The sequence below is a fragment of the Leclercia sp. LSNIH8 genome (assembly GCF_002920195.1).
Lineage (GTDB): Bacteria > Pseudomonadota > Gammaproteobacteria > Enterobacterales > Enterobacteriaceae > Enterobacter.
This window is the reverse complement of sequence record NZ_PQJY01000004.1, coordinates 115,070-230,412: the sequence shown is the minus strand read 5'-3', so window position 1 is coordinate 230,412 and position 115,343 is coordinate 115,070. Positions and strand designations below refer to the sequence as shown.

Below are 115,343 nucleotides of genomic sequence, written 5' to 3'. Positions count from 1 at the left end.
ACCCACTCCTGCTGCTCTTGCTGCCAGCCGGCTTCATCCAGCAGGGTATCGAGACGGGAGATCGCGATTTTATTGACGATCTCTCCACGACGGACCAGCGTGATGCGGTCAAGCAGTTTATGGCAATGGGCGCAATGCGTCTGGCTGTGTTTAAAGTCTTTCAGGTAGCGGCTTAATGGCCGTCTTTTAGATTGCTGCACCGTCATGATAACTCCTGGTTGTCAATACGTTGTGCGGCACTTAACGGGTGACAAGGATCACCTATAACTTACCCAGCTTGGTACGTAAGCGTTTAATGGCCTGGCTGTGCAGCTGGCTAACCCGCGACTCCCCTACTTCCAGCACGGCGCCAATCTCCTTGAGATTGAGCTCTTCCTGGTAATAAAGGGTCAGCACCAGTTGTTCACGTTCCGGTAAAGCTTCAATAGCTTCCATTACGCGCTGGCGTACGTTGCCTTCCATTAACTGGTGCAACGGGTTTTCCTGCTGATGATCGTCCGTCACCAGTTCAATGCTATCGCCATGCTCTTCACGCCACTCATCATAAGAGAAGAGTTGGCTGTTGTTGGTATCGAGCAACATCTGACGGTAGTCGGCAGTAGTGATCCCGAGACGATCCGCAACTTCGGTTTCCGTCGCGTTACGTCCAAGCTCCTGTTCCAGCTGCCCCATCGCTTGCGCTACTTCGCGTGCATTGCGGCGGACGCTGCGCGGCACCCAATCCCGACTGCGCAGTTCATCCAGCATCGCACCACGAATACGCTGTACTGCGTAAGTCGTAAATGCCGTTCCTTGCAGAGCGTCGTATCGGTCAACTGCATTCAGTAACCCGATCCCGCCCGCTTGTAGCAGATCGTCCAGTTCCACACTCGCCGGCAGACGTACCTGAAGCCGCAATGCTTCATGACGCACCAGCGGAACATAACGCTGCCACAGCGAGTGTTTATCCATTACACCTTCAGCGGTATAGAGTGAATTCACGATAAACAGCCCTGCGTTAGTTGAGTTATCGGCATGATTATCCGATTCTGGAGGGGTTTTAATCGTGTGAAAAGGGGGAGAAATGGGGGGCTATTTGACTTTTGTTAGCTATCAATACCTTATCATGATGCTAATATTTTTTATTTTTACTTTATTATCAATTACTTAAATAAGTGACGGCAAAGTGTACTTTTTGCCGTCAGGAAGATTACGCCAGAAGATGAATCATGGAAACATCATCCCCTAACCTTACGCTCTCGATGTGGCGATAAAAGGCATCTGTCACCGCTTTATTATGCTGACTAAGAGAATGGAAACTGTAAACAATATTTGTAAGATCTTCGATGTCTGCATGCCCACGTTCCTTAACGCAAGCAGACATGAGCATCTTGATAAAATAGTATTCTGCCACAATCATATAGAGTGCGCGTAGTGGCGGCACTCCTGATTGATTAGGGAAATCATTTTGCCAGAACTTATAAAGAATAAAATTCTTAAGGGCAAAGTGACTTTCGCGCATACCTAGTATTACCTGTTCATTCCAGTAAGCCTCCAGGCCGCTAATCCTTCCTTCAATATTGATCTCTTCGCCAGAAACCAGATTACGTAGCAAACATTCAATATAGTGGTTAATAACACCGCTTCCACGTGAAACCGGGGCATTACGGAAAAAGTCCTGCATGAGCATAACCAGAGACGATTTCACCTTACTGTCGATAGATATTGACGCAAGTTCAGTTTTCATCTCGCCTGACTGCAATTGATCCGCCAGTAACGCATAAGCATTTTCGATTTCAGAAAGGTTACTTTTATTAATAGTGTCATATTTTTCAATGAAAATTAAAAATTTGATGGTCGCGTAGAGAGCCGTTTCCACATCGGAACTCACGTAATCTATCAAGCTCATACAAAAAAGGTTTAGTAATTTGCTTTGCGTGGTAAGTGAAGGGTGATTATTGAATTTTTCTTGCAATCTAAGATGCTCATTTAAACGCATGGCATCGGCATTATTAAAAATGAGAGAAGCAACTTCCGGGCAAGAAATGTTAAGCGAATTTTGCTCTTCAGCCTTGTAAAGGCGCTGCATGCGCGGAAATACCGTACAAGTGTGGCTCAGAGCCTGAGCGCCTAACTTTTTATGTACTAAGCAAAGGCGTGCTTCATCCAGGTAAGGGCAGTTTCCAGTCTGCTGAGAAAGTTTAATAACTCCCCAATCATGGACGCTGTTTTTTACCAGCTGAATATTCGCCTCAGCAATGGTCCTGATTTGAAAATCTTTGCTGGCAACATACTTTTTAACCGTATGCTTATCCAACGATATTTTCCAACCTTTACAGCAATGATCCCGGCAGGCCCCGCCAGTACACTTAAAATCTTTAACAAAGGCAGGTTCATTAATTCTTACTTCTCTCATGTATCCAGCTCCAGTCGAAAAAAAGGCAGCTTTCGCTGCCTTGATTATCGTTTACTCGCGTAGAGTCAATCGCTGGATTAACGCAGCAGAGACAGTACGTTCTGAGTCGTTTGGTTAGCCTGGGCCAGAACAGAAGTACCAGCCTGCTGCAGGATCTGCGCGCGGGACATGTTGGAAACTTCAGTTGCATAGTCAGCGTCTTCGATACGGCTACGTGCAGAAGACAGGTTGTTTACGGTGTTGCCCAGGTTAGTGATGGTAGAATCGAAACGGTTCTGAACCGCACCCAGGTCGGAACGCAGGGAGTCAACCTGTGCCAGCGCATCATCAATTGCACTCAGCGGATCAACCATAGCTTCTGTACCGACGGTAACTTTACCTGCGTTAGCTGATGAAGGATCCAAATCAGCAGTTGCATTATAGTAAGAAACTTTTCCATCAGTATTAGTATTCTTAACAAAATACTGAGTGGTGGTGTTACCAGAGCTATCTTTAACATCACGAGAAAGCAGTTCATTAGTACCTTTCAGGGTGCTATTAACGTCCGTCATGTTAACTGCGATTGCTGGTTGAGCCGCTGTAGTTTTACCAGGGATGTCCAGAACGTTGTTGGTGCTCGCTTTGGTATAGCCGGTGCTGTAATCAGTGGTACTCGCATCTTTCGCGCCTAAAGTTACGGCACCAGTAGCGAGGTCGATTGATGCAGCTGAATAGGTGTCAGAGCCAATTTTAACGGCATAAGCACCAGTGTCATCTTTACGATAAACTTCGAATGCCGGTGCTGGTGTAGCATTGCTATCTTTAAGAGTAGCTCCAGCCAAAGTAGCCTGGGATACGATATCGCCATTACCATCAACGAAGGAGTTTTGGTTACCTTCAGTTGGAGTAGCAATTGCGGTGCTACCAGAGTTGAAACTGATGGTGTTAGTTGATGAATCATACGTACCGGTATAATAATCGCTACCAACCTGAACAGCGAGTGAGCCGTCATCCAAGACTTTTGCTTGTGGTGCGGCAGCAGTATTAGGGAACTGAAGAGCCAGTTTAGTTGCTGGGACAGTCTGCGGCAGAACTGCATCTTTGATGTTCGAACCAACAGCGTTCAGATCTTTGCTGCTTACCTGGTTAGTCAGGTCCAGTTTATCCAGGCCCAGAGTTTTAGAGGTGATCTCTTTCAGGTTGATTTCGATGGTTTCACCGTCGTTCGCGCCAACCTGGATTTTCAGAGTCTGGTCAGAAGCCAGCACTTTCACGCCGTTGAATTGAGTCTGGCCGGAAACACGATCAATCTCGTCCAGGCGCTGACTGATTTCAGCCTGAATGGATTTCAGGTCGGAATCAGAGTTAGTACCGTTGGTTGCCTGTACGGACAGTTCACGCACACGCTGCAGGTTGTTGTTGATCTCAGACAGAGAACCTTCAGTGGTCTGCGCGATAGAGATGCCGTCGTTGGCGTTACGGGACGCCTGAGTCAGGCCCTTGATATTAGACGTGAAGCGGTTAGCAATCGCCTGGCCAGCAGCATCGTCTTTGGCGCTGTTGATACGCAGACCAGAGGACAGACGCTCGATAGCAGAGCCTAAAGCAGACTGAGATTTGTTCAGGTTGTTTTGGGTCAACAGCGACAGGCTGTTAGTATTGATGACTTGTGCCATGATCTTTTCCTTATCAATGTCTTTTGATGTTGATGGGCTGTGGCCCACGGTTTCTCACCGTTAACCATGTATCGGCACCTTAATTTCGAACTTTAGAATTTTTTAATCTTCGGCCCATATTTTTTTAGCCCCTGAATTACCCCCTTTATTAGGTACTATTCCGGTCATCATTTTTTCCATCTCATCATTAAACTTTATCTCTACATTGCCGATAACGTGGCTAACCACTGTTTGCAATTGAAGGGATTACGCATGGCATCTTTTACTTCATTGGGTGTAGGTTCCAACCTGCCTCTGGATACATTACTGGCGAATCTGACTACTGCTGAAAAGGGACGTCTGACTCCTATCACGCAACAGCAGAGTAGTTTCTCCGCCAGACTTACAGCATTTGGCACCTTAAAAAGTTCTCTGGAAAAATTCCAGACGGCTAACACCGCCCTGAATGATGCCACTCTGTTTAAAAGCACTACTGCGGTCAGTAATTCTACGGATCTTACGGTAAGCACAACGGCAGGCGCTGCTGCAGGCACCTATAAAGTAAATGTTACTCAGCTGGCGCAGGCTCAATCAATTCGTACCACCAGTACGGTGACCGACAGTAAAGCCGCACAGGGTAACGATAACGCAGAACGTACGCTGATTATCAAGCAGGACGGGAAAGATGAACCGGTCGAGATCAAGCTGACAAAAGAGCAAACATCTCTGGAAGGTATGCGGGATGCCATTAACAACGCCAACGGCGGTGTTTCTGCCAGCATAGTAAAGGTGAAAGACAATGATTATCAGCTGGTGCTGACCTCATCGGAAACCGGCCTGACAAACAAAATGAGCATCTCTGTTTCTGGCGATGAAACGCTCAATCAGTTTATTAGTTTTAATAACCCAGATGTGACGGGCAATAACGTTGAGCAGATCGTCGAAGCCAAGGATGCCGAACTGACGGTCAATGGCATCAATATTGTGCGCAGTAGCAATACCATCACCGATGCACCGCAGGGCGTTACCCTGAACCTGACAAAAAAAGTCAGTGATGTCACGGTAACGGTAAGCAAAAGTAACGATAAATCCACTGCCGCAATTAAAAGCTGGGTAGATGCCTATAACTCGTTAGTAGATACAATCGGCTCCCTGACTAAATACACCTCCGTCGATGCAGGTGCCGATGCACAAAGTACCAGTAACGGTGCCCTGCTTGGCGACAGTGCAGTAAGAATTATTCAGACGGGTATCCGTGCCCAATTCTCTGCGGGTGGCAATGACGGCAAGTTCCAGACCTTAAACCAGATGGGGATCACGCAGGACGGCACCACCGGCAAACTGAAAATCGATAATGACAAACTGAGCAAAGCATTAAGTGACAACTCGGTTGATGTTCAACAGCTGCTGGTAGGCGATGGTAAAGAAACCGGGATCACCACCAAAATTGCTTCTCAGGTGAAGGGTTTTCTGGCTGACGACGGTGTTATTGATAGTGCACAAGACAGCATTAACAACACACTGAAAAAATTGACTAAACAGTACCTTTCGGTAAGTGCCAGTATTGATGACACGATTGCGCGGTACCAGGCCCAGTTTACGCAGCTGGATACCATGATGAGCAAACTCAACAACACCAGTTCTTATTTGAGCAGCCAATTTGAAGCCATGAGCAGCTCTTCATAACACGAGGTAGACATGTACACCGCGAGCGGTACCAAAGCCTATGCGCAAATCGGTGTGGAGAGCGCTGTCATGAGCGCCGATCCGCACCAGTTAATTGAAATGTTATTTGATGGCGCGTATAGCGCCCTGGTCCGTGCTCGCCTGTTTATGCAGCAGGGTGAAATAGTCGCGAAAGGCGAGGCGCTTAGTAAGGCCATCAACATTATCGATAACGGGCTTAAAGCAGGGCTGGATCGAGACAACGGAGGAGATATTGCAGACAATCTCTCTTCCCTTTACGACTACATGATCCGTCGTCTGTTGCAGGCTAATTTACGCAATGACATTCAGGCCATCGAAGAAGTGGAAGGGTTACTAAGCAATATTGCCGATGCCTGGAAACAGATCTCACCGAAAGCAGCTTCCCAGGAGTCTCGTGCATGACCTCAGCCGTGGAGTTTCTCAACCGTTGGCAGCGCATCGCGTTGTTGAGCCATTCTCTGCTGGAGCTTGCGCAGCGAGGAGAATGGAACCTATTACTGGAACAGGAAGTTATCTATCTGCAAAGTATCGAAACGGTTGCAGAGGCGCAAACTCCACCGGGCCTGACACGAAATATTCAGGATATGGTTGCAGCTTATATCAAACAGACAATCGATAACGAGCAACAGCTGAAATTATTGTTAAAAAATCGACTGGATGAACTGAGTGGATTAATCGGCCAAACATCGCGCCAACAGTCGCTGAATCATGCTTACGGACGTCTGTCCGGTATGCTGCTAGTACCTAACTCGCCTGCCCCACCCCAATAATTTCCTAAAAATCGTCCATACTCCAGAAGTCAGCCGAAACGGCTTCTGGAGCACGGAAGATGAAAAACCCCACCCTTTTGCAGTTCTTCCATTGGTATTACCCTGAAGGCAGTCAGCTTTGGCCGGAAGTGGCCGAGCGCGCCGATGGCTTAAATGATATCGGTATTAACATGGTCTGGCTGCCCCCGGCGTATAAAGGCGCGACCGGCGGCTACTCTGTCGGCTATGACTGCTACGATCTCTTCGATCTCGGCGAGTTCGATCAAAAAGGATCTATTCCCACTAAATACGGTGACAAAACCCAGCTGCTTGCCGCTATCGACGCGCTGAAACGCAACAATATCGCGGTGCTGATGGACGTAGTCGTGAACCACAAGATGGGCGCCGATGAGAAAGAGGCCATCCGCGTTCAGCGGGTTAACGCCGACGATCGCAATCAGATCGATGACGAGATTATCGAGTGTGAAGCCTGGACCCGCTACACCTTCCCGGTTCGCGCCGGAAAGTATTCAAAATTCATCTGGGATTACAAATGCTTCAGCGGCATCGACCATATAGAAAACCCTGATGAAAATGGCATCTTCAAGATCGTCAATGATTACACAGGTGATGGCTGGAACGATCAGGTCGATAACGAGATGGGAAACTTTGACTACCTGATGGGCGAAAACATCGATTTTCGTAACCGTGCGGTAACCGAGGAGATCAAATACTGGGCGCGCTGGCTGATGGAGCAAACCCATTGCGACGGCTTCCGTCTGGACGCGGTAAAACATATTCCGGCCTGGTTCTATAAAGAGTGGATCGAACATGTCCAGGAGGTAGCACCGAAACCGCTGTTTATCGTGGCGGAATACTGGTCGCCAGATGTTGATAAACTGCGACAATATATCGATCAGGTGGAGGGGAAAACCATGCTGTTTGACGCCCCGCTGCACATGAAGTTTCACGAAGCCTCGCTGCAGGGACGTGATTACGACATGAGCCAGATCTTTACCGGCACCCTGGTGGAGGCCGCTCCGTTCCATGCGGTGACCCTGGTCGCTAACCATGACACCCAGCCGCTACAGGCGCTGGAGGCACCGGTTGAAGCCTGGTTTAAGCCGTTGGCCTATGCCCTGATTTTACTGCGCGAAAATGGCGTTCCCAGCGTCTTCTACCCCGACCTCTACGGCGCCAGCTATGACGATACCGGTGGTGACGGCGAGATGTACCACATCGATATGCCGGTGATTGAGCAGCTCGATCAACTGATCCTCGCCCGCCAGCGCTTTGCTCACGGTATTCAGACCCTGTGGTTCGATCACCCTAACTGCATCGCCTTCAGCCGCAGCGGCACGGACGATAATCCCGGCTGCGTGGTGGTGCTCTCTAACGGTGACGAAGGTGAAAAAACCATTACGCTTGGGGAAAACTACGGCCATAAAACCTGGAAAGATTTTCTCGGTAACCGGGAAGAGGTCGTCATCACCGACGAAACCGGTACCGGCGTCTTCACCTGCAACGGCGGTAGCGTCAGCGTGTGGGTTATAGAAGCGCAATAGTCGTGCGTTGATAGCCGGGCGGCGTTGCCCCTGCCCGGCCTGCAAATCCCTTAAGGCAGCTTGCTCTCAAGCGGATTTTTACTCAGGTAATTTGCACACTCGACGGTAGGTTTGTCGACGCGCTGCAGGATCATGCCATCGTACTCAATGGCGGAGCCTTCCCGCTCCAGCGGGTAGATATCCAGCTTGCGGGTGACGTTGTAATAATCGTCAGAACGCAGCATGATTTTCCCCGGCACGGCCACCACGCGCTGCCACTGCCGGCAATCGAGGGTATCCCCCTCTTGTGTCACGACCAGCGTCGCGATCGCTTCCGGGCTGACCATGCTGCTCTGCGGCCCTTTCGACTGCCAGTAACCCGCCAGTTCAGCCGGGACAGGATGTTTGATCACGTCCTGATATCTGTCGACCTGCACACAGCCGGTTAAGGCCAGCAGCCCCGCTATAATTGCTATTTTTTTCATCATGATTCCGTCTATGTCGAAAAAAATAGTGTGGCATTAAAGCCGTCGCGTCGCCAGCACCAGAAGGACTAAACCTGCATAGACATGACGTCCTGGTACGCCTGCATCAACTTATTACGCACCTGAATGCCCATCTGCATCGATACCGATGCTTTTTGCATATCGGCCATCACATCATTCAGACCAATGCCCGGTACGCCGAGGGTGAATTTTTCGCCCTGCACGCGCGCCGCAGTTTGCGTGTCGCTGATCCGGTCCAGCGCCGCATGCAGCTGGCCCGCGAAGCTGACCGTCGACTGCACATCAGCCACGTTCTGATTACGCGCAGACATCGCCGTTGCCTGCAGTTGGCTGATGACGCTTTCAATGCCCTGTATTGCCATGACTTTCCCCTGATGGTTTTCTACGCGCTCAAGAGTAGCAGTCTGTCAATGAGATAAAGGCGCTAAATAGCGTTAAAAAACCAGGTTATTTGACGCATAGAAATTCCCGTTTCAACAAATAATGGCACAGCCATGATTATGGAATTTTTTGTGTGTTTGCCGACCCGGGAGTCTGTTTTGTTTCTCCACACTAATAATGAAATCCACGATGAGTCGCGAGGTGCGCTATGAGTGCGTCAGCAACAACAAGCCCTCAAACTAAATCTCTCGAATGGATGAGCCGCTTGCGCGCGAACCCTAAAGTGCCGTTGATCGTGGCAGGCGCTGCCGCCATCGCGATTGTTGTCGCTATGGTCTTATGGGCCAAACAACCAGACTACCGCACGCTTTTCAGCAACCTTTCCGATCAGGATGGCGGCGCTATCGTCACCCAGCTCACCCAGATGAACGTCCCTTACCGCTTCGCGGATAACGGCGGCGCGCTGGAAGTCCCCGCCGATAAAGTTCATGAACTCCGCTTACGTCTTGCCCAGCAAGGTCTGCCGAAAGGCGGGGCAGTAGGCTTTGAACTGCTGGATCAGGAAAAATTTGGCATCAGCCAGTTCAGCGAGCAGGTGAACTATCAGCGCGCACTGGAAGGCGAACTGGCCCGTACCATCGAAACGCTGGGTCCGCTGAAAAGCGCCCGTGTTCACCTGGCCATGCCGAAACCGACCCTGTTTGTCCGGGAGCAAAAAGCCCCTTCGGCATCCGTCACCGTTAATCTGCAGCCTGGCCGCGCGCTGGACGAAGGGCAGATCAGCGCGGTGGTACATCTGGTCTCCAGCGCCGTGGCGGGTTTACCGCCGGGTAATGTGACCCTGGTGGACCAGACGGGTCGCCTGTTAACCAAATCCAATACCGGCGATCGCGACCTCAATGACGCGCAGCTGAAATATGCCACTGATGTGGAAAATCGCATTCAGAGCCGCATCGAAGCCATTCTCGGGCCGATTGTTGGGACAACCAACGTTCATGCCCAGGTTACCGCGCAGATCGATTTCTCCGATAAAGAGCAGACCGAGGAGCAGTATCGTCCGAACGGCGATGCCGCCCAGGCGGTGATGCGTTCGCGTCAGGTAAACGAAAACTTGCAGGTGGGCGGCCCCTTCCCGGGCGGCGTACCGGGTGCGCTCTCTAACCAACCTGCCCCGGCCAACACGGCGCCGATTAATGCGCCAGCGCAGAATCAGCAGAACGGTCAGCAGGCGAATCAGCAGCAAACGACGGCTGCGGCCAATTCCGGCCCGCGCACCAGCAGCCGCAACGAAACCACTAACTACGAAGTCGATCGCACTATTCGCCACACCAAAATGAACACCGGTGATGTGCAGCGCCTCTCCGTGGCGGTGGTCGTCAACTACAAAACCCTGCCGGACGGTAAGCCGCTGCCGCTGACCGCCGAGCAGATGAAACAGATCGAAAACCTGACCCGTGAAGCGATGGGTTACTCAGAGAAGCGTGGCGATACCCTCAACGTGGTGAACTCGCCGTTCAGCGCGGTTGACGATAACAGCGGTGAGCTGCCGTTCTGGAAAACTCAGTCCTTTATCGCGCAGATGATGGATGCCGGTCGCTGGCTGCTGGTGGTGATTGTCGCCTGGCTGCTGTGGCGTAAAGCGGTACGTCCGCAGCTGGTACGCCGCGCCGAAGAGGCGAAAGCGCTGAAGGAGCAGACCACGCTGCGTCAGGAAACAGAAGAAGCGGTGGAAGTCCGTCTCAGCAAAGATGAACAGCTGCAGCAGCGCCGTGCTAACCAGCGCATGGGCGCTGAAGTAATGAGCCAGCGTATTCGCGAAATGTCAGATAACGATCCGCGCGTCGTGGCGCTGGTCATTCGCCAGTGGATGAGTAACGAAAATGAGTAACCTTACCGGAAAGGATAAAAGCGTCATCCTGCTGATGACCATTGGCGAGGACCGGGCGGCAGAGGTGTTCAAACACCTCTCCCAGCGCGAAGTGCAGGTTCTCAGTGCGGCAATGGCCAACGTGCGTCAGATCTCCAACAAACAGCTGACCGACGTGCTTGCGGAGTTTGAGCAGGAAGCGGAACAGTTTGCGGCGCTCAACGTCAATGCCAACGAATACCTGCGCTCGGTGCTGGTCAAAGCCCTCGGCGAAGAGCGTGCCGCTAGCCTGCTGGAAGATATTCTCGAGACCCGCGATACCGCCAGCGGCATCGAAACGCTCAACTTTATGGAGCCGCAGACCGCAGCCGATCTTATTCGCGACGAGCATCCGCAGATCATCGCCACCATCCTGGTCCACCTCAAGCGTGGTCAGGCGGCGGATATTCTGGCGCTGTTCGACGAGCGCCTGCGTCACGATGTGATGCTGCGTATCGCCACCTTCGGCGGCGTCCAGCCGGCAGCACTGGCGGAACTGACCGAGGTGCTGAATGGCCTGCTCGACGGCCAGAACCTCAAGCGCAGCAAAATGGGCGGCGTGAGAACGGCGGCCGAAATTATCAACCTGATGAAAACGCAGCAGGAAGAGGCGGTTATTACCGCAGTGCGCGAATTCGACGGCGAGCTGGCGCAAAAAATTATCGACGAGATGTTCCTGTTCGAAAACCTGGTCGACGTGGACGACCGCAGTATCCAGCGCCTGCTGCAGGAAGTGGACTCCGAATCGCTGCTTATCGCCCTCAAAGGCGCCGAACAGCCGCTGCGCGAGAAGTTCCTGCGCAACATGTCCCAGCGTGCGGCGGATATCCTGCGCGACGACCTTGCCAACCGTGGTCCGGTGCGTCTGTCTCAGGTGGAAAACGAACAGAAAGCGATCCTGCTTATTGTGCGTCGTCTGGCAGAAACCGGCGAGATGGTCGTAGGCAGCGGCGAGGATACCTATGTCTGATGAACTGCCGTGGAAGGTCTGGACCCCGGACGACCTCTCCCCTCCCCGCGCGGAATTTGTCCCTGCGACCGTCGACCCTGCCGGGCTGGGTGAGGAGGAGGACGAGCCAGAGCTGAGCGAAGAGGAGCAGCGCGCGCAGCAGCTGGCACAGATCCAGATGCAGGCGCACGATCAAGGCTACGCGGCCGGTCTGAACGAAGGTCGGCAGAAGGGCCAGGAGCAGGGCTATCAGGAAGGTCTGGCTCAGGGGCTGGCCCAGGGTTTAGAGCAGGCGCGTGCCCAGCAGGCGCCGATCCATGCCCGGATGCAACAGCTGGTGAGCGAGTTCCAGAATACGCTGGACGCGCTGGACAGCGTTATCGCTTCGCGCCTGATGCAGATGGCGCTCGAGGCGGCACGCCAGGTCATCGGCCACACCCCGCCGGTGGATAATTCATCGCTGATCAAACAGATCCAGAGTCTGCTGCAGCAGGAGCCCTTGTTCAGCGGCAAACCGCAGCTGCGCGTTCACCCGGACGATCTGCAGCGCGTGGAAGAGATGCTCGGCGCGACCCTGAGCCTGCACGGCTGGCGTCTGCGCGGCGATCCGACCCTGCATCACGGCGGCTGCAAAGTCTCTGCCGATGAAGGGGATCTGGATGCCAGCGTGGCAACCCGCTGGCAGGAACTGTGCCGCCTGGCGGCACCGGGAGTCATCTGATGACCGCTCGCCTCACCCGCTGGCTCACCACCCTCGACAACTTTGAAGCGAAGATGGCGCAGCTGCCCCCCGTTCGTCGTTATGGCCGCTTAACCCGCGCCACCGGTCTGGTACTGGAGGCGACGGGTCTGCAACTGCCGCTGGGGGCCACCTGCATTATCGAACGGCAAGACGGCAACGAGATCCACGAAGTCGAGAGTGAAGTGGTCGGCTTTAACGGCCAGCGTCTGTTCTTAATGCCGCTGGAAGAGGTCGAAGGCGTGCTGCCCGGCGCGCGGGTCTATGCCAAAAATTTCTCCAGCGACGGACTGCACAGCGGCAAGCAACTGCCGCTCGGCCCGGCGCTGCTCGGACGGGTGCTGGACGGCGCCGGAAAGCCGCTGGATGGCCTGCCCGCCCCCGATACCACCGAAACCGGGGCGCTGGTCACGCCGCCTTTCAACCCCTTACAACGCACGCCGATCGAGCACGTGCTGGATACCGGCGTTCGCCCGATCAATGCCCTGCTGACCGTCGGTCGCGGCCAGCGTATGGGCCTCTTTGCTGGCTCCGGCGTGGGGAAATCGGTGCTGCTCGGCATGATGGCCCGCTACACCCAGGCCGACGTTATCGTGGTGGGGCTGATTGGCGAGCGTGGCCGTGAAGTTAAAGATTTTATCGAGAACATCCTCGGTGCGGAGGGGCGTGCCCGCTCGGTGGTGATTGCCGCCCCGGCAGACGTCTCTCCCCTGCTGCGTATGCAGGGGGCCGCCTATGCCACCCGTATCGCCGAAGATTTTCGCGACCGCGGTCAGCACGTGCTGCTGATCATGGATTCCCTGACCCGTTATGCGATGGCCCAGCGTGAGATCGCCCTGGCGATTGGCGAGCCACCGGCCACCAAAGGCTACCCGCCTTCGGTGTTTGCCAAACTCCCGGCGCTGGTTGAGCGCGCCGGGAACGGCATCAATGGCGGGGGCTCCATTACCGCTTTTTACACGGTGCTGACCGAAGGCGACGACCAGCAGGACCCGATTGCCGACTCGGCGCGTGCGATCCTCGACGGCCATATCGTCCTGTCGCGCCGTCTGGCTGAGGCGGGCCACTATCCGGCCATTGATATCGAAGCCTCCATCAGCCGTGCGATGACGGCACTGATTACCGAGAAGCATTACGCCCGGGTGCGTAACTTCAAACAGCTGCTCTCCAGCTTCCAGCGCAACCGCGATCTGGTCAGCGTGGGGGCGTATGCCAAAGGCAGCGATCCGATGCTCGACAAGGCGATCGCCCTGTGGCCGCATCTGGAGGCGTATCTGCAGCAGGGTATTTTTGAGAAGGCCGACTGGGAAAGCTCAATCCAGGCTCTGGAGATGATCTTCCCGCAGGTGTAACAGGGTAGAGGGCGAATGTCATGGCACAACACGGCGCATTAACCACGCTGAAAGATCTGGCCGAGAAAGACGTTGATAATGCCGCGCAGCACCTTGGGGTGATGCGTCGCGGACAACAACAGGCGGAAGAGCAGCTGAAGATGTTGATTGACTACCAGCATGAGTATCGCACCAACCTCAATACCGATATGACACAGGGCATCGGCAGCCAGCGCTGGATCAACTATCAACAGTTCATCCAGACCCTGGAGAAAGCGATCGAACAGCATCGCCAGCAGGTGGTTCAGTGGAGCAATAAAGTCGACCTTGCGCTGACAGCCTGGCGAGAGAAAAAACAGCGTTTACAGGCCTGGCAGACACTGCAGGATCGCCAGATTGCCGCCGCAACCCTGGCGGAAAGCCGTCTCGATCAGAAAAAAATGGATGAATTTGCCCAGCGGGCAACAATGAGGACCCAGGAATGATCACCCTTCAACAACTGCTTTCGAGCGACAGCGATCTTACGGCTGGCACGCGGGGCGGAAAAGCGGCCGACGGCGCGCAGGATTTTCTTGCCCTGCTGGCGGGCGCGTTAAGCGATGCCAAAGGTCAGGGCAAAGATGTCGGCCTGACGCTGAACGATCTCCAGACATCGGGCGGCAAGTTCGCCAAAGCGGCGCTGCAAACCGGCGCCGCTGATAGCGACGTTGACGCCGATGCCGGCAAGCTTGCCGAGCTGCTGGCGCGTCAGGATCTGACGCTATCCGATGAAGATGCCAGCCAGCCGGGGCTGGCGCACGGCCTGCTGCCGGTCGCCAAAAGCGAGGTGCTGAAATCGCTGACCCAGGCCGCTAAAGAGGCTGACAGCAAAACGGAGCTCAGCGAGGAAGAGCTGGCGGGATTAAGCGCCTTAATGGCGATGCTGCCCCACCAGCAGACCGCAACCGCGGCTACCCCTCAGTCAGTGAGCGCCGGGAGTCTGGATGTGAAGGCGACGCTGAACGGCGATCGTGGTCATCAGCCAGCGCTGGATACCGATGCGCTGCGCACCGCGAAAACCGTGGCTCAGGATAAAGGTGCGGCTTTAGCTTCTGACACCCAACTGACGCCAGCCGTCGCCGCGGCAACGACCAAACAGGGCGCAGAGAGCACGCCATCCCCGACCGGGCCAACCGCCACGATGGGGCCGATTGTCAGCAATCTTACCTCTGCTCAGCCGTCGATGGCCGCCGCACCGGTGGTCAGCGCCCAGTTGGGTAGCAATGAATGGCAGCAGACTATCAGCCAGCACATCACGCTGTTCACCCGTCAGGGTCAGCAGAGCGCCGAGCTGCGTCTGCACCCGGAAGATCTGGGCCAGGTGCAAATCACGCTTAAGCTGGATGATAACCAGGCGCAGCTGCAGATGGTGTCTGGCCATAGCCACGTTCGCGCGGCGCTGGAAGCGGCGCTGCCGGTGCTGCGTACTCAGCTGGCGGAAAACGGTATTCAGCTTACGCAAAGCAGCATCAGCAGTGAAAACTTTAACGGCCAACAGCAATCCTCTTCTCAGCATCAGCAGCAGGCATCCCGCGCCGGCAATGCTGGCGGATTTGATGAAGAGAGCGATGAGCTGCTGGCAGCACCGGCCTCCCTGCAGTCTGCAGCACGTGGAAACAGTGCCGTCGATATCTTCGCCTAAACCTAAACGCCAGAGGTAGCGTGATTATCCCCGTCTTTTCGACCCTTTGACGGCGACAGGACACGGGATAATCACTACATTAGCAGTCCCGAAACAGGAAGCACGCAACAGATGACTGACTCCGCCATCACCAAAAAAAGTAAGCGTTCCATCTGGATCCCGCTGTTGGTGTTAATTACGCTCGCCGCCTGCGCCACCGCAGGTTACAGCTACTGGCGTATGAATAAAGCCCCTTCAGCCGAAGCCAAAGTGGAGCCACCACCACCGGCGGCACCTGTCTTTTTCGCGCTGGATACCTTCACCGTTAACCTGGGCGACGCCGATCACGTCTTTTACGTGGGCATTACGCTGCGTCTGAAAGACGAAGCCACGCGCGCGCGTCTGAGTGAATACCTGCCGGAAGTACGCAGCCGTCTGCTGCTGCTGTTTTCTCGTCAGGATGCCACCCAGCTCTCTACCGATGAAGGTAAGCAGAAGCTGGTGGAAGCCATTAAGCAAACGCTGGCCGCACCTCTGATCAGCGGTCAACCTAAGCAGGAAGTCACCGACGTTCTGTATACAGCTTTCATTCTGCGGTAAAGACATGGGCGACAGTATTCTTTCTCAGGCGGAAATCGATGCGCTGCTCAACGGCGACAGCGATAAAGCCGACGAACCAAAAGCGGGCCTGGCGGGCGAAAGTGATATTCGCCCCTACGATCCCAATACCCAGCGTCGCGTGGTGCGCGAGCGTCTGCAGGCGCTGGAGATCATCAACGAACGTTTTGCCCGTCAGTTCCGTATGGGGCTCTTTAACCTGCTGCGCCGTAGCCCGGATATCACCGTCGGCGCGATCCGCATTCAGCCGTATCATGAGTTCGCCCGTAACCTGCCGGTGCCGACGAACCTCAACCTGATCCATCTGAAACCGCTGCGCGGCACGGGTCTGTTCGTCTTCTCGCCAAGCCTGGTGTTTATCGCCGTGGATAACCTCTTCGGCGGCGACGGACGGTTCCCGACGAAAGTGGAAGGCCGTGAGTTCACCCACACCGAACAGCGCGTCATCAACCGCATGCTGAAGCTGGCCCTTGAAGGCTATAGCGACGCATGGAAGGCGATCCACCCGCTGGACGTGGAGTATGTGCGTTCCGAGATGCAGGTGAAGTTCACCAACATCACCACTTCGCCAAACGACATTGTGGTTAACACCCCGTTCCACGTGGAGATCGGCAACCTGACCGGTGAATTCAACATCTGCCTGCCGTTCAGCATGATTGAGCCGCTGCGCGAAGTGCTGGTGAACCCGCCGCTGGAAAACTCCCGCCATGAAGATCAGAACTGGCGTGAGAACCTGGTGCGCCAGGTTCAGCACTCCCAGTTAGAACTGGTGGCTAATTTTGCCGATGTGCCGCTGCGTTTGTCGCAGATCTTAAAATTAAAACCCGGCGATGTTCTGCCGATAGAAAAACCCGACCGCATCATTGCGCATGTGGATGGCGTGCCCGTGCTGACCAGCCAGTATGGCACCGTGAATAATCAGTACGCGTTACGCGTTGAGCACCTGATCAACCCGATTTTGAATTCTCTGAATGAGGAACAGCCCAAATGAGTGATATGAACAATCCGTCCGATGACAACACCGGAGCACTGGACGATCTGTGGGCTGAGGCGTTAAACGAACAAAAAGCACCGGCCAGCAAAAGCGTTGCCGACTCGGTATTCCAGCAGCTGGGCGGCGGCGACGTCAGCGGTACGCTGCAGGATATCGATCTGATTATGGATATCCCGGTCAAGCTGACCGTGGAGCTGGGCCGTACCCGCATGACCATCAAAGAGCTGCTGCGCCTGACGCAAGGTTCCGTGGTGGCGCTGGATGGTCTGGCCGGTGAGCCGCTGGATATTCTGATCAACGGCTACCTGATCGCCCAGGGTGAAGTTGTGGTTGTCGCCGATAAGTACGGCGTGCGCATCACCGACATCATTACCCCGTCTGAACGTATGCGTCGTCTGAGCCGTTAAGCATGAAGACCCAGGCAGTCGTCTCTCAGCCCTCTGCGGTACCAGGTTCGCCGCTGCTTCAGGTCAGCGGCGCGCTGCTGGGTATTATTGCCTTTATTCTCGTTGCCGCCTGGCTGGCTAAACGCGTGGGACTGGCGGGCAAAACCGCCGGTGCCCGCGGGCTGAAGCTGGCTGCCAGCACCTCGCTGGGCCCGCGTGAGCGCGTGGTGATCGTAGAAGTGGAAGACGCCCGCCTGGTGCTGGGTGTGACCGCCTCGAATATTAATATTCTGCATAAATTGCCGCCTGCGCCGGTCTCTGAGGAGAGTCGCACAGAGGTTCCACAGGATTTTCAGTCCGTGATGAAGAGTTTGCTTAAGCGTTCCGGGAGATCGTGATGCGCCGTTTGTTATCCCTTACGCTTGCCGGTGTTGGCCTGTTCGCTCCCACCGTGTATGCCCAGCTGCCAGGCCTGATCTCCACGCCAATGGCCAATGGCGGTCAGAGCTGGTCTCTGCCGGTTCAGACGCTGGTGTTTATCACCTCGCTGACCTTTATCCCGGCGATTCTGCTGATGATGACCAGCTTCACCCGCATCATCATCGTCTTCGGTCTGCTGCGAAACGCCCTGGGTACCCCCTCCGCACCGCCTAACCAGGTGCTGCTCGGTCTCTCCCTGTTTTTGACCTTTTTCATTATGTCGCCGGTGATCGACAAGATTTATACCGACGCCTATCAGCCATTCAGCGAAGAGAAGATCTCCATGCAGGAGGCGCTGGAAAAAGGGGCGCAACCGCTGCGGGAATTTATGCTGCGTCAGACCCGCGAAGCCGACCTGGCGCTGTTTGCCCGTCTGGCGAACGCCGGGCCGATCCAGGGGCCGGAGGCGGTGCCGATGCGCATTCTGCTGCCCGCTTACGTTACCAGCGAGCTGAAAACCGCCTTCCAGATTGGTTTTACGATCTTCATTCCGTTTTTGATTATCGATCTGGTGATCGCCAGCGTCCTGATGGCGCTGGGGATGATGATGGTGCCGCCTGCAACCATCGCCCTGCCCTTCAAGCTGATGCTCTTTGTCCTGGTGGACGGCTGGCAGCTGCTGGTGGGGTCGCTGGCACAAAGTTTCTACAGTTAAGGAGCGCCCGGTGACGCCAGAATCGGTCATGATGATGGGCACGGAAGCGATGAAAGTCGCCATCTCCGTTGCCGCTCCCCTGCTGCTGGTGGCGCTGGTCACCGGTCTGATTATCAGTATCCTGCAGGCCGCCACGCAGATTAACGAGATGACGCTGTCGTTTATCCCGAAAATCATCGCCGTGTTTGTGGCGATCATTATCGCCGGGCCGTGGATGCTGAACCTGCTGCTGGATTACATGCGCAATCTGTTCACCAACCTGCCCTATATCATCGGCTAGACATGCTGCAAGTTACCAGCATCCAATGGCTTGAGTGGCTCGGCCTCTACTTCTGGCCGCTCCTGCGCATTCTGGCGCTGATCTCCACCGCGCCGATCCTGAGCGAGCGGGCGATCCCCAAGCGGGTCAAGATTGGCCTGGCTATTCTTATCACTATCATCGTGGCCCCGACGCTGCCGCCGGTAAATGTCCCGATTTTCTCCGCGCCAGCGCTGTGGGTCGCGCTCCAGCAGATCCTGATTGGCGTTGCCATTGGCTTTACGATGCAGTTTGCCTTTGCTGCCGTGCGTACCGCCGGGGAGCTGATTGGCCTGCAGATGGGTCTCTCCTTCGCCACCTTCTTTGACCCGGGCAGCCGGCTGAACATGCCGATCATCGCCCGAATCATCGACCTGCTGGCGATGCTGCTGTTTATGGCCTTTGACGGGCATCTGTGGCTGATTTCGATGCTGGTGGATACTTTCCACACCCTGCCGATTGGCGGTGAGCCGGTAAACAGCAACGCCTTTATGGCCCTGACCCGCGCGGCCGGGCTGATTTTCCTCAACGGGCTGATGCTGGCGCTGCCGCTGATTACCCTGCTCCTGATCGTTAACCTGGCGTTGGGTTTACTCAACCGTATGGCGCCGCAGTTGTCGGTGTTTGTCATTGGTTTCCCAATCACCCTTACCATTGGCCTTCTGCTTATCGGCCTCTTAATGCCGCTTATTGCGCCATTCTGCGAACATTTATTCAGTGAAATATTTAATCTGCTGGCCAATATTGTGCGCGAACTTTCTGTGAAGTAATAACCCCTGTTTTTTATATTGTCTTTCTGAGGATATTCCTAAAAAAGAAAACGAGAAACATCTGCCAGGATATATCTGGAGCGGGTTTAATGCTTTTATACTCCTCACATTATTCAACATTTACTTTACTTTAAGATGTTTCCTGGCAAATTATACGTAACTTTACGGGATAGTGAGTTTGCCTGAAAGTCCATGTAATGCTCACAGGTAATTTATTTTTCCATCCCGTTTGGCTGTTATAGAGCTCTCAGGCAGGTGGTTAATTATCGTTATGCATTGAGTGAGGGTATGCCATGTCAACGATCATTATGGATTTATGCAGTTACACCCGGCTAGGGTTAACCGGGTATCTGGCCAGCAGAGGAGTAAAGAAAAAAGAGATCAACGACGTACATACGGTAGACGAGCTTGCCGCCGCATGTGACACCTTTACGCCAGGTGTGGTGTTTATTAATGAGGACTGTTTCATTCACGATCCCGCCAACAGTCAGCAAATAAAGCAGATCATTAATCAGCATCCCGGCACCCTGTTTATTGTTTTTATGGCTATAGCCAATATCCATTTCGATGAATATTTGCGGGTGCGTCAGAATCTTCTGATTAGTTCGAAATCTATTAAACCGGAATCGCTGGATGAACTGATCGGGGATTATTTAAACAAAGAGATAAAGAGTGTAGCCGAGTTTAATTTTCCCACTTTATCATTAAGCCGAACTGAATCCAGCATGCTACGAATGTGGATGGCCGGACAAGGAACGATCCAGATTTCAGACCAGATGAATATCAAGGCGAAAACCGTATCGTCACATAAAGGAAATATTAAAAGGAAGATAAAAACGCATAATAAGCAAGTGATCTATCATGTCGTTCGTCTGACCGACAATGTGACCAACGGAATTTACGTTAATCTGCGTTAACCCCTTCCCTTTTTTGCTACGCAATCCGATCTCTGGCTATGCCAGAGATTTTTCATTTCGGCCGCGCCAGCTCACACCAGCCGACACGCATGTTACTCCACGCTCTCAACGAAAATGCCGTCAGGGTGGCCGTATTCATTAAAGAACCAGATCCCGAGCGGGTAGTCTTCCAGCGAGACCAGATACATCGTGCCTTCATTAAACTGCTCAACTGCCAGTACCACCCCCGGGCGACGCGGCCCGCCGTCGGTTTTGACTGTAACCCGATCGTTGACGTTCATAAAATCCTCCTCTGGTTTTGAGCCAGTGTAGAACAAAACGTGAAAACTGGCAGCGTGCTGCTGCGCGTTTGCCGCTTTTATCGGCGGTCTATACTTAAAGCTGTAAAGGGTAAACGAGGAGTACGCAATGAAGACCGAAAAAGAGTACAGCGAAACGGCTAAACGGGAAGTGAATGTTGATGTGGATGCCTTGCTCGCCGCGATCAATGAAATCAGCGAGAGCGAAGTACAGCGCATAGAGGATGACCCCACAAGGGTGAGAGTGAACGACCGGGATTACCACACCTGGCGCGAACTGGCGGAGGCCTTTGAGCTGGATATCCATGATTTCAGCGTCACAGAAGTGAATCGCTGAGGCGAAAAAAATCCCGGTCATGGGGTGACCGGGATGAAGCTTGCGTATGCAAGAAGCACTTGTAAATTCGTTACACCAGGAAATCTGATGTCGGGTAAACATTATCTGCAAATTTTTTGCAAGACAAGGAAATATTCTTCACATTTATAGTCGCCAGATGAAATTAAAATATTGGTTATGGTTCCCCAACTGGCGTGGGCCGCGGGGTACGCGGGATCGGTTCCATAAGAACATCGTTTTACAGGTCTGTCTTTTAAGAAAAATCCTATCATGGACCTTTATCTGTTACGGGAGATGCTATGCCTTCACTTGATGACCCGTTGCTCATCTACAGCGATCTGGACGGCACATTGCTGGACATTCACACCTATGACTGGCAGCCCGCACTTGGCTGGCTGGAGATCTTACAGGACCATCAGATCCCGGTGATTCTTTGCAGCAGCAAAACCGCGGCGGAGATGCTGGAGATCCAGAGCGATCTGGGGCTGGAGGGGCTGCCCTTTATTGCCGAAAACGGCGCGGTGATCCAGCTGGATGTTCGCTGGGATGACCATCCCAACGCCCCACGGTTAATTAATGGCGCTTCCCATGCTGATATCGTTAACATCCTCAATCAGCTCCGCACCCGGGAAGGTTATAAATTCACCACTTTTGATGACGTGGACGAGCGGGTCATTGGCGAATGGACCGGGCTTAATAATGCGCGCGCGGGGCTGGCGAAACTGCATGAAGCCTCGGTAACGCTCATCTGGCGCGACAGCGATGAGAGAATGGTCGCGTTTGAGGAGGCGCTGGCCGGGCTGGGGCTGAAATTTGTTCAGGGCGCGCGGTTCTGGCACGTCCTGGATGAGCGCGGCGGCAAAGATCAGGCGATTAACTGGCTCAACGAGCAGTACCTGGATCGCGAAGGCGCGCTTCCCACTACCCTCGGCCTGGGTGACGGGCCAAACGACGCTCCGCTGCTGGATAGCGTCGATTTTGCGGTGGTAGTTAAAGGCATTAATCGCCAGGGTATCACGCTCAAAAACGACGACCCGGCACGGGTCTACCATACTCACCAGCCTGGCCCTGCAGGCTGGCGTGAAGCGCTGGATCACTTCTTCTCATCCTGACCCACGACCTGATTGCGTCCTCGCTGCTTCGCCTGGTAAAGCCGGGCGTCGGCGATGGACTGCAGCTGTTCAAAATCGTAATGACCGTTTTCCTGCGCGCTGCTGACACCAATCGACACGCTGATCCGCGTCGTCTGGCTCTTTTTCACCAGGATCTCCCGGTGATTGATGCGCTCGCGGATCCGCTCGGCAATCGCCATCGCCTGCTCCGGCCCGGTGTCCGGTAGCACAACGCAGAACTCTTCTCCCCCGATCCGCCCGGCAACGTCTGACTCCCGTATCGTACGGGTGATCAATCCGGCCGTATGCGTCAGCACTTTATCCCCCGCCTGGTGACCAAATCTGTCGTTAATCCGTTTGAAATGGTCAAGGTCCATCTGCATTATCGAGTAAGGCTGCTTTTGCTGTTCACACCGCTTCGCCAGCGCTTTAGCCCGCTCAAAGAGCGCGCCACGGTTATTTATGCGGGTCAGCGGATCGTGCCAGGCCTGCCACTGCAGCGAGTGTTGCAGGCGGTACATATTGCTGACCATCCGGCGGATGACAAACCACGAGCCAACCAGCATGGCGGTGAAGAGCAGCCACAGCAGCGCCAGCGCGATAGTAATGCTGCCGAAATCGCCATTCGCCCCTTCTCTCAGGGTGTGGATGCGCAGCACAAGACCATTAAAATGATCCAGATGATGCCAGTTGACGTAGCGGCTCCCCAGACGGATATCCCCTTCGGTATCCTTTTCCAGAGCAGCGGCAATTTGCGCCCGCTCGCGCTCGTCGAAATGGTTCACGTTGTCAGCAACACTCTCCGACGTGGCAAGCAGGTTAAAGCCTTTATCATAGAGCTGGAACTCTCCTTCACCGTTGCCGTCTACCGCATCCTGCAGCAGTTTATTCAGCCCGGGGAGGGTAAAATCTAACGCCAGCGCGCCGTACCAGTAATGTTGATAATCGACCGGCACGCTGACGGTAACGGTGCGTTCGTCCGCATCATGGGTAAACCAGCGCACGCTGCGGGTCCGGTTCTCACGCTCCGATTGTCCAGTGTACCAGGGGCTGGTCACCAGCTGATAGTAGCGGGATACCACATCCGCGGCCCAGTCGGCGGGATCGGTCGAGACGTAAAACCCGGCGCGGGAGACATAGACCACGCGCTTCGCGTGTGCCGCTGGAGAATTAATACGCAGCAAATAGCCCATTTCAAAGGTGGCGCTCAACTCCTTTGCGAGCCGCTCCTCGTCGCGTCTCAGGCTGGTGGTTTGCTCCACAAAGGCATCAGACACGCCGTTTATGGGTAAGGTGCGCCGCGCGTCGAAGGTTAGCTGCCAGAACGTTTGTTCCTGCAGATCTTTAAAATGGGCGACGGAATTACGCAGCAGCGTCGAGGCGAGAGGGGCTTCCAGAGCATCGTCCATGCCGTTGCGAAAGAACAGCAGCTTTTCCACGCTGAACTCAAGCTGACGATCCAGTGAATTTGCCACCGTCTCCAGATGGTTTTTCTGGCTGGCGGCGTACGCATCCTCCAGCACCACGGCTTCACGCCAGGTCAACAGCGTGGAGAAGATGAGGACGACAATAAAGCAGATGTTAACAACCCGGCCCGGATGAAAGCGATGTTGTGCCGTAAAAGCCTCTTTTCCTGAAACGATGTCGTGCTTCACACACACTCCGCGAAAGCCACCTTTGCCATCCGTATGACGTCAAAGCCTGACTGATTTTGCTATGTTACTGCTGTTGGCGCGATTATAACCTACAAAAACGCCCGGCAGTGCCGGGCGTAGCGTGACTTAAGCCTTGTCCTGTCGCCGGGTGCCATCACCATGCTGAAGCTCATCTTCACGAAACGCTTCCTGCTTGATGCCGTAACCGTCGTACCAGCGACACTCTACCATTCCGCTTGCATAGCCGGTGACGACCATACTTGGACCGCCATTTTTAGGCTTAACTTCATCGCTGACCAGAAAGACCATAACCGCCTCCTTTATCAGTGTGAAACTGTATCAATTTAGACGAGGAATAGCAGTTACGCCTGGTATAGCTGCAATTTATTAATGCGAGCGACCTCGCATTTTTTCCACAACTTTTACCACTCCGACGACGATGAGGCCAATGATAAAGCCGAGAACCAGATTGAGTAACGTCGGCAAAATGGCTGCGATAACAGCCCCTTGCGCCTCAGCGAAGTGTTCAATGGCATGATGTAGCGGCGCAATACCGTGCACCACAATCCCGCCGCCGACCAGGAACATCGCTAGGGTGCCAATCACCGACAATGACTTCATCAGCCAGGGCGCTATCACCAGCAGCGCTTTGCCGGTCGTCTTCGCCAGCGCATTGCCCTTTTCGTTCAGCCAGTAGCCGATATCGTCCAGTTTGACGATAAGCCCTACCAGACCGTAAACCCCGATTGTCACCAGAACGGCGATCCCGGAGAGCACCAGCACCTGATTCAGCAGCGGCGCATCCGCCACGATACCCAGGGTGATGGCGACAATTTCCGCCGACAGAATAAAGTCAGTGCGAATAGCCCCCTTAACCTTATCGCGCTCAAACGCAACGGGATCCTTTGCAGCCAGCGCTTCCAGGCGTTGCTGCCGCGCGGCCGGGGACTCCTTCTCCTTATCTTTACGCGATTCGATAGAGTGAAGGATTTTCTCTGCCCCTTCAAAACAGAGAAACGCCCCGCCGATCATCAGCAGCGGCGTAATGGCCCACGGGATAAAGGCGCTGATCAGCAGCGCCAGCGGCACGAGGATCACTTTATTGAGTAACGATCCCTTCGCCACGGCCCAGACCACGGGCAGCTCCCGGTTGGCTCGCACGCCCGTCACCTGCTGGGCGTTTAGCGACAAATCGTCACCCAGCACGCCTGCGGTCTTTTTCGCCGCCAGTTTTCCCATCAGTGAAATATCGTCCAGCAGCGTGGCGATATCATCCAGCAGTGTTAATAAGCTACTTCCCGCCAAAATAAGGTTCCTTCTTTTTGTTAATTACCACAACAGTATGGAGTAAAACCGCCAACCTCGAAACCACCCCGTATATGTCAACAAATTCTTCACATCATCGACACAATTAAAGGACTCGCCAGCGTGATAGTTTTCACGTTAACTATATGCCACCTTTTTAATACGCCGTGAGGGAGTATGCGTTTCAGGCAAGTCTTACCATTAGCGGGCGCCCTGTTTGCGCTCTATATCATCTGGGGCTCCACCTATTTTGTCATCCGCATTGGGGTGGAAAGCTGGCCGCCCCTGTTGATGGCGGGGGTGCGTTTCCTCTCTGCGGGGGCGCTGCTGCTGGCGTTTCTTCTCCTGCGCGGCCATAAACTGCCGCCGCTGCGTCCGTTGTTCAATGCCGCCCTGATTGGCGTCCTGCTGCTGGCGGTGGGTAATGGCTTTGTCACCGTCGCCGAGCATCAGAATGTGCCGTCCGGTATCGCCGCGGTGGTGGTGGCCACCGTTCCGCTGTTCACCCTCTGCTTCAGCCGTCTTTTTGGCATCAAAACGCGCAAGCTGGAGTGGCTGGGGATCGCCATCGGGATGGCGGGCATTATTCTGCTCAACAGCGGTGGTAATCTCAGCGGCAATCCCTGGGGAGCGGTGTTGATCCTGATTGGCTCGATGAGCTGGGCGTTTGGTTCGGTCTACGGCTCGCGTATTGAACTGCCCTCCGGGATGATGGCCGGTGCCATTGAGATGGTTACCGCCGGGATCGTGCTGCTGGCGGCATCCCTGCTGTCGGGGGAGAAAATGACCGCCCTGCCCGACCTCTCAGGGTGGCTGGCGGTGGGCTATCTGGCGATTTTCGGCTCGGTGATCGCCATTAACGCCTATATGTTCCTGATCCGCAATGTCTCACCGGCGGTCGCCACCAGCTATGCCTATGTGAATCCGGTAGTAGCCGTCCTGTTGGGTACGGGTCTTGGCGGGGAATCGCTCTCGGCGATAGAGTGGCTGGCGCTGGGGATTATTATTATGGCGGTGGTGCTGGTGACGCTCGGCAAGTACCTGCTGCCAGCAAAACCGGTGGTTACCTCGTGTCAGGCGGAGAAACCGTAAGCGGGCGAATGCCCTGCGTGTCGATCTGCGCGGTGTTACCGCCGCTGCAGATCCACTCTTCCAGCCGCTCCGTGAGCGCCCTGTCATCGAGCTTCATTCTGCCGCGCAGCGCGCACTCCCACACCACCAGGACCCGCCAGCCCTGCTCCTGCAACAGGGTGATATCCCGCGCGTCGCGCACGACGTTTTTACCAATTTTGTCCAGCCAGAAATCGGTGCGGGTCGCCGGGACTTTAAACAGATAGCAGTCGTGACGATGCCAGAAACAGCCGTGGGTAAAGATCACACACGTATGGCTGTCGATGACAAAATCAGGCCGTCCGGCAAGGGCGGCATCCTGCACGCGAAACTCAAAACCGACCTCCGTAAGCAGGCCGGCCAGCCGTTTTTCGATAGCCGTATCCCGCGTGCCGATGGCGCGCATATTTTTACTGCGGGTGGCCTTATTGTGAACGTCCGCCATTCGCGGCCTCAGCCTTGCGTTTCTCAACTGCCTGCAAAATGCGCGGCTCCAGCAACCGGGCGACGGCTGCAAAAGCTGGCACGACCACCGAATTACCAAACTGGCGATAGGCCTGGGTATCCGATACCGGAATGCGGAAGCCGTAGCCCTGCGGGGTTTCAAATCCCATCAGTCGCGCGCACTCCCGCGGCGTCAAACGGCGCGGACGGTGGCGCTGGTTTTCAGCATCATCGAAATCGCGCTCGCCAAGGGCTTTATCCCAGCCACGGTCAATCAGGATCTCGGCGCCATCTTTGTAATAGCGTGCCGACAGCGTGCGGGCGACGCTGTGCGGGTTAGTGGGATCGACCATCCCAAAACCAAAACCGTTGCCCTTCGCCTGATGCTTTTTGGCATAACGATACAGGTACTTCCACAGCACCGGGGTGAGAATGAATTTGGCGTCCACCACGGGCTCAAGCAGATCGGCAATGGTCGGGCGGCGGGTCGGCCACAGCCCCGGGAGATCCCGCAGCGTAAAATTACCGCGCAGGTTGAGATCGCGACGAAAGCCCACCAGCACTATGCGCTCGCGGTGCTGCGGCAGAAAATGTTTACCGTCAACGATCTTAGGATCGTCCGGACCGCTGTCAGCGGCATCTGCCACGTCATACCCCAGCTCATCCAGGGTCTGCATGATGATGCGGAACGTTTTGCCCCCGTCGTGGCTCTTCAGGTTTTTGACATTTTCGAGGACGAAAATTGCCGGGCGCCGGGCATCGATAATGCGCGCCACATCGAAGAAGAGCGTTCCCTGGGTATCACAGGCAAAACCGTGTGCACGGCCCAGCGCGTTCTTTTTCGACACCCCCGCCAGAGAAAACGGCTGGCACGGGAAGCCCGCGAGCAGCACGTCATGGGCGGGAATGTTGTCACGAATGTGCTGCGCCGCCTCTTCGTCCGTCACACCGCTCTGGTTGCTAAGCGTCACTTCACGAATATCTTCGTTGAACTGATGCGTGTCAGGATCGCAATACCAGTTGGCTTTATAGGTACGCACCGCGTGTTTGTTCCATTCGCTGGTAAACACGCACTGACCGCCAATCGCCTCAAAGCCGTGGCGAATACCGCCGATACCGGCGAAGAGATCGACAAAGCGGAAAGCATAGTGAGGATGACAGGCTGGCGGACGAGGCAGCAGGTTTCGCAATACGCTATATTCGCCGTCGCTGAGACGCCGCCCTGCCCGCTCACTGGTCACCAGCCGTTTAATGATTGCCGGGCTCCAGTGACTCTCGCCCTGAGCATTCAGCAGATGTGCCAGCGTTCTGGCATCGTAAATTTCCAGCAGCTGGCACAATAACGCCTGAACTGACGCCGTTGATTTTTCTGCCAGCAAAAGCGCGGACTCCATCACTGATACATTTTCCTGCATACATTTAACCGGGCCAAAAGGGGTTAACAGAGAGTAACACAGAAAGACTTTACAGACTTTCCCGGAAACGCTGTAACACCGCACCGTCGGTGCCTTCGTAATCACCGCGTAGTTCGGCACTCAGCCGGGCCATAAACTGAATTAAAAAGTCAGCGCTCTGGCGCGCCAGCGCACGCCCGGCGGCGGTTTGCATCGTCTGCGGCAGGCGCAGCAATTTGGTCTGAAAATGGTCAAGCGCAAAGGCGCGGTCGTTCAGCTCGCGCTCATCGGCAAAGGGATCTTCCGGGTCGAAGAGAGGCACACCCAGCGCGCCAGAGACGGCAAACACACGTGCCAGGCCAATCGCACCCAGGGCTTCCAGCCTGTCAGCATCCTTCACGATTTTCGCTTCCAGCGTGTGCGGCGCAATGCCGGCACTGAAGCTGTGCGCTTCGATAGCATGGTGAACGGCGGCGTAATGCGCGGCAGGAAAATCGGCAAAGTCTTCACGCAGAATGGCGATCGTTTTGTCCGCTGCCAACTGCGACGAGCGGCCTCGCTGCGGATGATTTTTCGGCAGGCTGACAATATCGTGAAAATAACAGGCGGCCAGGATCGTCAGCGCATCGACCGGCTGGTCTGCCATGAGGCGTTTTGCGGTGTTCCAGACACGACGGAAATGGGAGATATCATGGGCAGTATCATCGCTGGCGTGATGCGCCGTCAGCCAGTTTTCAAAACGTTGCTGCCACTGCACGAGTTCCATAGCACTTTCCATAAAGTGAAAAGCTGTACAATAGCAATTCTTTACCGATCTGACATTTCACGCGGCCGGGTATACCAGGCAATGCTACCGAGGATCGCCCCCACAACACTCAGCACCAGAAAGCCGCACAGGCCTCCCAGCCACTTGCCGGCTGTTGAGCCGGGATCGCATTGAATCATCGAACCGGATACCGAACTGACTTTACTGACGACCCACACATAGCGCGCCATCGCCCAGAGGAAGTAGCCGCAAAAGGCATAAAAGACCCACAGGGCAAGTTTGCCTCCCAGGCTGCGAACGTTTTTCTTTGCCATGTTGTCCTCTCAGCGCAGCAAGACCACTACATTCACACCAATAATATAAAATGTGAAATAAATCACATTTTTCTATTTAATGCACTCTTCTGCACAGATTTTATGCTGTTAATTTGCGTTAAGTTGATCTTACGCAATTTTTAAGCGTGCCTGTTTATTGCGCTGCTTCGCTTATGCGCGAATGAGAGGAAGCAGGAAAGCAATTATATTGCGCTATTTTTTCACTCTCTTTATCCAGATAAACCTGTTTTCTCACGCTTATAATTGTGCAATGATAACGACGTTATGAGCTTTTTTGTCGTTTCATGATTAAACACCCTTAAATTACCCTTATCTTAGCCCGATAATATTATCGGGCTTTTTTTATTCCCTTCTCTCCTCCGCGCAAACATAAATCAACCCAATAAGTTTATACAACCAATAACTCACTGATATAAATATCAATAATCATCGCCTATATTTATTTAAAATTAATAAAATAAACATATAAAGACATTCATATTAATATTTTGAAATAATCTAAATAATTTAGTTACATTTATTTTTAAACAGCAAAAACCCGCCCTGAAATAGTATTACCTCTGTAACCCGGAGGGGATTACGTATATTCATGAAGAAAATACATACAAAGGAATATATAATGAAAAGAAAAGTTCTGGCAGTTCTTGTCCCTGTTTTATTATGCGCTGGCGCGGCTAATGCGGCAGAGATCTACAACAAGGACGGCAATAAATTCGACCTGTACGGAAAAATGGTCGGCGAGCGTATCTGGGACAAGACCGATGATAGCAACAGCGAGAATGCCGATACCTCCTATGCCCGTTTCGGTATCAAAGGCGAAACGCAGATTAGCAACCAGCTGACCGGTTACGGCCAGTTTGAATACAACCTGAACGCCAGCACCCCGGAAGGCGAGCAGGATGAGAGCACCCGTCTGGCGTTTGCTGGCCTGAAATTCGGTGACTATGGTTCGTTCGACTATGGCCGTAACTACGGCGTAGCGTACGATGCAGGTGCGTACACCGATATGCTGGTGGAATGGGGCGGTGACTCCTGGGTTCACACCGATAACTTTATGACTCAGCGTACCACCGGCGTGGCGACCTATCGCAACACTGACTTCTTCGGCGCCGTTGAGGGTCTGGATTTTGCCCTGCAGTACCAGGGTAAAAACAACGATCGTGATATGAAAAAATCCAACGGTGACGGCTACAGCACTTCGCTGGCCTACAACTTCGATGGCTTCGGCTTCGTAGGTGTATACGGTAAGTCTGACCGTACCAACAGGCAGACTGCTGACGGCTACGGCGATACCGCAGAAATCTGGTCACTGGCAGCGAAGTATGATGCCAACAACCTCTATGCTGCGGTGATGTACGGTGAAACCCGTAACATGACCTGGGCGGGAGATGCCGGTTTCGCTAACAAAACCCGCAACGTCGAAGCCGTGGTGCAGTACCAGTTCGATTTCGGCCTGCGTCCTTCTCTGGGCTACGTCTACTCCCAGGGCAAAGACCTGTATGCTCGTAACGGTCATGGCGGCGTAGATGCCGACCTGGTGAACTATGTTGAACTGGGTACCTGGTACTACTTCAACAAAAACATGAACGTTTATACTGCGTACAAATTCAACCTGCTGGATGAAGATGAAGCAGGCATTACTGGCGCACATGCTGACGACCAGTTCGCACTGGGTATCGTTTACCAGTTCTGATTGAGATCGCCAAACGCTCTTAAGCCCGCTGCAAAGCGGGCTTTTTGCTTTCTGTCGCCGCCAGATTTACATCGCTTTTACAAATCCCGCCCATCAGCGATAATGCCCCCCTTTCTCTCTTTGCCGGAGTTTCAATGCGCGATTTGCCGCCCCTTCCCCTCACGCACAAGCGCCCAATGAAACTGAACACGCTGGTCACGCTGATGGTGTACGGTGTAACGGGTGCAATATTACTGGTGATTTTTGTTCTCTATTTTGCACAAATCACCCGCGCCACCCGTGATGGCGTGCGGGATACCGCCCTCGCGGTCGCCAGAACCCTGGCCGACAGCCCGGAGGTGATCCGCGGCTTATCCCTCCCGCCGGAGAGCAACATTATTCAGCCTGTCGCCATGGCAGTGATGAAGCGTAATAATCTGTTGTTTGCCGTCGTCACCAATATGCAGGGGATCCGCTATTCTCATCCCAACAGTGCCCTGCTCGGTAAAGCCTTTATTGGGGCCGATCTGCGGCCTGCGCTGGAGGATAAAGAGAATGTCGCCATCAATCATGGCGTGCTCGACGAGGCGCTGCGCGTATTTACCCCGGTGTATAACGCACACCATCAGCAAATTGGTGTTGTTGCCGTGGGGATCTCACTGAATAAAGTGGAGCAGCAGATCGCCCGCAATCGCTGGGATGCCATCTGGCTGGTGCTGTTCAGCGCGCTGCTGGGGGCGCTCGGTGCCTGGGGGCTGGTGCGGATGCTTAAGCGCATTCTGTTTGGGCTGGAGCCTTATCAAATCTCAGCCCTGCTGGATCAACGTCAGGCGATGCTGCACTCCCTGCGTGAAGGGGTGATCGCCGTGGATCAGCAGGGGCGTGTAACGATGGTCAACCATGCCGCCCGGCAGATCCTGAATATCAGCGCCAGCAGCAAGGCTCTGCACGAGGAACCGCTGCTGGCAAACCTGCGCGAGGTGTTGCGTAGCGGCATGGCTCGCCAGGACCAGGAGCTCAACTGCCACGGCCGGTTATTGCTCTGCAATACCTTGCCCGTCAGGAGCGATAATCAGCTGATGGGCGCCATCACCACGTTTCGTGATAAGACGGAGATTAGCCAGCTCCTGCAACGGCTGGACGGTATGGTGAACTATCTGGATGCGCTGCACAGCCACTCCCATGAGTTTATGAACAAGCTGCATGTGATACTTGGTCTGCTGCATATGAAGCACTATGCCAGACTGGAAGAGTATGTCCTGTCGACCGCCAACGCCTGGCAGACCGATGTCGGCACGCTACAGCGCAACATCAAATCGCCGGTGGTGGCAGGATTTCTGCTGGGTAAAATCAATCGCGCCAGAGAGCTGGGGTTTCGCCTGACGCTCTCCGATGCCAGTCAGGTACCGGATAATCCCAATGCGCAGCAGGTCGCCGGGCTGATTACCGTGCTGGGTAATCTGATTGAAAATGCGCTTGATGCTATGACTGGCCAGCCCGAGGGCGAAATCGGTCTGCTGCTGCACTATCAGCAGGGCTGGCTTAGCGCCGAGGTGAGCGACGATGGTCCGGGTATCGCCCCGGAACATCTGCACGCCATTTTTAGCAAAGGGTTTTCTACTAAAGGGGAAAACCGAGGGGTGGGGTTATACCTGGCCCGTCAGCAGATCGAGAATCTGGGCGGAGAGATCGCCGTTGAATCGGAACCGGGCGTATTTACCCAGTTTTTTGTGCAACTCCCCTGGGAGAGTGAAAGGAATAGCGCGTGATACATGTTTTAATTGTCGATGACGATGCCATGGTGGCCGATCTTAACCGCCAGTACGTCAACCGGGTTGAGGGTTTTTGCTGCTGCGGCGTGGCCACTTCCCTGGCAGAAGCCGGGGCCATACTTCACTCCCCTGCCCGGCAGGTTGACCTGATCCTGCTGGATGTTTACATGCAGCACGACAATGGCCTGAGCCTGCTGCCGGTTATCCGGGCATCCGGGCGCAAAACAGACGTCATTATGATCACCTCGGCCTCTGATGGTGCCACCATTCAAATGGCTATGCACTATGGCGTGGTGGACTACCTGATCAAACCGTTTCAGTTCCCGCGTTTCGAAGAGGCACTAAAGGGCTGGCGTGAAAAAAAGCAGCTGATGGAAGCGCATCAGTATTATGACCAGGCTGATGTTGACCGGCTTCTGCGTGGCGGTGCACCGGCGCTGGCAGACAGCCGTCGCCTGCCGAAAGGGTTAACCCCGCAGACGCTGCGTACGCTGTGCCTCTGGATTGATGCGCATCCGGGAACGGAGTTCTCCACCGACGAACTGGCTGGCGCAGTTAATATCTCGCGAGTATCCTGCCGCAAATACCTGATTTGGCTGGCGCAGGTCAACATTTTGCACACCAGCATCCACTACGGGGCGACCGGTCGGCCGGTCTATCGCTATCGCTTGCGGCCCGAGCAGATTGCCCTGCTCAGACAGTATTGCCACCAGGAGTAATACATGCACTTCAACCTCTTCGGATAAACATCCTGATTTAGCTCACATATATTGTCTTGAGGCAGTAAAGGGCTATTACTCCACATAAGTGGAATGATAAGGTAGCCAGCGTAAAAGATCTCTGACGAGAAAACGTGCGGAAAATGTGACGGAAGAGGCTGCGTGGCGGAGAGAGGGGGATTTGAACCCCCGGTAGAGTTACCCCTACTCCGGTTTTCGAGACCGGTCCGTTCAGCCGCTCCGGCATCTCTCCGTTTTGATGTTGCCATCATGCCGGGTAATTTGGCATTTTAACAGACCATAACCGTTCAATTTTGTTCAAGTGACGAGTTTGCGAGCAAAGCGATGATTAAGTGGCCCTGGAAATCGAATGAATCCGCCCGAAGCGCGGCGCTGCCGTGGGAAGAGGCCCTGGCGATCCCCGTCCTGTCTACATTATCAGATGAGGATAAATCGCGTCTGGTACAGCTTGCCATACGGTTCTTACAGCAAAAACGCCTGGTTCCCTTGCAGGGTTTTGAGCTCGACGATCGCAAGAGCACCCGCATTGCCCTGCTCTTTTGCTTGCCGGTACTGCAGCTGGGTATCGAGTGGCTGGACGGTTTCCATGAAGTTCTGATCTATCCGGCACCGTTTGTGGTGGATGACGAATGGGAAGATGAGATCGGGCTGGTGCACAATCAGCGGATGGTGCAGTCCGGTCAAAGCTGGCAGCAAGGGCCGATTATCCTCAACTGGCTGGATATTCAGGACTCGTTCGATGCCTCCGGTTTCAACCTCATCATTCATGAAGTGGCCCACAAACTGGATACCCGTAACGGCGATCGCGCCAGCGGTGTCCCCTTCATTCCCCTGCGTGAAGTGGCAGGCTGGGAGCACGACCTGCACGCCGCCATGAACAATATTCAGGATGAGATCGATCTGGTGGGCGAAAGCGCGGCCAGTATCGACGCCTATGCTGCCACCGATCCCGCCGAGTGCTTTGCAGTATTGTCGGAATATTTCTTCAGCGCACCCGAACTTTTCGCTCCGCGCTTCCCGGCCCTGTGGCAGCGTTTTTGCCACTTTTACCAGCAGGACCCGCTACAGCGTTTACGTGAAAATGAAGGACCTGGCGAAGATTCCGCCGTGCAAGTGCACTAAAACAGCAGGCTGTGTCATAATTAATCAATTGAATCAGTGCGTTGAATTTAGTGTTGACACAAAATAGCGAGGCCATTAATATGCGCCTCGTTCACACGATTCCTCTGTAGTTCAGTCGGTAGAACGGCGGACTGTTAATCCGTATGTCACTGGTTCGAGTCCAGTCAGAGGAGCCAAATTAAAGAAGCCCGCTTAAGGAAACTTAAGCGGGCTTTTTGCTATTTCGCACCGTTAAAACCCCTCAACGCAGGGTTAATCTGGCTATATCTGGTAGTCAATCGCCACCTCTTCCGGCTCCATGACCTGACGTTTGATCTCCTCTACCGACAGCCCGGCGTTGCAAAGTTCGATAAAGCGCCAGACATAGTTGCGCTGTAACTGCCCTCGCTTAAGCCCGAGCCACACGGTGTTGGCATCGAAAAGATGACGGGTATCAAGACGCACCAGGCTCCCCTGCTCATGCTCGCCGCCGGACTGTTCCGCCACCAGCCCGATACCCAGCCCGAGCTCGACGTAGGTTTTAATCACGTCGGAGTCCTGGGCGCTGAGCACCACATCCGGCGTCAGCCCTTTGCGGTTGAAGGCCTCATCAATGCGTGACCGCCCGGTGATACCCTGGCGATAGGTGATTAAGGGCCATTTTGCGATAGCCTCGAGCGTCAACGGAGAGACCTGCGTCAGCGGATGGTCTGGCGGCAGCAGCAGGCTGTGATGCCAGCGAAACCACGGGAACGCCGCCAGCAGCGGATCGTTGCTTAAACGCTCGCTGGCGATGCCAATATCCGCCCCGCCGTTTTGCAACAGCATCTCTATCTCCTGGGGCGTACCCTGAATCAGCTCCAGGCGCACATCCGGGAACAGCTCCCGAAACGCCTTGATCACCGGGGGCAGGCTGTAGCGAGCCTGAGTGTGGGTGGTCGCGATAGTCAACACGCCGGTGGCGTCGTTGGTAAAGAGATCTGCCAGACGGCGCACGTTGCTGGCTTCATTGAGAATACGTTCGGCGATGGTCAACAGCGCTTTGCCGGGCTCGGTCATTCCCAGCAGACGTTTGCCGCGACGAATGAAGATCTCAATGCCCAGCTCCTCTTCCAGCTCGCGGATATGGCGACTGACGCCCGACTGAGAGGTATAGAGCATGTTGGCGACCTCGGTCAGGTTGTAATCCCGACGGGCCGCCTCACGGATAATTTTAAGCTGCTGGAAATTCACGGTTCACTCCGGCGAAACTGACATGACGCTATTGTTAAAGTGCGTCCGCCGTGTAAACAAATAATAAAAATCCGCAACTTATGCTTTTATGGAATATTAGCTGACCAGCTGCAGCTCGCGGTTCTCCAGCGACGGGCGGCTCACCAGCGACATCAGGATCTCTTTCACCGCCTGCGCCTGCGGTGACAGCGAGCCGCGGGCCGAGACGTTAAGCGATAACGGCAGGCTCATGGACGGCGAGCTGATTCTCGCCATCCAGCCGTTAGCGGCACTGGAGAGCGATCGTGCAGCCGATTCCGGCAGCACCGTCACCCCCATTCCGCTGGCAATGGCCGCGGTCAGGGTAGAGATGGAGTCGATCTCGCCAATGATTTTCGCCGTCAGACGGCGCAGCGAGAAGGCTTCATCGACGCGCAAACGCACGGCGCTATAATCACGCGGTAAGAACAGATTCATCTCGGCCACCGCCGTTAAATCGACGCTCTGACCCGGGCAATCCCGCGTCCCTACCAGATAGAGATCTTCTTTCAGCACCGGCTGGCTGGTGATCCCCGCCACAGGAGAACGATCGTAGAGCACCGCCATATCCAGCTGTCCGCTGAGTAATTTGTCGTTCAGCGCCGCGCCGCTGTTTTCATGCAGGTAGACCAGCACCTCCGGCAGCTCTGCGCGCACCGCCTGTAATAACGGCATGGTTACAGACGAGGCCGCCGTACCCGGTGCCAGGCCAATCGAAACCTGGCCGGTCAGCGTCTGCCCGACATTGCCCACCGCCAGCTGCGCCTGTTCACACTGGCGCAAAATAGTGCGAGCATGGGTATAAAGGATCTTGCCTGCTTCGGTAGGGGTCACGCCGCGTTTCGTGCGGATCAACAGTTGCTGATCGAGTTCACCTTCCAGAGTGGCCACCTGCTGGCTCAGTGCCGGCTGTGCGATGTGTAACACTTCAGCGGCCTGGGTCAGGCTGCCGATATCGACGATTTTTACGAAGTATTTCAGTCGTCTTAAGTTCATGTTGCCCCCTGTACGAAATGCGTTGCCGGTTCCGGCGCGAATGTACAGAGGGTTTTGCAAGATGCTTGCCAGTTTTGAAAAGAGGTCCGATATGTCCGCTAAGCGGCTGAAAATAAGGAAATCCAATTGCTGCCGTCGCTTTTTAAAGTGAAACAGCGGTTTATGATCTGCCCCATTCGGGGTATATCCGCACCAAAAACGTGCAATCCGCTGGGGAAAACATCACTTTGCTGATTTTGTCAGCAAACGAGTCAAAGAGAGAAGATCACCCTTTGACAACGGTGACCCACGTCGATAATATGCGCCCCGTTCACACGATTCCTCTGTAGTTCAGTCGGTAGAACGGCGGACTGTTAATCCGTATGTCACTGGTTCGAGTCCAGTCAGAGGAGCCAAATTTAAAAAGCCTGCTTTAAAAGCAGGCTTTTTGCTTTTCTGAGTCGTTACTGAGAAATAGTCACCAGCGGCGTGTGCACCGCTCCGCTTACGTTCACCGGCATCCCCGACCGACGCTCCAGCGCCCCGCTAACCTTCACGGCATCCACATCCGCACCGTTGAGCTCCGCGCGCAGTCCTGCCGTCATGGGCAGCGGGACTCTGTTGGTAGACTCAAATTCCGCGCGATTACGCGACAGCGGCTCATGCACTTCGACCCAACGACTGCCGTCCGGCTCGGTGGTGACTTTAACCGGCTGATCGATAAGCTGCACGCGCGTTCCGACCGGGACATTGTCGAACAAGTATTTGATATCGTCATTACGCAGACGAATGCAGCCCTGGCTCACGCGCAGCCCGATACCAAAGTTTGAATTGGTGCCATGAATTGCGTACAGCCTGCCGATATAGAGCGCATACAGCCCCATCGGGTTGTCCGGCCCCGCGGGCACAAACGCGGGCAGAGTCTTGCCCTCTTTGGCGTAGGCCCGACGGGTGTTTGGGGTTGGCGTCCAGGTAGGCCCGTCCTGCTTGCGCTCGACGGCGGTTACCCAGTTACGCGGCGTCTCGCGCCCGGCTTCGCCGATACCGATGGGGAAGATCTCAACGGTGCTGCCCCCTGGCGGGTAATAATAGAGGCGCATCTCCGCCACGTTAACCACAATCCCCTCACGCACGGTTGCGGGGAGGATGAGCTGTTGCGGCACTACCAGCTGTGTACCGGGTTGAGGCAAAAAAGGATCAACGCCCGGATTCGCCTCCAGCATATTACTGAGTCCCTGCCCGTACTGGGCCGCAAACGCCTCCAGCGGCAGTTTGTTGTCATGTGGAACGGTGATCACCTGCGAGGCCCCCACCAGACGACTCCCTTCAGGCGGCAACGGATAACTCACCGCCAGCGCACTCTGACTGACCAATAAAGCAGCAATAAAGCCCAACTTCATCATACGACGCATTATTCCCTTCCTCTGTCGCTCCGCGTATCTGACAAGCATAGCCTTGTTGCTGCGTTTATAGCCAGTTAACAAACCATCATTTCGATTAATATCACCCGTTTACCTCACGCGGGGATAAAATCGTTTTCACCCGTCCGCTGTCGCGGTAGTCTCATATCCGTCGCCGTTTTGAGGGCGACCGCAACGTGAGCGATATTCTTTCTAATACCTATAAAAAAATAACGTCAGACAGGATCACTATGGATACCACCCTCGCCTCCTCGTCCCCCGACGGGGCTATACCATCGCTGCATCGCGCGCGCCGCGCGGCCCTCGGCAGTTTTGCCGGTGCGGTAGTCGACTGGTACGATTTTTTGCTCTACGGCATTACCGCCGCGCTGGTTTTTAACCGTGAATTTTTCCCCCAGATTAGTCCGGCGATGGGCACGCTCGCCGCCTTTGCCACCTTTGGCGTCGGTTTTTTATTCCGTCCGTTGGGCGGGGTGATCTTCGGTCATTTCGGCGACAAGCTGGGCCGCAAGCGAATGCTGATGCTGACGGTGTGGATGATGGGCATCGCCACGGCGCTGATTGGTCTCCTCCCCTCTTTTGCCGTTATTGGCTGGTGGGCGCCGGTTCTGCTGGTGACCCTGCGCGCCGTGCAGGGCTTTGCCGTCGGCGGCGAATGGGGCGGCGCGGCGCTGCTGTCTGTTGAAAGTGCCCCGGCGCGGAAAAAAGCTTTCTATAGCAGCGGTGTACAGGTGGGTTATGGCGTAGGTCTGTTGCTCTCTACCGGGCTGGTATCGCTGATCAGCACGCTGACCACCGACGAACAGTTCCTGAGCTGGGGCTGGCGCATCCCGTTCCTGTTCAGCATTGTGCTGGTGCTGGGGGCACTGTGGGTGCGTAACAGGATGGATGAGTCTGCCGAGTTTGAGCTGCAGCGGCAACAACCTTCAGAGAAGCGTCGCCTGCCGGTGATGGACGCGCTGATCCGTCATCCGGGGGCGTTTTTGAAAATTATCGCCCTGCGCCTGTGCGAGCTGCTGACCATGTATATCGTCACAGCTTTTGCGCTCAGCTACTCCACCCAGAATCTCGGCCTGCCCCGGGAGCTGTTTTTAAATATCGGCCTGCTGGTGGGCGGCATCAGTTGTCTCACTATTCCCTGCTTCGCCTGGCTGGCGGACCGGTTTGGCCGCCGTCGGGTCTATATCACCGGGGCGTTAACGGGCGCATTGAGCACCTTCCCGTTCTTTATGGCCCTCGAAGCCCAGTCCGTTTTCTGGATTGTGGTGTTCGCCATTTTGCTGGCGAATATCGCCCATGACATGGTGGTATGTGTCCAGCAGCCGATGTTTACTGAGATGTTTGGCGCGAGTTACCGCTACAGTGGCGCTGGGGTTGGCTATCAGGTGGCGAGCGTGGTAGGGGGCGGTTTTACGCCGTTTATTGCCGCCGCGCTGGTGACTTTCTCCGGCGGTGATTGGCACAGCGTGGCCATCTACCTGCTGGCCGGGTGCCTGCTCTCCGCCGCCACCTGCCTGGTGATGAAACCGGCCGCTACCTGATCTCACTTTTGTTTCACATACAGGTGACATACTATCGGATAACGCCGTACACCTGTGGAACAAGGAGACAGAGATGAATAATAAGGACTCCAGCCTGACCCCGGCTCAGGCACTGGACATGCTGGATGCGCTGTACGACCAGGCGGTTAACGCCCTGCGCAGCGCCATCAGCGACTATATCAAAGACGGAACGCTCCCCGATGCAGAGGCCAGAATGAATGGCCTCTTTGTTTATCCGTCACTTTCCGTGACCTGGGATGGTAGCGCCACCAATACGCCGAAGACCCGCGCCTATGCGCGATTCACCCACGCTGGATGCTACTCCACCACCGTCACCCGTCCAGCGCTGTTCCGCCCTTACCTGGAGGAGCAGCTGACGCTGCTGTATCAGGATTACGGCGCCCACATCACCGTGGAGCCCTCGCGCCATGAGATCCCCTACCCGTACGTTATCGATGGCTCAGAGCTGACCCTGGACCGCTCCATGAGCGCGGGCTTAACGCGCCACTTCCCGACCACCGAGCTTTCGCAGATCGGCGATGAGACCGCCGACGGGATCTACCATCCAGCGGAGTTTTCCCCGCTGTCGCACTTTGATGCCCGCCGGGTCGATTTTTCGCTGGCGCGTCTGCGTCACTACACCGGTACCCCGGCAGAACATTTCCAGCCGTTTGTCCTGTTCACCAACTACACCCGCTACGTGGATGAGTTTGTCCGCTGGGGCTGCAGCCAGATCCTCGATCCCGACAGCCCGTACATTGCTCTCTCCTGCGCGGGCGGGATCTGGATCACCGCCGAAACCGAAGCCCCGGAGCAGGCCATTTCTGACCTGGCGTGGAAAAAACATCAGATGCCCGCCTGGCACCTGGTCACCGCCGAGGGTCAGGGCATCACCCTGATTAACATTGGCGTGGGCCCGTCGAACGCCAAAACCATCTGCGACCACCTCGCGGTGCTGCGCCCGGACGTCTGGCTGATGATTGGTCACTGCGGTGGACTGCGTGAAAGCCAGTTGATTGGTGATTACGTGCTCGCCCACGCCTACTTGCGTGACGACCATGTGCTGGATGCGGTATTGCCGCCGGATATTCCGATCCCAAGCATCGCCGAAGTGCAGCGGGCACTGTATGACGCCACCAAAGAGGTGAGCGGCATGCCGGGAGAAGAAGTTAAGCAGCGGTTGCGCACCGGCACGGTCGTTACTACCGACGACCGGAACTGGGAGCTGCGCTACTCGGCCTCGGCGCTGCGCTTTAACCTGAGCCGCGCGGTGGCGATTGATATGGAGAGCGCCACCATCGCCGCTCAGGGTTACCGCTTCCGCGTACCCTACGGCACCCTGCTCTGCGTTTCCGATAAGCCGCTGCATGGGGAAATTAAACTTCCTGGCCAGGCAAACCGTTTTTACGAGGGGGCTATCTCCGAGCATCTGCAGATTGGCATTCGCGCTATCGATCTGCTGCGCGCCGAAGGGGATAAATTGCACTCGCGTAAACTGCGTACCTTTAACGAGCCGCCGTTCCGCTGATCATAAAAAAGGAAAGTTATGCAAACCACCTCACCGCTATTCACCCTGCGCCAGTGGCTGGAAACCCAGGCGCTGGATGGCATTATCGTCCCCCGCGCCGATGCCTTTCAGAGCGAATATTGTCATCCTCATGACGATATTCTCGCCTGGCTGACCGGCTTTGACGGCTCAGCGGGGCACGCCCTGATCCTGCGCGATCGCGCCCTGCTGTTTGTCGATGGACGTTATCAGGTTCAGGCCCGTGAACAGGTTAATCTGGCCGAGATTGAGATCCTGCATCTGCACAACGATCCGCTGGCAGACTGGTTGCAGCAGAACATGAAACCCGGGGCGCGTATCGCCTTTGAAGCGATGCTGATGACCCAAACCCAGTATGAAGCACTCAATGCCAGTCACTGTGAGCTTGTCGCCCTGAATGCATCGCCGTTTGATACCCTCTGGCAGGATCGTCCGGCCCCGCCTGTCGGGGCCATCCGCGAAATGCCGGTGGAGATCAGCGGTGAAAGCAGTGCCGACAAGCGCCAGCGCGTGGCCGCCATTCTGGCAGGACAGCATGCCGATTATCTGGCCATCACCCAGCCGGATAACATCGCCTGGCTGTTGAACGTACGCGGCAGCGATATCCCGACGAGCCCGGTACCGAACTCGTTTGCCCTGCTGAGCCGCGACGGTGCGGTGACGTGGTTTGTCACGCCTGAAAAAACCCGCGCGCTTCCAGCCCTGCTACTGGAGAGCCTGACGCTGGCGCCTGAATCCGATTTTCTGTCGCAAAGCCAGCAGCTGTGCGCCGGTAAGCGTGTGATGGTGGATGCCGATTCCGCCCCTGTCGCCCTGCGCTTTGCCGTTGAGCCGCAGGGGGAGATCGTCTGGCACGCTGACCCGATCACCGCAATGAAAGCGCACAAAAACCCGATTGAGCTGGCGGGCTACCGCGACAGCCACCATCAGGACGGGGTGGCATGGGTCAACTTTCTTGCCTGGCTGGCGCACGAAGTGCCCCGTCGCGAAGCCTCTGGTCAACCCATTACCGAGCTGGAAGCCCAGGCGCAGCAGCTTCTCTTCCGTGAGCAGCGACCGGGCTTTATCGAGCAGAGTTTTGCCACTATCTCCGCCTCTGGTAGCAATGCGGCGATGTGCCATTACCACTCCAGCGAACAGACGAATGCGGCCATTACCCGCGACCACTTTTATCTGAACGATTCCGGCGGGCAGTATCACAACGGCACTACCGACGCCACGCGCACACTCGCTTTCGGCCCACTGAGCGCTCAGTGTCGTCTGCACTATACCGCTGTGCTGAAAGGCTTTTTATCGCTTATTTCCCTGCAATTCCCGTCCGGAACCTGCGGGCATCAGATCGATGCGTTCGCGCGGCGTGAGCTGTGGGAGCTGGGGCTCGATTTTGATCACGGCACCGGGCACGGCGTGGGCCATCAACTGCTGATCCATGAAAATCCGCAGCGTATTGCAAAGAAGGTTAACCCCTGGCCGCTGGTGGCGGGAAATATCATCACCATCGAGCCGGGCTACTATCTGGCGGATGCGTATGGTATTCGTATCGAAAACCAGGTGGAGGTGGTGGAGAGCGTACCGGGCTTCTGCCGCTTTGCGTCGCTGACGCTGGTCCCTATCGACCTGAGTCAGGTGGATCTGCATCTGCTGAGCGAAAAAGAGATTAAATGGCTAGATGAGTACCACCAGCAGGTGCGTGAGGCGCTCTCGCCGCACGTTAACAGTGAGGCGCGTCCATGGCTGATCTCGGCCACGGCGCCGGTGCGCGTACACCGCCAGGGGCTCATTAAGTAATGACGGCAGCCTTCGGGTTGCCATTTTTTGGACTGTCCCGGAAAAGCAAAAAGCCTGCTTTAAAAGCAGGCTTTTCAAATTTGGCTCCTCTGACTGGACTCGAACCAGTGACATACGGATTAACAGTCCGCCGTTCTACCGACTGAACTACAGAGGAATCGTGTGAACGGGGCGAATATTAGCGATGCCACCTGGCGTTGTCAAAGGCAGAATGCAGATTTTGCATCGTTTGCCGATTTATTCCCCACTTTGCGCATTCACTATCCGTTCTGCGGGGATCGCCGCCACATTTTCACGCACAGGCCGCGGATATTTCCACAGCCAGCGTCCGCTGACCATTCGCCAGTAGAACAGTGCGCCACGTACTGTCCAGTCGAGGAACATCCCCAGCCAGACACCTACCACACCCATTCCCAGCATAATCCCCAGGGTATAACCCGCTACCACGCGGCAGCCCCACATCCCGAGCATAGAAACCCACATGGCGAAGCGGGCATCCCGCGCCCCTTTCAGCCCGGCAGGCAGCACCCACGACGCCGCCCAGATCGGCATAAAGGCGGCGTTCAGCCAGATGAGGATCACCACCACATCTTTTACATCCTGTTCATGGGTATAGAACGACGCCATCAGGCTGGCGAACGGCGCCGTGCCCCAGGCAATGGCCGTGAGCCCGATTGTCGAGAGCCAGAAAACATGGCGCAGCTGGCGCTCCGCCTGACCTATCTGCCCCTTCCCGAGCCGTTTACCGGTGATAATGGTGGAGGCGGAACCCAGCGCGTTACCCGGCAGGTTGATCAGTGCCGCAATGGAAAAAGCGATAAAGTTACCGGCGATCACGTCGGTACCCATTCCGGCCACAAACATCTGGGTCAACAGCTTGCCGCCGTTGAACAACACCGATTCAATGCTGGCGGGTACGCCGATCCCCATCACTTCCCAGATAATGGCGAAGTTAAGCGGCTTGAAATAACTTTTGAGGCTGATGCGCAGCGACGGGTTAAAACCAACCGCCAGCACCACAATAATGGCGATGGCGCCAATGTAGCGGGAGATGGTCAGACCCAGACCGGCTCCGATAAAACCGAGCCCGTCCCAGGAAAAAAGCCCGTAAATCAGCACGCTGCTGATTAAAATGTTGAGAATGTTCATTCCGCCGTTTATCAGCAGCGGAATTTTGGTATTCCCTGCCCCACGCAGCGCCCCGCTACCAATCAGCGCAATCGCCGCGGCCGGGTAGCTGAGCACCGTCATTTCGAGATACGACAGCGCCAGGGCTTTCACCTCTCCGGTGGCATCGCCGGCCACCACATCGATAATCTCTTCGCCGAAATAGTGGATCACCGCTGCCAGCACAATGGAGAACAGGGTCATGATCACCAGCGACTGCCTGGCGGCAGCCCTGGCCCGGCGCGGATCGCGCTTACCCAGGCTAAAGGCCACCACCACCGTGGTACCCAGGTCTATCGCCGCGAAGAAAGAGATAATGACCATATTGAAGCTGTCGGCCAGCCCCACGCCCGCCATCGCCTCTTTACCGAGCCAGCTGACCAGGAAGGTGCTGAGCACGCCCATCAGCAGTACACAGGTGTTTTCCAGAAAGATAGGCACGGCAAGGGGGGTGATTTCGCGCCAGAAGAGAACTTTGTAGCTCTTACGTTTGCTATACCAGCGCGTGCGCATCACGGCCTGGCGTAAAGCGGAGGTGACGTTCAAAATGGACCTTAGAGAGAAAGTTGAAACTACATTTCAAATAATGAGGGAGAAAAGCAGATCCTGCAAAGTATTTCCCACAAAAATATGTAGGTAATTACGACAAACTGGTGACAGAATCGGCAGTTGATCGAATCGGACTAAGATCAGGTTTGACAAAAGTTTTTTCGCCGCTAAGATAACGCTCCACAACGATTCCTCTGTAGTTCAGTCGGTAGAACGGCGGACTGTTAATCCGTATGTCACTGGTTCGAGTCCAGTCAGAGGAGCCAAATTTAAAAAGCCTGCTTTCGAGCAGGCTTTTTGCTTTTCTGATGCCGGTAAAAAAACCGGAGCCAAAAAAAAGCCCCCCGACTGGTCGGAGGGCTTAGCTGTTAGGCGGTGATTACTCGCCTTTGGCTTCCGCGTGCTTCATCTCGCCCATCACTTTCAGTTTTTTGGAGATTTCGCGACGCTCTTTAGAGATCTCAGCGTTTTTGATGATGTAGTCGTCTACGCGGTCTTCGTAGTCGCTTTTCATGCTGGCAATGATGCCCTGGATAGCTTCAACGCTCATGCCTGGTTTGATGTAATCGCTCAGGTTGTCCAGCAGCAGAACGCGCTTCTGGTTGTCACGGATCTTCTTCTCAACGTCCTGGATTTCACGTTGCAGTTTGTTCTTACGGCGGAACAGGCGGACAAACTCCAGAACATCCTGGAACGAAGGCTTAGTTGTTTCCATTTTTACACCCCTGATAATGTGAGATTCGGATTCGTTTAAACAACCGCGATAGCATTAACCTTACTGACAGCGATTGCTGATGACAATAATTTTTCCTTTGTCCCTATCATAACCTCAATTTCTGCTGAATCGAAGCAGCAGACAACACAACCCTGCATAGCCGCTTTTTATTTGCGCAATGCCCGGCAGATAAGATGCGATAATAATTCCAGCTGGCGAGCAAGTTCCATGCTCAACCATACATAGCCGTGTATGGGCGTTTCCGCCACGTTTTCATTGTGATGATCGTTGATCAACTGACGCAGCTCGGCAACGATTTCGTTCAGCCGCTCGGTGTTCGCCAGGATGGGCTGCGGATTACCTTCATAAAGCGCATGGGCAATGGTGAGCAGCGTTTGCTGCGTCATCTGCTGCGTCTCTTTTAAGGTCCGGGCATTCAGCATCACAAAATGGCTGGCCCGGGAGGACCAGTGGGCGTTGATCTGTAGCTCGAGCATGCAGACCAGGTTGCGGCTCACGGTCTGGATCGCTTCAAAGATCGCTTTCTGAATATGGGTCTCTTTGCTGGCCGGAGTGATCAGACCGCGCATTTTTACCACGTCATTGAGGATGGTTTGCAGGTGTTTTTCCAGCCGTGGTCGTTCCACCAGGTTGGGGGAAAAGCCCGCCTGGTAGACCCGGTTAAAGGCGGTGACGTAGTTCGCCATCTGGATACGCCAGTGTAAAAAGGCGCGCTGCGGCCAGATACCGGTAAAGAGCATCGCCAGCAGCGATCCCAGAATTACATCACCGCTTCGCCACAGAGCAGTCTGCATGTCCCCGGTCGGCGCGCCAATCACCACCGCGAGGGTGATGCCGATCAGCAGCGCCTGATAGGGGCGTTTGCCCAGTGCCAGCCAGCCGCAGAGAAACATGGCCGCCGCGCACCACACCAGCATCAGCGGCAGAGAGATTAGCTCCAGCTTCAGGGCAATTAACCCCAACGCCGAACCCAGAATGGTGCCGCCAATGCGCTCGTACGCGCGCGGAACGACGTTCCCCCAGAAGGAGATCGGCCCCATGATGACCACCAGGGTGATCAGCGGCCATGTCCCTTCCGGCACCTCCAGCAGACGCACCAGTAAAAAAGTGAGGATAAACGCCAGCGCGATACGGCATCCATGTACGATGCGGTAATGACGATACAGTCGAATTTCAAAAGGCGTTAGAGATTTGTCGGGGCGCACACGCTCTCCAGCTTTACGGCAAACCCTGATTGTACTGCGTTTTCTGCCGGAGTAGTGCTCCCCGGCAGAAAAACCCTGTTAAAAGTGGGCATTAGTGGACCGTTACGCAATACGGCTCTGTACCGGAATAAACATCTCGATATCCCAGTAACCGTCGGCGTTACCGTCATTCAGATAACGTTCAAAGCAGGCTTTTGGCGCGATCTGGTAATCGACATCCTCAAGCAGGCTGTCGAAAAACAGGTTCCAGGGCGTGGCGAAATCATGGTTTTCTACGCGGGCCGTCGCCACCGCGTAGTCGCCTGCAGCCACTTCGGTGAGGATCACCCCTTCACTGTTGGGAGGAATAACAAAATCGTCCGGCACGGTGATGACCGTGTCGCAGCGTAATTTTTCGGCAGGCACTTCGTCAGGGTTATCATAATAGACCGCCACCCACTCCAGCGGCTGGATCTGACGCCCCTGCACCCACATCATCAGTTGTTCAAAACCCTGCTTAACGGTTTGCTCCCACGGGCCAACCATATGAAAACCGGCAATTTTGCGTTTGTTCTGGTGCGTGATGCTGTAGTCCATGCTGCCTCCGATTGTTCACTGTATATACATACACTGTAATGCAGAAAAAAGCGGTTTAACAATAATGACCTGTCTATTATGCGAGCAGGCTCGCACAGTCGCCAGCCTGCTCCTCCATGCGCTACGCCTTATGGTGCAGATAGTCGCTTAGCCGCGAGAACATCCCGCCTTTACCGACGCTCTCCAGCGTCACCAGCGGCCAATGAGCTACCACTCTATCGCGATCGTATAGCTCGATCTCCCCGACCCGCTGATGGGCGGCAATCGGTGCTTCGAGCTCTTTCTTATCCAGGACATACTTCGCCTTGATGTTGGGCAGCTCCGCCTTAGGCAGCGCCAGCCAGAAGTCCTGATCGGTGCCTAACGAAATACGCTCCTTATCACCGTACCAGATGCGCTCGTTGCCCACTTGCTTACCATTACGCAGGATCTGCACGGTATCGAAATTCTGTTGGCCCCACTGGAGTAGTTTGCGCGCCTGATCCTCGCGGCCTTTTGGACTTTCAGCTCCCATGACGACGGCAATCAGACGGCGCTCGCCGTCGACAGCAGAGGCGATCAGGTTAAAACCGGCGCCGGAGGTGTGTCCGGTTTTCAGACCATCCACATTGAGCGACTTGTCCCACAGCAGACCGTTACGGTTCTTTTGAGTGATACCGTTCCAGGTCAGGCTCTTTTCACTGTACATATGATAAAACGCCGGCTCACCGTGGATGATGGCGCGGGAGAGCACCGCCAGATCGTAAGCGGAGCTGTGCTGGCCCGGTGCATCGAGACCGTGTACCGTTTCAAAATGGGTGTCGCGCAAATTCAGCTTTTTGACGTAATTATTCATCATATTGACGAATTGCGGCTGCCCGCCCGCCACGTAATCAGCCAGCGCCACGCAGGCGTCGTTCCCGGAATCGACAATCAGGCCGCGGCTGAGGTCGCGCACGGAGACCCGTTCACCCGCTTTCAGGAACATCAGCGAGGAGCCGTCAAAAACCGGATTGCCCTTGGCCCAGGCATCCTGACCGACCGTGACCATATCGTCCGGGGTGATGCGATGGCTGTCGATCGCGCGATCGACCACATAGCCGGTCATCAGCTTGGTCAGGCTGGCCGGATTACGCTGCTGATGTTCGTTGCCCGCCGTTAAAATTTGCCCCGTCGTATAGTCCATCAGCACCCAGGAACCCGCCTGGATAGCTGGCGGCTGCGGCGCATAATTAATCGGATCGGCAGCCAGCGCGGATGAAATGCTCAAAGTGAGTAAAGAAACAGCAATAAACAGACGGCGTTTCAACGGTATATCCTCAGGTCATTTAAAATCGTTGCCCTTTTTACGGAAGTTTCCCGCTGGATACCTGGAATAATTGCAAAAAAATGTGACAGCACGCATGTTTTTCCCGGATGCCAGGTCGCAAATTTGCAGGCGGACAGCGCTTTTTCTTCGGCGTGCCTGGCCGGATGGTTTACCATAGCAGCGTCACTCATAAACAGGATGGTATTACTGGTGTCTGACTCCGCCGCGCGCCCTACATTTTTATTTCACGATTACGAAACCTTCGGCACCAGCCCGTCGCTGGATCGCCCCGCTCAGTTTGCTGCCATCCGCACCGATGCAGATTTCAACGTTATCGGCGAGCCGGAGGTGTTTTATTGCAAACCGGCCGATGATTATTTACCCCAGCCCGGCGCAGTGATGGTCACCGGCATCACCCCGCAGGAAGCCCGGGAGAAAGGGGTAAATGAGGCAGAGTTTGCCCGTCGCATTCATGACCTGTTCACCGTGCCCAACACCTGCGTGGTGGGCTACAACAACGTGCGCTTCGATGACGAAGTGACCCGCCATATTTTCTACCGTAACTTCTACGATCCTTACGCCTGGAGCTGGCAAAACCGTAATTCGCGCTGGGATCTGCTCGACGTGATGCGCGCCTGCTACGCCCTGCGTCCGGAGGGGATTAACTGGCCGGAAAACGACGACGGGCTGCCCAGCTTCCGCCTGGAACATCTGACCCGCGCGAACGGCATTGAACACAGTAACGCCCATGATGCCATGGCGGATGTGTACGCTACCATTGCGATGGCGAAGCTGGTTAAGACCCAACAGCCGAAGCTGTTTGAGTACCTGCTCAGCCATCGCAGCAAACAAAAATTAACCACTCTGATTGATGTGCCGCAGATGAAACCACTGATGCACATCTCCGGGATGTTTGGCGCCTGGCGAGGCAACACCAGCTGGGTCGCCCCGCTGGCCTGGCATCCGGAAAACCGCAACGCGGTGATTATGGTGGATCTGGCAGGCGATATTACCCCGCTGCTAACGCTCGATAGCGACCAGCTTCGCGAGCGGCTGTACACGCCGAAAGAGGCGCTGGGCGACGATGCCGCCGTACCGCTGAAGCTGGTGCATATCAATAAATGTCCGGTGCTGGCGCCTGCCAACACCCTGCGCCCAATCGATGCCGAGCGGCTGGGAATCGATCGTCAACGCTGCCTGGCTAACCTGAAGCTGCTGCGGGAAAACCCGCAGGTGCGGGAAAAAGCGGTGGCGATTTTCGCCGAAGCGGATCCGTTTATTCCTTCTGAGAACGTCGATGCCCAGCTCTATAACGGCTTTTTCAGCGATGCGGACCGCAATGCCATGAATATCGTTTTGCAGACCGATCCTCGTAACCTGCCTGCGCTGGATATTACCTTTGCGGATGAGCGCATCCGGAAGCTAATGTTTAACTATCGCGCGCGTAACTTCCCCGGCACGCTGGATGAGGCCGAGCAGGAGCGCTGGTTGCAGCATCGCCGCAACGTCTTTACGCCGGAATATTTACAGGCCTATGCCCAGGAGCTTGAGATGCTCTACGGTGAGTACGAAGGCAATGCGGAGAAGCAGGCACTGTTGAAAGCGCTGTACCAGTATGCGCAGGAGATTGTGTAAGTTCAGGGCATAAAAAAACCGGAGGCGATGTACTCCGGTTTTTTTGCTTTGCCCGGCGGCGTTACGCTTGCCGGGCCTGGAAAGTTGTTATGCGACGTCTTCGTACTGCGGTACCGGGTTGCGGAAGCTTTTGGTCACGCATGCCAGGTAAACCAGGCCGATACCACCCCAGATCAGACCCAGAATCATGGAGCTCTCTTCCAGGTTGATCCACAGCGCACCCACGGTCAGCGCGCCACATACCGGCAGCAGCAGGTAGTTGAAGTGGTCTTTCAGCGTTTTGTTGCGCTTCTCACGGATCCAGAACTGCGAGATCACGGAGAGGTTAACAAAGGTAAAGGCAACCAGCGCACCGAAGTTAATCAGGGCAGTCGCGGTAACCAGGTCAAAGTTAATCGCCAGCAGCGCAATCGCACCCACCAGCAGCACGTTCCATGCCGGGGTACGCCATTTCGGATGAACATAACCGAAGAAGCGCGTCGGGAATACGCCATCACGACCCATCACGTACATCAGACGGGAAACGCCTGCGTGCGCCGCCATACCGGATGCCAGTACGGTAACGCTGGAGAAGATCAGCACGCCCCACTGGAAGGTTTTACCCGCAACATACAGCATGATTTCTGGCTGTGACGCATCCGGATCTTTGAAGCGAGAGATATCCGGGAAGTAGAGCTGCAGGAAGTAAGACGCACCGATAAAGATGATGCCGCCCAGCAGCGCCGTCAGGAAGATAGCACGCGGGATGACACGCTCTGCGTCTTTTGTCTCTTCAGACAGAGAAGAGATACCGTCGAAGCCCAGGAACGAGAAGCAAAGGATCGTCGCACCGGTGATCATTGGCACAACGTGCGCGCCTTCAGACCAGAACGGACGTGAGCTTACCAGCGTACCCGCACCTTCACCGTGAGAAACACCGTAGATGATCAGACCGACGATTACCGCAACAATACCCATCTGCAGGATAACGATCAGGGTGTTGAAGTTAGCAACGGTCTTGATGCTGCGCAGGTTAGAGATGGTCATAAAGGCCACCAGCGCTACAACGAAGATCCACGACGGCACGGAAGGCACCAGCGCTTCGAAGTAAATTTTTGCCAGCAGAATGTTGATCATCGGCATGAACAGGTAGTCCAGCAGAGATGACCAGCCCACCATAAAGCCAACAGCCGGGCTAATGGATTTCTGAGCATAGGTGTACGCAGAGCCAGCAGACGGGAAGCGGCGAACCAGCTTACCGTAGCTCAGCGCGGTAAAGAGGATTGCGACCAGCGCAAAGGCATACGCCGTTGCAACGTGACCGTCAGTGAGGCCTGATACGATACCGAATGTATCAAACAGCGTCATCGGCTGCATATAGGCAAGGCCCATCATAACAACCGGAATCAACGTAAGCGTTTTACGTAATTCCACGCGAGAGGTTTTTGGAGTTGCATTATGCGACATAGTTATTCTCCTTTACGGTGAATACCGCCACGTAAGCGAATGATTGCCCCATTTCTTTCTTCCTCAGCGACAACAACTGTCGGATTTTAGTAAGTATCTATCCGGTACGAAGCCCGGCCTCTTGGATTTAAATGATTTTCTTACATGCAAAAAAAAATAACCGACGCCTTTTATATCGTCGATTATTTATATGTTTGCAGCGGCGCATTTTGCCCTGGTTTGGGACGAAAAGGCAAGAGTGCAAAGGCTATCTGACACAAAAAATTCACACTAATCGCTTGATTTCTCGGCTTCGCTTTGGGCGTAAACGGCAGCAATAGCACTATTTGCTAAAATTTCCTGGCGCCACCAGGCGCTGGCGAGGCCGGCAGTCTGTTCATTCCAGCCTATCCACACGGAATCATAACTGGATTGCGCCATCACCTGCTTCTCAACTAACGCCCCGCTTTCGATAAAACGCTGAGCTAAATAACGCGGAAGGTAACCGCAGCCTAAGCCGCTAATTTGCAGTTCCAGTTTGGTTTTAAAATCGAAAACGGTAATGGCTTCCTGATCGTCAAGCAGCTGCGATGACGCGGTGCAGCCAGGCAAAGCGCTGTCACCCACCACAATGGCACGGTAGCTTTTAATGACCCGACGGTTAATCGGCTCGGGCTCCTGGGCTAAAGGATGGTGCGGGGCAATGACGAAGACCTGTTCGAGCTGTCCCAGACAGGCAAAACCAAATTCGCTGAGCTGGGGCGGCTCGTGTAATGCGCCGACGACAATATCCGCCCGCCCCTGCACCAGCGCCTCCCATGAGCCCGCAAGGACGCCGTTGATAAACTTAAGCCGGGTGACGCTGTGTCGCTGATAGAAGGCTTCAATCAGCGGCGACAGCAGTGAAAAGGGAAACGTATCGTCTACGCTGATTATCAGCTCATTTTCCCAACCCTGATGCAGTTTGACGGCCTGCTTTTCCAGCTCGCGTACTGAATGCAGTACTTCCCGCCCCTTTTCCAGGAGCATTTTTCCGGTGCGGGTAAAGCGCGCCCGGTGGCCGGTACGGTCAAGGATTTGAATATTAAGGTCGCTTTCCAGCTTGTGAACGGTATAACTGAGGGCGGAGGGCGTTTTAAAGAGCTTCGCCGACGCCGCGGCAAAGCTCCCCTCTTTTTCCAGTGCATCAAGGATTATAAGGACATCCAGCAGCGGTTTCATGCTCACCCCCTTGTGGTGCGCTTACGCTCCGCCAGCGGCGTTACTCCATTGGCATAACCAGCGGATCGGGAAAGAGATACTCAAATCCCAGTTCATGACAGATGCGGTTCCCATCAATCAATTTGCCCTTCCCCTCTCCGGGGGCATCGTGAAAGTGCGGTGGCGCCAGGCCAAGCTGACGGGCCATCGCCGGATAGAATGTACTGCGTGTTGGATGAGAGGGCGCACATATATTATAGATGTGCCCGCCCTTCGGGGCCTGTAATAACAGGGTAATTGCGCCGATCACGTCTTCAAGATGCACCAGATTGACGCCATGTTGCCCGTCCGGCGCTGATTTACCGGCAAAAAAACGCCCGGGATGACGGCCAGGCCCGACTAACCCTGCAAGGCGTAATATATCCACCTGAGTGCCGGGTAAATTATGCAGCCAGTCCTCCAGCTCTTTTAAAACACGCCCGCTGGAGGTTACCGGCTGGCGCGGCATATTTTCTTTGACGGTGCCTTCGACATCGCCATATACCGAGGTTGAGCTGGTGAAAATAATGCGCGGAATATGGTGTGCCAGCGCGCTGTCGACAATTTCCTGCACCGCTTGCAGATAATAGGTTTCACCCGGACCGGTGCGACGTGCCGGCAGCGTTAATACCAGCGCATCCACATTCATCAGAGCGTCCAGGTCATCGGCGTCGCATACCAGTTCCGGCTCAAGGCGCAACTCAACGCTCTCAATACCGCACATCCGCGCCGCCTCGACGCCATCTGCGGTGGTTTTGCTGCCAGTGACGTGCCAGCCCCGCGCCTGTAACGACATAGCTAGCGGCATTCCAAGCCATCCCAGACCGACAATTGCGACCTTTTTCATGCGTTTTCTCCTGACTATTACGCCTCTGCTGTAAGGCTACGCCAGCCACGCTGAACTGACAATTGATAGCGCTAATATGAAATCATTTAATGATTAAAAAAAGCCCTTGCTTTATATAGCGCAAGTGGTTTAGGTTAAACGACATCACATGAATAAGCATTCATCGAGAATTTTATGACACGCGTTCAATTTAAACACCATCATCATCACCATCATCCTGACTAGTCTTTCAGGCGATGTGTGCTGGAAGACAGTTAGATCTTCCAGTGGTGCATGAACGCAAGAAAAAGCCCCCGGAAGATCATCTTCCGGGGGCTTTTTCTTGGACCGTATTCAGGCAAGTTACAACAGGATCATGAGGAACCGACAATGTTAGATAATTCACGTTTACGCATAGCTATGCAGAAATCAGGTCGTCTTAGCGACGATTCACGCGAACTGCTGGCGCGCTGCGGCATTAAAATTAACCTGCACACGCAGCGTTTGATTGCGCTGGCAGAGAATATGCCGATTGATATTCTGCGCGTGCGTGACGATGACATTCCGGGCCTGGTGATGGACGGCGTGGTAGATCTGGGCATCATTGGCGAAAACGTGCTGGAAGAAGAGCTGCTGACCCGCCGCGCCCAGGGTGAAGATCCGCGCTACTTCACGCTGCGCCGTCTGGATTTTGGCGGCTGCCGCCTGTCGCTGGCCACCGCGGCTGACGAACCGTGGGACGGCCCGGCTTCACTGAATGGCAAGCGAATTGCCACCTCCTACCCTCACCTGCTGAAGCGCTACCTCGATCAGAAGGGTGTGCAGTTTAAATCCTGTCTGCTGAACGGTTCTGTTGAAGTCGCGCCGCGTGCCGGTCTGGCTGATGCTATTTGCGATCTGGTTTCCACGGGCGCCACGCTTGAAGCGAACGGCCTGCGCGAAGTGGAAGTGATCTACCGCTCCAAAGCCTGTCTGATCCAGCGCGACGGCGAAATGCCTGAAGCCAAGCAGCAGCTGATTGACCGTCTGCTGACCCGTATTCAGGGGGTGATCCAGGCCCGAGAATCTAAGTACATCATGATGCATGCACCTACTGAACGCCTGGATGAAGTGATCGCCCTGCTGCCAGGCGCTGAACGTCCAACCATTCTGCCGCTGGCAGGGGATCAGCAGCGCGTTGCGATGCACATGGTCAGCAGCGAAACCCTGTTCTGGGAAACCATGGAAAAACTGAAAGCGCTGGGCGCCAGTTCAATCCTGGTGTTGCCGATTGAGAAGATGATGGAGTAACAACCATGAGCTTTAACACCGTGATCGACTGGAACACCTGTAGCGCGGAACAGCAGCGCGACCTGCTGATGCGCCCGGCTATCTCCGCGTCACAGAGCATTACCCGCACCGTGGCGGAGATTCTGGAAAATGTAAAAACCCGCGGCGACGAAGCCCTGCGGGAGTACAGCGCTAAGTTTGATAAAACCGAGGTCGGCGCGCTGAAGGTCAGCGAGCAGGAGATTACCGAGGCCGCAGCGCGCCTGAGCGATGAGTTAAAGCAGGCGATGGCTGTCGCAGTGCAGAATATTGATTCCTTCCACACGGCGCAAAAGCTGCAAACTGTCGATGTGGAAACCCTGCCCGGCGTGCGCTGCCAGCAGGTGACCCGTCCGGTCGACTCGGTGGGCTTGTATATTCCGGGTGGCTCCGCTCCGCTCTTCTCTACCGTGTTGATGCTGGCGACCCCTGCCCGTATCGCCGGTTGCCGTAAAGTGGTGCTCTGCTCTCCGCCACCGATTGCCGATGAAATTCTGTATGCCGCGCAGCTGTGCGGCGTGCAGGAGATTTTCAACGTCGGCGGGGCGCAGGCTATCGCGGCGCTGGCGCTGGGGACGGAGTCCATTCCGCGCGTGGATAAAATCTTCGGGCCGGGCAACGCCTTTGTCACCGAAGCCAAGCGTCAGGTCAGCCAGCGACTGGACGGTGCAGCCATCGACATGCCGGCCGGTCCGTCGGAGGTACTGGTGATTGCCGACAGCGGCGCGACCCCGGATTTTGTCGCTTCCGATCTGCTCTCCCAGGCCGAGCACGGCCCGGATTCGCAGGTTATCCTGCTGACACCGGATGCAGATATGGCAAAACGCGTGGGTGAAGCCGTTGAACGTCAGCTTGCGGATCTGCCCCGGGCAGAGACTGCCCGCCAGGCGCTCTCCGCCAGCCGCCTGATTGTCGCCCGGGATCTGGACCAGTGCATCGCCATTTCTAATCTCTATGGCCCGGAGCACCTGATCATTCAAACCCGCAACGCCCGTGAGCTGGTCGACAGCATCACCAGCGCCGGTTCGGTATTTCTTGGCGACTGGTCCCCGGAGTCCGCAGGGGATTACGCTTCCGGAACGAACCACGTGCTGCCGACCTACGGCTATACCTCCACCTGTTCCAGTCTGGGACTGGCGGATTTCCAGAAGCGCATGACTGTGCAGGAGCTTAGCCGCGAGGGCTTTGCCTCTCTTGCCGCGACGATTGAAACCCTGGCCGCCGCTGAACGCCTGACCGCCCACAAAAATGCCGTGACGCTGCGCGTTGCCGCCCTGAAGGAGCAAGCATGAGTATTGAAGAGTTAGCCCGCGACAACGTTCGCGCCCTGACCCCGTATCAGTCTGCCCGCCGCCTGGGGGGCAATGGCGATGTCTGGCTGAATGCCAATGAATTTCCGACGCCTGTCGCCTTTGAGCTGACCCAGCAGACGCTGAACCGCTACCCGGAGTGTCAGCCGAAAGCGGTGATTGAAAACTATGCGGCCTACGCTGGTGTAAAAACGGAGCAGGTGCTGGTGAGCCGCGGTGCGGATGAAGGCATCGAACTGCTGATCCGCGCCTTCTGCGAGCCGGGTAAAGACGCAGTGCTCTACTGCCCGCCGACCTACGGCATGTACAGCGTCAGCGCAGAAACCTTCAACGTTGAGCTGCGTAAAGTGCCAACGCTGGAAAATTGGCAGCTTGATTTACAGGGTATTGCCGATAATCTCGACGGCGTGAAGGTGGTCTTTGTCTGCAGCCCGAATAACCCCACCGGCCAGCTGATTAACCCGCAGGATATTCGCGCCCTGCTGGAGATGACCCGCGGCAAAGCCCTGGTGGTCGCCGATGAAGCCTATATCGAGTTTTGCCCCCAGGCGACGCTCGCCGGCTGGCTGGCAGAGTATCCGCACCTGGTGATCCTGCGAACCCTCTCAAAAGCGTTTGCCCTGGCCGGGTTGCGCTGTGGCTTTACGCTGGCGAATAAAGATGTAATCGATCTGCTGATGAAGGTGATTGCGCCTTATCCGCTCTCGACCCCGGTGGCCGATATCGCCGGCCAGGCGCTTACCCCTGAAGGTATTACCGCCATGCGCGGTCGCGTGGCGCAGATTATTGCCGAGCGCGACTATCTCGTCAGCGCCCTGAAAAAGATCCCCTGCGTTGAGCAGGTTTTCGATTCGGAAACCAACTATATTCTGGCGCGCTTCACCGCCTCAAGTGCAGTATTTAAATCTTTGTGGGATCAGGGCATTATCCTTAGAGACCAGAACAAACAACCCTCTTTGAGTGGCTGCTTACGTATCTCCGTAGGCACCCGGGAAGAGAGCCAGCGCGTTATCGACGCCCTGAATGCGGAGAAAGTATGAGCCAGAAGTACCTCTTTATCGATCGTGACGGCACCATTATTTCAGAACCACCCTCGGATTTTCAGGTCGATCGTTTCGACAAGCTGGCGTTTGAAGCCGATGTCATTCCGGTGCTGCTTAAGCTGCAAAAAGCCGGTTTTAAGCTGGTGATGATCACCAATCAGGACGGTCTGGGCACCGACAGCTTCCCGCAGGCCGATTTTGACGGCCCGCACGATCTGATGATGCAGATCCTGACCTCACAGGGCGTCGCCTTTGATGAAGTGCTGATTTGCCCGCACTTACCCGCTGATAACTGCGACTGCCGCAAGCCGAAAGTGAAGCTGGTCGAGCAGTATCTGGCCGAAGCGGCGCTGGATAAAGCCAACAGCTATGTGATTGGCGATCGCGCTACCGACATCGAACTGGCTGCTAACATGGGCATTACGGGCCTGCGCTATCACCGTGACACCCTGAACTGGGCAATGATTGGCGAACAGCTGACCAAACGCGACCGCTTCTCCCACGTTGAGCGCAATACCAAAGAGACGCAGATCGACGTGAAGGTCTGGCTGGATCGCGAAGGCGGAAGCAAGATCCATACCGGCGTGGGCTTTTTCGATCATATGCTGGATCAGATCGCTACTCACGGCGGATTCCGTATGGAGATCGGCGTAAAAGGCGATCTCTACATTGACGATCACCACACCGTGGAAGATACCGGCCTGGCGCTGGGCGAAGCGCTGAAGCTGGCGCTGGGTGACAAGCGCGGGATTAACCGTTTCGGCTTTGTGCTGCCGATGGATGAGTGCCTGGCGCGCTGCGCGCTGGATATCTCTGGCCGTCCGCACCTGGAATATAAAGCTGACTTTACCTACCAGCGCGTAGGCGACCTGAGCACCGAGATGGTTGAGCACTTCTTCCGCTCCCTCTCCTACGCCATGGGCCTGACACTGCATCTGAAAACCAAAGGTAAGAACGATCACCACCGCGTGGAGAGCCTCTTTAAGGCCTTTGGCCGCACCCTGCGCCAGGCCATTCGCGTGGAAGGCGATACCCTGCCGTCGTCGAAAGGAGTGCTGTAATGAATGTGGTGATCCTCGATACCGGTTGCGCCAACCTTAACTCCGTAAAATCAGCCATTGCCCGCCACGGCTACGAGCCGCTGGTCAGCCGCGATCCGGATGTGGTACTGCGCGCCAGCAAACTCTTTTTACCGGGCGTCGGTACGGCACAGGCGGCGATGGATCAGATCCACCAGCGTGAACTGGTTGAACTGATCAAAGCCTGTACCCAGCCGGTGCTGGGTATCTGTCTGGGCATGCAGCTGCTGGGCCGCCGCAGTGAAGAGTCCAATGGGGTGGACCTGCTGGGCATTATTGATGAAGACGTGCCGAAGATGACCGATCACGGTTTACCTCTGCCGCACATGGGCTGGAATCGCGTCTATCCGAAAGCGGGCGATCGCCTGTTCCGTGGTATCGAGGACGGAGCGTACTTCTATTTCGTGCACAGCTACGCAATGCCGGTGAACACCCACACTATCGCTCAGTGTCATTACGGTGAGCCCTTCACCGCCGCGGTGCAGAAAGATAATTTCTACGGCGTGCAGTTCCACCCGGAGCGTTCCGGTGCCGCAGGCGCGCAGTTGCTGAAAAACTTCCTGGAGATGTGATGATTATTCCTGCTTTAGATTTGATTGACGGCACGGTTGTCCGTCTGCACCAGGGCGATTACGGCCAGCAGCGCGACTACGGTAAAGATCCGCTGCCACGCCTTCAGGACTATGCCGCGCAGGGCGCTGAGGTGCTGCACCTGGTTGACCTGACCGGCGCGAAAGATCCGGCCAAACGCCAGATCCCGCTGCTGAAAAAACTGGTCGCGGGCGTTAATGTCCCGGTGCAGGTTGGCGGCGGTGTGCGTACAGAAGAGGACGTGGCGGCGCTGCTTGACGCGGGCGTGGCGCGCGTAGTGGTAGGCTCCACCGCGGTGAAAGATCCCGAGACGGTAAAAGGCTGGTTCAGACGCTTTGGCGCCGACGCGCTGGTGCTGGCGCTGGATGTGCGTATTGATGAACAAGGTCAGAAACAGGTTGCGGTCAGCGGCTGGCAGGAGAACTCTGGCGTGACGCTGGAGGCGCTGGTCGATCTCTATCTGCCGGTGGGCCTGAAGCATGTTCTTTGCACCGATATCTCCCGCGACGGCACCCTGGCGGGCTCTAACGTGTCGCTGTATGAAGAGGTCTGCGCCCGTTATCCGCAGGTGGCGTTCCAGTCTTCGGGCGGCATTGGTGATTTGAATGATATCGCGGCTCTGCGCGGTACGGGTGTTCGTGGGGTTATCGTTGGTCGCGCCCTGCTGGAAGAAAAATTTACGGTTAAGGAGGCGATTCAATGCTGGCAAAACGGATAATTCCTTGTCTCGACGTGCGGGATGGTCAGGTCGTGAAGGGCGTGCAGTTCCGCAACCACGAGATCATCGGTGATATCGTCCCCCTGGCAAAACGCTATGCGGAAGAAGGGGCTGACGAGCTGGTCTTTTACGATATCACCGCCTCCAGCGATGGCCGCGTGGTGGATAAAAGCTGGGTGGCGCGCGTGGCGGAAGTGATCGACATTCCTTTCTGCGTGGCGGGTGGGATTAAATCGGCGGACGATGCGGCCAAAATTCTCTCCTTTGGCGCCGATAAGATCTCCATTAACTCCCCTGCCCTGGCCGATCCCGAACTGATTACCCGTCTGGCGGATCGTTTTGGCGTGCAGTGCATCGTGATCGGCATCGACACCTGGTTTGATGAAGCCACCGGCAAATACCACGTTAACCAGTACACCGGTGATGAGAGCCGTACCCGCGTTACCCAGTGGGAGACTTTGGACTGGGTGCAGGAAGTGCAGAAGCGCGGCGCGGGGGAGATCGTACTGAACATGATGAACCAGGACGGCGTGCGCAACGGCTACGACCTCGCTCAGCTGAAAAAAGTACGCGAGGTATGCCATGTCCCGCTGATTGCCTCGGGTGGCGCAGGCACGATGGAGCACTTCCTGGAAGCCTTCCGCGATGCCGATGTTGACGGCGCGCTGGCGGCCTCGGTGTTCCACAAGCAGATTATCAATATTGGTGAGTTAAAAACGTTCCTGGCGAATCAGGGCGTGGAGATTAGGGTATGTTAACAGAGCAACAACGTGCGCAGCTGGACTGGGAAAAAACCGACGGTCTGATGCCGGTGGTGGTGCAGCACGCGGTGTCCGGTGAAGTACTGATGCTGGGCTATATGAATCAGGACGCCCTGGCGAAGACCCTCGACAGCGGCAAAGTGACTTTCTTCTCACGCACCAAACAGCGCCTGTGGACCAAAGGCGAAACGTCCGGTCATTTCCTGAATGTGGTCAGTATCACCCCTGACTGCGATAACGATACTCTGCTGGTGCTGGTTAATCCTATCGGGCCTACGTGCCACCTGGGCACCAGCAGCTGCTTTGGGGATGCCAGCCACCAGTGGCTCTTCCTCTATCAGCTGGAGCAGCTGCTGGCTGAACGCAAAACGGCCGACCCGCAAAGCTCCTATACCGCGAAGCTCTATGCCAGCGGCACCAAGCGTATCGCGCAGAAAGTGGGTGAAGAAGGCGTTGAGACAGCCCTGGCCGCCACCGTGAACGACCGGGCCGAGCTGACCAATGAAGCCTCTGACCTGATGTATCACCTGCTGGTGCTGCTCCAGGATCAGGATTTGGACTTAACGACAGTGATAGAAAATCTGCGCCAGCGACACAAATAAAAAAACCGGGGAAACCCGGTTTTTTTAGCAGTTGAATCTGTATCAGGCTCTGGCGTTATAGTTACGCAGCGCGTTGCGGCCTAAGACAACGCCGGAGCCAATAATCCCGCCAAGCAGCACCGCAAGAACCAGTACGATTGAACGTTTCGGGCTATCGCGATAAACAGGCAAGTCTGGCTTCATCACGTAGCGATAAGCATGGATAGACGTCGGATCGATTTTCAGCTTCTGAATATCCAGCAATTTTTGCTTGTTCTGGTAGTAGCTGTCGGATAGCGTAAGTGGACGCGAAGATTCATGCGCAATCATGGATTGTAGCGCTTCGGTACCTAGCAAGAACATGGTTTCCTGCGTGACATCCTGAGTCTGCTGAATTTTTGGGGTGGTAATGTTCGCAGCCTCGGCGTATTTCAGCGCTTCATTAATCTGTCGGATTCGCAGGTCTTTTTGCTCCTGAGCAATAGCTTGCTGGTTATTCAATACATCTTTTAAGGTCGCAACCTGCTGCTTAATGTTATCGTTGAGATCCACTTCAAGTTCTTTTTGAATTTGCTCATCAATTTGCTGAATATATTGCGCCACCTGCTTCTGTGCTGCCTCAGCCGAACCATTAACGTAACTGATACTCAAGGGTAAAGGCTGGCCTTTTACTACCGGTTCGATAGTCAGCTTCTCCGGTTCAGCTTTATTTTCCAGTGTCTGGGACAAGGCTGAGAATGAGGCGTTATAGCGATTAATTACGCTTTCCTGAATATCTGTTAATTTTGGTGCGTTTGTACCATACAGAATGTTCAGGGCGTTACTATAGCTACCGATTTGGGCTGCATCAGGCTCAGTGATGATTGCTGTAGACGTCCACTTCTCCTTAGCGAAGGCTAAATACACGCCAGCAAGAATTAATGCGATGACGACAAACGCAGCAATGACCCTTTTCCCGCGCCATAGTTGCATTAATAGATCAATCAAATCAATCTGCTCAGGGTCACTGCTTCGCGTGACCACGTTATTGTTGTTGTGAATCATATAGTCCTTAGAATGCAAATAAGCGCAAAGTATAAAGTCTGGGATATAGTTTATCGATTGTTTTCAGATTATCTATAGGAATCCGATGAGGCATATCGAAAATATGATGTTTGGTAACCCTGCGCATCGCGTTATCATACCTCAAATCCGGTACTTAACGCACCGGGCACGATAAGTAACAGATGAGGACAGTTATGAAATTTCTGGTCACTGGCGCAGCAGGCTTTATCGGCGCACATGTCAGCAAGCGGCTTCTGGATGCCGGGTATCAGGTTGTGGGTATCGACAACCTCAATGACTATTACGATGTGAACCTGAAGCAGGCGCGTCTTGATCTTCTCACGTCCGCGAACTTCACCTTCCATAAGCTCGATTTGGCTGACCGCGAAGGTATGGCTACCCTGTTCGCCGATGAAAAATTTGATCGAGTGATCCATCTGGCTGCCCAAGCGGGTGTTCGTTACTCCCTGGAGAACCCCCATGCTTATGCCGAAGCCAATCTGGTAGGCCACCTCAACGTGCTTGAAGGCTGCCGTCACAATAAAGTACAGCACTTACTTTACGCATCTTCCAGCTCCGTTTACGGACTGAATCGTAAGATGCCGTTCTCTACCGACGACTCCGTAGATCACCCGGTCTCGCTGTATGCCGCGACCAAAAAAGCCAACGAATTGATGTCGCACACCTACTCCCATCTTTACGGGCTGCCAACTACCGGTCTGCGCTTCTTCACCGTTTATGGGCCGTGGGGTCGTCCGGACATGGCGCTGTTTAAGTTCACCAAAGCCATGGTAGAAGGCAAGAGTATCGACGTATACAATTTCGGTAAGATGAAGCGTGACTTTACCTACATCGACGATATCGCCGAGGCGATTGTTCGCCTGCAGGATGTAATCCCGCAGGCAGACAGTGAATGGACGGTTGAGTCTGGCTCTCCGGCAACCAGTTCGGCGCCGTATCGCGTTTATAACATCGGTAACAGCTCGCCCGTTGAGCTGATGGATTACATTACGGCGCTGGAAGAGGCCTTAGGCATTGAAGCTGACAAAAACATGATGCCGATACAGCCGGGCGACGTGCTGGAAACCAGTGCGGATACCACCGCCCTGTACGAGGTGATCGGCTTCAAACCGCAAACCTCGGTGAAAGATGGCGTAAAAAACTTCGTTGACTGGTACCGCGAGTTTTACAAAGTGTAATAAAAAGCCCGGCGATAATGCCGGGCTTTTTATTTAACCGTAGTATCAGTCGCTACCAAACAGATCGCGGGTATAGACCTTATCCGCCACGTCAGAGAGCTCTTCCGCCATCCGGTTGGAGATGATCACATCCGCCTCTTTTTTGAAAGCATCCAGATCGCGAACCACACGTGAATGGAAGAATTCATCTTCTTTCATCACCGGTTCATAAATAATAACCTGTACGCCCTTAGCCTTAATACGCTTCATGATCCCCTGGATGGAGGAGGCACGGAAGTTATCCGAGCCGCTTTTCATGATCAGACGGTACACGCCCACCACTTTCGGGTGACGCGCCAGAATGGAGTCGGCGATAAAGTCTTTACGCGTCCGGTTGGCATCTACAATGGCAGAGATTAGATTGTTCGGTACGGATTGATAGTTAGCCAGCAGCTGCTTGGTATCTTTCGGCAGGCAATAGCCGCCATAACCAAAGGACGGGTTGTTATAATGGTTGCCGATACGCGGGTCGAGGCACACACCTTCGATGATCTGACGGGTGTTCAGCCCGAGGCTCTCTGCGTAGCTGTCCAGTTCATTAAAATAGGCAACACGCATTGCCAGATAGGTATTAGCAAAGAGTTTAATGGCTTCCGCTTCTGTCGCGTCCGTGAACAGAACATCAATGTTCTTTTTGATTGCGCCTTCCTGCAGCAGCGCAGCAAAACGTTCCGCACGCTCTGAGCGCTCACCAATGACGATACGGGACGGGTGCAGGTTATCGTACAATGCCCTGCCCTCACGCAGAAACTCTGGTGAGAAAATGACATTATCGATACCCAGCTCTTCTTTTATCGACTGAGTGAAACCAACAGGAATAGTCGATTTGATGATCATCACGGCATTCGGATTGATTGCTGTCACATCCTTAATCACCGCTTCGACGCTTGAAGTATTAAAGTAGTTCGTCTTCGGATCGTAGTCGGTTGGCGTGGCAATGATGACAAAATCGGCCCCGCTGTAGGCATCAACTTTGTCCGTGGTGGCCCGGAAGTTCAACGGCTTGTTGGTCAGGTACTCCTGGATCTCTTTGTCTACGATTGGGGAGATCTTCTGGTTCAGCATATCAACTTTGGCCTGCACGATATCCAGTGCGACCACTTCATGGTGTTGCGCGATCAGGATCCCGTTTGAGAGACCCACATAACCTGTTCCGGAGATTGTTATTTTCATCGAGTTAACTTCTTTAGATTAAGTGTCCGGGAGCGACTACCGCCCCACCGCAATAAGCAACTTTTGGGGTTTTTACCGCGTATGTCGAGTTGATGTCAAGGCGAATGGTTGGCTACAGAAAGGCATAAATACAGTGGTTTATGCTGCAGTCTGGCATGCCGGTTGAATCAGCCGAGGTAATGCAGGGTATTACGCATAAAAAAAGCCCGGTGATGTTCACCGGGCTTCGCTACATGACTGAGTTAAATCAGATTAATCCAGCCACTCGGTGTGGAATACACCTTCTTTATCAGTGCGTTTATAGGTGTGTGCACCAAAGTAGTCACGTTGCGCCTGAATCAGGTTGGCAGGCAGCACGGCGGCACGGTAGCTATCGTAATAAGCAACGGCTGCAGAGAAGGTTGGAACCGGAATACCGTTCTGTACCGCATAAGCGACGACATCACGCAGCGCCTGCTGGTAATCATCGGCGATCTGCTTGAAATATGGTGCCAACAGCAGGTTAGCGATGTTCGCGTTTTCAGCGTAAGCATCGGTAATTTTCTGCAGGAACTGAGCACGGATGATGCAACCGGCACGGAAGATCTTCGCGATTTCGCCGTAGTTCAGATCCCAGTTGTTCTCGTCAGACGCAGCGCGCAGCTGAGAGAAGCCCTGAGCGTAAGAGACGATTTTACCCAGGTACAGCGCACGGCGGACTTTTTCAATAAATTCCGCTTTATCACCAGCAAGTTTCGGCTGTGGACCGGTCAGCACTTTAGATGCTGCTACACGCTGCTCTTTCAGAGAAGAGATATAACGTGCGAAGACCGATTCAGTGATCAGGGACAGCGGCTCGCCCAGATCCAGGGAGCTCTGGCTGGTCCATTTACCGGTACCTTTGTTTGCCGCTTCATCAAGGATCACATCGACGAGGTATTTACCCTCTTCATCTTTCTTGGTGAAAATGTCTTTGGTGATGTCGATCAGGTAGCTGCTCAGTTCACCGTTGTTCCAGTCGGTGAAGGTTTGCGCCAGCTCGTCGTTAGTGAGATTCAGGCCGCCTTTCAGCAGAGAATAAGCTTCAGCAATCAGCTGCATATCGCCGTATTCGATACCATTGTGAACCATTTTTACGTAATGACCCGCGCCATCCGGACCGATGTAGGTCACACACGGCTCACCATCTTCGGCAACGGCAGCAATCTTAGTCAGGATTGGTGCAACCAGCTCGTAAGCATCTTTCTGGCCGCCAGGCATGATAGATGGGCCCTTCAACGCGCCCTCTTCACCGCCGGATACACCGGTACCGATGAAGTTGAAGCCTTCAGCAGAGAGCTCACGGTTACGACGAATAGTGTCGTGGAAGAAGGTGTTGCCGCCATCAATGATGATGTCGCCTTTTTCCAGATAAGGTTTCAGAGAGTCGATGGCAGCATCAGTGCCAGCGCCAGCTTTCACCATTAACAGGATACGACGAGGCGTTTCCAGGGATTCAACAAACTCCTGAACCGTATAGAACGGAACGAGTTTTTTGCCTGGGTTCTCGGCAATCACTTCTTCAGTTTTATCACGGGAGCGGTTGAAAACGGAGACGGTATAACCACGGCTTTCGATGTTCAGCGCCAGGTTGCGCCCCATCACTGCCATACCGACGACGCCGATCTGTTGTTTGGACATTACATACTCCTGTCAGGTGTGGTCACCACGCCGAGTGCGCGGCTTGAAATGTAGCTTAGATGTTAACCTAAGTGAGCATTATGTGTAATACATCGCACCTAATAAAGTGCTTCATAACTCTCAGCAATAGTCTTCCATGTATATCTGGAACAGGCAATTGCTTTCATAGATAACGCACAATTCTGCAACTGTTCGGACAGCATTTGTTCATTATTTAATATTTCGCTTAAATCAAGTTCATTGCGAAAATAGAGAGCAGTATTATCAGTAGTGTATCGATTAAAAGCACAATCAAATGCTAAGACTGGTTTAGCAAAGTGCATAATTTCTACAAGTGAAGGATTTGTGCCGCCAGCAGAGTGCCCATGGACGTAGGCTTTACATTTTGAACGAAGTTCAAATAGCTGATCGATGTTATAAATTGGCGCAATCATTTCAATGTTGGAGAATTCGCAATATTTTTTAATCATTTTTTTACCGAACTCACTACTCTTCCAGTTTCCAACAAATTTGAGTTTATTACCTGATTTTGAAAAGGTCTCAAGAATCAGTTCAACATTGTTTTCTGGTTCGATTCTACAAAGTGAAAGATAATAATCATCAGCACTTACATCAACAGTACCTTGTAAAACATGATCGCCGCCATAGGCAATCGTTACAGCCTCAATTCCATAGTTTTCTTTTACATATTTAGTTATTTCTTGGTTATCAGCAATAACCACATTTGAAAACTTAACAGCCAGCCACTCTGAAAATTTTAAAAACTTTTTAATAGCGTAATTCCATTTGTTTCGCTTCCATTCGAGCCCATCGATATTTGTAATTATTTTGGCATTTGATATGAGCCGAATCAATGGTAAAGCAATACATCCTGAAATGCCTAAAATCAATATAACATCAGATTTACGAGATTGAAGAAGAGAGAGAATATCATAAGGAATACTCTGAATACCATTAGCATTTAAGTCAATATATGTCAACTCCGCGCCATTGTATTCTCCTATTTTTTTTTCGTACGTTTTACCAGAGCAAAAGACGTTATATTTGATAGTCCCCGACGAATAAGCAGTCAAATTCTCTACAAGCGTTTCAAATCCGCCATAACAAGCTGGAATACCAGCAGTTCCAACAATAGATATTTTTTTCATTTTATGTTCATTAATTCAAAAGGAGCCATCGATAAAATCATTAATTTTATCTTGAAAAACTTTTAAAGAGAAAAAGTCACTTTTGGTTTTTGCATTTTTAGCATAGAATTCAAATGATTTAAAATCAGATAAAATAGATACTATTGCATCCCTAATGGATGAATGATCTTTATGATCAATATTGAATCCATAGTTTTTTTCGATTAACTCAACTGGAGCTCCCGCAACAGGGCCAATCGGTATACAGCCATTCGCCATACCTTCAACTAAGGTCAAGCCAAACGTTTCTAACCAAATATTTGGATGGGTTAGGTTTAATACGAAAGATGACTTCAGGTACAGCTTTCTCAAATCATCAGGTCTACATATTACTTGAATATTTTGGGGTAATACTTGTTCTGTTAAAAACTCTTCCAATTGCTTTTCAGTGCAGTTCAGAACCAGAGTGTAAATAATTTGATCTTCTGCCATTAAAGACAGCTTGGCAATATCAATTAAATCTGCTATCCCTTTATACGCCAATAAGGATGAAATGAAAATTACATTTCTGGCATTAAATTTCCCAATATAATTAATGTCTTTTGGTGCCGAAACCAAATTCGGACTTACAGGATTATAAATAATTTCTTGATTAGTAATTCTTTTGAATTTTTCTTTATCAAATAAAAATTTTGAGACAAAGATAACGTTACTGGCACATACTTCAATTACAGCTCTTAGAAATTTCTTCAGTAGAGCTGGCCTTACTGATGTCTCGTGAACGTATGAAGTAACGGGGGTATTGGTGAGTTTAGACGCCAGCAAGGCTCCAAATGGAAGCATAGTATTCACAATGACTATATTTTTGGTCTTTCTGTTGACTATGAGCAACCTTAACAAAATAAAGAAAATATTTATATTTGCAACTAAATAAAAGAAGAGCTTAAAAAAAAGGTTTCTTGCAGGAAAATATCTAAATTTGCTATATGTCACACCATTTATTCCAGATAAAATCCCATCGGTATTACTTGTTATAATGTGACGATTATCAGATATAGAATCAACCATCTCACGCAATACTCTAGGGCTTCCACTGTGATCATTGTAGAGATGAATAAAATAAAAATTTCTACTGCACGTCGCATCAACTTTGTTTGTCATATTTATCCAGATAAGGTTAATCTTAAATATCCGTTAATTACTATTTAACTAAATTGTGGCGAATCGAAGATACATGATAAATGCGATTTCAATTACTTGTTAGTTTAGAATTAAGAGTATAATTTAAAATTCTTTTATTTATGCCGAGAGCAATAATAGGTAGCATGATTGTAGGACTTACGTTTTGGTACATTGCTACGAATAACGATAATATAATAAATAAGAACGATAAATTATCGCTAAAGGATAATTTTTTAGAGTAAGCATATATAATATAGAGAGTAATGAATAAAGCAATGACACCAGCCATATAAATAAATGCAATAACATTTGAATCAGGCCAAATTGTCAAACCTACTCCAGCGTAACCGATACCATGACCCAATGGATTAGACATCAGTTCCTTTATGGCGTCATTCCATTGAACGACCCGACCTAAAGAGGACTCTTCAGAGCTGAATGTTAGTATAATAAATATTGTACTAAGGAATGCTGAGATCCAAGTGCCAAAATACAAATATGCTTTTAACTTCCTTGGGATATTAACTTTATAAATAAATATTAAAGCAAAATATAAAAACAAAGAAATAAATACAGTACGGGTACCTGAGAGGAGCATCGGTGCAATTGTAAGCGCTGCAAATATAAACCGTCCCAATCTAAGATATGTTAATATACCCAGCAGAGTAAAGAAGCAAAAAAAAGTTAGCGATAATGTATTACTAAAAAATCCAAAAACACGAACCGAGTCGCCACGGAAATAATCCCACTCATTCAATGCAAAACCTGAATGGATAAAAGCATCATAGAACCAAAAATTTTCCAGTCTTGTATAATATAAATATTGATAGATAGAATAGCAGACATTAGGAATAATAACCGCAATTATTACTACATGAAGATATTTAGTAATGTCAATTTCCCGTCTTAATACTCGCAATATAAAAAGCAACAAAAGCATTGGTATGTAAGAATTGAATCCAATTATAAAATCAGAAAAGCCTTGACTTGATATACCAATAACCGATGCAACTAATATTATCATTAAAGAAAGTGCCACCCTAAGAAAATTCTTTTTTATTTTTATTGATTTAATAAGCAGGGCAGAGATAAGTATATATATCGCAATTTCTTTAGTGTAACCCGAAAAGAACATTATCTCATAATGAGTAGCATCTTTTAACTGCAAATAAATCCAATCGTAATAACAATAAAGCAGTGTCATTAAAGATAAAAAATGGGTTACATTTTTCCTCATTCCTAATAATAATAATGAAGCCAGGAGACTAAAAAATACAATTAAATCTGTTAACTGGTATATTATCATATAACTGTTCTAATTTTTATGTTACTTAATTTTTAAATGTTCATATAATAAATAATAAACTTTTGCAAGCATACCACGAAAATATGATTGTTTCTTACATATATATATTGTAGCTTGTTTATTATTAATATACCTGAAATTGGTAGAAAGATCTTTTTTTCCTAATTTATACTCTTCACTGTGCATAGCCATCTCATGAGTCAACCTAACGTTCAATACGTGTAAAGGTATGTTATGCTGTGAGAGTCTCAGAAAAAATTCAGTATCAACGCCATAAAATGATAGATTCTCATCGAAAATAGGTGATATTATACTTTTTAATTTTGATGATATAACCATACCACTTGTAATAGCTATGAGATTTTTATGCGTGCCAGATTCGATATTATCAAGGTGTTTACCTACTATTAAACCCATTTTGGCTGGACTGCGCAATTTATCATTAACGTATATTTGCGGTACTGAAACTAAATTACCTGTTAATAGTGCGCTCTGTAATTTTTTGAAATATTCCTCACTATACTCAGAATCATCATCAGAGATAATTAGATAATCGAACTGATGCTCTTTAATTATTTTATTATAAACCCAACTTAATTTCGCATTCTCATTATTCGTCAAGTATGTCAATGGATACTCTTGGGCATAATATTCATTTGTAGAACGACATACTGAGTCTGTGCTGTTATCCCAAACTATAATTTCAAAATCAGAGAATATTTTTGCCGCGTTGGTTGCACTCGTTATAGTAATATTGTTTTCAATGTGTTTATTATAAATAACTACTAATAACCTAATCTTCATTTACGCTCTCTTTCTTAATTCCAAATATATGAACATAGATTAAATCAATCATATTGAAGAGCACATTTTTTTTATCGTTGTATTTTATATATGCTTTTATACTTTGAGTAAAAGAGTGTTTTCCTGCGCATTTATAAAAATTGATATTATAAATTTTGCCTATAAAAATCAAAAATGACTTTATTTCGTGATACTCTTTGCTATTACTGTAGCCAAGTAAAAACGTAGCCATGGACTCATTAGTTAAATAATTATTTCTATAGTGCGCAATTCGATATTTTATTTTCTCTGGTTCAAAAGGTGTGGCTATTTTTTTTATAAAATGACTTCTTTTAACACCAATTTGATTATTGGAATGCTGCCGATATTTAACTAGTTGATCATTACAGAAATCAATTGATCCCTCATATGTTGAACAGGTTGAGAGCCATAGATCGTGAGGCAGATTTTCTGGGAAAGGTATTAGCGACTGTAGAAAATCTCTTCTACACAGCATCGTAGCACCTGTGACAATGCTTTTTTTGAATAATCTTGGTAGGGTAAGTTCTTGTGTAGGATCGAATTTAATATTCTCCCACAGAAAACCAATATTCTGTAATTTATCATCAACCAGTCTAGCATCGCTAAATAATAAATTTACATTTGGTTTTTCTTCAGCTCTTTTTAAGAATGTCTCAGCCTTATTGTTTATCCAGACATCATCTTGATCACAGAAAAAAACAAATTCAGATCTTGCTGCTTTTGCTAAAGCTTCGAAATTCTTAATATAGCCGAGATTTTTTGTTGAATCTAAAATTTCAAAATTAACGTCTCCAGTATATTTTTTAATATAATCGTTAATGATTTTAACTGTATTATCCGTTGAGCAATCGTCCCTGATGATAACAGTATTGGGTTTTATTGTTTGATTTATAATACTATCAAGTTGCTCGACAACATATTTTTCACCATTGTATGTTGCCATTATTACATCGTACATATCTCACCTTATTTAAATGAGTGTGTTTTCAACGACAACACTATTAAAATTATGCAATCAATTATCATCCGAGCAGTCCAGGCAAACGCCGCACCAATAATTCCAAAGTGGTCGATCATAAAATAAAGCAGTAGAAGATATGGCACTATTTCAGCACAATGAAGCAAGGCCGTTGTTTTTGCTTTCCCTGCTGACTGAATCGATGCAAATGGAATCTGAGCAATACTATTAAAGAAAAAGCCAATTAATAATGTACGCAAAATAGGCACACAATTTTCAACGTACGCTTCACCCATCCAATAATATATTATTTGTGGTGATAAGATAATCCCTGCTACGACTATTGGTAGACAAGCAGCTGAAGCCAGTTTGTATGATAAGACAATTTGACCTTTAATATCGTTACGATCTTTTAAATTACTTAATTTAGGGAATATCGCCCGTGATAGCGCTGCGGGTAAAATGCCCAATCTTGATACTGCTTCTGAAGGAATAGTATAAAATGCAACCGATGCTGCACCCATAATGTTCGAAACGATAAAACGATCAAAATAAACCATTACTGGACTTATAATATTGCTAACGGTAATCCATCCTCCAAAGAAAATTAATCGTTTGAAGGTATCTTTATGAAATGAAAAACCTAGCTCTATTTTAGAAAAGAATATAACTATATATGTGATTATTAGCGACATTAGTCTTGATATCACCAGTCCCAAAATAGCTGAATATAGTGTGCCATAGAAAATAACACATAACGCTGGAAGACCGGCAATTAAAGAACTACTGATTGAACGCTGAAGATTAATATTCGCAAACTTTTCATCGCCTTCCAGAATTGATAGCCATAGCTGATTTATCAAAAAGAAGGGGATGGTTAATAACAATAGTTTCAGCGAAATTAGAACCTCATCAAAGTATTGTTCAGATACTTTTAATAACTTAACTAATTCGTGCATATTTAAGTAAAGTAGTACTATGCATACACTACTGAATATTAATATAAAAGATGTGGCTGTAGATATTATTTTTTTCCGTTCTTCGTTATTTTCCCTGTATAACGCGATTTCTCTTATAATAGCTCGACTGATCCCGACATCAAAAATACCTGCATATCCTACAATTGCAATTGCTATTGTATATATACCAAACAATTCAGCGCCTAATACTCTTGCCAGGTAGCCTAAAGATGGAATAATTATAAGCGAAGGAATAATATATCCCGCCAAATTCCACATACTATTTTTTATTAAACTCATATTTTTATTTTAACATTTTGTTGATATTACATAATGATTGAGTATTAGAAAAAATACTCAGGCATAACCTGGTAAAGTATAATTAACTGATTATTTCTATCAATTATTCATTCCAGCGCAAATTTCCTGCGCCGTAAGTGTTATAACAGGAGTAGAATGGTGATTATTCTTTCAGCATCTTCAACAAATATTGTCCATAAGCATTCTTCGCCAGCGGTTTTGCCAGTACCCTCACTTGCTCAGCGTCAATAAACCCTTTGCGATAAGCAATCTCTTCCGGGCACGCAACTTTCAGTCCCTGACGCTCTTCAATGGTCGCAATAAAGTTACTGGCTTCAATCAGGCTCTGATGTGTACCGGTATCCAGCCAGGCAAAACCGCGTCCCATCATGGCAACGGACAGACGGCCCTGCTCCATATACAGACGGTTGATGTCAGTGATTTCCAGCTCACCACGTGGCGACGGTTTAAGGCTCTTCGCCATTTCAACCACGCTGTTGTCATAGAAGTAGAGACCCGTCACGGCATAATTACTTTTTGGCTCAGCCGGTTTTTCTTCAAGGCTAATAGCGGTGCCTTGTTTATCGAACTCCACCACGCCATAACGTTCAGGATCGTTTACATGGTAAGCAAAGACGGTCGCACCGCTCTCTTTATTTACTGCTGAGTCCATAAGTTTCGGCAGGTCATGGCCATAGAAGATATTATCGCCCAGTACCAGCGCACAATCGTCATCACCAATAAACTCTTCGCCAAGGATAAACGCCTGCGCCAGACCATCAGGACTAGGCTGGACTTTGTACCGCAGGTTAAGACCCCACTGGCTACCATCACCCAACAATTGCTCAAACCGTGGCGTATCCTGAGGGGTACTGATAATCAAAATGTCACGAATACCCGCCAGCATAAGCGTCGTCAGCGGGTAGTAAATCATTGGTTTGTCATAAATTGGCAGCAATTGTTTGCTGACAGCCATCGTCACAGGATACAGACGAGTTCCTGAGCCACCGGCTAAAATAATCCCTTTACGCGTTTTCATTTCATCATCTCTTTATGGGCAAAATGCCCGTATACGGGCATTAAATTTAAGGTCAGACCGCAGTCGTCGTAAACAGCTCAGACAGCATTCGTTTTACCCCGGTTTGCCATTCAGGCAATACGAGATCAAAGTTTTGCTGGAATTTTTCCGTGTTTAGACGGGAATTATTTGGCCGACGAGCAGGAGTTGGGTAAGCACTGGTAGGCACTGCGTTGAGCTTTGTAATCGCCAGTTCAATGCCTGCCTTACGTGCTTCGTCGAACACCAGAGCGGCATAGTCGTGCCAGGTTGTCACACCACTCGCAACCAGGTGGTAAAGGCCTGCAACTTCGGGTTGTTTCATAGCTACACGAATCGCATGCGCCGTACAGTCTGCCAGTAATTCCGCGCCTGTCGGTGCGCCAAACTGATCGTTGATAACCGACATTTCCGCGCGTTCTTTTGCAAAACGTAACATGGTTTTCGCGAAGTTATTCCCTTTGCCCGCATATACCCAGCTGGTACGGAAAATTAAGTGCCGGGCACAATTTTCCTGGAGTGCTTTTTCACCTGCCAGTTTGGTTTCGCCATAAACGTTCAGCGGTGCGGTTGCATCCGTCTCCAGCCACGGCTTCTCCCCATTGCCAGGAAAAACGTAATCCGTGGAATAGTGAACAACCCAGGCGCCAATTTTTTCCGCTTCTTTAGCGATAGCTTCTACGCTTGTGGCATTGAGCCGTCGGGCAAATTCCGGCTCTGATTCCGCTTTATCTACGGCGGTGTGCGCCGCTGCATTGACGATGACATCCGGCTTAATGCGACGTACGGTTTCAGCAATGCCTTCCGGATTGCTGAAATCACCGCAATACTCACCTGAGTGCACATCAACAGCAATCAAATTACCTAAGGGAGCGAGCGCGCGTTGCAGCTCCCAACCCACCTGCCCTGTTTTGCCGAACAACAGGATATTCATCACTTACGAGCTCCGTAGTTCTGTTCAATCCAGGTTTGATAGTTGCCGCTTTTCACGTTCTCAACCCATTTGGTGTTGGCCAGATACCACTGCACCGTTTTGCGGATCCCGCTCTCAAAGGTCTCTTGCGGCTTCCAGCCCAACGTTTGGCTAATCTTATCAGCATCGATGGCATAACGACGGTCATGACCCGGACGGTCAGTCACGTAGGTGATCTGATCGCGATACGAGCCCTCTTTAGGCACGATCTCATCGAGCAAATCGCAGATGGTATGCACCACATCGAGGTTCTGCTTCTCGTTGTGACCGCCTATGTTGTACGTTTCGCCCTGTTTACCCTGGGTCACCACGGTATAGAGCGCGCGAGCGTGATCCTCAACATACAACCAGTCGCGGATCTGATCGCCCTTGCCATAAATCGGCAGCGCTTTCCCCTCCAGCGCATTGAGGATCACCAGCGGGATCAGTTTTTCCGGGAAGTGGTAAGGGCCGTAGTTATTGGAGCAGTTGGTCACGATGGTCGGGAAACCGTAGGTGCGTAACCATGCGCGAACGAGATGATCGCTGGACGCCTTCGAAGCAGAGTAAGGGCTGCTTGGGGCATACGCCGTTGTTTCAGTGAACAGTGGCAGTTCTGTCGAGGCAGGATGCTCGTCCGGATGCGGTAGATCGCCATAGACTTCATCCGTGGAGATGTGATGGAAGCGGAAGGCTTTTTTCGCCTCTTCGTCAAGCGTAGACCAGTATGCACGGCCCGCCTCCAGCAGCACGTAGGTACCGACAATATTGGTCTCGATAAACGCAGCCGGTCCGGTAATGGAGCGATCAACGTGGCTTTCTGCCGCCAGATGCATCACCGCATCAGGCTTATGCTCGGCAAAAATACGGTCCATCGCCGCTTTATCGCAAATGTCCGCATGCTCAAAAGCGTAACGTGGGTTGTTGCTCACGTCAGCAAGAGATTCCAGGTTACCGGCGTAGGTCAATTTATCGACATTAACCACTGAATCCTGGGTATTTTGAATAATATGTCGTACAACCGCAGAGCCGATGAAACCCGCACCGCCAGTAACAAGAATTTTCACGCGTTCTTTTCCGTTAATTGATATCAGGATGGTCACATTCTGTAGCTGCTATTACAGCCTGAACAGAAATCAGACACGCTACCGCCCCTGGCTTAACAGCTACCAGTGCACTGAACGTGGTCATTAAAAGGTATTTTGCCGCCAGCCCCCAGCATAATGGCAACAGGGTGGCGCGCAAATCAATTAATAATTGTCGTCTTAAATGCTGGCAGAAACAAGGGAAAAATAGGGCTAATAAAACAAAAAGCCAGCAGTTAACTCACTGAAAATTAGGAATTTATTTAAAAAAAGAAACGGCAGTGTCATTCACATGGCCTATGAAAGCCCGGAATGATCCACTGCCGTTCAGATTACGACGAACAACGGTTAATTGTTATTTAAGAGCTTCGTCATGCTTTCGCGGAACTTCTGCCCTTCTTTCAGGTTACGCAGGCCATACTGAACAAAGGCTTGCATGTATCCCAGTTTCTTACCGCAGTCGTAGCTGTCACCGGTCATCAGCATAGCGTCCACAGACTGCTTTTTCGCCAGCTCAGCGATAGCATCCGTCAGCTGAATACGATCCCAGGCGCCTGGCTCGGTACGCTCCAGTTCAGCCCAGATTTCTGCGTTGAGCACATAGCGGCCCACCGCCATCAGATCGGAATCAAGCGTCTGCGGTTGATCCGGCTTCTCGATAAATTCAACGATACGGCTGACTTTACCCTCAGTATCCAATGGCTCTTTGGTCTGAATAACGGAGTATTCAGACAGATCGCCTTTCATGCGCTTCGCCAGCACCTGGCTACGGCCCGTCTCGTTGAAACGCGCCACCATTGCCGCCAGGTTGTAGCGCAGCGGATCGGCAGAGGCGTTGTCCAGAATGATATCGGGCAGGACGACCACGAACGGGTTATCCCCCACGACAGGACGCGCGCACAGAATAGAGTGGCCCAGCCCCAGCGGCTGCGCCTGGCGAACGTTCATAATGGTCACGCCCGGTGGGCAGATGGACTGCACTTCCGCCAACAGCTGACGCTTAACGCGCTGCTCCAGAAGGGCTTCAAGTTCGTAGGAGGTGTCGAAGTGGTTTTCTACCGCATTCTTGGAGGAGTGCGTAACCAGAACGATTTCTTTGATCCCTGCAGCAACAATCTCGTCGACGATGTACTGAATCATCGGCTTGTCAACGATCGGCAGCATCTCTTTAGGAATGGCTTTTGTGGCCGGGAGCATATGCATGCCGAGACCGGCTACCGGAATGACTGCTTTCAAATTAATCATATTTCTTCCACCTTAAAATGGTTGCCGAATTATAGCCCTTTAGCCTGGTTTCGCCAGCACGAATTGCTACAAATCTGGAGATGATGTTACGCAATTACAGCGTAAATTCCAGCAGATGCAATCCGAATACTCGCCCTTTAATTCCAGGAATCCTCGCAAAATGCCGTCTGGTTAATATTTAGCGCTTCGGCAGGTTAAAATTCAGCCGTTCCGTATTGATCGTATGATGGTCAATTCGGTCGATATCGACCGAACTTTGTCCTTTTTCATTAACAGCATTAATGTTCGCCAGCGAAAGCAGCGTCTCGTCTCGCGCCATAAACTTCCCGCGCACATCTTTGCGCAGATCGAAATTCAGCTTCAGGGCTGGGCCCCTGTCTGCATCCTGCATCACGTTGATATTTCGCATAAAAAGATGCTGAGGTTTATTATGAAACTCCAGGGAGGCGCGCTTCATCTCAAGGTTAGTGAGGGCCACGAACGAGGTTTTATTGCCGGAGGAGATCTGTATTCCGCGCAACTTTCGTGCAAGTTTCTGGTTATCCAGATGAATATTGTTGAGGCGAAAATTCTGCGGTATCGACAAATAGTCGCCTTTAATCACGCCGTAGCCAATTAACATCCCGGCGCTATCGGTCATCTCAACATTATCGATGACAAAATTATCGCAGCCATATATCGCGACCGTTGCGTTATCAATACCCGCTTTCTTACTGAAGTCCGGGGAGATATTGCGGGCTTTTACGTTACGGATAATAAAGTGTTTACCGTTCTCCACGTGCACTAACTGGCGGCAATGGCTACCAGTGATATTGGCCACCACAAAGTTCTTCACCGCCTGGTCTTCCGGGTAGGCATTGTCGTAGGTACTACCGGCCAATCCGATGCCGATGCCCCAGTTGATCTTCCCGTTAGTGCAGTCGATATGGTCGATGACATGGTCTGAGATCAGGATGTTCTGGTCGTTGATCGCCACGTTCCACTCAATGGCATCGCCCTGCAGATAGCTGAAGTGACAGTTGGTGATGCGGGCGCCATCCACCTGGTTATGAAAACCCTGACGCAAAATTGCATAGTTGGCTTTAGTGACCCGCAGGTTGTCGATCAGCAGATTACGCATCACCCGCTTTTGTTTACCGCCAATGTAAATCTGGGTCACCGGGCCATAGCCGCTCATCGTCAGGCCCTGGATCACGCAGTCAGAACCGCGCACGTCGAGGGTGATGTTTTCGCTGCGCCCCTTCCCTTCCCCGATTACCTTGCTGCCATCCTGCAATACCAGCCGCCCGCGGCCATTGCCGGTCATCGCGCCGAGAATGCGCAGGGTTTTGCCCTCCGGGATAAAAATGGCGGCATTGATGTTCTCGCAGGTGACGTCCGCAGGCACCACGACGGTATCACCCTCGGTAAAGGCCTTCTTAAATGCGGCAATGCCGTCACGAAGGTCATACCGGCTGATCTCCACCGTGGCAGCGTTTTTGGCGGCCCGAACGCCTACCAGCGGCGCGGCCGCCAGCACAGAACAGGCGGTGACAAACGCGCGTCGCGTTATCTCTTTCGGCATATCGCCTCCCTTTTTAAAGCGTCTGTAGCAGAGTGGCTAACTGTCGATTGATAAGGTGTTGGTTGAAATCGGTCTCCACCTTTTTGCGCGCATTGTGCAGCACAGGCGAAAGCTCCTGATGGGCTATCGCGGCAAACTGCTCCAGCTGATTAGCCAGCGCCTCCGGGTTATTCTCCTCCACCAGCCAGCCGGAATGGCCTGGTTCGATCAGTTCCGGAATGCCGCTGTGTACCGTGGAAACGACCGGTATGCCTACTGCCATAGCTTCCATCAGCGCCACCGGGATCCCCTCCATATCACCGTCTGCGCCGGTAACGGACGGAAGTAAAAAGATATCGGCGGCATCGAGCATGGCTTTGACCTCATGGCTGGGCTTGAACCCCGGCATCTCGACATACGCCTCCAGCTCATATTGTTCGATCAGGGTACGCAGCCGGCGCTCCCAGGGGCCAATACCGAGAATGCGATAGTGAAAATCCACTCCGCGCGCTTTGAGCTGGCGGCAGGCTTCGATCGCCACATGCAGCCCTTTTTTCTCGGTCAAACGCGCCACGGAGATGATCTGCAGCGGGCTTCCCGGTGCCTTGACAGGACGTTGGGTAAAGCGCTGCATATCCACGCCCATGCGCGAAACGGTGATTTTCTCGGGCGGGCAGCCCATATTTTTAAGGCGTCCGGCCCACAGGTCGCTTATCGGCAGCATCATATCGCCGCGCTGAAACAGGCGTTGATACTCAGGGGTATAGTGCGCCAATACCTCCCGGCTGGAGATGTCGATCCCGTGAAAGACGGTAGCGATTTTCCCCTCGATAACCCCCAGTTCACGCAGCTTGGCCGCCGTGACGCCTGCCGGGCCGAAGTGGGCGATAAACACATCCGCACGCCAGGGCCGTACTGTCTGGCCGCAGATGGCGGAGAGGATCAGGTTGCGCGACTCGGCGCCATAGCGGGAGACGTTCAGCGCCTTCCATGTGCCCGGGCGGTGCAGCCCGCGCAGGGTCTGGCGGGCGCGGTAGCGCAGTTTCGCAAGCCGGCCCTGCGGCTCATCCTGCAGCCAGCGGGTTTTGCTGGCCAGGTCATACTGCGTCCATGCGGCGTGGGTATTTTGCGTGTCGCCCTTTTGCAGGGCGACGATCTCCACGTCATAACCCATATCAATAAACGCGGTGATCTGGTTCAGTACAAAGGTTTCGGACGAGAGCGGGAATTTCAGTAAGAAGAAACCAACCTTCATTTGCCCTCCCCGACCCGATCCAGCACCGATTTCACCATTTTGATGCCGTTTTCACGTTCAGCTTTCACCGCTACCGCCAGGCGGTCGTTGATGGCGGGTAGCTGGCCCAGGGTATCGCCGACCATCGCGCCCAGGGAGCCGTCCAGCAGATGACGAATATCCACCGCCATCTCCGGCATACCCAGCTGCTGCATGATCCCAGCGGACTTGTGTTCGTAGTTAATGGCGATCGCTGGCGTGCCGAAGTTCATCGAAATGATCGCCGAATGCAGACGGGTACCGACGGTCAGATCGCAGGCGCCCAGCAGTTTGCCCATCTCCAGATCGTTAAGTTCGTCCATCACCACGTGGTAGCGGGACGGATCGCTGACGTGCTGGCGCAGATTGAGCGCCACCATACGATCATCTTTGTTGTAGCTGTCGATCCCGGTACAGGTGGAGAGCGCCAGCACCTGATAGCCGCTATCCAGCACCCGGTTGACCACCTCAGCAAAGGCTTTCTCATAGGCCGCCTGGGTGGTACCCAGACGCTTATCAAACGGGGCCAGCTCACGCAGAGTGATGGCGACAGTTTTTTGTTGTCCCGCCACATTCAGCCAGTGCTGCACCGCATAGCTGGGAGTAAAATTCGCTTCCTGATGATCCACCAGCCAGGCGGTATCCACCCCCTGCTCTACTTTGCTTGTGTCGATCTCGCTGCGTTGCATAAGATTCAGGCTCACCGATTCGCGCAGGATCAGCGCATCGCAGTGGCCAAAGACATAGTTGGCCAGCTGGTTAAACTGGGGATCCTGGAACGGTCCGACGCTGTGACCGACCATAAACAGCGGTTTTTTCGCCATAAAGGTGCAGAGCGCATGTTCGAACTGCGGCACGCCGTAGAGGTCAACGAAGAAGGATCCCCCCACCTGGATGATGGCATCGTAGCCGGAGAGCAGGCGGACAAAATCGGTAAAGCCCTGGGCGATGGCGATGTTGCGCAGCTTGCCGGTGTCGGTCACCCGTGACAGCAGGACCTGATGCTGATAGCGGCGGCGCAGCACCTTTTTCACCCGGCCCATCATGCCCGCGGCGCTGTTATGCTGCTTCATCTGGCTGTAGAGCGGATCGCCCATCACCGGACGGTTCAGCAGCCAGGAGGAGCTGACCGGGTAACGGCTCATCACATCGACTTCTGTCTCAGGAGACAGGGCGTAAATCGCATCAAGCAGGCCGCGCAGAATGGCGCTGTCACCACGGTTGCCACAGGTATGGTTGCCCAGAATCAATAATTTCATAATAACCTCTTAAAAAATTCCCCTCCCCAGCGGAGAGGGGGAGGAAATAATTAACCTGCGCGAAGCAGCGTTTTCATCTTTTCGTTGCGGCAGAACTGGCGCTTGATCTCCACCACCAGCGCGTTCCGCGACAGCACAATCATCACCGCGAAGGCCAGAGCGCCCGCGGCGACCTGCACCGCCAGCAGCGCCGCCAGCGGCAGATGGCCTTTCAGGGCCAGCCCTAAGCTATAGCTCACCGCCAGCGTCGGCAGCGACAGGTAAAACGGCAGCCACAGGCTCAGGATGTACTGGCGATAGCTGGAGCCCAGCACCGGCTTAATCATCACGAAGTAGCTCAGAATGGTGTTGACGATCTGCACCAGCAGGAAGCCCAGCGTGACGCCCATCGCGCCGGCCAGATGGCCGCCAATAACGATCGCCGGAATAAACAGGAAAGTTTTGAATACGTTAAATTTAAAGCTGATGTCGACGCGGGCTTTTGCCATCAGCAGCGATCCAATCGGGTTGCCGACGGAGCGCAACAGCCCCACCACGCACAGCAGTTGCAGGATCGGAACAATGCTCAGCCACTTCTCACCGAATACCAGCGGCACCAGATTGCCGGAGACCACCATCAGCCCCAGCAGGGTCGGGAAGTTAATGATCCCCACCACCGACAGCAGCTTGTAGAAGTTGAGCCTGAGCTTGTCGGTATCGTCCTGAATTTTGGCAAACGCCGGGAACAGCACGCGGGTGATGATCGGATTGAGCTTCATCGGCGGAACGACCGCCACGTTGTACGCCAGGTTATAGCCCCCGGCGACGCTGGCACCGAGAATGCGCGCCAGTACAAGAGTGGAGAGGTTGGTGTTGACGTAGTTGATAATGCTGTCGGCGGTCAGCCAGGCACCAAAGCGCAGGTTGGACGACACTGATGCGAGCGAGAAGTGGAAGCCCGGACGGTAGATTTTGCGCCCGAAGTAGCCAAACAGCAGCGTGCGCACGGCAGAGTTAACCAGATAGCCAAGGATGGCGGTTAACGCCCACGGCCAGAAGTGGGCGCTGATCACGGTAAAGGTAAACCCGGCCAGCACCGAGCTGGTCTCGATCATGCCGATCTTGCTGAATTCGAGCTCCTTTTGCATCAGCGCGCGAAACTGCTGTCCGTGGGGGATCACCACAAACGCGAACGACAGCGTACGCATCAGCGGCGCCAGCTCCGGGTTGTTCAGCGCCAGGGCAATGGCATCGCTCAGCAGGAACAGCGCCACGAACACCAGGATGCCGAGGCCGACGTTCAGCCAGTAGAGGGTGGTCAGCTCCAGCTGGCTAATCTCTTTACGCTGGATAATGGAGTTGGCGATGCCGAAATCAGACAGTGTATCGGCGAGAGCGATGATCACCAGCGAGACGGTCAACAGGCCAAACTGGTGGTTATCAATAATGCGCGCCAGCACCGTCATCTGTACCAGCCCGAGGCCGATGATGATCACCGTGGCGATAGCCGACCACTTTGCCCCGCTGAGGGTTTTTTCACGTAAGCTCATGTCAGTACGCCGCTTTGTTCACGAAGCCCTTGAAGACGGTCAGGAAAACGATTTTGATATCGAACCAGAGGCTCCACTCGCGGATGTACTCCAGGTCGAACTCAATGCGTTTTTCCATCTTCTCCAGGGTGTCGGTTTCGCCGCGCCAGCCGTTGATCTGCGCCCAGCCGGTGATGCCCGGCTTCACTTTATGGCGCAACATGTAACCTTCGATAAGCTGACGATACTGCTCGTTATGCGCTACCGCGTGCGGGCGTGGGCCGACAATGGACATCCCACCGGTAAACACATTGATAAATTGCGGCAGTTCGTCGAGCGAGGTGCGGCGCAGGAAGTTACCCACGCGGGTGACGCGCGGGTCGTTTTGCGTCGCCTGGGTCACCACCTCGTCATTCTCCATCACCTTCATGGAGCGGAATTTCCACACCATGATCGGCTTACCGTCCATACCGTAGCGGGTCTGGCGGAAGATCACCGGCCCCTTTGAGGTGAGCTTCACCGCCAGCGCAATGGCGCACAGCACCGGGGAGATCAGCAGCAGGATCAGGGATGACAGCACGATGTCCTCCACGCGCTTCAGCACCCGGTTGAGGCCGGAGAGCGGCGTGTCATACAGGGGAACCACCGGCACGCCGTTCACCTCTTCAATACGGGAGTGCAGGATGTTAAAGGTGAAGACGTCGGGGATGAGGATCACCGAGCAGGTGGTATCCGCCAGCTTGCGCATCAAGGTTTTGATGCGGGCCTCGTCACTCATCGGCATGGCGATATAGACATTATGGATCTTGCCCGCTTTGGCATCGTCAATCAGCTGCGAATAGTTCCCGGCCCAGTCAGCGGATACGCCGCCAGGCTGCGCGTCGTGATAAACACCCACCACGTCAAAGCCCAACCACGGCTCTTTACGAAAGCCGTCGAGCAGTGCCAGCCCGGCCGGCAGGCTCCCTGCCACCGCCACCCGGCGGGTATTGTAGCCGCGGTTACGCAGCCAGCCCGCACCAAAACGGATAAGCGATCGGCAGACTACCATCCCCACGCTGGTTAACAGATACCAGGCAAAATAGGTAGCAAAGCGATTATCGAAGTCGTTGTTGAAGGCCACCAGCCCGAAGCTGAAGACCAGGCTTAAGGTCCAGTTCTGCAACAGCAGCAGTAGCTCGGTGGCGATCTTGACGCCCCGCCATGAGCGGTAGAAGTCGGTCATCCCGCCGATCATCTGGAAGACCACCAGCGCGATCAGCGCCATCAGCAGATGCATGTAGAGGAACGGCAGCCCGCTGATTTTACACACCATCCACAACCCACCGAACATGATGGTGATATCAGAAAAACGCTGCACCATAGAGATTAACGATGCATTCGTTTTGGCTCGCTCGCGCTTTTTTAGATTTGTCATCGTTGTTCCTGTTTCAGGGCCCCCTCCCCCAACGGGAGAGGGGGAAAGGTTACTGATTCAACAGCGCCATAATGTCCTGTGTTCGCGCCGCCATCAGCGCCGCATCGGCACGGGATTCTACGTTCAGGCGCACCACCGGCTCGGTGTTGGACGAGCGCAGGTTGAAGCGCCACTGCGGGAAGGTCATGCTGATACCGTCGGTACGGTCAATCTCCAGCGCGTGCAGGGCAAAGTGGTGCTCCACACGGGCAATCGCCTCGGCAGGTGCCGCCAGCGTGCTGTTAATCTCGCCGCTCGCCGGGAAGGCCGCCATGCGGTCGCGCACCAGTTCACCCAGCGACTGGCCCTTCAGGCACAGCAGCTCGGTCACCAGCAGCCACGGAATCATCCCGCTGTCGCAGTAGGCAAAATCGCGGAAGTAGTGGTGGGCACTCATCTCGCCGCCATAAATCGCGTCTTCTTCGCGCATCCGCTCTTTGATAAAGGCGTGACCGGTTTTGGACATCACCGGCGTGCCGCCTGCCGCGGAGACTACATCCACCGTATTCCAGGAGAGGCGCGGGTCATGAATGATGCGCGAGCCAGGGTTTTTCTCGAGGAAGGCTTCCGCCAGCAGGCCGACGATATAGTAGCCCTCGATAAACTGCCCTTTTTCGTCGAACAGGAAGCAGCGGTCGAAGTCGCCGTCAAAGGCGATGCCCATATCGGCACCGTGCTCGATCACCGCGTTGCGGGTATCGTCGCGGCACTCCGGCAGCAGCGGGTTTGGAATACCGTTCGGGAAGGTACCGTCCGGGGTGTTGTGCACTTTGACGAAGGTGACCGGCACGTTCAGTTCTTTAAAGCGCGCTTCCAGGGCATCCACCACCGGGCCTGCGGCGCCGTTGCCGGAGTTGATGACCAGCTTCAGCGGTTTGAGGTTCGCCACATTGATGTAGCCCAGCAGGTGATCGATGTAAGCATCACGCAGATCGATTTTCTTATAGCTGCCGCGCGTTGACTCGTTCACTGGTGGGAAGTCGTTGGCTTCCGCCAGACGCTGTACGTCGCGCAGGCCGGTATCGCCGCTGATCGGGCGCGCACCCTCGCGCACCAGCTTCATGCCGTTATAGTCCATCGGATTATGGCTGGCGGTCACTTCGATCCCGCCGTCCACGCCTAAATGGAAGGTGGCAAAATAGATCTCTTCGGTACCGGAAAGGCCGATATCCAGCACATCCACGCCCGCGTCCTGCAACCCTTTAGCCAGCGCCAGCTTTAACGCTTCGCTGGTCAAACGCACGTCGCCGCCCAGCACGATGGTTTTCGGCTTTAAATATTCGCCGTACGCGCGGCCAATGCGCCACGCAATGTCCTCATTCAGCTCTTCACCCAGCTTGCCGCGAATGTCGTAGGCTTTAAAACAAGTTAACTTTTGCATCATTACCCCTTTTTCAGGCAACAGTTGGCCCGCCCGATATACAGGCCAATTTGATTTTTTTGTTTTCGTAGGCCCGGTAAGCGCAGCGCCACCGGGCAAAATGTGTGAGTGCTACACCCTGCCGTATCTGTCCTCAAATCGGACGATATCGTCCTCTTCCAGATACGATCCGGAGCGCACTTCAATCAGATCGAGAGGGATTTTCCCTGGGTTTTCCAGGCAGTGCGTCGCCCCCAGCGGGATATAAATCGATTCGTTCTCACCGAGCAGGGTCTCAACATTGTCGATAGTGACTTTGGCGGTACCTGCCACCACTACCCAGTGTTCCGCGCGGTGGTGATGCATCTGTACCGACAGCCCCTCGCCCGGTTTAACGGTGATACGTTTCACCTGATAACGGTCGCCTTCGTCGATGGAGTCATATTTCCCCCACGGACGATAGACTTCGCGGTGAATGTGGTGCTCATGGCGGCCATCGGCCTTGATCTGCTCCACCACTTTTTTGACGTCCTGCACCGCGTTGCGATCGGCAATCAGTACCGCGTCTTTGGTCTGTACCACCACCAGATCCTTCACCCCAACAGTGGTGACCAGGCCCGATTCGGCATAGACATAGCTGTTCTCGGTTTTATGGCTGATCACATCCCCGTGATGAACGTTACCTTCAGGCGTGTGGGCGCTGATCTCCCACAGGGATGACCAGGAACCGACGTCGCTCCAGCCCGCATCCATCGGTACCACCACCGCATCCGCGGTGCGTTCCATTACCGCGTAATCCACCGACTCCTCCGGGCAGGCAAGGAACGCAGCTTCGTCCACGCGGATAAAGTCCAGATCCGGGTCGACGGTGGCCATTGCGCGTTCGCAGGCTTCCAGGATGTCCGGGCGATACTTTTGCAGCTCTTCCAGATAGCGTCCGGCGCGGAACAGGAACATACCGCTGTTCCAGTAGTACTCACCGCTGGCGACGTAGGCCTGAGCGGTTTCCAGATTCGGTTTCTCAACGAACTGCGCGACGTCAAAGGCCAGGCTGTCGCCCTCCCCCGGCGTGACGTTGCCGCGGCGAATGTAGCCGTAGCCGGTCTCCGGCAGGTCCGGCACGATGCCGAAGGTGACCAGCTTGCCGCTTTCGGCATAAGGAATGGCGGCGCGCACCGCATCGCGGAACGCCTCTTCCTGCTGGATGACGTGATCCGCCGCCAGCACCAGCATCAGCGGATCGCAATCGGGACTGCTGCGCTTCGCCGCCAGCGCGGCGAGGGCGATGGCCGGGGCGGTGTTGCGTCCGGCCGGTTCAAGAATGATGTTTTCGGTCAGCTTGTTCAGTTGACGCAGCTGCTCGGCGACGATAAAGCGGTGCTGTTCATTACAGATCACCACCGGGCTTTCGCAATCTACGCCATTAAGACGGTTTACCGTGGTCTGCAGCATGGTGAGCTCCCCTTTCAGGCAGAGGAACTGTTTTGGATAGAGCACGCGGGAGAGTGGCCATAACCGGCTACCTGAGCCACCCGCCATCACAACCGGGTACAACGTATTCTTATTCATGATTTATCCCCGAATATCTGCAATAAACTGGTTCAGCACGTTCTCTTTCTCGAGCGTGCGTTCGGCATAGTCACGCGCGATCGCGTTCTTTTTGGGCATATTCAGCGCTCGTTCAATCCCGGCCACCAGGGCGGGTACCGACTCCGGCTCGACGCACACCGCGATCCCGGGCTGGGTGTCGCACAGTTGGCCCAGCTCGGTATGGGCTTCGGCGGTGATCACCGCGTTGCCGCCCACCGCCAGAATGTTGGTCAGCTTGGAGGGCAGAACGGCATCCGCCGCGCCGCGCTTTTGCACGACCAGATGGCAATCGGCCATCTTCAGCAGCGCCGGTAAGGCCTCGTAGGGCTGCAGCGGCAGGAAAGTGATGTTCTGCAGGCCGCGCTCCTGGGCCAACTTTTGCAGCCGCGCTTTGCCACCGCCCTGGCCGACAATCACAAACTGCCAGGGCTGGTCGCGGAGCTTTTCAGCGGCATCAATAACGTTCTCAAGCCCCTGCTTCTCACCGATGTTGCCCGAATAGAGAATGATTTTTTTGGCGTCTGGCAGACCCAGTTGCTCGCGCAGGGCCGCGGCCTCAACAGCAGTCACATCGCGAAAACGGGCCACTTCCGACCAGTTTGGAAAGAAGATCACCTTTTCCGCTGCTACGCCCTTCTCCTGCGCCTTGTTCATCATTGAGCGGGAGATGGTCGAGACGTAATCGACGTTATGCAGGCTGCTGCGCTCGAAGGCGCTGGCCAGTTTCGCCACTTTACCGCCCTTGCCTTTCCCGGCCATTCCCAGGCCCAGCATGGCGTCCACTTCGTAATCCTGAATGTGCAGCAGGGTGCGGGCGCCTGAGAGCTTGCCCAGCAGGCGCATACCTGGGGTGCAAAACAGGGTCGGCACCACGCCGATAATGCGATCCGGCTTCCAGCGACGTTGCGCCATCAGCGGGAAGAAACTGCTCAGGGCAAAGCTGCCCAGATGAATCAACCGCTTTAAGGTCGAGGGCTGCTTTGGCACGTATAGCGGACAGCGCCAGACGGTCGCGGCCCCCTCTTCGCGGCGGTAGCGCCAGCTGGAATAGTGCTCGTCCACCTGCCACTCCGGATAATAAGGCGGTGCGGTAATGACCCGCACCTCATGGCCCTGGCGGGCCATCCACTCCACCATCTCGCCGGTGTACTTACCGATGCCGGTCAGCTCCGGCGAGTAGTTAATGCCGTATACGAGAATTTTCATAAGCCCGGCACTCCGGCCTGCTTCAGAAAATAGGCCCGGCTGTTGTCATGAACGTTATCGCTTGCCAGCAGCGCGTCGGGCGTCAGCCAGCGATAGTCGTCATGCTGCGCATCAGGCAGATGCAGCTCTGCCTGGTTCACCTTCAGGCGGAAACCGAGCACCACATAGTGGGTGGTGAAATCGGTGCCGGAAAAGTTGTCGTCATAGAAGTGCTGCCAGACCCCGTAGAACTGCCCTGCCGTCATCGGCAGACGGAGCCCCAGCTCCGCCTGCGTCAGACGCGCAAAGGCATTTTCCAGCGTCTCATCTTTCTGCACCCGCCCACCCGGCACGAACCAGTAGCCCTGTGCCGGACGATTGGTGCGCTGTCCGAGCAGGAACTCGCCACGCTCGTTCTCTACAATCAAATCGATGGAGATCAGCGGCGTGGAACGCACTACCGTGGCAAAATCTTCCTGACTTAAAAACATATCTACCCCCGGAAGCGGTGCTGATTTTCCAGGAACCACTGGTAGGTGCTGGCCAGCCCCTGGGCCAGCGTCACCTCGTGGAACCAGCCCAGCTGGTGCAGACGGGTCACGTCCAGCAGCTTGCGCGGGGTGCCGTCGGGTTTAGTGGCATCGAAGGCCACGCGGCCCTTGTACCCCACCACCTCAGCAATGGTTTCAGCCAGTTCGCGGATGGTGCAGTCCACCCCGGTGCCAACGTTGATGTGCGACAGCATCGGCTCGGTGTTCTCCTGCCACACCTCACGGGCAAGCTCCATCACATGAATGCTGGCGGCAGCCATATCATCCACGTGCAGGAATTCGCGCATCGGCGTGCCGCTGCCCCACACCACCACTTCCGGTGCGTTGCTAACGGTGGCTTCATGGAACCGGCGCAGCAGCGCCGGGATCACATGGGAGTTGCTCGGGTGGAAGTTATCGTTCGGGCCGTACAGGTTGGTCGGCATCACCGAACGATAGTCGCGACCGTACTGGCGGTTGTAGGACTCGCACAGCTTGATCCCGGCAATCTTGGCAATCGCGTAGGGCTCGTTAGTCGCCTCAAGCCGGCCCTGCAGCAGCTCGCTCTCGGCAATAGGCTGCTTCGCCATCTTCGGGTAGATACAGGATGAGCCGAGGAACAGCAACTTATTCACGTTGTGCAGATGCGCGGCGTGAATGATGTTGCTTTCGATCATCATGTTCTCGTAGATGAAATCCGCCGGGTAGGTATTGTTGGCGACAATCCCCCCCACTTTCGCCGCCGCCAGATAGACTTGGTCAATGCGCTGTTCAGCAAAGAAAGCCTCGACTGCTTGCGCATCCAGCAGGTTAAGCTCGTCGCGGGTGCGCAGCACCAGCTCGACGTTGCCGCGCTGCTCCAGCTGGCGAACAATCGCCGAACCCACCATCCCGCGATGTCCGGCAACAAAAATACGTTGTTTGGTCATTCTCAGGACTCCAGCGCGATGGCAACCTCGTAGCCGTGGGATATAAGCAAGGAGTGTTTTTTCGCCGCTTCGAGATCTTTTGCCACCATCTCGGAGACCATCTCCTGCAGCGTGGTTTCTGGTTTCCAGCCCAGTTTTTCGTGCGCTTTGGTCGGGTCGCCCAGCAGGGTTTCTACCTCGGCAGGACGGAAGTAGCGCGGGTCAACTTCCACAATCACATCGCCCGGCTGTACGCCCGGTGCATCGTGGCCGGTTACGGAGACCACAATCCCTTTCTCGTCTACGCCGGTGCCTTCGAAGCGCAGCTTGATGCCCAGCTGGGCAGCAGCCATCTCAACGAACTGACGCACGGAGTACTGCACGCCGGTGGCGATAACGAAGTCTTCCGGTTTTTCCTGCTGCAGCATCATCCACTGCATTTTTACGTAGTCTTTGGCATGGCCCCAGTCGCGAAGGGAGTCCATGTTGCCGAGGTGGAGCTTCTTCTCCAGACCCTGAGCGATGTTGGCGATCGCGCGGGTGATCTTACGGGTCACGAAGGTCTCGCCACGGCGCGGAGACTCGTGGTTGAACAGGATGCCGTTGCAGGCGTACATGCCGTAGGATTCACGGTAGTTAACGGTGATCCAGTAGGCGTACATTTTTGCCACCGCATACGGAGAGCGCGGGTAGAACGGCGTTGTCTCTTTCTGCGGGATCTCCTGCACCAGGCCGTAGAGCTCGGAAGTGGAGGCCTGATAGAAACGGGTCTTCTTCTCAAGACCGAGGAAACGAATCGCTTCCAGCAGACGCAGGGTACCGATGGCGTCAACGTCAGCGGTGTATTCCGGGGATTCGAAGGAGACGGCCACGTGGCTCATCGCGCCCAGGTTATAGACTTCATCCGGCTGGACCTCCTGCAGAATACGGGTCAGGTTGGAGGTATCGGTCAAATCGCCGTAGTGCAGATGGAATTTCGGGTTCGCCGCGTGCGGATCCTGATAGATATGATCCACGCGCTCGGTGTTAAAAGAGGAGGCACGACGTTTGATTCCGTGCACTTCGTAGCCTTTTTCCAGCAGGAGTTCCGCCAGATAAGAACCATCCTGTCCGGTTACGCCGGTGATGAGAGCGACTTTAGACATGTTTATTTTCTCCAGACTTATCAGAAGTTATTCAGTTTCAACGCGTTCGCGTATCACCACTGCGGGATTGCCACGGCAAAGCCTGTTTGCCGGTAGCGACTTAAAAACACTGCTGCGCGCACCAATAACGGTGCCATTGCCAATGGAGACGCCGGGGGCGACAAATACGTCGGTCGCCAGCCAGCATTTCTCGCCAATGGTGATTGGCTGCGCGTTAATATCAAAATGTTGACTCATATAATCGTGGCTGCCGGTACAGAGGTAGCATTTCTGAGATACCACTGCATTCGCGCCAATCGAAATTTCACCCAGCGTATATAACACCGCGTCGTCACCAACCCAGGCGTTATCCCCAAGGGTTAATTTCCATGGGTAAGTAATTTTTACCGACGGGCGAATGACTACGTTTTTTCCGATTTTTGCACCGAAGCTGCGTAATAAAAATGCGCGCCAGCGATACATAATTTGTGGGGACCAGGCAAATAATGTCGCCTGTACCGCCCACCATAACTGCACCTTAATCCCCCCTGCGCCACGAAATCCTTTTGGCACAGAGAAGCCGCTTAATTCCTGCATACTTTTTCCTTATATTCAGACTTTGTTATATAAGGCTTTGGTTTTACCCGTGGTTTTAAGACGTAATAAATAAGATAATTCCGCCCATGCACTCGGCACGCGTAATATTTCGCGTTGCACCTTGCGGGCATCCTGGCATAATTCCAGATTATTCGACGTTGACACGCCGCCCATCGAAAATTCAGAAACCAGACCTGGAAGACGTTTAAAAGGATATCCGGCCTTATACAGCCGAGCGGCCAGAGCGTAATCCGATGAAACGCGGTACTGCAAATCGTACGGGTACGTTTTTAACCCGCTCAGCGGAAAGAAAATCGCCTGATGGCTGGCCGGCAGGCTGTGATAAATATACCAGCCCGGTTTCGCCGTACGGCGCACTTTATTTCCATTACCGAAATCAAGTAACGCATCGCCCATATACATGGCGTTATCCTGGACTCGAACGAGTTGACGGACAAACCGCGCTACGTCGTCATGAAAAATATCGCCGGAATTAAGGAAGATGGCATAGCGCCCCTGCGCCATATCGATACCTTTATTCATGGCATCGTAGATACCGCGATCTTTCTCGCTGATGTAGCGTAAGTTATACTCACCGTTCAGTTTTTCGAGGAATTCTGCGGTGCCGTCGTTCGAACCACCATCCACCACAATCCATTCAAAGTTGAGGCTGGGATCGCCTGCCAGATTGCGCAGCGACCGCCAGGTTTTTACCACGCCCTCGTAGTTACGAAAGGCGACAGTAATAACGCTTAGTAACATAAACCACCTCGTTATGAATGCGTAATATTAAGCGCTTTGCGCAAAATAAACGGGCATACAATCAAAAATGCATACTCTGGGCTAAATATTGACCCGGTAAAAAACAGCGATACTGGCGTAAAGAGATAAAGCTGTACGCGAAAATTCTGATTATCACCAAAGGCGTTGATCATCATTTTGAAAACTTTAAACAGATACCACGCCGTTAATAATACTGCGAACCATGAAAAATAAATAATCAGCAGATACAAACCATTGTCTATTGTTTTCCCGACGTCCGCACCGTTAAAGATTCCGAATGATGCGACATATTCATAAAGTGAGCCAAATCTGACTACACCGTCAATATGGGTTAAAGAGTACCCCACCATCACCAGCGGACCGATAATACGGTAATAAGAGGATGATCCTTCGGTGCCCAAATCACCCAGACGTTCGGAAATATACGGGAAGGCAAATACCACCCCGACTAAAAAGACGGACAATGAAATGATCGCTAAAGGTAACTTTTTCTTGATCGCCTCTTTATTCAGATACTGGAACGCCCACTCCAGAAGGTAAAACAGAATAAACGTCATCACCCCGGAGAACGATCCTGACAGAACAATTCCTGCAAGAATCATAGCATCGCTCTTAGGTGTTTTGATACCAAACTGTTTGATGCTGAGCCAAATTGAGATTAACGCCAGAGCGAAGAATGCCGGTTCAAAATAGAGCGCTGTGGTACGCTTGCCGCCAAATTTAATGAAATTCAGTACATAGCTATTACTGTAAATAAGATATTTCGAAATTATTTCCATCAGGCTACTGCCGCCGGTCAGAATAATTTGCGCCATCTCCAGTGCGGCGAGGGTGACAATGATTCCAATGACCAGATAAAAGAACCTGAGGATCTTCCGATAATTGTGCGGCGAGACCGTTTTAAAGCGAATACTCCACACCATGCCAATAATGATGACGATATAGACAAACAGCATGGTGGAAGTAACGTATTTACTGGCATCCAGCGACTGTCCAAAAATGTAGTTAAAGGCCGTCAGTCCCGCCCCCAGCCCCAGCGCTATCATCAGCTTTTTCACGCTGATTTTGTCGACAAACAGCAACAGCAGCAGCGGTAAAAAGGTTACGATGGTAATGGGGAAGCTCTCACCCAGCTGGGCAATTTTGACGTTGACCAGCAGGTAGATGAGCGGCAGCAGCAGATAGCTACAGATTCTGATAGAACGAGACATACTCCTCCAGCATCTGTTGTCCACTGTAGGCCTGGCGGCTGCGGGTGCGGAATGCCTCAAGGGAGGTGCCAAATACCGCCTGGGCGATATCCGCTTTCGCCAGCTGCACCAGAGGCAGCACTTCCTCTTCGCTGAAGGTTTTGCCCCCCGATTTTTCCAGCACTTCCCGCGCGGCGTCGCTGTGGGTGGCGATCACCGGCACCCCGATGGAGAGCGCTTCGCACAGAATCAGCGGATAGTTATCCACCCGGGAGCTGAACACCAGCGCATCCATCCCGTTCAGGGCGCTCATCAGTTTGCGTTTGTCGGTTTCGAAGCCGTGGTTCACCACGTTCGGCCCTTCAAACGGCGAGAATTTGCCGAAGGTGTGCAGCTCGATCTTGTCGCCGAGCGCCATTATGTTGCGCACCAGCTGCTGGTTGGTTTTGCCGTCGTAGCGCAGATCGTGAGCGACCACGGCAATTTTCGGCTTGCCGGCGGTAACGGCGACCGGGGTCAACTCTGCCAGAATGGCCTCTGTCGCCACGTCGATACCGTTGTTGATGATCCGGCAGCGCCCTGCTCCGTAAAGGCTGTTAAAGGCATCGGCCACATGCTGGCTGGGAGAGATGAACTGACAGCCCAGCGCCAGCATGTCACGGAACAGCTGACGCTTGCCATCCACCAGCTTATGGGCGCGATCCACCTTCACCGGCGGATAGTTGCTGAGTGTCGGGCATTTCTGGCAGTTCGTTTTCCACCCTTCGCAGCCGTCGGTAAAGGCGCAGCGGCCAGTGACGCTCCAGTGATCGTGCAGGGTCCAGACGAACGTGGTGTCGGGTTTGTGCGCCTGCACCTTCTGGCAAAACGCCACGACCTCTTCCAGTTTCAGCCAGTAGCTGTGCAGGACGTGAAAATGGAGCACTACCGGGCCCGGGGTGCGGGTCACGGTGCGATACAGGCTGTTGAGGTTGCCGAACAGATCGCGGTTAAACAGACGGAACAGGGCAATATTGGCCACTGAGGTCAGGCGCGGGGTGTGTTTCACCACCTGCGGATAGCGATCGTGGCTGACGCTTTTCTTGCCGCCCTTGCCGTAACCGTAGATAAAGCGCGACTGAAGTCCTTTTTGCAGCGCGCGCTGGTGCAGATCCAGCGCCACCCCTGCCGCCCCGCCTTCGGCGAGACGAACGTTAAATTGCAGAATGTTCATTTGATCACCTTCACGCGGGCCTTCTCGCCCACCACCAGCGCGTTGTCGGGGATGCTGTCCAGCACTACGCTTCCCGCCCCCACGGTGACGTTATTACCGACGGTGATATCACCGATCATCACCACGTTGGCGCCCAGCTCAACGTTATTGCCGATGACCGGACAGGCCAGGCTGTCCGGGCCGCGGTTGCCAAGGGTCACCCCATGGCGGATGGTAAAATCATCCCCGGCGACCACGAATTTATTGATTACCACGGCATAGCCGTGGTGAATGGTGAAGCGGCGGCCGATGGTGGCCGCGGCCTGGATTTCGTAGCCGAAAATGCACTCGGTGATGAGGCGATAAAGCACCAGAACCGGCGCCGCCCACAGATTGTTGAGGACGTTTTTTTTGCGCCACACCGAGCAAAAATGGGCCACCCGGTAGGCCAGCACCATGCAGCAGGGGCGCAGGCTCCAGCTGTTTGCGCGACAATCTTCCAGCACCATTATTTCCCCCGCAGTCCGTCGGCCAGACGCTTACCGTTACGGACTGAAATCAGCGTCAACAGGGTGCGCCAGTTCATCCGCTTATTGCGGATCTGATACAGCGTAAAGAGCTGATACTTGCGGCTGGCGCGGTCGAACTTGTCCCGGTGCTTGCGGTAGAAGTGGAAGTAGCCGGAGAATTTTTTCGGCGACGAGGTGATCTGCATTTCACCATGATTGATGTGCAGGATCTGGGTGGCTTCTTCTACCTTCCACGGCTCGCCATACTCCACCACCATCCGCAGGAAGATGTCGTAATCCTGGGCGGCGGCAAGGGATGTATCGAACAGGCACTCCTTAAAGCGCCACGCCCAGGTAAAGACCTGATTGCCGATAATGTTGCGCTTGTAGAACAGCTGGCGGGAGTACGGCGATTTTGGGTACAACGGCAGGCTGGCGGGTTGAGAGTAGACCTCCCCCTCGCAAACGTAGTCGTTGGCGTACAAAAAGGCGTGGGTAACCAGGTGGTGCTGATGCGCCAGGAAGGTAGACAGCCGGTTTGGCGTCCACTCGTCGTCATCGTCAATACCGGTCAAATACTGCCCGGAGGCCTGCAGAATAGCCTGATTGCGGACCGCGCAGGCGCCGGAGTTAATAGGGTTATGGGTGTAGATCACCCGCGGGTCGTCCAGGTCAGCGACAAACTTCTGGAGCTGCTCGTAGGAGGAGGAGCAGTCATCAACGATGATCAATTCCCAGTGGTCATAATCCTGGCGCAATACCGATTTTATCGCACGGATCGCCAGCTGCTGACGGTTCCATGTCGGCATATAAATGGAAATCAAAGGACGTGGTGTCATGGTGTTCCCCGAATGGCTCATTACTTGCTGTCCGACTTATATTCGTACTCGTAATACCCGTAATCCTGATACCCGGTGGCGCGGCGGAAGATGGAGTTGAGGATCACCCCTTTCACCGGAATGCCGTTCTGCTCGAAGCGGCTGAGGCTGGTTTCCACCTCTTTCAGGGTGTTCACCGCGTAGCGCGCCACCATCAGCGTGGTGCCCGCATGGCGACCGACAATTGCCGCATCCGTTACTGCGAGGATTGGCGGGGTGTCGATCAGCACCAGGTCATAGTTTTCACTCGCCCACTTCACCAGCTGGGTAAAGCGTTCGCTCATCAACAGTTCCGACGGGTTCGGCGGCACCTGTCCGCGCGTGACCAGATCAAAGTTAGGGATGGAGGTCGGCTTCGCGCACTGGCTGATATCGCCGTTGCCCAGCAGAATGTCCGACAGACCGTTAACGTTGTTTGTGCCCAGCAGCTCGTGGGTGTAGCCCTTACGCATATCGCAGTCGATCAGCAGCACGCGCTTGTTGGTCTGGCTGACTACCGCCGCCAGGTTGGCGCAGACAAAGGTTTTACCGATAGACGGGCTGACCCCGGTGAGCATCAGCACGTTGTTGCTGGCCTGCATCATGGCGAAGTGCAGACTGGTGCGCAGGCTGCGGATAGCTTCGATAGCCAGATCCGTTGGGTTACCGACTGCCAGCAGCTGGCTCTGTTTGTAGCGTTTGACGCCATTGGTGGTTTTGACGCTGTCGCGCGACTTCTGCCACTCCGACAGCGGGATGCTGGCGTAGACGTTGATGCCGTGCTCCTCCAGCACCTGCGGGCTTTCGATCCCACGGTTAAACAGGGAGCGCAGCAGTACGCCGACGATGGAGAGCATCAGGCCGAGAATAATGCTGCCGAGAATAATCAGCGCCTTCTTCGGCTTCAGCACGCCCGGCTGGGTGATGGCCGGGTCGACAATACGCACATCGCCAACGGTGCTCGCCTCGGTGATCTTCAGCTCCTGCTGTTTGTTCAGCAGCTGCATATAGACCTGCTGGCCAGACTCCACGTCGCGGGTCAGACGCAGGATCTCCTGCTGGGTTTTTGGCATCGCGGTGACGCGGTTATTGAGCTTGGCTTTTTCCTCTTCCAGCGTCTGGCGTTTTTCCAGCAGCGTACGATAGGCCGGATGGCGTTTGGTATAGAGCTTGGAAATTTCCGCCTCTTTAAAGGTCAGCTCGTTGAGCTGGGCGTCGATATTGACCATCGAATCCAGCACCGACTTCGCTTCGAGCGGCAGGTCGACGGAGTCTTTATCCTGACGGAAAGCGTTGAGCTTGTTCTCGGCCTGATCCAGATGGGCGCGCACTTCCGGGAGCTGTTTTGCGAGGAAGTCGAGGCTTTTTGACGCCTCTTCCGACTTACGCTTCACGTTCTGCGCCTGGTAATTGCGGGTAATGCTGTTGAGAATGTCGCGGATCTTGTCCTTATCCTCGCCGGTAAAGGTCAGTCTCAGCACCCCGGTATCCTTTCCGGTTTCGGTGACCGACAGGTTGCCCTGCAGGTTATTGATCATCCCGAGCATTGAGAATTTGCTGACGGTGAACTCGCTGCCGCTCTGGGCATGGATGTCGCTGACCATCATGCTCACGCCATCTTTATTCAGCATCTCCCCCACCTTGCCGCGGGCGCTAAACCCGGCGTCGCTGGTAAGCTGATACTGGTCTTTCCCCAGCACCTCGAGGGTAAACTCCTGGCTGGCGCCCCCGGCAGGAAGCTGGAAGGTGGTCACTTTAACCGTGTCATTCTGACGGCCCATCAACCGGTCCCAGCCCGCACCAAACACCGGGAAGGTGTTTTTAGTGACGCCGATATCGAGGTCCAGATCGTCCACGGTTTTTCCCAGCACAAGGCGGGACTGGATCAGCTCAATTTCCGCCTGCGAGGCGGGCGGCTTATTTGCCAGCGCCGAACCGATGTCCTGCACCAGGGAATTGCCGGTGTTTTGCTCTATTTGTACCAGCGCGTCGGCGCTGTAAATCGGGGTGGCAAAAAAGGTGTAAATCACCGCCGCAACGGCAAAGAGCGCGGTGATGCCAATCACCCACCAGCGCGCCTCGACCACGGTCCCGATCAGACGACCAATATCAATTTCATCACTGCCCGCGCTCGGGGCGGCAGAAGGTTTTACGTTTGCTGTCATTATTATCCCTGCTGAACGTTCAGTGCCTCTGCCCACTGGCGGGCAGACTGGTCGAGTAAGGTGTAAACCGCCTCAAACGCTTCATGGCTTTTGCGGTACGGGTCGGGGATCTCACGCTCGTTGTCCCAGTGACCAAACAGCATCACTTTGCCGCGCATCTCCGGTGCGATATCGCACAGGGCATGAATGTGGCGTTTTTCCATCGCGAGGATCAGGTCGTAGTCACGGCACAGGCTGGCCGTCACCTGACGGGCGCAATGCCCGTCGAGTGAAAGCTGATGCTCCGCCGCAACCTGACTTGCACGCTCATCGGCCCCTTTGCCCACCAGCGCGCCCAACCCGGCTGACGCCACGGTGAGCTGCGGTTGGTACTGCTTAAGTAGCCGCTCAGCGGTAGGGGAACGGCAGATATTCCCCACACAAACCACCAGAATTTTGTTAAACATCGTTATCACCAGTTGTGGTACTGATGTACCGTGTCGGTCATGGTATGGATATTGTTGATGGTCGGCATCAGCTGGTTCATCACACGGTTCCAGCGCGTTATCGGCGCGGTGGTGACATAGACCACGTCATACGGCTGGAGGCGGAAGCCGGTCGCCATCACCAGTGAGGTGGCATCAGACATATCCAGCTGGTAAACGTTGGCAATCTTGCCGTTCGCATTGTTTCCTGTAATAGGACGGATCACGAAGATACCGCTGGCATCGGAGGTGCTCATATCCAGCCCTTCCGCGTTGCCCAGCGCTTCGGTCAGGGTCATACCGCTCAGGTCCATCTTGAGGGTGCTCTGTTTCTTCACTTCACCCATCACGAACACTTTCAGGTCGTCATTGCGTGGCACGAACAGGATGTCGCCCGGATAGAGCAGACGGTTCTGGCTCAGATCGCCGTTCTGCATCAGCGCCTGCAGGGAGATACGCTCCTCTTTGCCTTTATGGGTCAGCACCACATTGCGCCAGTCGGCGCCATCAGTAAGCCCGCCCGCGGAGTTGATGGCGTCAAGCACCGTCAGCGGCACGTTGGTGATCGGCTGTTGGCCGGATTTATTCACCTGGCCGGAGACATAGACTTTCTGCGAACGGAATGCGGCGATATTAACGTCCACCTGCGGGTCAGCGATGTACTGCGCTAAACGGCCGGTAATATCACTACGGATCTGTGCGAGCGTTTTGCCCGCCACGCGAAGTTTGCCGACATAGGGATAGAACATGGTGCCATCCGCCTGAACCCAGTTGCCGGTATCGCTGGAGCTACGATACTGCCCCGCCGGGGTAGTCAGCTCCGGGTGATCCCAGACGGTGACGTTAATCACGTCCCCGGGCCCGACGCGGTACTGGTAGTTGGCGATCTCCTGGTCGAGATCGACATTCGGCCGTGCGACAATCGGGCGAGGGCGTAATTGTTCAACCAGCTGCGGGGTCATGGGATAAACGTTAACCATGCGGTTGATGTCAAAATCAGCATCCTGCTGTTTAATCACATCCTTACCGGAAGTTGAGATATTGCTGCCGGGGAAGATCGTACAACCACTCATCAAGGTCACAGAGACCAATAATGGCATCAATTTCATTTTGGATTTCATCATTGATTATTTATCACTATGGCAGAGTAATTATCCTGTGCATTTAAATAAGTGCGAAGGCGTATTACTTTTAGCATGCAGTCAATAAAAGAGAAATATAACTGGCATCAGTCCTAAAAGAAGCTTATTCGCTCTCAGGCTATTGACAGAATAATCGAGGCTGATTAACACGCTTTCAGGCACGCTACCGCCCTTGGCTTTCAGTTACCAATCTACTGTTTAAACAGCTAGTTATGGGCAAACACCCTCTTTGACAGGGTTTAATGAGAAAATATAACGGGCAGGATTAATCCGAACACGATATACATTTTTCAGGTCATTAAACCGACACAGAAATAGCACCAAAAACGACCGCTATTTGATGCTGAAAGAATTGTTGCAGCTATCCGAAAAGCAGGCAAGGAATCATCAACGAAGGCGTGGCTTTTAAGAATAATATTAACGGTCGCATTTCCGTGTTTTTAGGAATAGCTTTATATTGACATTATTAAATAACGCCAGAGACCCTGCGATATTTCTCATTTTAATTTATTCGGAATTATTCCGATATTAACGTACAGAATGCAGGGTTTATTACCGGCCAGATAAGGAAAATCTATGCAGATAAATGCCAGGCCGGCATTGCATTTTTCTGGCGCAGTATCCATGATCGAAATGTGACAATTGTCATATAACGAAAGGTATTACTCTCACTATGGAATGGATAGCAGATCCATCAATATGGGCCGGTCTGGTCACCCTGGTGGTGCTGGAACTGGTGCTCGGTATCGATAACCTGGTCTTTATCGCTATTCTCGCCGAAAAACTGCCCCCTGCTCAGCGCGACCGCGCCCGCATCACCGGTCTGTTAATGGCGATGGTTATGCGCCTGCTGCTGTTGGCCTCTATCTCCTGGCTGGTGACCCTCACCCGCCCGCTGTTTACCGTCCACGGCTTTGGCTTCAGCGCCCGCGATCTGATCATGCTGTTTGGTGGTTTTTTCCTGATCTTCAAAGCCACTGTCGAACTCAACGAAAGGCTTGAAGGCAAGGACAGCGAGAACCCCACCCAGCGCCGCGGGGCGAAGTTCTGGGCGGTGGTGGCACAAATCGTGGTGCTGGACGCCGTCTTCTCGCTGGATTCCGTCATCACCGCCGTGGGGATGGTCGATCATCTGCCCGTTATGATGGCCGCCGTCATTATTGCCATTGCACTGATGGTGATGGCCAGCAAGGCGCTAACGCGCTTTGTTAACGACCACCCGACCATTGTCATTCTCTGCCTGAGTTTCCTGCTGATGATCGGCTTCAGCCTCGTGGCGGACGGTTTTGGTTTCCATATTCCGAAAGGGTATCTCTACGCCGCAATCGGCTTCTCGGTGATTATCGAGGCGCTGAACCAGCTGGCGATCTTCAACCGCCGCCGTTTCCTCTCTGCCAATCAGACGCTGCGCCAGCGCACCGCGGATACGGTTATCCGTCTGCTGAGCGGCAAAAAAGAGGATGCTGAACTGGATGCCCAGTCCGCCTCGCTGCTTGCCGACCATGACAACAGCCCGATCTTCGCCCCTCAGGAGCGACGGATGATTGAGCGGGTGCTCCACCTGAACCAGCGCTCCGTCAGCAGCATCATGACCTCGCGCCATGATATTGAGCACATCGACCTTAATGCCCCGGAGGCGACCATCCGTGCGCTGCTGGATAAAAACCAGCACACCCGCATTGTGGTCACCGGTAGCGACCGGGAAGAGGAGCTGCTGGGTGTGGTTCACGTGATTGACCTGCTCAATCAGCAACTGCGTGGCGAGCCGTTAAACCTGAGGGTGCTGATCCGCCAGCCGCTGGTCTTCCCGGAAGTGCTGCCGCTGCTACAGGCCCTGGAGCAGTTCCGTAACGCGCGCACCCACTTTGCTTTTGTAGTGGATGAGTTTGGTTCCGTGGAGGGGATTGTTACCCTCAGCGACGTGATGGAGACCATCGCGGGTAACCTGCCGAACGAAGTGGAAGAGATTGACGCCCGGCATGATATCCAGAAAAACGCCGACGGCAGCTGGACCGCCAACGGCCATATGCCGCTGGAGGATCTGGTGCAGTATGTGCCGCTGCCGCTGGACGATAAGCGCGAATATCACACCATCGCCGGGCTGCTGATGGAGAACCTGCAGCGGATACCCCAGCCGGGCGAAGAGGTGCAGGTGGGTGATTACGCGCTGAAAACGCTGGAGGTGGAGAACCACCGGGTGCAGAAGGTGCAGCTGATCCCGCTGATCACGGAGGATGATGTAGATTACGAGGTGTGATGCGATTCCCCTCACCCTCTCGGGTGAGGGGAGATAGCGCTACTGAAGCTTATCCAGCAACTTCTTCACATCTTTCCCGTTCTTTGAATCTTTATTCTTCTCCGCCCAGTCGCTCAGACGACGTTTCGCTTCATCCTGGAGATGCTTACGCAGCAGCTGGTCCACCTGCAGGCTGTAGTTCAGTGCCTGCCATTTGCCGTATACGTTCAGCGGGATCGGCGTCGTTTTCAGGAAATCGACCAGCTTGCCTTCGCCAAGCCAGCCCTCCAGCACGCGAACTTTGAAGCGGGTGTCGGCGGTCTCCTTAATCAGATCCAGCGTGCCGTTGCCTTCGAGCATCAACATTGGTGATTCGCCCTGCATCCCCTCCAGCGTCACCTGCCCCTTATCCAGAGCCAGATCGGTGACAAAGCTGTCCAGACGGGTCGCATTGTCAAAGTTGTCTTTGACCTTCACGTTACTGCTGCGCTCTACCGCCTGCTGCACCAGCTGCTGGAAGTTAAGCCCTTCCATGCGGGTATTGTGCATTTCCAGATGCGCCTTACCCTGCCAGTTGTGGCGGAAGGCTTCCGCGTCAATCTTGCTGCCGGAGAAATCCCCGGCCAGGTTCAGGCTACCGGTCAGCGCAATCGGATAATTAAAGGCCTTCAGGATGGTACCGATCTCAATGTTATCAAGACGCGGCTGGAAGGTGGTCTGGGCGGTGGCTTTACGCACGTCGAGCGTGCCGGGCAAGGAGAGCTGCCCTTCCCCCAATTTACCGCTCAGTTCCGCAATGGTCAGAAGCCCGTTCTTGTTGCTCATCTGGCTGCTGACCTGAGTGAAGTCCATCCCACGCCAGCGAATGCTGTTGGCTTTAAGCTGGATATCGGCACTGAAGCCGCGCAGACCGTTGTAATCGGGCTCGTCCAGACTGGAGGCGATGACCGGGCGCTGGGCTCTGGCCTGATTTTGCCCCTGCTGTACCGCCTGGTTATTTGCCGCTGCGGTCGCCTGCGCCGGGAGCAGATTTTCCAGATTGAGCCTGTCGAACTGCAGGTTCATGTTCCACTGCGGGTCGGTTCCCAGGATCACGCTGGCCTGCCCGGTAAAGGCGCTGTCATTGGCCTGCAGATTGAGTTGGTTAAGCGCGAGCTGTTTCTGCTCCTCGCGCCACTGAACCTGCAGCGTGCCCTGCCCGCTGATGCCCTGCGCCGGCAGATCGACGCCGGTCAGTTGCCAGGTGAGCTGCTGAATGTCAGCGCTCAGCAGATGCGGATAGTCAGAGGCGTTAACGTTAGCGCTAAACGCGAGGTTCAGATCGCGCTGATTGCGGTTCACGCGGGCGCTAAAATCGATTTTGCCTTTGTGATGTTCATCCTGCTCCATCTGCAGGTTGAGATTGCGAACCGTGACCTGCTCATCACCCTCGTGCTGGAACACCAGCACGCTGTCGGCCACCTTCAGACGGCCAATGTCAAATGACCAGCCCGCATCTTCCGCTTTATCGGGAAGGGTATTTTCCCGCGGTGCCACCGGGGCATCGGCATTACGAACCGCTTCGGTCTGCGGGGTCAGCTGGATCACCGCCCCTTTAAGCATCACCTGGTTGACCTGTAGCTGATGCGACAGCAGCGGCATTAACGCCACGTCAAGGCGCATATTGTCGGCAGTCACCAGCGGCTCGGTGGCCCCTGGCGCGGTGAGCGACATGCGTCCGGACAGGATGCTAAGCTGCGGCCAGACGTGCCAGCGCAGCGGGCCATCCAGCTTCAGGACATAGCCGCTGCGCGCCTCCACCTGACGCACCATGTAGGCGCGAAAGTCATTGGGATTGACCAGCAGAACCAACGCTGACAGGCCTGCAATCAGCACCACCAGCAAAATCATCAGCGTTGTCAGAACTCTTCTCATGGCTTCCTCAATGGACCGGATTTAAGCTCAATCTTTATCAATACGACTGGCGACAGCACCCTGCTGATCGCGATATTTAGCGTCCTGGCGGCGGTTGTATGGACGTGCCGCCGGGCCGGTTAACGGCTCGAAACTCAACGCGCCAATCATCATGCCCGGACGCAGCGCCAGGGGCAGTTTACCGGCGTTGAAAAACTCCAGCACAATACGCCCTGACCAGCCCGGATCGATACGGTGCGCGGTCACGTGTACCATCAGCCCCAGACGCGCCAGCGATGAACGCCCGTCGAGCCAGCCGACCAGATCCGCAGGCAGGGTGATAGATTCAAAGGTGACAGCCAATGCCAGTTCACCCGGATGTAAATAGAACGCGTCGCCGTCGTCCAGCACGATTTCGTCGCTCATCACCCGATCGAGTGCGGCGCTGACTTCATCTTTCGGCCCGCTGAGGTCGATAAAGGGCGCGGTATGGCCGCTAAAGGTACGAAACTTATTCCCCAAGCGGACATCGACAGTCACGCCGTTAATGCGCTCGACCGGCGGGCGCGGGGTAATGCTCAGACGTCCTTCGTCCAGCCAGGCTTCAATATCTCGATCACAAAGACGCATCACTTTCTCCTTTCGTGCAGCGCGCCCTCAGGCCACCAGAGCCGGAGGGCGAGCCCGGTTATCTTTGAACGGTACACAATTCGCGCGTGTTATTCAAAAAACTGGCTGATTTTCGCTTTCAGAATATCAATAGCGATGCGGTTTTTACCTCCGCGCGGCACGATGATATCGGCGTACTGTTTGGACGGTTCAATAAACTGCAGGAACATTGGGCGAACCGTTTTCTGGTATTGCGCCATCACCGAATCCATGGAGCGGCCGCGTTCGTTCACGTCGCGTTTGATACGGCGCATCAGGCAGATATCGAGCGGTGTGTCGACAAAAATCGAGAAGTTCATGGATTCGCGCAGACGGGCGTCGGTGAGCAGCAGGATCCCTTCGAGGATAATGACCTTTTTCGGCGCAATGCGCACCGTTTCCTGCAGACGTGTGTGTTCAACATAGCTATAGACGGGCAGCTCAATGGCGGTGCCGTTCTTCAGAGCCTGAAGATGCTGGAATAACAAGCTGTGATCCATCGCGCTGGGATGGTCATAGTTGGTCTTGACACGCTCTTCCATCGACAGATGGCTTTGATCTTTGTAATAGCTGTCTTCTGGAATAACGCCGATGTGCTCATCACCGACCTGTTCACGTAATTCACGGTAAAGCGTACTGGCAATGAGACTTTTACCTGAAGCCGATGCGCCGGCGATGCCTATAATGACGCACTGATGAGACTTATCAGTCATAAATTTTGCGACCTGAGTAACCTGGATGTAAGGAAGGACGACGCCTGAGCGTCAAACGCGGCAATTATAGGGATTTCATCGGCCTGATACCAGCCGAATAGAAATGTTATGCGAGACGCGTTCAAAGACAGTGCAGATTATTCCTGATACAAATTTTTTCGGCTACTTTTCCAGCGCCAAAGATGAATTTTTTGCAGGATAAGTATTTAATAATGCTGTGATGTCAATTTATGAGCGCATACCATATAAATTGTAAATTGTTTGTACTAGCATGAAGAAAATTAAAAAATGAACTCGTCCGGAGCAGACTCCTGGCGGCATCGCGTCTTCGGATAAAGCGGTAATGAATAAAAAATACCAGCGCGTTTTGGTCACTACGCCACATCCTTTACTACGGCTTGTCAGTCTTGGACTGGTTACCTTTATATTCACACTTTTCTCGCTCGAATTAACGCGTTTCGGCACTTTTTTGGCGCCTTTATGGTTCCCGACCTCTATTATCATGGTGGCGTTCTACCGCCATGCCGGAAAGATGTGGCCCGGCATCGCCCTCGCCTGTAGCGTCGGTAATATCTTCGCCACCTGGCTTATCTTCTCCTGGGATGCCATCAACCTGTGGTACACGGGCATCAACATTGTAGAGGCATTTGTCGGCGCGTTATTGCTGCGCAAACTGCTCCCCGGCTACAACCCTTTGCAGAATCTCGGGGACTGGATCCGTCTGGCGATCGGCAGCGCGCTGATCCCGCCCCTGCTGGGTGGCGTGCTGGTCTGGCTGCTGGTCCCGAGCGACGAGCCGCTGCGCAGCTTTATGGTCTGGGTGCTGTCAGAATCTGTCGGCGCGCTGGCGCTGGTGCCATTAGGGCTGCTGTTTAAGCCGCACTATCTGCTGCGCCATCGCAACCCCCGCCTGCTGTTTGAAACCCTGCTGACTATGGTGGTGACGCTGCTGCTCAGCTGGATCGCCTTGCATTTTTTGCCCTGGCCCTTTACGGCCATCATTGTCCTGCTGATGTGGAGCGCCGTGCGTCTGCCGCGTCTTGAAGCCTTCCTGGTCTTCCTGGTGACGGTAATGATGGTGTCGTTGATGATTGCCAAAAATCCGGTCCCGCTGACCACGCAAAATGTTGGTGCGATGACTAACGCTCCGTGGCTGCCCTTCCTGATGATGCTGCTCCCCGCCAACGTAATGACCATGGTGATGTATGCGTTTCGCGCCGAGCGTAAGCACATTACCGAAAGCGAAGAGCGTTTTCGCAACGCGATGGAGTATTCCGTTATCGGTATGGCGCTGGTCAGCACCGACGGACAGTGGTTGCAGGCGAACAAAGCGCTGTGCCAGTTCCTCGGTTACTCCCAGGCCGAGCTACGTTCCCTTAGCTTCCAGCAACTCACCTGGCCGGAAGATTTAGAGAGCGATCTGGAGCAACTGGACCAACTGCTGCAAGGCAAAATCAACAGCTACTCGCTGGAAAAGCGCTACTACACCCGCAGCGGCGAGGTGGTCTGGGCGCTGCTGGCGGTCTCCCTGGTGCGTCACGCCGATGGTACCCCGCTCTACTTTATTGCCCAGGTGGAAGATATTAACGACCTCAAGCATACCGAATGGGTGAATAAGCGCCTGATGGAACGTATTACGCTTGCCAACGAGGCTGGCGGGATTGGCATCTGGGAGTGGGATGTCAAACCCAACGTCATCAGCTGGGATAAGCGCATGTTCGAACTGTATGAAGTGCCTCCTCACGTTAAGCCTACCTGGCAGCTCTGGCATGAGAGCATGCTGCCGGAAGATCGTGCCATGGCGGAACAGGTGGTACGGGATTCGCTGGCGGCCCGCGTTCCGTTCAAGCTGGAGTTCCGTATCCGGGTGAAAGACGGTATCAGGCACATTCGCGCTCTGGCGAACCGGGTGCTGAATAAACAGGGCGAAGTGGAACGCCTGCTTGGTATCAATATGGATATGACCGAAGTAAAAGAGCTGAACGAGGCGCTGTTCCAGGAAAAAGAGCGCCTGCATATTACTCTCGACTCCATCGGCGAAGCGGTGCTCTGTACCGACGTGAATATGAACGTCACCTTTATGAACCCGGTGGCGGAGAAGATGAGCGGCTGGCTGCAGGAAGAGGCTTTGTCCCAGCCGATCCTCTCGGTCCTGCATATCACCTTCGGCGATAACGGCCCGCTGATGGAGAACATCCACAGCGGAGATATGTCCCGCAGCGACATCGAACAGGATGTGGTGCTGCACAGCCGCAACGGCGGCAGCTACGATATTCACTACAGCATTACCCCGCTAAGCACCCTCGACGGACAGAACATCGGCTCGGTGCTGGTTATCCAGGACGTTACCGAATCGCGCAAAATGCTGCGCGAGCTGAGCTATAACGCCTCTCATGATGCCCTCACCCACCTGGCGAACCGCGTCAGTTTTGAGGCTTCCCTTAAGCGGATGCTGCACACCGTGCAGGAGACGCGCCAGCGTCATGCGCTGGTGTTTATCGATCTGGACCGTTTCAAAGCGGTCAACGACACCGCAGGCCACGCGGCAGGGGATGCGCTGCTGCGGGAGCTCTCCTCCCTGATGCTGAGCATGCTGCGTTCCACCGATATGCTGGCCCGTCTGGGCGGGGATGAGTTTGGCCTGCTGCTGCCGGACTGCAACACGGAAAGCGCGCGCTATATTGCCGGTCGCATCATCGACGCCATCAACGGCTATCACTTTATGTGGGAGGGCCGCCTGCACCGCATCGGCGCCAGCGCCGGGATCACCCAGATCGACGAGCGCAATAACCAGGCCTCAGAAGTGATGTCGCAGGCTGATATCGCCTGCTACTCATCGAAGAACAGTGGCCGTGGCGTGGTGACGGTGTATGAACCGCAGCAGGAGCGAATGCTGAACGCGCCGGGTGCTATCTCGCTGGACGAGCAGTGGCACATGATCAAAGACAATCATCTGCTGATGATCGCCCGCAGCGTCGCCTCGCCGCGCATCCCTGAAAGCAGTACCTTCTGGATGCTTGCCCTGCGCCTGTGGACCAACGACGGCGAGATGCTCGAAGAGCAGGCTTTCCGGGCCGGGCTGGCGGAGCCGGAGTTAATCCACGCCCTGGACAGACGTATTTTGCAGGAGTTTTTCCGCAACTTCGCCACCCCATTGACCAACAAAGGCACCGGGGTCGCCCTGCCGCTCTCCATGGCCGGTCTGGCCAGCGCCACGCTGGTGGATGAACTGCTGGAGATGCTGCGCGCCTGTCCGCTGCAGCCGCGCCTGCTGCATCTGATCGTTAACGTCAGCGTCCTGACGCAGGAGGATGACAATACCCACCACAATCTGCAGAAGCTGCGTGAAGCCGGATGCCGTATCATCCTGAGCCATGTGGGTCGCGATATGGAGGTGTTCAACCACCTGAGCGCGCAGATGGCCGATTATCTGCTCCTCGACCCCGAGCTGGTGGCGAACGTTCACGGAAATCTGATGGATGAGATGCTGGTGACCATTATCCAGGGCCACGCCCAGCGGCTGGGCATCAAAACAATCGCCGGGCCGAGCAACCAACCGATCATGATGGATACCCTCTCCGGCATTGGCATCGACTATATCTACGGCAATACCATTGGCGAGCCGCAGCCGCTGGAGCTGCTACTGAATACCAGCTACTTCGGCATCAACTGACGGCGTCCAGCCATCGGTATACCAGATATGCAGCAGGGCGTACGAGCGCCACGGCTGCCAGCGTTCGGCATAGCGGCGGATTTGCGCCGGGGTCATCCCGGCAAAGCGCTGCTTAATCAGATAATCATCCGCCAGAAAAACATCTTTTGCCTGCCAGCCGCGCAGGGCAAAGTAGTTTGCCGTCCAGCGGCCAATTCCGGGCCGGGTCTGTAGCGCTTTAATCGCGCTCTCAATATCGGCCGGGGCCTCTGTCGGGAAATCCCCCGCCATGACTGACCGGGCCAGATGGATCAGCGACTCTGCGCGTTTCAGCGGCATGCCCAGCGCTTTCAGCGCCAGTGGATCGGTTTGTGCTACCGCGGCAGGCGTCGGGAAACAGCGATAGCCCGGCGCCTCCGGCAGGGGTTCACCACAGAGCGCCACCAGCTTTGCGGTGAGCTTCGCGGCCATCGCCACGCTGACCAGTTGGCCGAGGATGGCGCGCACGCCCTGCTCCCAGGTATCCACGGATCCCGGCAGGCGCAGGCCTGGCCGCGCGGCGCCGAGCGAGCCCAGCGCCTGTTCGATCTGCTGCGGATCGCAGTGCAGATCGAACAGGCGGGTGATGCGTGCCAGGCAGAGATCGGCCACCGGCAACAGCCCGTCGCTGAGTACCACCTCCAGCGTGCCCCCGGGCTGCGGGGTGACGTGGATCAGCCCCTGATGTCCCTGGCAGGCAAAGCTGCGGGTATAGTCGGTGGGGGTCACGATTTCAATCCCGGCGACCGCACGATCGCCAAGAAATTTCAACATCCATTGCCAGTCATAGGGCGGCTGCCAGGTGAGGGTAAACATCGTCGCTCCTTATTTTGTCCTGTCACAGCATAAACGGAGATCGCCCCCTGCGCCTTGCTTTCATATTCCAGTTGTCGCCAGCCTGACATTTCGCTACAGTCTCGCCCCTTCTCAATGGCATGGGGACGCTGAAGTGTTTATCGGATTTGACTATGGCACCGCCAACTGTTCAGTTGCGGTGATGCAAAACGGGCAGCCGCAGCTGCTGAAAATGGAAAACAACAGCACGCTGCTGCCGTCGATGCTCTGCGCACCGACCCGCGAGGCGGTGAGCGAGTGGCTGTACCGCCACCATCAGGTTCCGGCTACCGGTACGGAAACCCAGGCGCTGCTGCGTCGGGCGGTGAGCTTTAACCGCGATGAAGATATCGAGGTCACCCCGGGCAGCGTGCAGTTCGGTCTGTCGTCGCTGGGTCACTACATTGAAGATCCGGAAGAGGTCTACTTCGTTAAGTCACCAAAATCCTTCCTCGGCGCCAGCGGCCTGAAGCCGCAGCAGGTAGCGCTGTTTGAAGATCTGGTCTGCGCCATGATGCTGCATATTCGCCAGCAGGCCCAGACGCAGCTGACGGATACGATCGCCCAGGCGGTGATTGGTCGGCCAATTAACTTCCAGGGGCTGGGGGGCGATGAAGCGAACCAGCAGGCGCAGGGGATTCTGGAACGTGCTGCGCAGCGTGCCGGGTTCCGCGACGTGGTGTTCCAGTATGAGCCGGTTGCCGCCGGTCTCGATTTTGAAGCGACCCTGAACAGTGAAAAACGGGTACTTGTCGTGGATATCGGCGGCGGGACCACCGACTGCTCGCTGCTGCTGATGGGCCCGCAGTGGCACCAGCGCCAGGATCGCGAGAGCAGCCTGCTGGGGCACAGCGGCTGTCGTATCGGCGGTAACGACCTGGACATCGCCCTGGCCTTTAAGAGCCTGATGCCGCTGCTCGGCATGGGCGGGCAGACCGAAAAAGGCACCGCCCTGCCAATTCTGCCGTGGTGGAACGCGGTAGCGATTAACGATGTGCCAGCGCAAAGCGATTTCTACAGCGTCGCCAATGGCCGTTTTCTTAACGATCTGATCCGTGACGCCCAGGATGGCGAAAAAGTGGCGCTGCTGCATAAAGTGTGGCGTCAGCGCCTGAGCTACCGGGTGGTACGTAGCGCCGAAGAGAGCAAAATTGCCCTCTCCGAGGCCGCAGAACACGCCGTAACGCTGCCGTTCATCAGCGATGAGCTGGCGACAGCCATCAGCCAGCAGGGGCTGGAGGCGGCGCTGGCGCAGCCGTTACAGCGCATCCTCGAGCAGGTGCAGCTGGCACTGGATAACGGCAACGAAAAGCCGGACGTGATCTATCTCACCGGGGGTAGCGCCCGTTCGCCGCTGATCAAAAAAGCGCTGGCGCAGCAGCTGCCGGGCATCCCGATTGCCGGGGGCGATGATTTCGGCTCCGTCACCGCCGGGCTGGCGCGCTGGGCGCAGGTGGTCTTCAGCTAGGGTGGAAATGCCGGGTGTCGTTTGTGTAGGCCGGGTAAGGCGCAGCCGCCACCCGGCACGCAGACCGCACCGGCCTTGCCCCGCGCCATTCGGACAATTCCAGACAGTCTTTCATATTTCCTCCATTTTTCCGCTCAATTGCCTCACTAAACTAGTATTATTTTCCGCACTGTTTCAGGACGAGAACATATAACGATGAAAGGCCGCAATAAATCCCGCTGGGTAATCGCCGCTGGCATCATTGTGGTGGCCCTTGCCGCCGCGTGGTACTGGCATCAACACGCTTCGGCTCCTGCCGGTGCATCCAGCCAGGCGCAGCGCCCGGCAGGCGGTGGACGCCACGGGATGCGCGGCGGTGCGCTGGCGCCAGTGCAGGCCGCCACCGCGGTCAGTAAATCCGTGCCGCGTTATCTCTCCGGGCTCGGCACCATTACCGCCGCCAACACCGTCACCGTGCGCAGCCGCGTCGACGGGCAGCTTATCGCCCTGCACTTCCAGGAAGGACAACAGGTAAAGGCTGGCGATCTGCTGGCTGAAGTCGATCCCAGCCAGTTCAAGGTTGCGCTGGCCCAGGCCCAGGGACAGCTGGCTAAAGATCAGGCCACCCTCGCAAATGCCCGTCGGGATCTGGCCCGTTATCAGCAACTGGTGAAAACCAACCTCGTCTCCCGCCAGGAGCTCGACGCCCAGCAGGCGCTGGTGAGCGAAAGCATGGGAACCATTAAGGCAGACCAGGCCGCCGTCGCCAGCGCGCAGCTCCAGCTCGACTGGAGCCGCATCACCGCCCCTATCGACGGGCGGGTGGGGTTAAAACAGGTGGATATCGGCAACCAGATCTCCAGCGGCGATACCACCGGGATCGTGGTGCTGACTCAGACCCACCCTATCGATCTGGTCTTCACCCTGCCGGAGAGCGATATCGCCACCGTGATCCAAGCGCAGAAAGCGGGTAAAAGCTTAACCGTGGAGGCCTGGGATCGGGCCAACAAGCAGAAGCTCAGCGACGGCACCCTGCTGAGCCTCGATAACCAGATCGACACCACCACCGGTACCATCAAGCTGAAAGCGCGCTTCAACAATCAGGACGATGCCCTGTTTCCGAACCAGTTTGTTAACGCCCGCATGCTGGTCGCTACCGAAGAGAATGCGGTGGTGATCCCAACGGCAGCGTTGCAAATGGGTAACGAAGGCAACTTCGTCTGGGTGCTGAACAGTGACAACAAGGTCAGCAAGCACCTGGTGAAACCGGGCATTCAGGACAGCCAGAGCGTGGTGATTGCCGCCGGACTGTCGGCAGGCGACCGCGTGGTAACTGACGGCATCGACCGTCTGACCGAAGGGGCCAAAGTGGAAGTGGTTGAAGCCCACGCCGACACCCCTGCCCAGCCAGCCAAACGCGAACATAAAAAACAGGGAGAGAACGCCTGATGCAGGTGATGCCCCCGAGCTCTACAGGCGGGCCGTCGCGTCTGTTTATTCTGCGCCCTGTCGCCACCACCCTGCTGATGGTGGCGATCCTGCTGGCGGGGATCATTGGCTACCGCTTCCTGCCGGTCTCCGCCCTGCCGGAAGTGGATTACCCCACCATTCAGGTGGTGACGCTCTACCCTGGCGCCAGCCCGGATGTCGTGACCTCGGCCATTACCGCCCCGCTGGAGCGCCAGTTTGGACAGATGTCGGGCCTGAAGCAGATGTCCTCCCAAAGCTCCGGCGGCGCGTCGGTGGTGACGTTACAGTTCCAGCTCAGCCTGTCGCTGGATGTTGCCGAGCAGGAGGTGCAGGCCGCCATCAACGCCGCCACCAACCTGCTGCCGTCTGACCTGCCTAACCCGCCGGTCTACAGCAAGGTGAATCCGGCGGATCCGCCGATTATGACCCTCGCCGTCACCTCCTCCGCCATGCCGATGACCCAGGTCGAAGATATGGTAGAAACCCGCGTGGCGCAGAAAATCTCCCAGGTCTCCGGCGTCGGGCTGGTGACCCTCTCCGGCGGCCAGCGCCCGGCGGTTCGCGTTAAGCTCAACGCCCAGGCGATCGCCTCCCTGGGGCTGACCAGCGAAACTATTCGCACCGCCATCAGCAACGCCAACGTTAACTCGGCGAAAGGCTCCCTCGATGGCCCAACCCGGGCGGTGACCCTTTCCGCCAATGACCAGATGCAGTCCGCGGATGAGTATCGTCAGCTGATTGTCGCCTACCAAAACGGGGCGGCGATCCGCTTAGGGGATGTCGCCACCGTCGAGCAGGGGGCAGAAAACAGCTGGCTTGGGGCGTGGGCCAACAAGCAGCAGGCGATTGTGATGAACGTCCAGCGCCAGCCGGGGGCGAATATCATTGATACCGCCGACAGCATTCGCGCCATGCTGCCCACCCTTATCGACAGCCTGCCAAAATCGGTGAGCGTTAAGGTGCTGTCGGATCGCACCACCAACATTCGCGCCTCGGTCAGTGATACCCAGTTTGAGCTGATGCTGGCGATTGCGCTGGTGGTGATGATCATCTACCTGTTCCTGCGCAACGTTCCGGCGACCATCATTCCCGCCGTGGCGGTGCCGCTGTCGCTGGTGGGCACCTTTGCGGTAATGGTATTCCTCGACTTCTCGATCAATAACCTGACGCTGATGGCCCTGACCATCGCCACCGGCTTTGTGGTGGATGACGCCATCGTAGTGATCGAAAACATCTCCCGCTATATCGAAAAAGGTGAAAAACCGCTGGCGGCAGCGCTAAAAGGCGCAGGCGAGATCGGCTTTACCATTATCTCGCTGACCTTCTCGCTGATTGCGGTGCTGATCCCGCTGCTGTTTATGGGCGATATCGTCGGGCGTCTGTTCCGGGAGTTTGCGGTGACGCTGGCGGTGGCGATTTTAATCTCGGCGGTGGTGTCGCTCACCCTGACGCCGATGATGTGCGCCCGCATGCTGAGCCATGAATCCCTGCGCAAGCAGAACCGCTTCTCCCGTGCCTCGGAGCGGATGTTCGAGCGGATTATTGCCGCTTACGGACGCCTGCTGGCCAAAGTGCTGAACCATCCGTGGGCGACCCTCGGCGTGGCGCTGGGTACCCTGGCGTTAAGCGTGCTGCTGTGGGTGATGATCCCGAAAGGCTTCTTCCCGATCCAGGATAACGGCATTATTCAGGGTACGTTGCAGGCGCCGCAGTCGGTTTCGTTCGCCAGCATGGCCCAGCGCCAGCAGGCGGTCTCCGACGTGATCATGAAAGATCCGGCGGTGGAGAGTCTGACCGCGTTCGTCGGCGTTGATGGCACCAACCCGTCCCTCAATAGCGCTCGCCTGCAGATCAACCTCAAGCCGCTGGACGATCGCGACGACCGGGTGAACACGGTGATCGACCGACTGCAAAATGCAGTGGCGAAGGTGCCTGGCGTGGAACTCTACCTGCAGCCGACGCAGGATCTGACCATCGATACCACGGTAAGCCGCACCCAGTATCAGTTCACTCTACAGGCCACCAGCCTCGACGCGCTCAGCACCTGGGTGCCGCAGCTGGTGGATGAGCTGCAGCAGTTGCCGCAGCTCTCGGATTTGAGCAGCGACTGGCAGGACAAAGGCCTGGCGGCGTATATCAACGTCGATCGCGACAGCGCCAGCCGGCTGGGCATTAGCATGGCGGATGTGGATAACGCCCTGTACAACGCCTTCGGCCAGCGCCTGATCTCCACCATCTATACCCAGGCTAACCAGTACCGGGTGGTACTGGAGCACGATACCCGGCAGACGCCGGGGCTGGCAGGGCTGGACTCGATTCGCCTGACCAGCAAAGATGGCGGAATTGTGCCCCTGAATGCAATTGCCAAAGTGGAAGAGCGCTTTACGCCGCTTGCGGTGAACCATCTGGATCAGTTCCCCTCCACCACCATTTCGTTTAACGTCCC

At 54.2% G+C, this 115,343-nt stretch carries 106 protein-coding genes, 5 tRNA genes, 1 pseudogene and 1 other annotated feature (2 of these 113 running past the window's edge); of the genes and pseudogenes, 47 read left to right on the top strand and 65 right to left on the bottom strand.

Features of this window, described 5'->3' with window-relative positions; all coding sequences use genetic code 11:
- From fliZ to C3406_RS13085, 4 genes are all read right to left on the bottom strand, one after another.
- On the bottom strand, positions 1 to 206 hold the beginning of the coding sequence (gene fliZ / locus C3406_RS13100; protein ID WP_103180129.1) for a flagella biosynthesis regulatory protein FliZ. 346 nt of this gene lie to the left of the window's left edge; the window shows 206 of its 552 coding nt (coding positions 1-206); its start codon is at positions 204 to 206; its stop codon lies beyond the left edge, outside the window.
- Between the two features lie 55 nt (positions 207 to 261).
- Positions 262 to 981, bottom strand: coding sequence for an RNA polymerase sigma factor FliA (fliA, locus tag C3406_RS13095; RefSeq protein WP_039030897.1), 720 nt, complete (start codon positions 979 to 981; stop codon positions 262 to 264).
- Positions 982 to 1,189: 208 nt separating this feature from the next.
- The gene (gene fliB, locus C3406_RS13090; protein WP_103822438.1) at positions 1,190 to 2,395 is read right to left on the bottom strand and encodes a flagellin lysine-N-methylase; all 1,206 of its coding nucleotides are present in this window, start codon (positions 2,393 to 2,395) and stop codon (positions 1,190 to 1,192) included.
- 77 nt (positions 2,396 to 2,472) lie between these two features.
- The gene (locus C3406_RS13085; RefSeq protein ID WP_103822439.1) at positions 2,473 to 4,050 is read right to left on the bottom strand and encodes a flagellin N-terminal helical domain-containing protein; all 1,578 of its coding nucleotides are present in this window, start codon (positions 4,048 to 4,050) and stop codon (positions 2,473 to 2,475) included.
- Between the two features lie 252 nt (positions 4,051 to 4,302).
- On the opposite strand from C3406_RS13085, the gene fliD reads away from it, so the two are divergent.
- Genes fliD through amyA form a run of 4 tightly spaced genes read left to right on the top strand, consistent with a single transcriptional unit; the run spans position 4,303 to position 8,050 of the window.
- Positions 4,303 to 5,715, top strand: coding sequence for a flagellar filament capping protein FliD (gene fliD / locus C3406_RS13080; RefSeq protein ID WP_103822440.1), 1,413 nt, complete (start codon positions 4,303 to 4,305; stop codon positions 5,713 to 5,715).
- A gap of 12 nt (positions 5,716 to 5,727) precedes the next feature.
- Positions 5,728 to 6,138, top strand: a complete 411-nt coding sequence (fliS, locus tag C3406_RS13075) for a flagellar export chaperone FliS (protein ID WP_103822441.1) — start codon at positions 5,728 to 5,730, stop codon at positions 6,136 to 6,138.
- Positions 6,135 to 6,506, top strand: coding sequence for a flagella biosynthesis regulatory protein FliT (fliT, locus tag C3406_RS13070; RefSeq protein ID WP_103822442.1), 372 nt, complete (start codon positions 6,135 to 6,137; stop codon positions 6,504 to 6,506). Before fliS ends, fliT begins: the two co-directional genes overlap by 4 nt.
- Before the next feature lie 59 nt (positions 6,507 to 6,565).
- Positions 6,566 to 8,050, top strand: a complete 1,485-nt coding sequence (gene amyA / locus C3406_RS13065) for an alpha-amylase (protein WP_103822443.1) — start codon at positions 6,566 to 6,568, stop codon at positions 8,048 to 8,050.
- 50 nt (positions 8,051 to 8,100) lie between these two features.
- On the opposite strand, the gene yedD is transcribed toward amyA, so the two are convergent.
- Positions 8,101 to 8,514 (bottom strand): lipoprotein YedD, encoded by a 414-nt coding sequence (gene yedD, locus C3406_RS13060; protein ID WP_103822444.1) that lies wholly within the window; start codon positions 8,512 to 8,514, stop codon positions 8,101 to 8,103.
- A gap of 68 nt (positions 8,515 to 8,582) precedes the next feature.
- Positions 8,583 to 8,897, bottom strand: coding sequence for a flagellar hook-basal body complex protein FliE (gene fliE, locus C3406_RS13055; protein ID WP_103822445.1), 315 nt, complete (start codon positions 8,895 to 8,897; stop codon positions 8,583 to 8,585).
- 227 nt (positions 8,898 to 9,124) lie between these two features.
- Between fliE and fliF the strand changes: the two genes are divergently transcribed.
- From fliF to rcsA, 14 genes and pseudogenes are all read left to right on the top strand, one after another.
- The gene (gene fliF / locus C3406_RS13050) at positions 9,125 to 10,804 is read left to right on the top strand and encodes a flagellar basal-body MS-ring/collar protein FliF (RefSeq protein WP_103822446.1); all 1,680 of its coding nucleotides are present in this window, start codon (positions 9,125 to 9,127) and stop codon (positions 10,802 to 10,804) included.
- A complete protein-coding gene (gene fliG, locus C3406_RS13045; RefSeq protein WP_103822447.1) occupies positions 10,797 to 11,792 on the top strand; it encodes a flagellar motor switch protein FliG in 996 nt (331 codons plus the stop codon). Before fliF ends, fliG begins: the two co-directional genes overlap by 8 nt.
- Positions 11,785 to 12,492 carry a flagellar assembly protein FliH gene (gene fliH / locus C3406_RS13040; protein WP_103822448.1) on the top strand — a complete coding sequence of 236 codons (708 nt, stop codon included), beginning with the start codon at positions 11,785 to 11,787 and terminating at the stop codon, positions 12,490 to 12,492. The genes fliG and fliH overlap by 8 nt, the downstream gene beginning before the upstream one ends.
- Positions 12,492 to 13,862 carry a flagellar protein export ATPase FliI gene (gene fliI / locus C3406_RS13035; RefSeq protein ID WP_103822449.1) on the top strand — a complete coding sequence of 457 codons (1,371 nt, stop codon included), beginning with the start codon at positions 12,492 to 12,494 and terminating at the stop codon, positions 13,860 to 13,862. Before fliH ends, fliI begins: the two co-directional genes overlap by 1 nt.
- 20 nt (positions 13,863 to 13,882) lie before the next feature.
- A complete protein-coding gene (fliJ, locus tag C3406_RS13030) occupies positions 13,883 to 14,326 on the top strand; it encodes a flagellar export protein FliJ (RefSeq protein ID WP_103822450.1) in 444 nt (147 codons plus the stop codon).
- Positions 14,323 to 15,522: a flagellar hook length control protein FliK gene (fliK, locus tag C3406_RS13025; RefSeq protein WP_103822451.1), complete on the top strand. Its 1,200-nt coding sequence runs from the start codon at positions 14,323 to 14,325 to the stop codon at positions 15,520 to 15,522. The genes fliJ and fliK overlap by 4 nt, the downstream gene beginning before the upstream one ends.
- 111 nt (positions 15,523 to 15,633) lie before the next feature.
- Positions 15,634 to 16,101, top strand: coding sequence for a flagellar basal body-associated protein FliL (fliL, locus tag C3406_RS13020; protein ID WP_103180148.1), 468 nt, complete (start codon positions 15,634 to 15,636; stop codon positions 16,099 to 16,101).
- Positions 16,102 to 16,105: 4 nt separating this feature from the next.
- Positions 16,106 to 17,110, top strand: a complete 1,005-nt coding sequence (gene fliM, locus C3406_RS13015) for a flagellar motor switch protein FliM (RefSeq protein WP_103180149.1) — start codon at positions 16,106 to 16,108, stop codon at positions 17,108 to 17,110.
- Entirely contained in the window at positions 17,107 to 17,520 is a 414-nt protein-coding gene (gene fliN / locus C3406_RS13010) for a flagellar motor switch protein FliN (protein ID WP_103180150.1), read from the top strand. Before fliM ends, fliN begins: the two co-directional genes overlap by 4 nt.
- Positions 17,521 to 17,522: 2 nt before the next feature.
- Positions 17,523 to 17,897, top strand: a complete 375-nt coding sequence (fliO, locus tag C3406_RS13005) for a flagellar biosynthetic protein FliO (protein WP_103180151.1) — start codon at positions 17,523 to 17,525, stop codon at positions 17,895 to 17,897.
- The gene (gene fliP, locus C3406_RS13000) at positions 17,897 to 18,634 is read left to right on the top strand and encodes a flagellar type III secretion system pore protein FliP (RefSeq protein ID WP_103822452.1); all 738 of its coding nucleotides are present in this window, start codon (positions 17,897 to 17,899) and stop codon (positions 18,632 to 18,634) included. The genes fliO and fliP overlap by 1 nt, the downstream gene beginning before the upstream one ends.
- Positions 18,635 to 18,644: 10 nt before the next feature.
- Entirely contained in the window at positions 18,645 to 18,914 is a 270-nt protein-coding gene (gene fliQ, locus C3406_RS12995) for a flagellar biosynthesis protein FliQ (protein WP_032612271.1), read from the top strand.
- A 2-nt stretch (positions 18,915 to 18,916) separates the two neighbouring features.
- A pseudogene (gene fliR, locus C3406_RS12990) lies at positions 18,917 to 19,709 on the top strand (flagellar biosynthetic protein FliR); the annotation flags it as partial.
- A gap of 286 nt (positions 19,710 to 19,995) precedes the next feature.
- Complete coding sequence (gene rcsA, locus C3406_RS12985; protein WP_103822454.1) at positions 19,996 to 20,619, top strand: transcriptional regulator RcsA; 624 nt, start codon at positions 19,996 to 19,998, stop codon at positions 20,617 to 20,619.
- 92 nt (positions 20,620 to 20,711) lie between these two features.
- Here the strand turns inward: rcsA and dsrB are convergent, their stop codons facing one another.
- Entirely contained in the window at positions 20,712 to 20,900 is a 189-nt protein-coding gene (gene dsrB, locus C3406_RS26285) for a protein DsrB (RefSeq protein ID WP_197080098.1), read from the bottom strand.
- 127 nt (positions 20,901 to 21,027) lie between these two features.
- Here dsrB and yodD point away from each other — a divergent pair, with 127 nt between their 5' ends.
- Together yodD and C3406_RS12970 are read left to right on the top strand one after the other, a co-directional pair.
- Positions 21,028 to 21,255 (top strand): YodD family peroxide/acid resistance protein, encoded by a 228-nt coding sequence (gene yodD / locus C3406_RS12975; RefSeq protein WP_103822455.1) that lies wholly within the window; start codon positions 21,028 to 21,030, stop codon positions 21,253 to 21,255.
- 299 nt (positions 21,256 to 21,554) lie between these two features.
- Positions 21,555 to 22,367 carry a mannosyl-3-phosphoglycerate phosphatase-related protein gene (locus C3406_RS12970; protein WP_103822456.1) on the top strand — a complete coding sequence of 271 codons (813 nt, stop codon included), beginning with the start codon at positions 21,555 to 21,557 and terminating at the stop codon, positions 22,365 to 22,367.
- On the opposite strand, the gene dgcQ is transcribed toward C3406_RS12970, so the two are convergent.
- The 3 genes from dgcQ to C3406_RS12955 form a co-directional block, all read right to left on the bottom strand.
- Complete coding sequence (gene dgcQ / locus C3406_RS12965) at positions 22,349 to 24,022, bottom strand: cellulose biosynthesis regulator diguanylate cyclase DgcQ (protein WP_233210565.1); 1,674 nt, start codon at positions 24,020 to 24,022, stop codon at positions 22,349 to 22,351. The genes C3406_RS12970 and dgcQ overlap by 19 nt on opposite strands.
- Positions 24,023 to 24,148: 126 nt before the next feature.
- The gene (locus C3406_RS12960) at positions 24,149 to 24,331 is read right to left on the bottom strand and encodes a YodC family protein (RefSeq protein ID WP_103822458.1); all 183 of its coding nucleotides are present in this window, start codon (positions 24,329 to 24,331) and stop codon (positions 24,149 to 24,151) included.
- A 78-nt stretch (positions 24,332 to 24,409) separates the two neighbouring features.
- The gene (locus tag C3406_RS12955; protein ID WP_103822459.1) at positions 24,410 to 25,327 is read right to left on the bottom strand and encodes a DUF808 domain-containing protein; all 918 of its coding nucleotides are present in this window, start codon (positions 25,325 to 25,327) and stop codon (positions 24,410 to 24,412) included.
- Between the two features lie 177 nt (positions 25,328 to 25,504).
- On the opposite strand from C3406_RS12955, the gene yedA reads away from it, so the two are divergent.
- On the top strand, positions 25,505 to 26,419 hold the full coding sequence (gene yedA, locus C3406_RS12950) for a drug/metabolite exporter YedA (RefSeq protein WP_103822460.1): 915 nt from the start codon (positions 25,505 to 25,507) through the stop codon (positions 26,417 to 26,419).
- Here the strand turns inward: yedA and C3406_RS12945 are convergent.
- Genes C3406_RS12945 through drpB form a run of 4 tightly spaced genes read right to left on the bottom strand, consistent with a single transcriptional unit; the run spans position 26,391 to position 29,355 of the window.
- Positions 26,391 to 26,882, bottom strand: coding sequence for a very short patch repair endonuclease (locus C3406_RS12945; RefSeq protein WP_103822461.1), 492 nt, complete (start codon positions 26,880 to 26,882; stop codon positions 26,391 to 26,393). The two genes, yedA and C3406_RS12945, sit on opposite strands and share 29 nt — an antisense overlap.
- The gene (locus tag C3406_RS12940; RefSeq protein ID WP_199182710.1) at positions 26,863 to 28,296 is read right to left on the bottom strand and encodes a DNA cytosine methyltransferase; all 1,434 of its coding nucleotides are present in this window, start codon (positions 28,294 to 28,296) and stop codon (positions 26,863 to 26,865) included. The genes C3406_RS12945 and C3406_RS12940 overlap by 20 nt, the downstream gene beginning before the upstream one ends.
- 49 nt (positions 28,297 to 28,345) lie before the next feature.
- The gene (locus C3406_RS12935) at positions 28,346 to 29,041 is read right to left on the bottom strand and encodes a phosphohydrolase (protein ID WP_103822462.1); all 696 of its coding nucleotides are present in this window, start codon (positions 29,039 to 29,041) and stop codon (positions 28,346 to 28,348) included.
- A 41-nt stretch (positions 29,042 to 29,082) separates the two neighbouring features.
- A complete protein-coding gene (gene drpB, locus C3406_RS12930; protein ID WP_103822463.1) occupies positions 29,083 to 29,355 on the bottom strand; it encodes a cell division protein DrpB in 273 nt (90 codons plus the stop codon).
- 640 nt (positions 29,356 to 29,995) lie between these two features.
- On the opposite strand from drpB, the gene C3406_RS12925 reads away from it, so the two are divergent.
- From C3406_RS12925 to dcuR, 3 genes are all read left to right on the top strand, one after another.
- Positions 29,996 to 31,069 (top strand): porin, encoded by a 1,074-nt coding sequence (locus C3406_RS12925; protein ID WP_103822464.1) that lies wholly within the window; start codon positions 29,996 to 29,998, stop codon positions 31,067 to 31,069.
- 134 nt (positions 31,070 to 31,203) lie between these two features.
- On the top strand, positions 31,204 to 32,817 hold the full coding sequence (locus tag C3406_RS12920; protein WP_103822465.1) for a sensor histidine kinase: 1,614 nt from the start codon (positions 31,204 to 31,206) through the stop codon (positions 32,815 to 32,817).
- Positions 32,814 to 33,539, top strand: a complete 726-nt coding sequence (gene dcuR, locus C3406_RS12915) for a two-component system response regulator DcuR (protein ID WP_103822466.1) — start codon at positions 32,814 to 32,816, stop codon at positions 33,537 to 33,539. Before C3406_RS12920 ends, dcuR begins: the two co-directional genes overlap by 4 nt.
- 163 nt (positions 33,540 to 33,702) lie before the next feature.
- Here the strand turns inward: dcuR and C3406_RS12910 are convergent.
- Positions 33,703 to 33,792 (bottom strand) — tRNA-Ser (locus C3406_RS12910).
- A 92-nt stretch (positions 33,793 to 33,884) separates the two neighbouring features.
- Here C3406_RS12910 and mtfA point away from each other — a divergent pair.
- Both mtfA and C3406_RS12900 read left to right on the top strand, forming a co-directional pair.
- On the top strand, positions 33,885 to 34,682 hold the full coding sequence (gene mtfA / locus C3406_RS12905; RefSeq protein WP_103822467.1) for a DgsA anti-repressor MtfA: 798 nt from the start codon (positions 33,885 to 33,887) through the stop codon (positions 34,680 to 34,682).
- A gap of 100 nt (positions 34,683 to 34,782) precedes the next feature.
- Positions 34,783 to 34,858 (top strand) — tRNA-Asn (locus C3406_RS12900).
- Between the two features lie 85 nt (positions 34,859 to 34,943).
- Here the strand turns inward: C3406_RS12900 and cbl are convergent.
- Positions 34,944 to 35,894: an HTH-type transcriptional regulator Cbl gene (cbl, locus tag C3406_RS12895; protein WP_103180169.1), complete on the bottom strand. Its 951-nt coding sequence runs from the start codon at positions 35,892 to 35,894 to the stop codon at positions 34,944 to 34,946.
- A gap of 96 nt (positions 35,895 to 35,990) precedes the next feature.
- Positions 35,991 to 36,908 (bottom strand): nitrogen assimilation transcriptional regulator NAC, encoded by a 918-nt coding sequence (gene nac / locus C3406_RS12890; RefSeq protein WP_103180170.1) that lies wholly within the window; start codon positions 36,906 to 36,908, stop codon positions 35,991 to 35,993.
- A gap of 319 nt (positions 36,909 to 37,227) precedes the next feature.
- Between nac and C3406_RS12885 the strand changes: the two genes are divergently transcribed.
- Positions 37,228 to 37,303 (top strand) — tRNA-Asn (locus tag C3406_RS12885).
- A 48-nt stretch (positions 37,304 to 37,351) separates the two neighbouring features.
- Here C3406_RS12885 and ldtA read toward each other — a convergent pair.
- A complete protein-coding gene (gene ldtA / locus C3406_RS12880; protein WP_103822468.1) occupies positions 37,352 to 38,299 on the bottom strand; it encodes a L,D-transpeptidase in 948 nt (315 codons plus the stop codon).
- Between the two features lie 239 nt (positions 38,300 to 38,538).
- On the opposite strand from ldtA, the gene shiA reads away from it, so the two are divergent.
- From shiA to C3406_RS12865, 3 genes are all read left to right on the top strand, one after another.
- A complete protein-coding gene (gene shiA / locus C3406_RS12875) occupies positions 38,539 to 39,849 on the top strand; it encodes a shikimate transporter (RefSeq protein WP_103822469.1) in 1,311 nt (436 codons plus the stop codon).
- A 73-nt stretch (positions 39,850 to 39,922) separates the two neighbouring features.
- Positions 39,923 to 41,377, top strand: coding sequence for an AMP nucleosidase (locus C3406_RS12870; RefSeq protein WP_103822470.1), 1,455 nt, complete (start codon positions 39,923 to 39,925; stop codon positions 41,375 to 41,377).
- Positions 41,378 to 41,395: 18 nt separating this feature from the next.
- Positions 41,396 to 43,183 (top strand): aminopeptidase P family protein, encoded by a 1,788-nt coding sequence (locus C3406_RS12865; protein WP_103822471.1) that lies wholly within the window; start codon positions 41,396 to 41,398, stop codon positions 43,181 to 43,183.
- An 81-nt stretch (positions 43,184 to 43,264) separates the two neighbouring features.
- On the opposite strand, the gene C3406_RS12860 is transcribed toward C3406_RS12865, so the two are convergent.
- Positions 43,265 to 43,340: transfer RNA gene (locus C3406_RS12860), tRNA-Asn, on the bottom strand.
- A gap of 80 nt (positions 43,341 to 43,420) precedes the next feature.
- Positions 43,421 to 44,896, bottom strand: a complete 1,476-nt coding sequence (locus C3406_RS12855) for an EmmdR/YeeO family multidrug/toxin efflux MATE transporter (RefSeq protein ID WP_103822472.1) — start codon at positions 44,894 to 44,896, stop codon at positions 43,421 to 43,423.
- Positions 44,897 to 45,089: 193 nt separating this feature from the next.
- Between C3406_RS12855 and C3406_RS12850 the strand changes: the two genes are divergently transcribed.
- A tRNA-Asn gene (locus tag C3406_RS12850) sits at positions 45,090 to 45,165 on the top strand.
- A gap of 113 nt (positions 45,166 to 45,278) precedes the next feature.
- On the opposite strand, the gene C3406_RS12845 is transcribed toward C3406_RS12850, so the two are convergent.
- The 4 genes from C3406_RS12845 to dacD form a co-directional block, all read right to left on the bottom strand.
- Positions 45,279 to 45,614, bottom strand: a complete 336-nt coding sequence (locus C3406_RS12845; protein WP_103180181.1) for a DUF496 family protein — start codon at positions 45,612 to 45,614, stop codon at positions 45,279 to 45,281.
- A 167-nt stretch (positions 45,615 to 45,781) separates the two neighbouring features.
- Positions 45,782 to 46,840 (bottom strand): FUSC family protein, encoded by a 1,059-nt coding sequence (locus C3406_RS12840; RefSeq protein ID WP_103822473.1) that lies wholly within the window; start codon positions 46,838 to 46,840, stop codon positions 45,782 to 45,784.
- 102 nt (positions 46,841 to 46,942) lie between these two features.
- Complete coding sequence (sbmC, locus tag C3406_RS12835; RefSeq protein WP_103822474.1) at positions 46,943 to 47,416, bottom strand: DNA gyrase inhibitor SbmC; 474 nt, start codon at positions 47,414 to 47,416, stop codon at positions 46,943 to 46,945.
- Positions 47,417 to 47,537: 121 nt separating this feature from the next.
- Positions 47,538 to 48,710: a serine-type D-Ala-D-Ala carboxypeptidase DacD gene (gene dacD, locus C3406_RS12830; RefSeq protein WP_103822475.1), complete on the bottom strand. Its 1,173-nt coding sequence runs from the start codon at positions 48,708 to 48,710 to the stop codon at positions 47,538 to 47,540.
- 204 nt (positions 48,711 to 48,914) lie between these two features.
- On the opposite strand from dacD, the gene sbcB reads away from it, so the two are divergent.
- Complete coding sequence (gene sbcB / locus C3406_RS12825) at positions 48,915 to 50,339, top strand: exodeoxyribonuclease I (protein WP_103822520.1); 1,425 nt, start codon at positions 48,915 to 48,917, stop codon at positions 50,337 to 50,339.
- An 87-nt stretch (positions 50,340 to 50,426) separates the two neighbouring features.
- Here sbcB and C3406_RS12820 read toward each other — a convergent pair whose 3' ends face one another.
- From C3406_RS12820 to C3406_RS12805, 4 genes are all read right to left on the bottom strand, one after another.
- Positions 50,427 to 51,785, bottom strand: coding sequence for an APC family permease (locus C3406_RS12820; RefSeq protein ID WP_168194464.1), 1,359 nt, complete (start codon positions 51,783 to 51,785; stop codon positions 50,427 to 50,429).
- Positions 51,775 to 51,837 carry a membrane protein YoeI gene (gene yoeI, locus C3406_RS26860; protein WP_138370007.1) on the bottom strand — a complete coding sequence of 21 codons (63 nt, stop codon included), beginning with the start codon at positions 51,835 to 51,837 and terminating at the stop codon, positions 51,775 to 51,777. The genes C3406_RS12820 and yoeI overlap by 11 nt, the downstream gene beginning before the upstream one ends.
- A gap of 218 nt (positions 51,838 to 52,055) precedes the next feature.
- Positions 52,056 to 52,985: a LysR family transcriptional regulator gene (locus C3406_RS12810; protein WP_103822477.1), complete on the bottom strand. Its 930-nt coding sequence runs from the start codon at positions 52,983 to 52,985 to the stop codon at positions 52,056 to 52,058.
- A gap of 40 nt (positions 52,986 to 53,025) precedes the next feature.
- On the bottom strand, positions 53,026 to 53,850 hold the full coding sequence (locus tag C3406_RS12805) for an SDR family oxidoreductase (protein ID WP_103822478.1): 825 nt from the start codon (positions 53,848 to 53,850) through the stop codon (positions 53,026 to 53,028).
- 174 nt (positions 53,851 to 54,024) lie between these two features.
- On the opposite strand from C3406_RS12805, the gene hisL reads away from it, so the two are divergent.
- The 9 genes from hisL (at position 54,025) to hisIE (ending at position 61,241) form a co-directional block, all read left to right on the top strand.
- A complete protein-coding gene (gene hisL / locus C3406_RS12800; RefSeq protein ID WP_001364200.1) occupies positions 54,025 to 54,075 on the top strand; it encodes a his operon leader peptide in 51 nt (16 codons plus the stop codon).
- Positions 54,051 to 54,174, top strand: a sequence feature (His leader region). It overlaps the preceding gene by 25 nt.
- 45 nt (positions 54,175 to 54,219) lie before the next feature.
- Positions 54,220 to 55,119: an ATP phosphoribosyltransferase gene (gene hisG, locus C3406_RS12795; protein ID WP_103180189.1), complete on the top strand. Its 900-nt coding sequence runs from the start codon at positions 54,220 to 54,222 to the stop codon at positions 55,117 to 55,119.
- Between the two features lie 5 nt (positions 55,120 to 55,124).
- The gene (gene hisD, locus C3406_RS12790) at positions 55,125 to 56,429 is read left to right on the top strand and encodes a histidinol dehydrogenase (RefSeq protein ID WP_103822479.1); all 1,305 of its coding nucleotides are present in this window, start codon (positions 55,125 to 55,127) and stop codon (positions 56,427 to 56,429) included.
- Positions 56,426 to 57,487, top strand: a complete 1,062-nt coding sequence (gene hisC / locus C3406_RS12785; RefSeq protein ID WP_103822480.1) for a histidinol-phosphate transaminase — start codon at positions 56,426 to 56,428, stop codon at positions 57,485 to 57,487. Before hisD ends, hisC begins: the two co-directional genes overlap by 4 nt.
- On the top strand, positions 57,484 to 58,551 hold the full coding sequence (gene hisB / locus C3406_RS12780; protein ID WP_103822481.1) for a bifunctional histidinol-phosphatase/imidazoleglycerol-phosphate dehydratase HisB: 1,068 nt from the start codon (positions 57,484 to 57,486) through the stop codon (positions 58,549 to 58,551). Before hisC ends, hisB begins: the two co-directional genes overlap by 4 nt.
- Positions 58,551 to 59,141, top strand: a complete 591-nt coding sequence (gene hisH, locus C3406_RS12775) for an imidazole glycerol phosphate synthase subunit HisH (RefSeq protein ID WP_103180193.1) — start codon at positions 58,551 to 58,553, stop codon at positions 59,139 to 59,141. Before hisB ends, hisH begins: the two co-directional genes overlap by 1 nt.
- On the top strand, positions 59,141 to 59,878 hold the full coding sequence (gene hisA, locus C3406_RS12770; protein ID WP_103822482.1) for a 1-(5-phosphoribosyl)-5-[(5-phosphoribosylamino)methylideneamino]imidazole-4-carboxamide isomerase: 738 nt from the start codon (positions 59,141 to 59,143) through the stop codon (positions 59,876 to 59,878). The genes hisH and hisA overlap by 1 nt, the downstream gene beginning before the upstream one ends.
- Positions 59,860 to 60,636 carry an imidazole glycerol phosphate synthase subunit HisF gene (hisF, locus tag C3406_RS12765; protein WP_103822483.1) on the top strand — a complete coding sequence of 259 codons (777 nt, stop codon included), beginning with the start codon at positions 59,860 to 59,862 and terminating at the stop codon, positions 60,634 to 60,636. Before hisA ends, hisF begins: the two co-directional genes overlap by 19 nt.
- A complete protein-coding gene (hisIE, locus tag C3406_RS12760; RefSeq protein ID WP_039030242.1) occupies positions 60,630 to 61,241 on the top strand; it encodes a bifunctional phosphoribosyl-AMP cyclohydrolase/phosphoribosyl-ATP diphosphatase HisIE in 612 nt (203 codons plus the stop codon). The genes hisF and hisIE overlap by 7 nt, the downstream gene beginning before the upstream one ends.
- 42 nt (positions 61,242 to 61,283) lie before the next feature.
- Here hisIE and wzzB read toward each other — a convergent pair whose 3' ends face one another.
- Positions 61,284 to 62,264 carry an LPS O-antigen chain length determinant protein WzzB gene (gene wzzB, locus C3406_RS12755; protein WP_103822484.1) on the bottom strand — a complete coding sequence of 327 codons (981 nt, stop codon included), beginning with the start codon at positions 62,262 to 62,264 and terminating at the stop codon, positions 61,284 to 61,286.
- A 194-nt stretch (positions 62,265 to 62,458) separates the two neighbouring features.
- Here wzzB and C3406_RS12750 point away from each other — a divergent pair, with 194 nt between their 5' ends.
- Complete coding sequence (locus tag C3406_RS12750; protein WP_103822485.1) at positions 62,459 to 63,463, top strand: NAD-dependent epimerase; 1,005 nt, start codon at positions 62,459 to 62,461, stop codon at positions 63,461 to 63,463.
- A 45-nt stretch (positions 63,464 to 63,508) separates the two neighbouring features.
- Here C3406_RS12750 and ugd read toward each other — a convergent pair whose 3' ends face one another.
- The 32 genes from ugd to C3406_RS12590 all read right to left on the bottom strand — a co-directional run bounded on the left by ugd (position 63,509) and on the right by C3406_RS12590 (position 99,947).
- Complete coding sequence (gene ugd, locus C3406_RS12745) at positions 63,509 to 64,675, bottom strand: UDP-glucose 6-dehydrogenase (protein WP_103822486.1); 1,167 nt, start codon at positions 64,673 to 64,675, stop codon at positions 63,509 to 63,511.
- A gap of 252 nt (positions 64,676 to 64,927) precedes the next feature.
- Positions 64,928 to 66,334, bottom strand: a complete 1,407-nt coding sequence (gndA, locus tag C3406_RS12740; protein ID WP_103822487.1) for an NADP-dependent phosphogluconate dehydrogenase — start codon at positions 66,332 to 66,334, stop codon at positions 64,928 to 64,930.
- A 98-nt stretch (positions 66,335 to 66,432) separates the two neighbouring features.
- The gene (locus tag C3406_RS12735) at positions 66,433 to 67,482 is read right to left on the bottom strand and encodes a DUF1972 domain-containing protein (protein ID WP_103822488.1); all 1,050 of its coding nucleotides are present in this window, start codon (positions 67,480 to 67,482) and stop codon (positions 66,433 to 66,435) included.
- Between the two features lie 15 nt (positions 67,483 to 67,497).
- A complete protein-coding gene (locus C3406_RS12730; RefSeq protein ID WP_103822489.1) occupies positions 67,498 to 68,622 on the bottom strand; it encodes a glycosyltransferase family 4 protein in 1,125 nt (374 codons plus the stop codon).
- An 88-nt stretch (positions 68,623 to 68,710) separates the two neighbouring features.
- Positions 68,711 to 69,949 (bottom strand): hypothetical protein, encoded by a 1,239-nt coding sequence (locus C3406_RS12725; protein WP_146052602.1) that lies wholly within the window; start codon positions 69,947 to 69,949, stop codon positions 68,711 to 68,713.
- 21 nt (positions 69,950 to 69,970) lie between these two features.
- Complete coding sequence (locus C3406_RS12720; RefSeq protein WP_103826469.1) at positions 69,971 to 70,753, bottom strand: glycosyltransferase; 783 nt, start codon at positions 70,751 to 70,753, stop codon at positions 69,971 to 69,973.
- The gene (locus C3406_RS12715) at positions 70,743 to 71,732 is read right to left on the bottom strand and encodes a glycosyltransferase family 2 protein (RefSeq protein ID WP_103825095.1); all 990 of its coding nucleotides are present in this window, start codon (positions 71,730 to 71,732) and stop codon (positions 70,743 to 70,745) included. Before C3406_RS12715 ends, C3406_RS12720 begins: the two co-directional genes overlap by 11 nt.
- Before the next feature lie 8 nt (positions 71,733 to 71,740).
- Positions 71,741 to 72,991 (bottom strand): flippase, encoded by a 1,251-nt coding sequence (locus C3406_RS12710; RefSeq protein ID WP_103825094.1) that lies wholly within the window; start codon positions 72,989 to 72,991, stop codon positions 71,741 to 71,743.
- A gap of 163 nt (positions 72,992 to 73,154) precedes the next feature.
- A complete protein-coding gene (gene rfbA / locus C3406_RS12705) occupies positions 73,155 to 74,030 on the bottom strand; it encodes a glucose-1-phosphate thymidylyltransferase RfbA (protein ID WP_103825093.1) in 876 nt (291 codons plus the stop codon).
- Between the two features lie 52 nt (positions 74,031 to 74,082).
- Positions 74,083 to 74,982, bottom strand: a complete 900-nt coding sequence (gene rfbD, locus C3406_RS12700) for a dTDP-4-dehydrorhamnose reductase (RefSeq protein ID WP_103825092.1) — start codon at positions 74,980 to 74,982, stop codon at positions 74,083 to 74,085.
- Complete coding sequence (rfbB, locus tag C3406_RS12695; protein WP_103825102.1) at positions 74,982 to 76,067, bottom strand: dTDP-glucose 4,6-dehydratase; 1,086 nt, start codon at positions 76,065 to 76,067, stop codon at positions 74,982 to 74,984. Before rfbB ends, rfbD begins: the two co-directional genes overlap by 1 nt.
- A 366-nt stretch (positions 76,068 to 76,433) precedes the next feature.
- A complete protein-coding gene (galF, locus tag C3406_RS12690) occupies positions 76,434 to 77,330 on the bottom strand; it encodes a GalU regulator GalF (protein WP_103826470.1) in 897 nt (298 codons plus the stop codon).
- A 178-nt stretch (positions 77,331 to 77,508) separates the two neighbouring features.
- Positions 77,509 to 78,894 carry a colanic acid biosynthesis protein WcaM gene (gene wcaM, locus C3406_RS12685; RefSeq protein ID WP_103825090.1) on the bottom strand — a complete coding sequence of 462 codons (1,386 nt, stop codon included), beginning with the start codon at positions 78,892 to 78,894 and terminating at the stop codon, positions 77,509 to 77,511.
- 13 nt (positions 78,895 to 78,907) lie between these two features.
- On the bottom strand, positions 78,908 to 80,128 hold the full coding sequence (gene wcaL, locus C3406_RS12680; RefSeq protein ID WP_103825089.1) for a colanic acid biosynthesis glycosyltransferase WcaL: 1,221 nt from the start codon (positions 80,126 to 80,128) through the stop codon (positions 78,908 to 78,910).
- Positions 80,125 to 81,405: a colanic acid biosynthesis pyruvyl transferase WcaK gene (gene wcaK, locus C3406_RS12675; protein ID WP_103825088.1), complete on the bottom strand. Its 1,281-nt coding sequence runs from the start codon at positions 81,403 to 81,405 to the stop codon at positions 80,125 to 80,127. Before wcaK ends, wcaL begins: the two co-directional genes overlap by 4 nt.
- Before the next feature lie 50 nt (positions 81,406 to 81,455).
- A complete protein-coding gene (gene wzxC, locus C3406_RS12670; protein ID WP_103825087.1) occupies positions 81,456 to 82,934 on the bottom strand; it encodes a colanic acid undecaprenyl disphosphate flippase WzxC in 1,479 nt (492 codons plus the stop codon).
- Between the two features lies 1 nt (position 82,935).
- A complete protein-coding gene (wcaJ, locus tag C3406_RS12665) occupies positions 82,936 to 84,330 on the bottom strand; it encodes an undecaprenyl-phosphate glucose phosphotransferase (protein ID WP_103825086.1) in 1,395 nt (464 codons plus the stop codon).
- Positions 84,331 to 84,379: 49 nt separating this feature from the next.
- Entirely contained in the window at positions 84,380 to 85,750 is a 1,371-nt protein-coding gene (gene cpsG, locus C3406_RS12660; protein ID WP_103825085.1) for a colanic acid biosynthesis phosphomannomutase CpsG, read from the bottom strand.
- 111 nt (positions 85,751 to 85,861) lie between these two features.
- Positions 85,862 to 87,298: a mannose-1-phosphate guanyltransferase gene (cpsB, locus tag C3406_RS12655; protein WP_103180216.1), complete on the bottom strand. Its 1,437-nt coding sequence runs from the start codon at positions 87,296 to 87,298 to the stop codon at positions 85,862 to 85,864.
- A gap of 3 nt (positions 87,299 to 87,301) precedes the next feature.
- The gene (wcaI, locus tag C3406_RS12650) at positions 87,302 to 88,525 is read right to left on the bottom strand and encodes a colanic acid biosynthesis fucosyltransferase WcaI (RefSeq protein ID WP_103825084.1); all 1,224 of its coding nucleotides are present in this window, start codon (positions 88,523 to 88,525) and stop codon (positions 87,302 to 87,304) included.
- On the bottom strand, positions 88,522 to 88,995 hold the full coding sequence (locus C3406_RS12645) for a GDP-mannose mannosyl hydrolase (RefSeq protein ID WP_103180218.1): 474 nt from the start codon (positions 88,993 to 88,995) through the stop codon (positions 88,522 to 88,524). Before C3406_RS12645 ends, wcaI begins: the two co-directional genes overlap by 4 nt.
- A 2-nt stretch (positions 88,996 to 88,997) precedes the next feature.
- The gene (gene fcl / locus C3406_RS12640) at positions 88,998 to 89,963 is read right to left on the bottom strand and encodes a GDP-L-fucose synthase (RefSeq protein WP_103825083.1); all 966 of its coding nucleotides are present in this window, start codon (positions 89,961 to 89,963) and stop codon (positions 88,998 to 89,000) included.
- 2 nt (positions 89,964 to 89,965) lie between these two features.
- Complete coding sequence (gene gmd / locus C3406_RS12635; protein ID WP_103825082.1) at positions 89,966 to 91,087, bottom strand: GDP-mannose 4,6-dehydratase; 1,122 nt, start codon at positions 91,085 to 91,087, stop codon at positions 89,966 to 89,968.
- A 27-nt stretch (positions 91,088 to 91,114) separates the two neighbouring features.
- Positions 91,115 to 91,663, bottom strand: coding sequence for a colanic acid biosynthesis acetyltransferase WcaF (gene wcaF, locus C3406_RS12630; protein WP_103825081.1), 549 nt, complete (start codon positions 91,661 to 91,663; stop codon positions 91,115 to 91,117).
- 15 nt (positions 91,664 to 91,678) lie between these two features.
- The gene (gene wcaE / locus C3406_RS12625) at positions 91,679 to 92,425 is read right to left on the bottom strand and encodes a colanic acid biosynthesis glycosyltransferase WcaE (RefSeq protein ID WP_103825080.1); all 747 of its coding nucleotides are present in this window, start codon (positions 92,423 to 92,425) and stop codon (positions 91,679 to 91,681) included.
- 11 nt (positions 92,426 to 92,436) lie between these two features.
- Positions 92,437 to 93,657, bottom strand: coding sequence for a colanic acid polymerase WcaD (gene wcaD / locus C3406_RS12620; RefSeq protein WP_103825079.1), 1,221 nt, complete (start codon positions 93,655 to 93,657; stop codon positions 92,437 to 92,439).
- Positions 93,632 to 94,849, bottom strand: coding sequence for a colanic acid biosynthesis glycosyltransferase WcaC (wcaC, locus tag C3406_RS12615; protein WP_103825078.1), 1,218 nt, complete (start codon positions 94,847 to 94,849; stop codon positions 93,632 to 93,634). The genes wcaD and wcaC overlap by 26 nt, the downstream gene beginning before the upstream one ends.
- Complete coding sequence (wcaB, locus tag C3406_RS12610; protein ID WP_103181109.1) at positions 94,846 to 95,334, bottom strand: colanic acid biosynthesis acetyltransferase WcaB; 489 nt, start codon at positions 95,332 to 95,334, stop codon at positions 94,846 to 94,848. Before wcaB ends, wcaC begins: the two co-directional genes overlap by 4 nt.
- A 2-nt stretch (positions 95,335 to 95,336) precedes the next feature.
- On the bottom strand, positions 95,337 to 96,176 hold the full coding sequence (gene wcaA / locus C3406_RS12605) for a colanic acid biosynthesis glycosyltransferase WcaA (RefSeq protein ID WP_103825101.1): 840 nt from the start codon (positions 96,174 to 96,176) through the stop codon (positions 95,337 to 95,339).
- Between the two features lie 20 nt (positions 96,177 to 96,196).
- Positions 96,197 to 98,359 (bottom strand): tyrosine-protein kinase Wzc, encoded by a 2,163-nt coding sequence (wzc, locus tag C3406_RS12600; RefSeq protein WP_103825077.1) that lies wholly within the window; start codon positions 98,357 to 98,359, stop codon positions 96,197 to 96,199.
- Between the two features lie 2 nt (positions 98,360 to 98,361).
- Complete coding sequence (gene wzb, locus C3406_RS12595; RefSeq protein WP_103180226.1) at positions 98,362 to 98,805, bottom strand: low molecular weight protein-tyrosine-phosphatase Wzb; 444 nt, start codon at positions 98,803 to 98,805, stop codon at positions 98,362 to 98,364.
- A 5-nt stretch (positions 98,806 to 98,810) separates the two neighbouring features.
- Positions 98,811 to 99,947, bottom strand: a complete 1,137-nt coding sequence (locus tag C3406_RS12590; RefSeq protein ID WP_103825076.1) for a polysaccharide export protein — start codon at positions 99,945 to 99,947, stop codon at positions 98,811 to 98,813.
- Between the two features lie 691 nt (positions 99,948 to 100,638).
- Here C3406_RS12590 and C3406_RS12585 point away from each other — a divergent pair.
- A complete protein-coding gene (locus C3406_RS12585) occupies positions 100,639 to 102,222 on the top strand; it encodes a TerC family protein (RefSeq protein WP_103825075.1) in 1,584 nt (527 codons plus the stop codon).
- 39 nt (positions 102,223 to 102,261) lie between these two features.
- On the opposite strand, the gene asmA is transcribed toward C3406_RS12585, so the two are convergent.
- The 3 genes from asmA to udk all read right to left on the bottom strand — a co-directional run bounded on the left by asmA (position 102,262) and on the right by udk (position 105,455).
- Positions 102,262 to 104,115 carry an outer membrane assembly protein AsmA gene (gene asmA / locus C3406_RS12580; protein WP_103825074.1) on the bottom strand — a complete coding sequence of 618 codons (1,854 nt, stop codon included), beginning with the start codon at positions 104,113 to 104,115 and terminating at the stop codon, positions 102,262 to 102,264.
- A gap of 27 nt (positions 104,116 to 104,142) precedes the next feature.
- Positions 104,143 to 104,724: a dCTP deaminase gene (dcd, locus tag C3406_RS12575; RefSeq protein WP_103825073.1), complete on the bottom strand. Its 582-nt coding sequence runs from the start codon at positions 104,722 to 104,724 to the stop codon at positions 104,143 to 104,145.
- Positions 104,725 to 104,813: 89 nt separating this feature from the next.
- Positions 104,814 to 105,455 (bottom strand): uridine kinase, encoded by a 642-nt coding sequence (gene udk / locus C3406_RS12570; RefSeq protein ID WP_032612454.1) that lies wholly within the window; start codon positions 105,453 to 105,455, stop codon positions 104,814 to 104,816.
- Positions 105,456 to 105,798: 343 nt separating this feature from the next.
- Between udk and C3406_RS12565 the strand changes: the two genes are divergently transcribed.
- Positions 105,799 to 109,128, top strand: coding sequence for a diguanylate cyclase (locus tag C3406_RS12565; RefSeq protein ID WP_103825072.1), 3,330 nt, complete (start codon positions 105,799 to 105,801; stop codon positions 109,126 to 109,128).
- Here the strand turns inward: C3406_RS12565 and alkA are convergent.
- Positions 109,096 to 109,962 (bottom strand): DNA-3-methyladenine glycosylase 2, encoded by an 867-nt coding sequence (alkA, locus tag C3406_RS12560; protein ID WP_103825071.1) that lies wholly within the window; start codon positions 109,960 to 109,962, stop codon positions 109,096 to 109,098. The two genes, C3406_RS12565 and alkA, sit on opposite strands and share 33 nt — an antisense overlap.
- Before the next feature lie 133 nt (positions 109,963 to 110,095).
- On the opposite strand from alkA, the gene yegD reads away from it, so the two are divergent.
- From yegD to C3406_RS12540, 3 genes are all read left to right on the top strand, one after another.
- A complete protein-coding gene (gene yegD / locus C3406_RS12550) occupies positions 110,096 to 111,448 on the top strand; it encodes a molecular chaperone (RefSeq protein WP_103825070.1) in 1,353 nt (450 codons plus the stop codon).
- Between the two features lie 195 nt (positions 111,449 to 111,643).
- The gene (locus C3406_RS12545; RefSeq protein ID WP_103825069.1) at positions 111,644 to 112,876 is read left to right on the top strand and encodes an MdtA/MuxA family multidrug efflux RND transporter periplasmic adaptor subunit; all 1,233 of its coding nucleotides are present in this window, start codon (positions 111,644 to 111,646) and stop codon (positions 112,874 to 112,876) included.
- On the top strand, positions 112,876 to 115,343 hold the 5' portion of the coding sequence (locus C3406_RS12540; protein ID WP_103825068.1) for an MdtB/MuxB family multidrug efflux RND transporter permease subunit. The gene runs 658 nt beyond the window's last position; 2,468 of the gene's 3,126 nt are visible here — the first part of the coding sequence; its start codon is at positions 112,876 to 112,878; the stop codon falls past the right edge of the window. The genes C3406_RS12545 and C3406_RS12540 overlap by 1 nt, the downstream gene beginning before the upstream one ends.

Excerpts from the sequence above, each read along its gene's own strand:
- C3406_RS12805 (WP_103822478.1), bottom strand. The coding sequence starts at position 53,850 with ATGAAAAAGGTCGCAATTGTCGGTCTGGGATGGCTTGGAATGCCGCTA.
- rfbA (WP_103825093.1), bottom strand. The coding sequence starts at position 74,030 with ATGAAAACGCGTAAAGGGATTATTTTAGCCGGTGGCTCAGGAACTCGT.
- wzb (WP_103180226.1), bottom strand. The coding sequence starts at position 98,805 with ATGTTTAACAAAATTCTGGTGGTTTGTGTGGGGAATATCTGCCGTTCC.
- fliO (WP_103180151.1), top strand. The coding sequence starts at position 17,523 with ATGAAGACCCAGGCAGTCGTCTCTCAGCCCTCTGCGGTACCAGGTTCG.
- C3406_RS12960 (WP_103822458.1), bottom strand. The coding sequence starts at position 24,331 with ATGGTCTTTCTGGTCAGCGATGAAGTTAAGCCTAAAAATGGCGGTCCA.
- wcaF (WP_103825081.1), bottom strand. The coding sequence starts at position 91,663 with ATGCAGGAATTAAGCGGCTTCTCTGTGCCAAAAGGATTTCGTGGCGCA.
- hisC (WP_103822480.1), top strand. The coding sequence starts at position 56,426 with ATGAGTATTGAAGAGTTAGCCCGCGACAACGTTCGCGCCCTGACCCCG.
- dsrB (WP_197080098.1), bottom strand. The coding sequence starts at position 20,900 with ATGAACGTCAACGATCGGGTTACAGTCAAAACCGACGGCGGGCCGCGT.
- C3406_RS12750 (WP_103822485.1), top strand. The coding sequence starts at position 62,459 with ATGAAATTTCTGGTCACTGGCGCAGCAGGCTTTATCGGCGCACATGTC.
- C3406_RS12935 (WP_103822462.1), bottom strand. The coding sequence starts at position 29,041 with ATGGAACTCGTGCAGTGGCAGCAACGTTTTGAAAACTGGCTGACGGCG.
- hisA (WP_103822482.1), top strand. The coding sequence starts at position 59,141 with ATGATTATTCCTGCTTTAGATTTGATTGACGGCACGGTTGTCCGTCTG.
- fliS (WP_103822441.1), top strand. The coding sequence starts at position 5,728 with ATGTACACCGCGAGCGGTACCAAAGCCTATGCGCAAATCGGTGTGGAG.
- C3406_RS12735 (WP_103822488.1), bottom strand. The coding sequence starts at position 67,482 with ATGAAAAAAATATCTATTGTTGGAACTGCTGGTATTCCAGCTTGTTAT.
- hisIE (WP_039030242.1), top strand. The coding sequence starts at position 60,630 with ATGTTAACAGAGCAACAACGTGCGCAGCTGGACTGGGAAAAAACCGAC.
- C3406_RS12870 (WP_103822470.1), top strand. The coding sequence starts at position 39,923 with ATGAATAATAAGGACTCCAGCCTGACCCCGGCTCAGGCACTGGACATG.
- drpB (WP_103822463.1), bottom strand. The coding sequence starts at position 29,355 with ATGGCAAAGAAAAACGTTCGCAGCCTGGGAGGCAAACTTGCCCTGTGG.
- C3406_RS12810 (WP_103822477.1), bottom strand. The coding sequence starts at position 52,985 with ATGAAACCGCTGCTGGATGTCCTTATAATCCTTGATGCACTGGAAAAA.
- wzzB (WP_103822484.1), bottom strand. The coding sequence starts at position 62,264 with ATGATTCACAACAACAATAACGTGGTCACGCGAAGCAGTGACCCTGAG.
- fliK (WP_103822451.1), top strand. The coding sequence starts at position 14,323 with ATGATCACCCTTCAACAACTGCTTTCGAGCGACAGCGATCTTACGGCT.
- cpsG (WP_103825085.1), bottom strand. The coding sequence starts at position 85,750 with ATGCAAAAGTTAACTTGTTTTAAAGCCTACGACATTCGCGGCAAGCTG.
- C3406_RS12820 (WP_168194464.1), bottom strand. The coding sequence starts at position 51,785 with ATGTCGCATAATGCAACTCCAAAAACCTCTCGCGTGGAATTACGTAAA.
- amyA (WP_103822443.1), top strand. The coding sequence starts at position 6,566 with ATGAAAAACCCCACCCTTTTGCAGTTCTTCCATTGGTATTACCCTGAA.
- fliJ (WP_103822450.1), top strand. The coding sequence starts at position 13,883 with ATGGCACAACACGGCGCATTAACCACGCTGAAAGATCTGGCCGAGAAA.
- wcaD (WP_103825079.1), bottom strand. The coding sequence starts at position 93,657 with ATGTCTCGTTCTATCAGAATCTGTAGCTATCTGCTGCTGCCGCTCATC.
- wcaC (WP_103825078.1), bottom strand. The coding sequence starts at position 94,849 with ATGAACATTCTGCAATTTAACGTTCGTCTCGCCGAAGGCGGGGCGGCA.
- rfbD (WP_103825092.1), bottom strand. The coding sequence starts at position 74,982 with ATGAATATCCTGTTGTTCGGCAAAACAGGGCAGGTGGGTTGGGAGCTG.
- fliF (WP_103822446.1), top strand. The coding sequence starts at position 9,125 with ATGAGTGCGTCAGCAACAACAAGCCCTCAAACTAAATCTCTCGAATGG.
- fliL (WP_103180148.1), top strand. The coding sequence starts at position 15,634 with ATGACTGACTCCGCCATCACCAAAAAAAGTAAGCGTTCCATCTGGATC.
- hisB (WP_103822481.1), top strand. The coding sequence starts at position 57,484 with ATGAGCCAGAAGTACCTCTTTATCGATCGTGACGGCACCATTATTTCA.
- sbmC (WP_103822474.1), bottom strand. The coding sequence starts at position 47,416 with ATGGACTACAGCATCACGCACCAGAACAAACGCAAAATTGCCGGTTTT.
- wcaJ (WP_103825086.1), bottom strand. The coding sequence starts at position 84,330 with ATGACAAATCTAAAAAAGCGCGAGCGAGCCAAAACGAATGCATCGTTA.
- fliE (WP_103822445.1), bottom strand. The coding sequence starts at position 8,897 with ATGGCAATACAGGGCATTGAAAGCGTCATCAGCCAACTGCAGGCAACG.
- wcaI (WP_103825084.1), bottom strand. The coding sequence starts at position 88,525 with ATGAAAATTCTCGTATACGGCATTAACTACTCGCCGGAGCTGACCGGC.
- yodD (WP_103822455.1), top strand. The coding sequence starts at position 21,028 with ATGAAGACCGAAAAAGAGTACAGCGAAACGGCTAAACGGGAAGTGAAT.
- udk (WP_032612454.1), bottom strand. The coding sequence starts at position 105,455 with ATGACTGATAAGTCTCATCAGTGCGTCATTATAGGCATCGCCGGCGCA.
- hisD (WP_103822479.1), top strand. The coding sequence starts at position 55,125 with ATGAGCTTTAACACCGTGATCGACTGGAACACCTGTAGCGCGGAACAG.
- C3406_RS12565 (WP_103825072.1), top strand. The coding sequence starts at position 105,799 with ATGAATAAAAAATACCAGCGCGTTTTGGTCACTACGCCACATCCTTTA.
- fliH (WP_103822448.1), top strand. The coding sequence starts at position 11,785 with ATGTCTGATGAACTGCCGTGGAAGGTCTGGACCCCGGACGACCTCTCC.
- fliI (WP_103822449.1), top strand. The coding sequence starts at position 12,492 with ATGACCGCTCGCCTCACCCGCTGGCTCACCACCCTCGACAACTTTGAA.
- wzc (WP_103825077.1), bottom strand. The coding sequence starts at position 98,359 with ATGACAGCAAACGTAAAACCTTCTGCCGCCCCGAGCGCGGGCAGTGAT.
- gmd (WP_103825082.1), bottom strand. The coding sequence starts at position 91,087 with ATGTCTAAAGTCGCTCTCATCACCGGCGTAACCGGACAGGATGGTTCT.
- C3406_RS12925 (WP_103822464.1), top strand. The coding sequence starts at position 29,996 with ATGAAAAGAAAAGTTCTGGCAGTTCTTGTCCCTGTTTTATTATGCGCT.
- fliG (WP_103822447.1), top strand. The coding sequence starts at position 10,797 with ATGAGTAACCTTACCGGAAAGGATAAAAGCGTCATCCTGCTGATGACC.
- fliD (WP_103822440.1), top strand. The coding sequence starts at position 4,303 with ATGGCATCTTTTACTTCATTGGGTGTAGGTTCCAACCTGCCTCTGGAT.
- cpsB (WP_103180216.1), bottom strand. The coding sequence starts at position 87,298 with ATGAATAAGAATACGTTGTACCCGGTTGTGATGGCGGGTGGCTCAGGT.
- ugd (WP_103822486.1), bottom strand. The coding sequence starts at position 64,675 with ATGAAAATAACAATCTCCGGAACAGGTTATGTGGGTCTCTCAAACGGG.
- wcaE (WP_103825080.1), bottom strand. The coding sequence starts at position 92,425 with ATGTTACTAAGCGTTATTACTGTCGCCTTTCGTAACTACGAGGGCGTG.
- C3406_RS12715 (WP_103825095.1), bottom strand. The coding sequence starts at position 71,732 with ATGTACGATGTAATAATGGCAACATACAATGGTGAAAAATATGTTGTC.
- fliT (WP_103822442.1), top strand. The coding sequence starts at position 6,135 with ATGACCTCAGCCGTGGAGTTTCTCAACCGTTGGCAGCGCATCGCGTTG.
- fliN (WP_103180150.1), top strand. The coding sequence starts at position 17,107 with ATGAGTGATATGAACAATCCGTCCGATGACAACACCGGAGCACTGGAC.
- galF (WP_103826470.1), bottom strand. The coding sequence starts at position 77,330 with ATGATTAATTTGAAAGCAGTCATTCCGGTAGCCGGTCTCGGCATGCAT.
- yedD (WP_103822444.1), bottom strand. The coding sequence starts at position 8,514 with ATGAAAAAAATAGCAATTATAGCGGGGCTGCTGGCCTTAACCGGCTGT.
- dcd (WP_103825073.1), bottom strand. The coding sequence starts at position 104,724 with ATGCGTCTTTGTGATCGAGATATTGAAGCCTGGCTGGACGAAGGACGT.
- C3406_RS12945 (WP_103822461.1), bottom strand. The coding sequence starts at position 26,882 with ATGGCGGACGTTCACAATAAGGCCACCCGCAGTAAAAATATGCGCGCC.
- fliM (WP_103180149.1), top strand. The coding sequence starts at position 16,106 with ATGGGCGACAGTATTCTTTCTCAGGCGGAAATCGATGCGCTGCTCAAC.
- C3406_RS12545 (WP_103825069.1), top strand. The coding sequence starts at position 111,644 with ATGAAAGGCCGCAATAAATCCCGCTGGGTAATCGCCGCTGGCATCATT.
- C3406_RS12970 (WP_103822456.1), top strand. The coding sequence starts at position 21,555 with ATGCCTTCACTTGATGACCCGTTGCTCATCTACAGCGATCTGGACGGC.
- alkA (WP_103825071.1), bottom strand. The coding sequence starts at position 109,962 with ATGTTTACCCTCACCTGGCAGCCGCCCTATGACTGGCAATGGATGTTG.
- shiA (WP_103822469.1), top strand. The coding sequence starts at position 38,539 with ATGGATACCACCCTCGCCTCCTCGTCCCCCGACGGGGCTATACCATCG.
- C3406_RS13085 (WP_103822439.1), bottom strand. The coding sequence starts at position 4,050 with ATGGCACAAGTCATCAATACTAACAGCCTGTCGCTGTTGACCCAAAAC.
- wcaL (WP_103825089.1), bottom strand. The coding sequence starts at position 80,128 with ATGAAGGTTGGTTTCTTCTTACTGAAATTCCCGCTCTCGTCCGAAACC.
- wzxC (WP_103825087.1), bottom strand. The coding sequence starts at position 82,934 with ATGAGCTTACGTGAAAAAACCCTCAGCGGGGCAAAGTGGTCGGCTATC.
- gndA (WP_103822487.1), bottom strand. The coding sequence starts at position 66,334 with ATGTCCAAACAACAGATCGGCGTCGTCGGTATGGCAGTGATGGGGCGC.
- C3406_RS12940 (WP_199182710.1), bottom strand. The coding sequence starts at position 28,296 with ATGCAGGAAAATGTATCAGTGATGGAGTCCGCGCTTTTGCTGGCAGAA.
- yedA (WP_103822460.1), top strand. The coding sequence starts at position 25,505 with ATGCGTTTCAGGCAAGTCTTACCATTAGCGGGCGCCCTGTTTGCGCTC.
- C3406_RS12725 (WP_146052602.1), bottom strand. The coding sequence starts at position 69,949 with ATGATAATATACCAGTTAACAGATTTAATTGTATTTTTTAGTCTCCTG.
- nac (WP_103180170.1), bottom strand. The coding sequence starts at position 36,908 with ATGAACTTAAGACGACTGAAATACTTCGTAAAAATCGTCGATATCGGC.
- fliP (WP_103822452.1), top strand. The coding sequence starts at position 17,897 with ATGCGCCGTTTGTTATCCCTTACGCTTGCCGGTGTTGGCCTGTTCGCT.
- asmA (WP_103825074.1), bottom strand. The coding sequence starts at position 104,115 with ATGAGAAGAGTTCTGACAACGCTGATGATTTTGCTGGTGGTGCTGATT.
- C3406_RS12720 (WP_103826469.1), bottom strand. The coding sequence starts at position 70,753 with ATGAAGATTAGGTTATTAGTAGTTATTTATAATAAACACATTGAAAAC.
- wcaK (WP_103825088.1), bottom strand. The coding sequence starts at position 81,405 with ATGAAATTATTGATTCTGGGCAACCATACCTGTGGCAACCGTGGTGAC.
- ldtA (WP_103822468.1), bottom strand. The coding sequence starts at position 38,299 with ATGCGTCGTATGATGAAGTTGGGCTTTATTGCTGCTTTATTGGTCAGT.
- C3406_RS12865 (WP_103822471.1), top strand. The coding sequence starts at position 41,396 with ATGCAAACCACCTCACCGCTATTCACCCTGCGCCAGTGGCTGGAAACC.
- C3406_RS12585 (WP_103825075.1), top strand. The coding sequence starts at position 100,639 with ATGGAATGGATAGCAGATCCATCAATATGGGCCGGTCTGGTCACCCTG.
- C3406_RS12845 (WP_103180181.1), bottom strand. The coding sequence starts at position 45,614 with ATGGAAACAACTAAGCCTTCGTTCCAGGATGTTCTGGAGTTTGTCCGC.
- fcl (WP_103825083.1), bottom strand. The coding sequence starts at position 89,963 with ATGACCAAACAACGTATTTTTGTTGCCGGACATCGCGGGATGGTGGGT.
- C3406_RS12730 (WP_103822489.1), bottom strand. The coding sequence starts at position 68,622 with ATGACAAACAAAGTTGATGCGACGTGCAGTAGAAATTTTTATTTTATT.
- C3406_RS12710 (WP_103825094.1), bottom strand. The coding sequence starts at position 72,991 with ATGAGTTTAATAAAAAATAGTATGTGGAATTTGGCGGGATATATTATT.
- mtfA (WP_103822467.1), top strand. The coding sequence starts at position 33,885 with ATGATTAAGTGGCCCTGGAAATCGAATGAATCCGCCCGAAGCGCGGCG.
- wcaM (WP_103825090.1), bottom strand. The coding sequence starts at position 78,894 with ATGCCGAAAGAGATAACGCGACGCGCGTTTGTCACCGCCTGTTCTGTG.
- rcsA (WP_103822454.1), top strand. The coding sequence starts at position 19,996 with ATGTCAACGATCATTATGGATTTATGCAGTTACACCCGGCTAGGGTTA.
- C3406_RS12590 (WP_103825076.1), bottom strand. The coding sequence starts at position 99,947 with ATGATGAAATCCAAAATGAAATTGATGCCATTATTGGTCTCTGTGACC.
- hisF (WP_103822483.1), top strand. The coding sequence starts at position 59,860 with ATGCTGGCAAAACGGATAATTCCTTGTCTCGACGTGCGGGATGGTCAG.
- hisH (WP_103180193.1), top strand. The coding sequence starts at position 58,551 with ATGAATGTGGTGATCCTCGATACCGGTTGCGCCAACCTTAACTCCGTA.
- C3406_RS12920 (WP_103822465.1), top strand. The coding sequence starts at position 31,204 with ATGCGCGATTTGCCGCCCCTTCCCCTCACGCACAAGCGCCCAATGAAA.
- wcaA (WP_103825101.1), bottom strand. The coding sequence starts at position 96,176 with ATGACACCACGTCCTTTGATTTCCATTTATATGCCGACATGGAACCGT.
- C3406_RS12645 (WP_103180218.1), bottom strand. The coding sequence starts at position 88,995 with ATGTTTTTAAGTCAGGAAGATTTTGCCACGGTAGTGCGTTCCACGCCG.
- fliB (WP_103822438.1), bottom strand. The coding sequence starts at position 2,395 with ATGAGAGAAGTAAGAATTAATGAACCTGCCTTTGTTAAAGATTTTAAG.
- hisG (WP_103180189.1), top strand. The coding sequence starts at position 54,220 with ATGTTAGATAATTCACGTTTACGCATAGCTATGCAGAAATCAGGTCGT.